Source organism: Martinezella lusitana, from assembly GCF_010668395.1.
Taxonomy (GTDB): Bacteria; Pseudomonadota; Alphaproteobacteria; order Rhizobiales; family Rhizobiaceae; genus Rhizobium; species Rhizobium lusitanum_A.
On record NZ_WUEY01000012.1, the window covers coordinates 114,574 to 218,308 of the forward strand.

Annotated in this window: 96 protein-coding genes and 12 pseudogenes (1 of these 108 cut by a window edge); 52 read left to right on the top strand and 56 right to left on the bottom strand. The window is 59.7% G+C overall.

What is annotated here, in order from left to right:
- Positions 1-574 carry the final stretch of a membrane-bound PQQ-dependent dehydrogenase, glucose/quinate/shikimate family gene (locus GR212_RS23240; protein ID WP_163989961.1) on the top strand. Its footprint begins 1,832 nt before the window's first position, so 574 of the gene's 2,406 nt are visible here — the last part of the coding sequence; its start codon lies off the left edge, out of view; it ends in the stop codon at positions 572-574.
- Between the two features lie 166 nt (positions 575-740).
- Positions 741-1,451, top strand: coding sequence for an MgtC/SapB family protein (locus tag GR212_RS23245; RefSeq protein WP_204326718.1), 711 nt, complete (start codon positions 741-743; stop codon positions 1,449-1,451).
- 254 nt (positions 1,452-1,705) lie between these two features.
- Here GR212_RS23245 and GR212_RS23250 read toward each other — a convergent pair whose 3' ends face one another.
- Entirely contained in the window at positions 1,706-1,978 is a 273-nt protein-coding gene (locus GR212_RS23250) for an usg protein (protein WP_163989963.1), read from the bottom strand.
- A 276-nt stretch (positions 1,979-2,254) separates the two neighbouring features.
- Here GR212_RS23250 and groES point away from each other — a divergent pair, with 276 nt between their 5' ends.
- The 6 genes from groES (at position 2,255) to GR212_RS23280 (ending at position 8,418) form a co-directional block, all read left to right on the top strand.
- Positions 2,255-2,569 (top strand): co-chaperone GroES, encoded by a 315-nt coding sequence (gene groES, locus GR212_RS23255; protein WP_097595821.1) that lies wholly within the window; start codon positions 2,255-2,257, stop codon positions 2,567-2,569.
- Positions 2,570-2,631: 62 nt separating this feature from the next.
- Entirely contained in the window at positions 2,632-4,260 is a 1,629-nt protein-coding gene (gene groL, locus GR212_RS23260; protein WP_163989966.1) for a chaperonin GroEL, read from the top strand.
- A gap of 54 nt (positions 4,261-4,314) precedes the next feature.
- The gene (locus GR212_RS23265; RefSeq protein WP_163989969.1) at positions 4,315-4,617 is read left to right on the top strand and encodes a hypothetical protein; all 303 of its coding nucleotides are present in this window, start codon (positions 4,315-4,317) and stop codon (positions 4,615-4,617) included.
- Complete coding sequence (locus tag GR212_RS23270) at positions 4,592-5,014, top strand: hypothetical protein (protein ID WP_163989970.1); 423 nt, start codon at positions 4,592-4,594, stop codon at positions 5,012-5,014. Before GR212_RS23265 ends, GR212_RS23270 begins: the two co-directional genes overlap by 26 nt.
- Before the next feature lie 88 nt (positions 5,015-5,102).
- A complete protein-coding gene (locus GR212_RS23275; protein ID WP_163989973.1) occupies positions 5,103-6,197 on the top strand; it encodes a glycosyltransferase family 4 protein in 1,095 nt (364 codons plus the stop codon).
- A gap of 16 nt (positions 6,198-6,213) precedes the next feature.
- Complete coding sequence (locus GR212_RS23280) at positions 6,214-8,418, top strand: amylo-alpha-1,6-glucosidase (RefSeq protein WP_163989976.1); 2,205 nt, start codon at positions 6,214-6,216, stop codon at positions 8,416-8,418.
- A gap of 338 nt (positions 8,419-8,756) precedes the next feature.
- Here the strand turns inward: GR212_RS23280 and GR212_RS23285 are convergent, their stop codons facing one another.
- The gene (locus GR212_RS23285) at positions 8,757-9,620 is read right to left on the bottom strand and encodes an NmrA family NAD(P)-binding protein (RefSeq protein WP_246725888.1); all 864 of its coding nucleotides are present in this window, start codon (positions 9,618-9,620) and stop codon (positions 8,757-8,759) included.
- Positions 9,621-9,684: 64 nt separating this feature from the next.
- A complete protein-coding gene (locus tag GR212_RS23290; protein WP_163989979.1) occupies positions 9,685-10,371 on the bottom strand; it encodes a helix-turn-helix transcriptional regulator in 687 nt (228 codons plus the stop codon).
- Between the two features lie 317 nt (positions 10,372-10,688).
- On the opposite strand from GR212_RS23290, the gene GR212_RS23295 reads away from it, so the two are divergent.
- Both GR212_RS23295 and GR212_RS37615 read left to right on the top strand, forming a co-directional pair.
- Positions 10,689-11,132, top strand: a complete 444-nt coding sequence (locus GR212_RS23295; RefSeq protein ID WP_204326719.1) for a GNAT family N-acetyltransferase — start codon at positions 10,689-10,691, stop codon at positions 11,130-11,132.
- On the top strand, positions 11,114-11,545 hold the full coding sequence (locus GR212_RS37615) for a GNAT family N-acetyltransferase (protein ID WP_348643510.1): 432 nt from the start codon (positions 11,114-11,116) through the stop codon (positions 11,543-11,545). The genes GR212_RS23295 and GR212_RS37615 overlap by 19 nt, the downstream gene beginning before the upstream one ends.
- A 1,135-nt stretch (positions 11,546-12,680) precedes the next feature.
- Here the strand turns inward: GR212_RS37615 and GR212_RS23310 are convergent.
- Positions 12,681-12,886: pseudogene (locus GR212_RS23310) on the bottom strand (hypothetical protein).
- A 9-nt stretch (positions 12,887-12,895) separates the two neighbouring features.
- Positions 12,896-13,087: pseudogene (locus tag GR212_RS23315) on the bottom strand (hypothetical protein); the annotation flags it as partial.
- Positions 13,088-13,474: 387 nt separating this feature from the next.
- Between GR212_RS23315 and GR212_RS23320 the strand changes: the two are divergent.
- The 4 genes and pseudogenes from GR212_RS23320 to GR212_RS23335 form a co-directional block, all read left to right on the top strand.
- Positions 13,475-13,646: pseudogene (locus GR212_RS23320) on the top strand (exodeoxyribonuclease III); the annotation flags it as partial.
- Positions 13,647-13,691: 45 nt separating this feature from the next.
- On the top strand, positions 13,692-13,937 hold the full coding sequence (locus GR212_RS23325; RefSeq protein ID WP_163989981.1) for a hypothetical protein: 246 nt from the start codon (positions 13,692-13,694) through the stop codon (positions 13,935-13,937).
- A gap of 12 nt (positions 13,938-13,949) precedes the next feature.
- On the top strand, positions 13,950-14,195 hold the full coding sequence (locus tag GR212_RS23330) for a hypothetical protein (protein WP_204326720.1): 246 nt from the start codon (positions 13,950-13,952) through the stop codon (positions 14,193-14,195).
- 4 nt (positions 14,196-14,199) lie between these two features.
- Complete coding sequence (locus GR212_RS23335) at positions 14,200-14,445, top strand: hypothetical protein (protein ID WP_204326721.1); 246 nt, start codon at positions 14,200-14,202, stop codon at positions 14,443-14,445.
- Positions 14,446-14,482: 37 nt separating this feature from the next.
- On the opposite strand, the gene GR212_RS23340 is transcribed toward GR212_RS23335, so the two are convergent.
- Together GR212_RS23340 and GR212_RS23345 are read right to left on the bottom strand one after the other, a co-directional pair.
- Positions 14,483-15,391 (bottom strand): alpha/beta fold hydrolase, encoded by a 909-nt coding sequence (locus GR212_RS23340; RefSeq protein WP_246725889.1) that lies wholly within the window; start codon positions 15,389-15,391, stop codon positions 14,483-14,485.
- A gap of 24 nt (positions 15,392-15,415) precedes the next feature.
- Positions 15,416-16,309: an SDR family oxidoreductase gene (locus GR212_RS23345; RefSeq protein ID WP_163989984.1), complete on the bottom strand. Its 894-nt coding sequence runs from the start codon at positions 16,307-16,309 to the stop codon at positions 15,416-15,418.
- A gap of 569 nt (positions 16,310-16,878) precedes the next feature.
- Here GR212_RS23345 and GR212_RS23350 point away from each other — a divergent pair.
- The gene (locus tag GR212_RS23350) at positions 16,879-17,385 is read left to right on the top strand and encodes a ferritin-like domain-containing protein (protein WP_163989987.1); all 507 of its coding nucleotides are present in this window, start codon (positions 16,879-16,881) and stop codon (positions 17,383-17,385) included.
- A 90-nt stretch (positions 17,386-17,475) separates the two neighbouring features.
- Positions 17,476-19,623: a catalase C gene (gene catE / locus GR212_RS23355; RefSeq protein ID WP_163989990.1), complete on the top strand. Its 2,148-nt coding sequence runs from the start codon at positions 17,476-17,478 to the stop codon at positions 19,621-19,623.
- Between the two features lie 112 nt (positions 19,624-19,735).
- On the opposite strand, the pseudogene GR212_RS23360 reads toward catE, so the two are convergent.
- From GR212_RS23360 to GR212_RS23385, 8 genes and pseudogenes are all read right to left on the bottom strand, one after another.
- Positions 19,736-20,756 (bottom strand): annotated as a pseudogene (locus tag GR212_RS23360) (PAS domain-containing protein).
- 124 nt (positions 20,757-20,880) lie between these two features.
- Positions 20,881-21,465 (bottom strand): alpha-ketoglutarate-dependent dioxygenase AlkB, encoded by a 585-nt coding sequence (locus tag GR212_RS23365; RefSeq protein ID WP_163989993.1) that lies wholly within the window; start codon positions 21,463-21,465, stop codon positions 20,881-20,883.
- A 26-nt stretch (positions 21,466-21,491) separates the two neighbouring features.
- The gene (locus GR212_RS23370) at positions 21,492-21,686 is read right to left on the bottom strand and encodes a hypothetical protein (RefSeq protein WP_163990143.1); all 195 of its coding nucleotides are present in this window, start codon (positions 21,684-21,686) and stop codon (positions 21,492-21,494) included.
- Between the two features lie 55 nt (positions 21,687-21,741).
- Positions 21,742-21,966 carry a 30S ribosomal protein S21 gene (gene rpsU, locus GR212_RS23375; RefSeq protein ID WP_163990145.1) on the bottom strand — a complete coding sequence of 75 codons (225 nt, stop codon included), beginning with the start codon at positions 21,964-21,966 and terminating at the stop codon, positions 21,742-21,744.
- Between the two features lie 38 nt (positions 21,967-22,004).
- Positions 22,005-22,157 (bottom strand): hypothetical protein, encoded by a 153-nt coding sequence (locus tag GR212_RS36900; RefSeq protein WP_204326722.1) that lies wholly within the window; start codon positions 22,155-22,157, stop codon positions 22,005-22,007.
- 281 nt (positions 22,158-22,438) lie between these two features.
- Positions 22,439-22,953 (bottom strand): annotated as a pseudogene (locus tag GR212_RS36905) (SDR family NAD(P)-dependent oxidoreductase); the annotation flags it as partial.
- A gap of 12 nt (positions 22,954-22,965) precedes the next feature.
- Positions 22,966-23,625 (bottom strand): annotated as a pseudogene (locus GR212_RS36910) (UdgX family uracil-DNA binding protein); the annotation flags it as partial.
- Positions 23,604-24,221 carry a flavodoxin family protein gene (locus tag GR212_RS23385; protein ID WP_163989996.1) on the bottom strand — a complete coding sequence of 206 codons (618 nt, stop codon included), beginning with the start codon at positions 24,219-24,221 and terminating at the stop codon, positions 23,604-23,606. The gene GR212_RS23385 and the pseudogene GR212_RS36910, both read right to left, overlap by 22 nt.
- A gap of 192 nt (positions 24,222-24,413) precedes the next feature.
- On the opposite strand from GR212_RS23385, the gene GR212_RS23390 reads away from it, so the two are divergent.
- The 11 genes from GR212_RS23390 (at position 24,414) to GR212_RS23440 (ending at position 35,151) form a co-directional block, all read left to right on the top strand.
- Positions 24,414-25,343: an NADP-dependent oxidoreductase gene (locus tag GR212_RS23390; protein WP_163989999.1), complete on the top strand. Its 930-nt coding sequence runs from the start codon at positions 24,414-24,416 to the stop codon at positions 25,341-25,343.
- A 157-nt stretch (positions 25,344-25,500) separates the two neighbouring features.
- Positions 25,501-26,028: a DUF4142 domain-containing protein gene (locus GR212_RS23395; RefSeq protein WP_163990001.1), complete on the top strand. Its 528-nt coding sequence runs from the start codon at positions 25,501-25,503 to the stop codon at positions 26,026-26,028.
- A 27-nt stretch (positions 26,029-26,055) separates the two neighbouring features.
- Positions 26,056-26,634, top strand: coding sequence for a DUF2934 domain-containing protein (locus GR212_RS23400; protein WP_163990004.1), 579 nt, complete (start codon positions 26,056-26,058; stop codon positions 26,632-26,634).
- Complete coding sequence (locus tag GR212_RS23405; protein ID WP_246725921.1) at positions 26,621-26,857, top strand: hypothetical protein; 237 nt, start codon at positions 26,621-26,623, stop codon at positions 26,855-26,857. The genes GR212_RS23400 and GR212_RS23405 overlap by 14 nt, the downstream gene beginning before the upstream one ends.
- A gap of 202 nt (positions 26,858-27,059) precedes the next feature.
- Positions 27,060-29,456 carry an FdhF/YdeP family oxidoreductase gene (locus GR212_RS23410; protein ID WP_163990009.1) on the top strand — a complete coding sequence of 799 codons (2,397 nt, stop codon included), beginning with the start codon at positions 27,060-27,062 and terminating at the stop codon, positions 29,454-29,456.
- Between the two features lie 107 nt (positions 29,457-29,563).
- Complete coding sequence (locus GR212_RS23415; RefSeq protein WP_246725911.1) at positions 29,564-30,076, top strand: c-type cytochrome; 513 nt, start codon at positions 29,564-29,566, stop codon at positions 30,074-30,076.
- 17 nt (positions 30,077-30,093) lie between these two features.
- Complete coding sequence (gene coxB, locus GR212_RS23420) at positions 30,094-31,062, top strand: cytochrome c oxidase subunit II (protein ID WP_163990149.1); 969 nt, start codon at positions 30,094-30,096, stop codon at positions 31,060-31,062.
- Positions 31,059-32,972 (top strand): cytochrome c oxidase subunit I, encoded by a 1,914-nt coding sequence (gene ctaD, locus GR212_RS23425; RefSeq protein ID WP_163990012.1) that lies wholly within the window; start codon positions 31,059-31,061, stop codon positions 32,970-32,972. The genes coxB and ctaD overlap by 4 nt, the downstream gene beginning before the upstream one ends.
- Positions 32,969-33,571, top strand: coding sequence for a cytochrome c oxidase subunit 3 (locus GR212_RS23430; RefSeq protein WP_163990015.1), 603 nt, complete (start codon positions 32,969-32,971; stop codon positions 33,569-33,571). Before ctaD ends, GR212_RS23430 begins: the two co-directional genes overlap by 4 nt.
- 292 nt (positions 33,572-33,863) lie before the next feature.
- Entirely contained in the window at positions 33,864-34,742 is an 879-nt protein-coding gene (locus GR212_RS23435; RefSeq protein WP_163990018.1) for a cytochrome c oxidase assembly protein, read from the top strand.
- Positions 34,735-35,151, top strand: coding sequence for a c-type cytochrome (locus GR212_RS23440; protein ID WP_163990020.1), 417 nt, complete (start codon positions 34,735-34,737; stop codon positions 35,149-35,151). The genes GR212_RS23435 and GR212_RS23440 overlap by 8 nt, the downstream gene beginning before the upstream one ends.
- 2 nt (positions 35,152-35,153) lie before the next feature.
- Here the strand turns inward: GR212_RS23440 and GR212_RS23445 are convergent, their stop codons facing one another.
- Positions 35,154-36,065 (bottom strand): c-type cytochrome, encoded by a 912-nt coding sequence (locus GR212_RS23445; protein WP_163990022.1) that lies wholly within the window; start codon positions 36,063-36,065, stop codon positions 35,154-35,156.
- Between the two features lie 53 nt (positions 36,066-36,118).
- Positions 36,119-36,319 carry a hypothetical protein gene (locus GR212_RS23450; protein ID WP_163990153.1) on the bottom strand — a complete coding sequence of 67 codons (201 nt, stop codon included), beginning with the start codon at positions 36,317-36,319 and terminating at the stop codon, positions 36,119-36,121.
- 423 nt (positions 36,320-36,742) lie between these two features.
- Between GR212_RS23450 and GR212_RS23455 the strand changes: the two genes are divergently transcribed.
- From GR212_RS23455 to GR212_RS23475, 5 genes are all read left to right on the top strand, one after another.
- The gene (locus tag GR212_RS23455) at positions 36,743-36,982 is read left to right on the top strand and encodes a hypothetical protein (protein WP_163990024.1); all 240 of its coding nucleotides are present in this window, start codon (positions 36,743-36,745) and stop codon (positions 36,980-36,982) included.
- Between the two features lie 20 nt (positions 36,983-37,002).
- Positions 37,003-37,485, top strand: a complete 483-nt coding sequence (locus GR212_RS23460; protein ID WP_163990026.1) for a cupin domain-containing protein — start codon at positions 37,003-37,005, stop codon at positions 37,483-37,485.
- Between the two features lie 262 nt (positions 37,486-37,747).
- Entirely contained in the window at positions 37,748-38,635 is an 888-nt protein-coding gene (locus tag GR212_RS23465; RefSeq protein ID WP_163990028.1) for a Ku protein, read from the top strand.
- A 3-nt stretch (positions 38,636-38,638) separates the two neighbouring features.
- Positions 38,639-39,457: a Ku protein gene (locus GR212_RS23470; RefSeq protein WP_163990030.1), complete on the top strand. Its 819-nt coding sequence runs from the start codon at positions 38,639-38,641 to the stop codon at positions 39,455-39,457.
- A gap of 252 nt (positions 39,458-39,709) precedes the next feature.
- The gene (locus GR212_RS23475; RefSeq protein WP_246725913.1) at positions 39,710-40,453 is read left to right on the top strand and encodes a DUF6088 family protein; all 744 of its coding nucleotides are present in this window, start codon (positions 39,710-39,712) and stop codon (positions 40,451-40,453) included.
- Between the two features lie 45 nt (positions 40,454-40,498).
- Here GR212_RS23475 and GR212_RS23480 read toward each other — a convergent pair whose 3' ends face one another.
- The 8 genes from GR212_RS23480 to GR212_RS23515 form a co-directional block, all read right to left on the bottom strand.
- Entirely contained in the window at positions 40,499-41,500 is a 1,002-nt protein-coding gene (locus GR212_RS23480) for an ABC transporter ATP-binding protein (protein WP_163990032.1), read from the bottom strand.
- A gap of 18 nt (positions 41,501-41,518) precedes the next feature.
- Positions 41,519-42,583: a Gfo/Idh/MocA family protein gene (locus GR212_RS23485; protein WP_163990034.1), complete on the bottom strand. Its 1,065-nt coding sequence runs from the start codon at positions 42,581-42,583 to the stop codon at positions 41,519-41,521.
- Complete coding sequence (locus GR212_RS23490) at positions 42,580-43,419, bottom strand: carbohydrate ABC transporter permease (protein WP_163990036.1); 840 nt, start codon at positions 43,417-43,419, stop codon at positions 42,580-42,582. The genes GR212_RS23485 and GR212_RS23490 overlap by 4 nt, the downstream gene beginning before the upstream one ends.
- 10 nt (positions 43,420-43,429) lie before the next feature.
- Positions 43,430-44,374 (bottom strand): carbohydrate ABC transporter permease, encoded by a 945-nt coding sequence (locus tag GR212_RS23495; RefSeq protein ID WP_163990038.1) that lies wholly within the window; start codon positions 44,372-44,374, stop codon positions 43,430-43,432.
- Between the two features lie 214 nt (positions 44,375-44,588).
- A complete protein-coding gene (locus GR212_RS23500) occupies positions 44,589-45,848 on the bottom strand; it encodes an ABC transporter substrate-binding protein (protein WP_163990040.1) in 1,260 nt (419 codons plus the stop codon).
- A 197-nt stretch (positions 45,849-46,045) separates the two neighbouring features.
- Positions 46,046-46,744, bottom strand: coding sequence for a hypothetical protein (locus tag GR212_RS23505; protein ID WP_163990042.1), 699 nt, complete (start codon positions 46,742-46,744; stop codon positions 46,046-46,048).
- Positions 46,741-47,568, bottom strand: a complete 828-nt coding sequence (locus GR212_RS23510) for a PIG-L family deacetylase (RefSeq protein WP_163990044.1) — start codon at positions 47,566-47,568, stop codon at positions 46,741-46,743. Before GR212_RS23510 ends, GR212_RS23505 begins: the two co-directional genes overlap by 4 nt.
- A gap of 74 nt (positions 47,569-47,642) precedes the next feature.
- Positions 47,643-49,004 (bottom strand): aspartate aminotransferase family protein, encoded by a 1,362-nt coding sequence (locus GR212_RS23515; RefSeq protein ID WP_163990046.1) that lies wholly within the window; start codon positions 49,002-49,004, stop codon positions 47,643-47,645.
- Between the two features lie 355 nt (positions 49,005-49,359).
- On the opposite strand from GR212_RS23515, the gene GR212_RS23520 reads away from it, so the two are divergent.
- Positions 49,360-50,577 carry an ROK family transcriptional regulator gene (locus tag GR212_RS23520; protein WP_163990048.1) on the top strand — a complete coding sequence of 406 codons (1,218 nt, stop codon included), beginning with the start codon at positions 49,360-49,362 and terminating at the stop codon, positions 50,575-50,577.
- Here GR212_RS23520 and GR212_RS23525 read toward each other — a convergent pair.
- The gene (locus GR212_RS23525; protein ID WP_163990049.1) at positions 50,567-51,478 is read right to left on the bottom strand and encodes a LysR family transcriptional regulator; all 912 of its coding nucleotides are present in this window, start codon (positions 51,476-51,478) and stop codon (positions 50,567-50,569) included. The genes GR212_RS23520 and GR212_RS23525 overlap by 11 nt on opposite strands.
- A gap of 92 nt (positions 51,479-51,570) precedes the next feature.
- Here GR212_RS23525 and GR212_RS23530 point away from each other — a divergent pair, with 92 nt between their 5' ends.
- The 3 genes from GR212_RS23530 (at position 51,571) to GR212_RS23540 (ending at position 56,465) form a co-directional block, all read left to right on the top strand.
- Positions 51,571-53,187, top strand: a complete 1,617-nt coding sequence (locus GR212_RS23530; RefSeq protein ID WP_163990051.1) for a GMC family oxidoreductase — start codon at positions 51,571-51,573, stop codon at positions 53,185-53,187.
- A gap of 59 nt (positions 53,188-53,246) precedes the next feature.
- On the top strand, positions 53,247-54,554 hold the full coding sequence (hisD, locus tag GR212_RS23535; RefSeq protein WP_163990054.1) for a histidinol dehydrogenase: 1,308 nt from the start codon (positions 53,247-53,249) through the stop codon (positions 54,552-54,554).
- 105 nt (positions 54,555-54,659) lie between these two features.
- Positions 54,660-56,465 (top strand): thiamine pyrophosphate-binding protein, encoded by a 1,806-nt coding sequence (locus GR212_RS23540; RefSeq protein ID WP_163990056.1) that lies wholly within the window; start codon positions 54,660-54,662, stop codon positions 56,463-56,465.
- Between the two features lie 219 nt (positions 56,466-56,684).
- On the opposite strand, the pseudogene GR212_RS23545 reads toward GR212_RS23540, so the two are convergent.
- The 3 genes and pseudogenes from GR212_RS23545 to GR212_RS37235 form a co-directional block, all read right to left on the bottom strand.
- Positions 56,685-57,244 (bottom strand): annotated as a pseudogene (locus GR212_RS23545) (PHP domain-containing protein); the annotation flags it as partial.
- A complete protein-coding gene (locus GR212_RS23550; protein WP_204326724.1) occupies positions 57,241-58,755 on the bottom strand; it encodes a DNA polymerase Y family protein in 1,515 nt (504 codons plus the stop codon). The gene GR212_RS23550 and the pseudogene GR212_RS23545, both read right to left, overlap by 4 nt.
- Positions 58,673-58,900 (bottom strand): annotated as a pseudogene (locus GR212_RS37235) (damage-inducible mutagenesis protein); the annotation flags it as partial. The pseudogene GR212_RS37235 and the gene GR212_RS23550, both read right to left, overlap by 83 nt.
- A gap of 185 nt (positions 58,901-59,085) precedes the next feature.
- Here GR212_RS37235 and GR212_RS23560 point away from each other — a divergent pair.
- The 3 pseudogenes from GR212_RS23560 to GR212_RS37785 form a co-directional block, all read left to right on the top strand.
- Positions 59,086-60,138, top strand: a pseudogene (locus GR212_RS23560) (IS3 family transposase); the annotation flags it as partial.
- A 5-nt stretch (positions 60,139-60,143) separates the two neighbouring features.
- A pseudogene (locus GR212_RS23565) lies at positions 60,144-60,341 on the top strand (IS110 family transposase); the annotation flags it as partial.
- A 276-nt stretch (positions 60,342-60,617) separates the two neighbouring features.
- Positions 60,618-60,891, top strand: a pseudogene (locus GR212_RS37785) (DUF421 domain-containing protein); the annotation flags it as partial.
- 90 nt (positions 60,892-60,981) lie between these two features.
- Here the strand turns inward: GR212_RS37785 and GR212_RS23570 are convergent.
- From GR212_RS23570 to GR212_RS23620, 11 genes are all read right to left on the bottom strand, one after another.
- Positions 60,982-61,806 (bottom strand): HpcH/HpaI aldolase/citrate lyase family protein, encoded by an 825-nt coding sequence (locus tag GR212_RS23570; protein WP_163990060.1) that lies wholly within the window; start codon positions 61,804-61,806, stop codon positions 60,982-60,984.
- Entirely contained in the window at positions 61,800-62,639 is an 840-nt protein-coding gene (locus GR212_RS23575; protein ID WP_163990062.1) for an FAS1-like dehydratase domain-containing protein, read from the bottom strand. The genes GR212_RS23570 and GR212_RS23575 overlap by 7 nt, the downstream gene beginning before the upstream one ends.
- Positions 62,640-62,647: 8 nt before the next feature.
- The gene (locus GR212_RS23580) at positions 62,648-63,808 is read right to left on the bottom strand and encodes an acyl-CoA dehydrogenase family protein (RefSeq protein ID WP_163990065.1); all 1,161 of its coding nucleotides are present in this window, start codon (positions 63,806-63,808) and stop codon (positions 62,648-62,650) included.
- Positions 63,809-63,896: 88 nt separating this feature from the next.
- Positions 63,897-64,889, bottom strand: a complete 993-nt coding sequence (locus GR212_RS23585) for an MBL fold metallo-hydrolase (RefSeq protein ID WP_163990066.1) — start codon at positions 64,887-64,889, stop codon at positions 63,897-63,899.
- Positions 64,886-65,284 carry a Zn-ribbon domain-containing OB-fold protein gene (locus tag GR212_RS23590; protein WP_163990068.1) on the bottom strand — a complete coding sequence of 133 codons (399 nt, stop codon included), beginning with the start codon at positions 65,282-65,284 and terminating at the stop codon, positions 64,886-64,888. Before GR212_RS23590 ends, GR212_RS23585 begins: the two co-directional genes overlap by 4 nt.
- Positions 65,285-65,286: 2 nt before the next feature.
- Positions 65,287-66,441 (bottom strand): thiolase family protein, encoded by a 1,155-nt coding sequence (locus tag GR212_RS23595; protein ID WP_163990070.1) that lies wholly within the window; start codon positions 66,439-66,441, stop codon positions 65,287-65,289.
- A 250-nt stretch (positions 66,442-66,691) separates the two neighbouring features.
- Positions 66,692-67,924: an ABC transporter substrate-binding protein gene (locus GR212_RS23600; RefSeq protein WP_163990072.1), complete on the bottom strand. Its 1,233-nt coding sequence runs from the start codon at positions 67,922-67,924 to the stop codon at positions 66,692-66,694.
- Between the two features lie 466 nt (positions 67,925-68,390).
- On the bottom strand, positions 68,391-69,098 hold the full coding sequence (locus GR212_RS23605) for an ATP-binding cassette domain-containing protein (RefSeq protein WP_163990074.1): 708 nt from the start codon (positions 69,096-69,098) through the stop codon (positions 68,391-68,393).
- A complete protein-coding gene (locus GR212_RS23610; protein ID WP_163990076.1) occupies positions 69,091-70,869 on the bottom strand; it encodes a branched-chain amino acid ABC transporter ATP-binding protein/permease in 1,779 nt (592 codons plus the stop codon). Before GR212_RS23610 ends, GR212_RS23605 begins: the two co-directional genes overlap by 8 nt.
- Complete coding sequence (locus tag GR212_RS23615) at positions 70,869-71,831, bottom strand: branched-chain amino acid ABC transporter permease (protein ID WP_163990078.1); 963 nt, start codon at positions 71,829-71,831, stop codon at positions 70,869-70,871. The genes GR212_RS23610 and GR212_RS23615 overlap by 1 nt, the downstream gene beginning before the upstream one ends.
- Positions 71,832-72,066: 235 nt before the next feature.
- On the bottom strand, positions 72,067-73,110 hold the full coding sequence (locus GR212_RS23620) for an alcohol dehydrogenase catalytic domain-containing protein (protein ID WP_163990080.1): 1,044 nt from the start codon (positions 73,108-73,110) through the stop codon (positions 72,067-72,069).
- A gap of 375 nt (positions 73,111-73,485) precedes the next feature.
- Between GR212_RS23620 and GR212_RS23625 the strand changes: the two genes are divergently transcribed.
- A complete protein-coding gene (locus tag GR212_RS23625) occupies positions 73,486-74,475 on the top strand; it encodes a LysR substrate-binding domain-containing protein (RefSeq protein WP_163990082.1) in 990 nt (329 codons plus the stop codon).
- An 80-nt stretch (positions 74,476-74,555) separates the two neighbouring features.
- Here the strand turns inward: GR212_RS23625 and GR212_RS23630 are convergent, their stop codons facing one another.
- Together GR212_RS23630 and GR212_RS23635 are read right to left on the bottom strand one after the other, a co-directional pair.
- Positions 74,556-75,425: an SMP-30/gluconolactonase/LRE family protein gene (locus tag GR212_RS23630; protein WP_163990084.1), complete on the bottom strand. Its 870-nt coding sequence runs from the start codon at positions 75,423-75,425 to the stop codon at positions 74,556-74,558.
- Positions 75,426-75,530: 105 nt separating this feature from the next.
- A complete protein-coding gene (locus tag GR212_RS23635) occupies positions 75,531-77,165 on the bottom strand; it encodes a class I adenylate-forming enzyme family protein (RefSeq protein ID WP_163990086.1) in 1,635 nt (544 codons plus the stop codon).
- A gap of 837 nt (positions 77,166-78,002) precedes the next feature.
- Between GR212_RS23635 and GR212_RS23640 the strand changes: the two genes are divergently transcribed.
- The 9 genes and pseudogenes from GR212_RS23640 to GR212_RS23680 all read left to right on the top strand — a co-directional run.
- On the top strand, positions 78,003-79,601 hold the full coding sequence (locus GR212_RS23640; protein ID WP_163990088.1) for a class I adenylate-forming enzyme family protein: 1,599 nt from the start codon (positions 78,003-78,005) through the stop codon (positions 79,599-79,601).
- Between the two features lie 32 nt (positions 79,602-79,633).
- Positions 79,634-80,014, top strand: a complete 381-nt coding sequence (locus GR212_RS23645) for a carboxymuconolactone decarboxylase family protein (RefSeq protein ID WP_163990090.1) — start codon at positions 79,634-79,636, stop codon at positions 80,012-80,014.
- Positions 80,004-80,939, top strand: a complete 936-nt coding sequence (locus GR212_RS23650) for an NAD(P)-dependent oxidoreductase (RefSeq protein ID WP_163990092.1) — start codon at positions 80,004-80,006, stop codon at positions 80,937-80,939. Before GR212_RS23645 ends, GR212_RS23650 begins: the two co-directional genes overlap by 11 nt.
- Positions 80,940-81,010: 71 nt before the next feature.
- Positions 81,011-81,820 (top strand): N-acyl homoserine lactonase family protein, encoded by an 810-nt coding sequence (locus tag GR212_RS23655; RefSeq protein ID WP_163990093.1) that lies wholly within the window; start codon positions 81,011-81,013, stop codon positions 81,818-81,820.
- A 58-nt stretch (positions 81,821-81,878) separates the two neighbouring features.
- The gene (locus tag GR212_RS23660) at positions 81,879-82,298 is read left to right on the top strand and encodes a PaaI family thioesterase (RefSeq protein WP_163990094.1); all 420 of its coding nucleotides are present in this window, start codon (positions 81,879-81,881) and stop codon (positions 82,296-82,298) included.
- Positions 82,299-82,358: 60 nt separating this feature from the next.
- The gene (locus tag GR212_RS23665; protein WP_246725891.1) at positions 82,359-83,339 is read left to right on the top strand and encodes a dihydroxyacetone kinase subunit DhaK; all 981 of its coding nucleotides are present in this window, start codon (positions 82,359-82,361) and stop codon (positions 83,337-83,339) included.
- Positions 83,340-83,350: 11 nt separating this feature from the next.
- Positions 83,351-84,034: a dihydroxyacetone kinase subunit L gene (locus GR212_RS23670; protein WP_163990096.1), complete on the top strand. Its 684-nt coding sequence runs from the start codon at positions 83,351-83,353 to the stop codon at positions 84,032-84,034.
- Positions 84,031-85,182: an iron-containing alcohol dehydrogenase gene (locus GR212_RS23675; protein ID WP_163990097.1), complete on the top strand. Its 1,152-nt coding sequence runs from the start codon at positions 84,031-84,033 to the stop codon at positions 85,180-85,182. Before GR212_RS23670 ends, GR212_RS23675 begins: the two co-directional genes overlap by 4 nt.
- A gap of 9 nt (positions 85,183-85,191) precedes the next feature.
- Positions 85,192-85,378 (top strand): annotated as a pseudogene (locus tag GR212_RS23680) (IS21 family transposase); the annotation flags it as partial.
- Here the strand turns inward: GR212_RS23680 and GR212_RS37790 are convergent.
- The 5 genes from GR212_RS37790 to GR212_RS23705 are packed head-to-tail and all read right to left on the bottom strand — an operon-like array spanning position 85,340 to position 91,251.
- Positions 85,340-86,032 carry a 2-dehydropantoate 2-reductase N-terminal domain-containing protein gene (locus tag GR212_RS37790; RefSeq protein WP_432444399.1) on the bottom strand — a complete coding sequence of 231 codons (693 nt, stop codon included), beginning with the start codon at positions 86,030-86,032 and terminating at the stop codon, positions 85,340-85,342. The pseudogene GR212_RS23680 and the gene GR212_RS37790 overlap by 39 nt on opposite strands.
- Before the next feature lie 27 nt (positions 86,033-86,059).
- The gene (locus tag GR212_RS23690; protein WP_163990099.1) at positions 86,060-87,148 is read right to left on the bottom strand and encodes an ABC transporter ATP-binding protein; all 1,089 of its coding nucleotides are present in this window, start codon (positions 87,146-87,148) and stop codon (positions 86,060-86,062) included.
- Positions 87,149-87,175: 27 nt separating this feature from the next.
- Positions 87,176-88,540 (bottom strand): Xaa-Pro aminopeptidase, encoded by a 1,365-nt coding sequence (locus GR212_RS23695; RefSeq protein ID WP_163990101.1) that lies wholly within the window; start codon positions 88,538-88,540, stop codon positions 87,176-87,178.
- A gap of 24 nt (positions 88,541-88,564) precedes the next feature.
- Positions 88,565-90,052 carry a M81 family metallopeptidase gene (locus tag GR212_RS23700; protein WP_163990103.1) on the bottom strand — a complete coding sequence of 496 codons (1,488 nt, stop codon included), beginning with the start codon at positions 90,050-90,052 and terminating at the stop codon, positions 88,565-88,567.
- A 26-nt stretch (positions 90,053-90,078) separates the two neighbouring features.
- The gene (locus tag GR212_RS23705; protein WP_163990105.1) at positions 90,079-91,251 is read right to left on the bottom strand and encodes an ROK family transcriptional regulator; all 1,173 of its coding nucleotides are present in this window, start codon (positions 91,249-91,251) and stop codon (positions 90,079-90,081) included.
- A gap of 281 nt (positions 91,252-91,532) precedes the next feature.
- Between GR212_RS23705 and GR212_RS23710 the strand changes: the two genes are divergently transcribed.
- From GR212_RS23710 to GR212_RS23720, 3 genes are all read left to right on the top strand, one after another.
- Complete coding sequence (locus GR212_RS23710) at positions 91,533-92,807, top strand: ABC transporter substrate-binding protein (protein ID WP_163990107.1); 1,275 nt, start codon at positions 91,533-91,535, stop codon at positions 92,805-92,807.
- A gap of 74 nt (positions 92,808-92,881) precedes the next feature.
- On the top strand, positions 92,882-93,796 hold the full coding sequence (locus tag GR212_RS23715; RefSeq protein WP_163990109.1) for a carbohydrate ABC transporter permease: 915 nt from the start codon (positions 92,882-92,884) through the stop codon (positions 93,794-93,796).
- Positions 93,796-94,614, top strand: coding sequence for a carbohydrate ABC transporter permease (locus GR212_RS23720; protein WP_163990111.1), 819 nt, complete (start codon positions 93,796-93,798; stop codon positions 94,612-94,614). Before GR212_RS23715 ends, GR212_RS23720 begins: the two co-directional genes overlap by 1 nt.
- A 223-nt stretch (positions 94,615-94,837) precedes the next feature.
- On the opposite strand, the gene GR212_RS23725 is transcribed toward GR212_RS23720, so the two are convergent.
- The 9 genes from GR212_RS23725 to GR212_RS36915 form a co-directional block, all read right to left on the bottom strand.
- Positions 94,838-95,953 carry a lactonase family protein gene (locus GR212_RS23725; protein WP_163990113.1) on the bottom strand — a complete coding sequence of 372 codons (1,116 nt, stop codon included), beginning with the start codon at positions 95,951-95,953 and terminating at the stop codon, positions 94,838-94,840.
- A 10-nt stretch (positions 95,954-95,963) separates the two neighbouring features.
- Positions 95,964-97,154 carry a sugar ABC transporter permease gene (locus tag GR212_RS23730; RefSeq protein WP_163990115.1) on the bottom strand — a complete coding sequence of 397 codons (1,191 nt, stop codon included), beginning with the start codon at positions 97,152-97,154 and terminating at the stop codon, positions 95,964-95,966.
- Positions 97,151-98,683, bottom strand: coding sequence for a sugar ABC transporter ATP-binding protein (locus tag GR212_RS23735; RefSeq protein ID WP_163990117.1), 1,533 nt, complete (start codon positions 98,681-98,683; stop codon positions 97,151-97,153). The genes GR212_RS23730 and GR212_RS23735 overlap by 4 nt, the downstream gene beginning before the upstream one ends.
- Positions 98,684-98,702: 19 nt before the next feature.
- Positions 98,703-99,731: a sugar ABC transporter substrate-binding protein gene (locus GR212_RS23740; RefSeq protein WP_163990119.1), complete on the bottom strand. Its 1,029-nt coding sequence runs from the start codon at positions 99,729-99,731 to the stop codon at positions 98,703-98,705.
- A 49-nt stretch (positions 99,732-99,780) separates the two neighbouring features.
- Positions 99,781-100,701 (bottom strand): NAD(P)-dependent oxidoreductase, encoded by a 921-nt coding sequence (locus GR212_RS23745; protein WP_432444400.1) that lies wholly within the window; start codon positions 100,699-100,701, stop codon positions 99,781-99,783.
- 28 nt (positions 100,702-100,729) lie between these two features.
- Positions 100,730-101,698 (bottom strand): ribokinase, encoded by a 969-nt coding sequence (locus tag GR212_RS23750; protein ID WP_163990121.1) that lies wholly within the window; start codon positions 101,696-101,698, stop codon positions 100,730-100,732.
- A 3-nt stretch (positions 101,699-101,701) separates the two neighbouring features.
- Positions 101,702-102,148 (bottom strand): ribose 5-phosphate isomerase B, encoded by a 447-nt coding sequence (gene rpiB / locus GR212_RS23755; protein WP_163990123.1) that lies wholly within the window; start codon positions 102,146-102,148, stop codon positions 101,702-101,704.
- 61 nt (positions 102,149-102,209) lie between these two features.
- A complete protein-coding gene (locus tag GR212_RS23760) occupies positions 102,210-102,947 on the bottom strand; it encodes a FadR/GntR family transcriptional regulator (protein ID WP_163990125.1) in 738 nt (245 codons plus the stop codon).
- 501 nt (positions 102,948-103,448) lie between these two features.
- Positions 103,449-103,735 (bottom strand): hypothetical protein (locus GR212_RS36915; RefSeq protein WP_204326727.1); only part of this gene is annotated, 287 nt, incomplete at its 5' end.

The window sequence follows — 103,735 nt, forward strand, 5'->3', positions numbered from 1 at the left end:
GCCCTTCAGGCTCCAGATGATCCCTTACGACAAGGGCTTGCAGCAGGGCCTGTACAAACCCTGGGGCGGCTGGGGGCAGCCGTATCCGCAATCGGACTTCAGCAACAACCCTGAACACGGCACTCCGTTTGCTATCACCGTCGATGCCTGGCTGAATTTCCTGAATATCCCTTGTAGCCGTCCCCCATGGGGCCAGATGCAGGCGATCGACCTCCTCACCCACAAGGTCGTGTGGCAGCGCCCGATCGGGACAACAAAGAACATGGGACCGTTGGGCATTCGTATGCCCGTAGGCTTGCCGACGGGTGTCTTCAGCATGGGCGGCAGCGTTGCGACCCGCAGTGGTATTGTGTTTATCGGCGGCACGACAGACCAGAGCATCAGGGCCTTAGATGGGCGCACCGGTCAAACACTGTGGGAGGGAGATCTTCCTGCCGGTGGCAACGCCACCCCCCTCACCTATCTTGGAAAGGACGGCCGGCAATACGTGGTCATTGCGGCTGGCGGCCACGGTGGCCTGCAATCTCGCAACGGCGACGAGATCGTCGCGTTCGCGGTACCGAAAGGATCTTAGACGGAGCAGGTTGGCAGCATCCAACTTGGTTGCTGCCCCTAGATGGCATTGCCGCGCGTTTTCTTGCAGCTCTCTGCTTTGCGGGCAATGGTCGCTAACGGTCGCCGAGGAAAAGTTGAGACCACACCGACTAACTGGCTCAAATCATAGTGGTTGAACATCGCCAATGGATCTGGATATCATGCCTGTCGTTCCGACCTGGACCGAAATTGCCTGGCGGCTGGCGCTGACGGTCGCCGCGGGGTGCCTGATTGGCCTCAACCGAGAAGCCGGCGGGCACCCAGCAGGTTTTCGAACGACGCTGCTGGTCGGCCTTGCTGCTTGCCTCGCAATGATCCAGGCCAATTTGCTTCTCGGCGCCAGCGGCAAAACCGATCAGTCCTTCGCGGTTATGGATACGCTTCGGTTTCCACTTGGCATACTCACCGGCGTAGGTTTCATCGGCGGTGGAGTAATCCTTAAGCGGGGCGATATGGTCACCGGCGTCACGACGGCGGCGACACTTTGGATCATGACAGCGATCGGTCTATGCATTGGCGGCGGCCAGTGGATTGTTGGCAGCACGGGCGCCATCATCGCTTTCGTCGTTCTTTCGCCGTTCAAACTGTTTGACCAAGCCATCCCTCGCATGCAGAAGGCACGCGTTGTCATTGAGCCTCTTGATTCGAGCGATATTGTCGATCTGTCGCAGTTTCTTCCACAATGCAGTTCTTGTCGATTGATTAGCAGAAAGCTGACGGAGTCAAAACATATCGCCCTGACTTTTGAAATTGGCTGGCGGAAAGTCGAGCTCATAGCGCTTTCTCGCCACCTGGAAGAACTGGGAAGCAAGCGGTTCAGAATACTGGAACTCGAGTTTCTCAACGCAACCACCTAACGATGTCGCCTCAAGGGGATTCGCCATCGACCAGTGAGATCGCCGAATTACATGTCCTTTGGTCTTGCAGTCCCCTCCAGCACACGTGCAATGTCGGCAAAGACCTCTTCGCGCTCCTCGATGCTGAGGTCTTTGATAATCTTGATCTTTTCTTCCATATCAATCTCACTCTGAACAAGACGTGCGATGCGACCGAGCTCATCAAGCATCGATCGAAAAAAGGGCTAGGAAGAGAAAAATCCAGATTCAAGACCTCAGTGCAGCTTGAACTCGCCTGCGACACGCCGCCATTCATTGGGTCCGATCAGACGCTGATGGGTATAGCGGACGGAATGCAGCGGCCCGTCGAGGCTTGTTTGCCAGAAGTCGAGGAACTTATGCATCTCGGGAAAGTCAGGCGCCAGATCGTAGTCCTGCCAGACGTAGGTCTGCAGGACACTCTCGAAATCGGGAATGCGGTAGAGGATATGTGCGGTCGTCAGCCCATAGCCATTGAGCTGACGCTCCAGATCCGATGAAAATTGCATGCTTCATCTCCGTTTCGTAACACTGCAAAGGTGACGCATAATTTTGCGGCCATCAACAGATTTTTGAACGTGGCATCAAGCTTTGTTGTTCCTTTCCAGTATGTTAGCAGCCATGTAACACGAGTGCTAATTTTTTCGTTTTGACCTCTTGAAATCGAAAAATCCCGAAAATAAATTTTTCCCGCGAAAGCTCATTCGAGGTTCGCACCCGCCCGAACCGGTCATCCGGTCCGGCCAGGGGATCAACGTCATCTTTTTTGCTCAACGGAGGAAAACATGTCGTTCCGACCGCTTCATGATCGTATTCTCGTCCGCCGGGTCGAGTCCGAAGAAAAGACCAAGGGCGGGATCATCATTCCCGATACCGCCAAGGAAAAGCCGCAGGAAGGCGAAGTCATCGCCGTCGGTCCCGGCGCGCGCAACGAGGCCGGCCAGATCCAGGCGCTCGACGTCAAGGCCGGTGATCGCATCCTGTTCGGCAAATGGTCCGGCACCGAGATCAAGATCAACGGCGAAGATCTGCTGATCATGAAGGAAAGCGATGTCATGGGCATCATCGAAGCCCAGGCCGAGCAGAGACAAGCCGCCTGAGGCGATAACCGCCAAATCCACCCCATCAGTCAAACTAAGCTGCCTAATAAAGGAGTGAAAAAATGGCTGCGAAAGACGTCAAATTCAACACCGATGCCCGTGAACGCATGCTGCGTGGGGTCGATGTGCTTGCCAATGCCGTGAAGGTCACCCTCGGTCCCAAGGGCCGCAATGTTGTGATCGAGAAGTCCTTCGGCGCGCCGCGCATCACCAAGGACGGCGTTTCAGTCGCTAAGGAAATCGAACTGGAAGATAAGTTCGAGAACATGGGCGCACAAATGCTGCGTGAAGTGGCATCGAAGACCAACGACCTCGCCGGTGATGGCACGACGACCGCGACCGTTCTCGCCCAAGCGATCGTCAAGGAAGGCGCCAAGGCGGTGGCCTCGGGCATGAACCCGATGGACCTGAAGCGCGGTATCGACCTTGCCGTCGACGCCGTCGTCAAGGAACTGAAGACCAACGCCCGCAAGATCACCAGCAATTCCGAGATCGCACAAGTCGGCACCATCTCGGCCAATGGCGACGAGGAGATCGGCCGCTATCTCGCCGAAGCAATGGAGAAGGTCGGCAACGAAGGCGTCATCACCGTCGAAGAAGCCAAGACCGCTGAAACCGAACTCGAAGTCGTCGAAGGTATGCAGTTCGACCGCGGTTATCTCAGCCCCTACTTCGTCACCAACGCCGACAAGATGCGGGTCGAGTTCGAGGATCCCTATATCCTGATCCACGAGAAGAAGCTCTCCAACCTGCAGTCGATGCTGCCGGTCCTCGAAGCCGTCGTGCAATCGGGCAAGCCGCTGCTGATCATCGCCGAAGACGTCGAAGGAGAGGCGCTTGCAACGCTCGTCGTCAACAAGCTGCGCGGCGGCCTGAAGATCGCGGCCGTCAAGGCTCCTGGCTTCGGCGATCGCCGCAAGGCCATGCTGGAAGACATCGCCATCTTGACGGGCGGCACTGTCATCTCCGAAGACCTCGGCATCAAGCTGGAGAACGTCACGCTAAACATGCTTGGCCGCGCCAAGAAGGTGGCGATCGAGAAGGAGAACACGACCATCATCGACGGCGTTGGCTCCAAAACGGAGATCGACGGTCGCGTTGCGCAGATTCGCGCCCAGATCGAGGAAACCACCTCGGATTACGATCGCGAGAAGCTGCAGGAACGCCTTGCCAAGCTTGCCGGCGGCGTTGCAGTCATTCGCGTTGGCGGCTCGACGGAAGTCGAGGTCAAGGAAAAGAAGGACCGCGTCGACGATGCGCTTCATGCGACCCGCGCAGCGGTCGAGGAAGGCATCCTGCCGGGCGGTGGCGTTGCGCTGCTGCGTGCCGTCAAAGCGCTCGACAATCTCAATACGGCCAATCAGGACCAGAAGGTCGGGATCGAGATCGTGCGCCGTGCGATCGAAGCCCCCGTGCGCCAGATCGCCGAGAATGCCGGCGCCGAAGGCTCGGTGATCGTCGGCAAGCTGCGTGAGAAGACCGAGTTCTCCTACGGCTGGAACGCCCAGACCGGCGAATATGGCGACCTTTATGCCCAAGGCGTCATTGATCCGGCCAAGGTCGTGCGCACAGCGCTCCAGGATGCCGCCTCGGTTGCCGGTCTGCTGGTCACGACGGAAGCGATGATCGCCGAGAAGCCCAAGAAAGACGCCACGCCGGCGATCCCGGCTGGTGCCGGCATGGACTTCTAAGCTATCAAGCCAGGCTCGCCCCAGCCCATGGGGCGAGCCGATTGTGGAGTGTGTATGAGCTTGCCATCGAAAGAAGACGCACGTCTTTGCGCCAGCGTCGTCAAAGAGATTGCCCGAGCCAAAGGGATAACGGGTGACCCGGCCTCCATCGGAGCGCTGACGACAACAGTCGCCAGATTGTTCAACAGGGGACTGCGAAACCGCGACGTCCTTCTGTCAGAGGCAATGACGATCGCGGACATAACGGCGTCTCGTGGAGAGCGTGACGTGCTTTCCGGTGAGCTGCGGAACATGAACCCAGGTGCCATCGATTTATCCATGGAGCCAGAAGATGAGAGAGGACATCAACAGCAGTAACAGCCAGGCCGGCGCCGTAGCACCACTGAGTGCCGGACATCTGCTTCATCCAGCCAAGCATTTTGGTCATCCCCGTGACGTTCTTGCAGCCGACGATATCAGCGATGACGAGAAACGCGCCATTCTCGCGTCATGGGCATCCGACATTTTTGCCATCGAGTCCATTCCGGCCCTTCGTCTTTATCCCGGCACGGATAAGGCCGTCTCCTATGACGAGATCATCGAAGCGCTAAAGACGTTGGACGTGTCTGATCGGCAACCCGGAGATCAGGGCGCACCCAATTCCTTCGACATCCACAGGACGCGCCGCCGCAGACCGCAATCACGCCGGTTTGGCAACCTTGGCCTGTGCAGCTACCGGAAAGGAGACCACCGCCGACAGCCATTCCAAATCTAGACACTACCACGAACTGCCGCGTGCCTCTTCGAGGATGCGGGCGTGATTTTTACCGACGACTCTTTGCTCAATTGAGGAGGTTTTGCCGATGAAGATCGCTCAGATCGCACCGCTCGCCGAAAGTGTTCCGCCGAAGCTTTATGGAGGAACCGAGCGCATTGTTTCCTATCTCACCGAAGAACTTGTCGCCCAGGGCCATGACGTCACGCTTTTTGCCAGCGGCGATTCCGTCACCGACGCCAGGCTGGTGGCGTGCTCGGACGTCGCGTTGCGGCTCAATCCGGCCATCCAGGATCATCTGCCACATCAGGTCGTGATGCTGGAGGAAATCCGCCGGCGGGCACACGAATTCGATGTCCTGCACTTCCATATCGATCTCCTGCATTTTCCGCTGATCCGGGACTTTGCCGACCGCACCGTCACGACGCTGCATGGCCGGCTCGACCTGCCGGACCTCAAGCCCTTCTACAAGGCATTTCCGGACGTTCCGCTGGTTTCGATCTCCAATGATCAGCGCAGCCCAATGCCGCCAGTCAACTGGGCCGGGACTGTCTATCATGGGCTTCCGGTCGACATGCTGCCCTTCACGGAAAAACCGAAGGGCAACTATCTTGCCTTCCTTGGACGGATATCGCCGGAGAAACGGCCTGATCGCGCCATTGAAATTGCCGCCAGGGTAGGCATGCCGCTGAAGATTGCCGCCAAGATCGACAATGCCGACAAAGCCTATTGGGAAACGTTGATCGAACCAATGGTCAAGAGCCATCCGAATGTCGAATTCATCGGCGAGATCAACGAACACCAGAAGGCCACCTTCCTCGGCAACGCCGGCACAGTGCTCTTCCCAGTCGACTGGCCCGAGCCCTTCGGACTGGTCATGATCGAAGCCATGGCCTGTGGCACGCCGGTGATTGCATTCGGATGCGGCTCGGTTCCCGAGGTGATCGACAATGGGATCTCGGGCATCCTTGTCGATAGCGTGACGGAAGCAGTGGAGAACGTCAAATGGGCTCTGCGGATGGATCGAAAGACAGTTCGTGCGACCTTCGAGAAGCGCTTCAGCGCAGAACGGATGGCGCGGGACTATCTCGACATCTATCGCAACCTGCCGGGCGTTCGCACAAAGGCAGCGCCGCTGCGCCGCGCCAATGGCCAGGACCTGGATCTACAGGTCGTGGCATAGATCGGAGGCCATCAGCATGTCGATCGCTTCTGCAGACGTCGGTTCGGCGGGGGCAGCCAGCCAGGCGCCGGTGGCGCAGTTCTTCATCCCGGCGACCGCCTCGCTGCAGGAGCGACGGCCGCGCACCCTGAAGCACGGCGATACCTTCGCCGTCTTCGACCACAATGGCGATGCGCTTTCCGGGCCAGGCAGCCCGGAAGGCCTGTTTCACCGGGATACGCGTTATCTCTCGCATCTCTACCTGACCATCAACGGCAAGCGACCGATGCTCTTGTCGTCGACGCTGCGAGACGACAACGCGACGCTCACCTGCGATCTCACCAATCCCGATCTTCTCGACGACAAAGGCAAGCTCATCCTCGCGCATGACCTTGTCCACCTGCGTAGGACCCGCTTCCTATGGAATGCCCGTTGCTATGAACGGCTGGCCATCCGGAACTACGACGATCGGCGCCAACACGTCCGCGTCGAAATCGCGTTTGGCACAGATTTCGCCGATCTGTTCGAAGTGCGGGGAACCTTGAGAGCGAAGAAGGGCCGGCATCTTCCTGCTGTCATGGATCAGGAGAGTGTCCTTCTCTCCTATGTCGGCCTGGACGACCGCAGGCGATCGACGCGTCTTTTGTTTGCTCCCGAGCCCGACGAAATTCGCAGCGATCTCGTCACCTTTGATCTCCATCTCGGACCCCACGAGACGCGGTCGCTGTTCATCGAGATCGCTTGCGACCAAACCGCAGCTGATCAACCGAGCCACCGCTCCTTCTTCCTGGCCCTGCGGGATGCCCGCCGGGCGTTGCGCTCCTCGTCCTCGCGCGCGGCCTCGATCGTCACCTCCAACGAGATCTTCAACGAGGTCGCACGCCGCAGCATCTCCGATCTCTACATGCTGATGACCGACAAACCGGAGGGGCCATATCCCTATGCCGGCATTCCCTGGTTCAGCACCGTCTTCGGCCGCGACGCGCTGATCACTGCGCTGGAGACCCTCTGGCTCGACCCGCAGATCGCCCGTGGCGTGCTCGGGCATCTGGCGGCCAACCAGGCCACAGCGATTGATCCTGCTTCCGACGCCGAGCCCGGCAAGATCCTGCATGAGGTGCGCTATGGCGAGATGGCCGAACTCGGCGAAGTTCCTTTCCGCCGCTATTACGGCAGTATCGATTCGACGCCGCTCTTCGTGATGCTAGCTGGCGAATACGTCAAGCGGACCGGCGACCTCGCCACCATCGATCGTCTTCTGCCGCATATCGAGGCGGCGCTGACATGGATCGACGAGCACGGCGACCGCGACGGCGACGGCTTCGTCGAATACGGGCGGCTGACCGAAGAAGGGCTGATCAACCAGGCGTGGAAGGATAGCCACGACTCAGTCTTCCATGCGGACGGGACGCTGGCCAGGGGCCCGATCGCGATCGCCGAGGTGCAGGCTTACGTCTATGGCGCCTGGCAGGCGGCGGCCGAGATTTTCCGCGTGCTCGGCCGGCCGGAACCGGCGGCCAAGTTCCTTGCCCGAGCCGAAGGTTTGCGTCGCGCCTTCGACGCTGCCTTTTTCGATGAGGAACTGGGCACTTATGTGCTTGCCCTCGACGGAGAAAAGCGCCCTTGCAGAGTGCGCTCTTCGAATGCCGGCCACGCGCTGTTTACCGGCATCGCCTATCCCGAAAGGGCCGCGCAGGTCGCCCGCACTTTGATGAGCGCTTCGTCCTTCTGCGGATGGGGCATTCGCACTATCCCCTCGACCGAGGCGCGCTATAATCCCATGAGCTATCATAACGGCTCGATCTGGCCGCATGACAATGCCTTGATCGCCAGCGGACTTGCCCGTTACGGCTATCGCTCTGACGCGGCGCGGATATTCGAGGGCCTGTTCGCGGCCTCGACCTATATCGACCTGCGCCGCCTTCCGGAACTCCTCTGCGGATTGCCGCGCCAGCGCGCCCAGGGCCCGACCTTCTATCCGGTCGCTTGCTCTCCACAGGCGTGGGCAGCCGCAGCGCCACTCTTCCTGCTGCAATCCTGCCTCGGCATCGATTTCGATCCCAATGCGCGCGCGATCAACTTTTACGAACCGCGCCTGCCGTCCTTCGTTGATGAGATTGCGGTCCGAAACCTGCGGATGTCGGGCAGCTCGTGCGACGTCGCGCTACGTTGTTCGGGGCGGCAAGTCGTTGTCGAAGTCGTCGATCGCCGTGGTGATATCAAAGTGGTGTCGACCTCATAATCGGACCCTTCAGCAAGACAATCGTTCCGAAAACCAGCTATTTGTATGTCGCAGTCAGGTCTGGCCAGCAGAAACGCATAGGTGCCGACCCCCAACAGACCGCTGAAGGCACTGCCCACCAGCGCCATGTATGCCGTTAGAAGGGAAATAACGAGCATGGTCACAGCTCAGGTGGTGCCGCCATAACAGCCGAGGCGCTCTGGCTTACATAGGTCCCGAGGGCGATGACGCTCACCCTAAGCATCAAGGTTCACGGATGAAGATGAAAATACTGAGGTTGGCGCAGTTCGCCAGCGCCGACTTGAAAAGGGTGCACTCAGCCCGCCAAATCCTTGCGTTCAACTCGGCTCCGCTTGTGAGTTGACGAACCTCTGTAGATCCATCATCCCCCGTTTGGGATTCCTTGGCTTGAAGAACCCATTGTCCAAACTTTCTTCGGTCATCCGCGTATAGGCGTGCGCTGCCGCATCGGAGAAACCGAGCTTTCTATAAGCCGTTTTCCACTGACCACGCTTAATAACGTTTACTGCCACGTCCCTCTCGAAAACAGCGGCGAACGCGTTGGCCACATCGGTTGGGGTATACCGCTGCGGACCTTCTACATATTGGAGCTCCGTTTCGGTAATCGAGGATAGCAACCGCGCGGCGGCCGCCTGTCCTAAATCCTCGGGCGCAACCATAGGCATCACAGTGTCCGCCGGAAACATTGTCGACAGTTCACCTGTCGTTCGGACTGTATCGGCTAGCGATGTCCAGTTCGACATATAGTAGGCGCCGCGATTGATGGCGGCGGGGATAGCCTGCCGGCGCAAACCCTCTTCAAGTTCCCAAAGCGTCGTCAGGTCGCCTATTCCGTTTCCAGGTCTGGCGCCGTATGTGGATGCGGCGACGACCTTTTCTAAGCCGGAGCCATCAAGGGCGGCCAGGATGTTACGTGCCGTGCGCAGTTCGGTCGCATTGGTGTCGGTATCTGGGCGAGCAGGCGGGTTAAGCAGGAATGCACGTCGACCGCTGCGAAACGCGGTTTGCATCGATGCGACGTCTTCCGCGTCCGCGCGAAGCACCAGAGCTCCTTTTTCACGCCATTCATTCGCTTGGTCAGGCTGACGCGTAAGCACGGTTACATCTTTCCGGTCAGCTAGAAGAGCATTGGCGACCGCCCGGCCGACATGACCTGTCGCACCCATAACAATAAACATCATGCAACTCCGTTTCGTGTTTGCACGATCATAACAGGGTGCTTTGACAATTTTCGTCAGGGGCGTACTATAGGGCGATGCCTTGTTCGACTTCCTTATAGCGCGCTATGAGTCTGGACCGGGAAATGGGCGGACGTTCGTCGATCTTTTGTACCGCGATAAGTCGATCGACACGAAAGTGGCGAAACGCGCTACGGCTTTCGCACCAAGCCGCTAGCATCTCGCAATGGTCGAACCAGCCAATCGCAACGGGCCAGGTCGTTCTGCGGCTGCGCGACCCATCGGCATCGATATATTCGATCGCGAGCTTACACTCCGTCTTAAGGCAATCCCGAACCGCTGTCAGGGCCTGAATGCGCACGGAGTTTAGTGGCCCGACGAGAAGTGGTGACGAAATCTCATCGGTTGCCGTAAAGCGCTCTGGTGCCGCGGCTGTCAGCTTGCCACGTGCCGACTCCGCGGCAGCAATTTGCAAAGGATCGCCTCGGCAGAGCACGAAACGGAGACCAAGCATAATGGCTGAAGCCTCTTCCCTATCGAACGCGAGGGGCGGCAGGAAGAAGTCATCACGCAGAATGTATCCCACCCCGCCTTCGCCGGAGATCATGGCACCCTGTGCGATAAGGGTCTGAATGTCGCGATAAATCGTTCGCTCACTGACCTCAAACTCATTTGCAAGAGTCAACGCCGTAACCGGTGTTCGTTTCTTGCGAAGGGCCTGAAGCAAAGTCAAAAGACGCTCGGTTCTTGTCATTTGCGATCACTCCGACAGCTTGAGTGCCAGTATAGACCTGAGCACTTAGCCGACTCTGACTCAAGTGCTCGATTACGCTGAGACCTCATTAGCGCCGCAGGTGGTAATCTGACCGTCCGCGATGCCAGAATTTTATCTTTACACCAATCGCTTCTTCAGCGAAAAATACGAAAAACAGGAGAATGCCTTTGCTCACGGATCCCACCTTCCACCGCGTCGCGGCCGGTCTGTAGCTTACGCGTCAGCGTCATTAATTGATCGGTCGAGGCAGAACCGCGCCGTTTGTGCGCTATATCGCTTTAATCGAAAGAAATCAGATGATCGTCGAAACGACAAGCGAGGATTACACCTCGCTTATCTGCGGCTGTGCGCCTCGAACATTTACCCTTGCAGACACGCCCATCGCGCCCGCGCCTGTTCTGGAGATGCTTGCAGAGGTAGCGGCCAAGATCCGACAGACCTTCACGCCAGCTTCGTGGCTCATTGTTCATGACAACGAGGTCGTCGGAATGTGTTCCGTGACGCGTTCACCCGAGAACGGTGTCATCGATATCGGATACGGTATCGCTGCGAGCCAGGCAATCGCAGATATTGTTGAGTGGGCTAGCAATACGCCGGGCATTAATACCGTCACGGCGGAAACTAGTCTGGACAACCGTGCGTCCCAACGCGTCCTTCAGCGCAACGGCTTCGCCATGATTGGCGAACGATACGATGAGGAAGACGGCCAGTTGATACGCTGGTGCCGATTCACAAAATAGTAAATGCCCGCCGCAAGTTTCTGCTTGCGGCGGTTTTCTTAGTTACTGGCAAGGTCGAATTGGAACAATGCATGATAATCAGAAGCGAAACCTCTTCCGACATTGCGGCAATTGATGATCTGACCAGACGAGCCTTCCTACCAATGGCGTTCAGCGATGGCAGTGAAGCATCGATCATTACGGCGTTGCGTGGTGCAGGACATCTCACGTTGTCGTTAGTGGCCGAAGAAGGCGGCGTGATCATCGGCCATATCGCGTTCTCACCCCTGACAATTGGCGACGCCATTGAAGGTTGGTTCAGTCTAGGTCCAGTTTCTGTCGAGCCCGAGCGACAGCGTTCAGGCATAGGAAGACGTCTGTGGCAAGCGGCGTTGCTCATTTTCGCGAACACGCGGCGCTCGGTATTGCCCTGATAGGCGATCCCCATTTATAGCCGGTTCGGTTTCGAAAGCGATGGCCAACTTACTTACAAAGATGTTCCGAGAAACCTAGTGCAAAGGATCACCCTCTCGGGCCCGCATTCGATCGGAGAAATGCGGTTTGTAGATGCTTTTGAGATGCAGGGATAGCGAATATTATGGTGATATGCCTTGAACGTTCATGATATTGGGCGCTGAACTCTGTGTTTTATGAGGGCGGCGTTGACCCAGGAGTTCACGATAAAGACCAGGGCGCCGCGACTGTTCGATCAAGCCGCTTCAGACAGGTGAATGGGCGATGCGCTCGTCGAAGCGCGTCAAAGCGATACCGGTGTGGATTTTAGTTGGCACTTCAATCTTGAAATTTACATACTCCGGACGGGTTTTACCAGCCAGGATAAGCCGGATTTTACGCTAAGAATTTCAATAGACCTATTTTTGCTGAAGGTGTTGCAGCCCCGAACATCACGTGTGATCTGCCAAATTCCATGGTACAGCACAGTCGACCATGGACGATTTGCCAGCCTAACCCCTTGATGGGAGACGAACCCGCTACCTGCTCATCGGACCATCTAAGTACCTAAACTTCGATTGCTTAGCGTGCGGATCGATGAGGGCAGGTTGAAGGATGCCTCCCAACCCTCCGAGCGCTTTTTGTAGGGCCAAAAGGAGCTGAAGAGCCGCAGTGGGATTTCGACGGACGGTAGCCTCGAAATGCCCCAGGTCGTTTCGGAGCGAGTGCGTCGCCCTTTCGAAAACCACGGCTGGTGCTGTCGTGTTTCCAGAAGCGTCACCGCCCGGATGCATACTTTACGGGACGCTGAGCGCGACCAGGAAATAAAAAGTTTAGTGTATCAAGGTCTCCAGTTTCGGCGCAGAGCGCCGACATCCGGACGACGGTTGTATGGTCGTGGCCTGCGCAATCCTGTTCGCAAATCGAAAAGTTTCAGCCTGGCCGTCTGAAAGCTGTTCTCGGGAAAGGGCCGGATGGTGAGCTTGTGAGGAAGACCAGCGTCATGACCACCGCCGTCAAGGGTGGGTTCGTTTCGCCAGGAGATCCCATTGTGGTCGAACTTCCCGCTCCGACATTGCTCCCGCTGGAAGTCGTCTAAGCCCCAAGAGATCCCGACTAGCTCCTCTCGCCTTCGTTCATGTGGGCTGGATCGTAGTTGATGTCCCAGCCTTGACCGGCTTCTTGCAAGTGGGCGCCTTATGCTCCGTCGCATCTTCCGATCTGTTGACGACGGTCGGCTTGGCGCTGGCCACACCGGTTGCCTTTCGATCACCGACCGACTTGGCGTATTGGCCCTTCGCATCCTTTTCGACATCCGTCATCTCAATCACCTTCTGCTTGAGACCGTTGGAAATTTTCTTGACCTCAGGGTCGGCGTTAGTCTCGCCGTTCGCATCTTCAGCCCGGTCTGGATCGTCCTTTGCGGGCATGCATCCCGGTGGCGTGTTTTCTTGAGGGCCCTCCCAACGGGGAGACTGGTCGGTGGTGCCCGGCGCACCGTCTTTCGGCTTATTCATTCCCATGATGCTTTCTCCTTCCGCCAGCTTCTGCCAAGCTAACCTTTCTCGCGAATGGGTGTTCCGTTCCGGCAGTCTTACCGGACCTTTGACAACGACCGACGCACAACGATTTCCTTCCGATGCGACGGCAAAAGATGGAACTTCGGCGCTTCGACGGACTTCCTGAGCACACAGGAGAACGACGATGCCCGACCCGAGGAATTCTCCAGCAGTGCAGTCCATGGAAATCGAACAAGCAGAGCAGCGCGAGGGCGCTGCGAAGGACGGTCTCGATACCGGACTTGAAGACAGCTTTCCGGCATTGGATCCGATATCCGCCACGCATTCGGCAGTTCCTCCCGGCAGAGCCGACGCCGACGAAGCCGATCGGGTCCGACAGCAGCGGGCGGAGACCGACGAAGAGTTGCCTTCGCGCGCGACGCCGGCCTGCGCATCGATCATCTCCTGCTCAGCCCCTTCCCTGCGTGATCGGCTCCAGATCTGCGGCATCGACAAGTTCGCCCGCAGCTGGGAGCACACCAGCGATCATGCGCCAGTCTGGATTGAACTCGATGATGACTAAGTCGTTATCGCCGAGAGCATGTTTGCACGTGAGGAACCAAACGCCATGGCCGAGCGACAGGATTTCGATGCAGCGTACTTCGTGGACGACCTTTCAATGATGCCGGATGATGAGCTGTTTGCTCTCATGCAAACGCTCGAAGGGGAGAGCGAGGACGTCGCGGTCGAGGCCCGCGAGACAAGCGACATATTCGCTAGGATCGCACTCGTCGAAACCGCGATCGAGGATCGCTTTCCCGGTCAGTTGCTGGCACCTTACAAGGAATGGCACCAACGGCGAACCACGGTTTGAAAGGGGCGGTCCATGACCAACGATCCTGACATCTCCGGACGACTGTTCAAACAACTCGACGATCTCGTGGCCGATGTCATCGATCGGTTTGCCAGCGAGGGACATGGGACGGCCGTGGTGATCGAGACGCTGCAGGACGTGCTGGCAAAGCGCCAGCTTGCTTATGATCGGGACCCCGACCCAGCGGAAGACTCAATTGATGAGCCCTCTAATGCCTGGCCGGCCGCCGATCGACCGCGTCCCGACCAGAAGGGATGACCGCGTGCTCGACACCGAACACCTCAACGCAAGCGAAACAGTCAAAGCCCTCACCCGGGCGCAGCGCGAAGCGCTTGCGGCCATCGCCTTTTTCCGCCGGCAGCGCAAAGCCGGCAGGGGCTGGCTGGTCGGCGACAAGCGGCTGTCCGAAAGGGTTGTCGAGCGCCTGGAGCAGATGCAGCTTGTCGAAGAGAAGCTTCCTCGGTGGCGAACCGAGGTTGCAGCTTACGATCGTCGGTCAGGCGATTGAGGCGAAGATGCAGTGAATTAACGCACCACTCCTGTCCTTAGCCCATCTCGCGCAGTTCGCGCATTGCACCCGCGAACACGGTCGGGACTTCCTGCGGCACGTTGTGACCGACACGCGGCAGCACACGACGAATGTATGGCCCCGTGAAATGCTTGGCCTCCTCGTCCTGTGACGGGGGAGGATCGACGCCGTCGTCTGCACCGAGCAGCACGATGGTCGGAACCGAGATCGGCGGCTGCTTCGCCAATAGCGCTTCGAGGGGCGCGTAAGCGGGATCACCCGGCACCACGCCGTAACGGTGCCGGTACGAATGAATTACCACGTCAACAAAGTCAGGGTTATCGAAGGAAGCCGCGCTTTGCTCGAATGCGTCCGCATCGAAATGCCAAGATGGCGACCATGTCTGCCAGAGAAGCCGGGCTATCTCGCTTCGCTTTTGCTCGAGGCCCTTTCGCCCTCGATCGGTATGGAAATAGTACTGGTACCAGTCCCGCGCCTCCTGATCCGGCGAACCCGGATTCGCGGCGCCGGCGATATCCTGGATGTTATAGGTCGCCCCGGCGCTGACCAGCCCCAACACCCTTTCCGGCCGTAAGGCGGCAACGATGCAGGCAGCACGTCCGCCCCAGTCGTATCCTCCGAGGATCGCTTTTTCGATCGACAGACTGTCCATCAATGCCAACAGATCCGCCCCAAGCGCCGCCTGCTCCCCGGAGCGCATCGTGTTTGAAGACAGAAACCGGGTTTGACCATAGCCGCGCAGGAACGGCACGATGCAGCGATGGCCAGAGCCGGCTAGCCGAGCAGCGACCTCGTCATAGGCGTGAGCATCATAGGGAAAGCCATGAAGCAGGATCGTTGCAACGCCATCCGCGGAACCTGAATCGTAATACGCAATATTCAGGACCCCCGCGGAGACATGTTTCAAAGTCGGTGCTTGCGCCATGGACAACCTCCGAAGTTGGTTCGATCAAGTGACGCCCTTACCGCCGGTGACACCGTAGACCTCGCCGTTGATGAAGCTCGCTTCCTGCGAGGCGAGGAGGACGAAGACCGGAGCGAGCTCGACCGGCTGGCCGGGGCGACCGAAATCACTGTCCTTGCCGAAGTTCTTGACCTTCTCGTCCGGCTGGCCACCGCTTGGCTGCAGAACCGTCCAAACCGGACCGGGCGCGACGACATTGGCGCGAATGCCGCGCTCGATCAGTTGCTTGGCGAGCGCCTTGGTGTAGGCGACGATACCAGCCTTGGTCGTGGCATAGTCGAGCAGGATCGGCGACGGCTGATAGGCCTGGATGGAGGCGGTCGTTACCACGGCGGATCCCGCCGGCATATGGGGCACAGCGGCTTGAGCGATCCAGTGTAGCGCATAGAGATTGGTCTTCATCGTCTTATCGAAATCTTCGGTCGACAACTCTTCGATCGTCTCGCGATATTGCTGCCGGCCGGCATTGACAACGAGGATGTCAATACCGCCAAGGCCGGACACAGTTTTCTCGATCAGTTCGCGGCACCAAGTTTCGTCTTTGATGTCGCCCGGGAGCGCAACGGCCTTGCGCCGCTCGGCTTCGATACGACCGATCACCTCTTTGGCGTCGGCTTCTTCGTCAGGGAGGTAGGTGATGGCGACATCGGCGCCCTCGCGAGCAAAAGCGATGGCGGCGGCGCGGCCGATACCGGAATCTCCTCCGGTGATGAGCGCCTTGCGGCCAGTGAGCCTTCCCGATCCGCGATAGCTTTGCTCACCGTGATCCGGGACAGGATCCATCTTGTGGGCAAGGCCGGGCGCCGGCTGTGGTTGGTCGGGAAAAGGCGGCGCGGGATAGAGCTTGCGAGGATCGTTCAAGGACGTTTTGTCGTGCATGGTGACACCCAATGGTTTCGCGGTTGCATGGAAATGCATGTCTGCGAACCCCCGCTTCCTCCCATTGTTCCTGGAAGCCTGCTGCCCCCGGACAAATTTTCTGAGCCGTTACGCTCATCCTGACTTCGACAAAGGCGCAATGTCATGTCCGCCTAGACAAGCAGGAACCCATAGGCGGCCATATTGCCGAAAGCTGTGCCGACCGGGGCGTATAAGCAAGGAGGCCGAAGACCGAGCATGCCTGCTAGGCGGCTAGCAAATGCAGTAAATCCGGAGCAGCGGAAGTCGGCACGTACCCAGCCCATCATCAACGGACACTGGATTTCGGCGCGGGGTCACAAGGCGCCAAAGTGCGGTCGGCCCGGTACAAGCGGCGACAGTATCAGGAGTAACCACGAAGCGAAAACACTGGATGGAAAGTGGAGTGGCGCGCCTGCATGCAACCCGGAGCACCTCCTCAAGCCAATCCTTCTACGATTTTATACGTTCGAAGGATCCAAAGGGGAACTTCGACGCGCCATGGGTGTTATTCGGGTCCCCACTCTCGAAATTGTGATCGGAGCCCAACCATGGCCACTGAAAAGACCCTGAATGACCTCTTCCTCGACACTCTGAAAGACATCTACTTCGCTGAAAAGCAGATCCTGAAGGCTCTGCCGAAAATGGCGCGTGCGGCACAGTCGGACGAAGGCAAGGCCGGCTTCCTGCAGCATCGCGACGAGACCCAGGTCCAGATCGAACGCCTCGAACAGATCTTCGAGCTCATCGGCAAGCCGGCGCGCGGCAAGACCTGCGAAGCGATCCAGGGCATTCTCGCTGAGGGCGAGGAAATCATGGAGGAGTACAAGGGCACTGCGGCGCTCGACGCGGGCCTTATCTCCTCTGCGCAGGCGGTCGAACATTATGAGATCGCTCGCTACGGTACGCTGAAGTCCTGGGCCAAGCAGCTCGGCCTCAAGGATGCCATTCCGCTCCTGGATGCTACGCTCCAGGAAGAGATTGCCACCGACCAGAAGCTGACCGCCCTTGGTGAAGCCTCCGCAAACCCGAAGGGTTCGCAGAGGAAAGCCAGCTAAAATATCCGTTGTCACTAATCAGGCCGCCCTTCGAGGCGGCCTTTTTGCTTTTCGGTCTGCTGACCCTTCTCCATTCACCAGGAGCCACACATGGCCAAGAAAATCACTCCGGCGTCACCCGCCCCGAAACTTGAAACTGCGACCATCCACGACCAGAAGCTCCAGCGTGGCGCCGGCGGCGAGCTGCACCAGTTCGCCGAGGGCGATACACCTGTCCTAACCACCGCCCAGGGCGGGCCGGTGGCCGATGACCAGAATTCGTTGCGCGTCGGCGCGCGTGGTCCGCTTGTCGTCGACGATTTTCATTTCCGCGAGAAGATCTTTCACTTCGACCACGAGCGCATTCCAGAACGCGTCGTGCATGCGCGCGGCTACGGCGCCCATGGGTATTTCGAGACCTATGAATCGCTGGCGAAATACACCAGGGCCGACCTTTTCCAGCGTCCGGGCGAGAAGACGCCCGCCTTCGTGCGCTTTTCCACGGTCGCCGGCAACAAGGGCTCGGCCGATCTCGCCCGCGACGTCCGAGGCTTCGCCGTCAAGATCTATACGCAGGAGGGCAACTGGGATCTCGTCGGTAACAACATCCCGGTCTTCTTCATTCAGGACGCCATCAAGTTCCCCGACCTGATCCATGCCGCCAAGCAGGAACCGGATCGGGCTTTCCCGCAGGCGCAGACAGCGCACGACAGTTTCTGGGATTTCATCAGCCTGACGCCGGAAAGCATGAACATGGTCATGTGGATCATGTCGGACCGCACCATCCCGCGCTCGCTTCGCTTCATGGAAGGTTTCGGTGTCCACACTTTCCGCTTCGTCAACGCCAGAGACGAATCCACCTTCGTCAAGTTCCATTGGAAACCAAAGCTCGGTCTTCAGTCGGTTGCCTGGAACGAGGCGGTCAAGATCAACGGCGCCGATCCGGATTTCCATCGCCGTGACCTGTGGAACGCAATCCAGTCCGGCAATTTCCCTGAATGGGAGCTGCAGGTCCAGCTCTTCGACCAGGCTTTCGCCGACAGTTTCGATTTCGACGTGCTCGATCCGACCAAGATCATTCCAGAAGAGCTCCTCAAGCCCCAGCCGATCGGCCGGCTCGTTCTCGATCGCATGCCCGACAACTTCTTTGCCGAGACCGAGCAGGTCGCGTTCATGACTCAGAACGTCCCGCCGGGCATCGACTTTTCGAACGATCCGCTGCTGCAGGGCCGCAACTTCTCCTATCTCGATACGCAGCTGAAGCGACTTGGCGGCCCGAACTTCACGCATCTGCCGATCAACGCGCCGAAGTGTCCCATGCACAACTTCCAGCAGGATGGGCACATGGCGATGCGCAATCCCATCGGGCGGACCAATTATCAACCGAATTCGCGCAATGAGGGGCCGCGCGAGTCGCCGATGCAGGGCTATCGCCACTTTGCGTCTGAGGAGCAGGGCACCAAGGCGCGGCTGCGTCCGCAGAGCTTTGCCGACCATTACAGCCAGGCCCGGCAATTCTACATCAGCCAGACCGGCGCCGAGCAGCGCCACATCGCATCTGCGCTGACGTTCGAACTGAGCAAGGTCGAGACGCTGGTCATTCGCGAGCGGATGGTCTCACATCTGATGAACATCGATGAGACGCTGGCAACCACGGTTGCGCAGAAGCTCGGCTTCAAGTCCATGCCCAAGGCGGCCGATGCGGCGATGCCGACCCGCCAGGACCTGGAACCGTCGCCGGCGCTCAGCATCGTCGAACGCGGTCCCAAACGCTTCGAAGGGCGCAAGCTCGGCATTCTGATCACCGATGGTGTGGATGCCAAGCTGTTGAAGGGGTTGACCGACGCCATCACCAAGGAGAAAGCAGTCTTCGAACTGATCGCGCCGAAGGTCGGCGGCGTGACGGCGTCTGACGGTACATTGATCGCGGCACATCATATGATCGATGGCGGTCCCTCGGTTTTGTTCGATGCTGTTGCCATTCTGACTTCGGCCTCTGCCACAGAGGATCTCGTCAACGAGGCGGCGGCGCGCGACTTCGTGGCGGACGCCTTCCAGCACTGCAAGTTCATCGGCTACGATCACTCAGCAGTCCCGCTGTTGGAGAAGGCCGGGATTGCCGATTCACTCGACGAAGGCGTTCTTTCCCTGCCGGGGGAAGAAGGACTTTCCGCCTTCGTTGCCGAACTTGGCAAATTGCGTGTCTGGGGCAGGGAGCCGTCCGTGAAACTAGGCAAGGCGTCGCCCCCGATCAAATAACATTGAAACTGCGCGTGGGAGCAATTCCACGCGCTTTCACCTCTCCGATCACCGTTTCAATGCTGAAAAACGCCTCGGCAGCACGCTTGGAGCCGGCACCCATGGTTGACACCTAGCCGGGCCATATTTCGAGTGTCACCGCCAGGCTGTCGTCTCGCCAATCGCGGATAATGGAGCCTCGGAGTTGTTTTTCGATGAGCGCTCCAACGATAATGGTTCCGAAGCCTTTGATTAGCTCCTGCGGCTTGGGAGCACCCCCACTTTCGGTCCAGGTCATGATGAGGCGGCCGTCCTCCAGGCTTGGCTCCCACGCTATCGCGAGACGTCCGTGACCGTGCCGTGACAGAGCTCCATGTGTACGGCGTTGACCGCGAGCTCGTGGATGACCAGCGACAGCGACTGGACGGCTTCGGGAACAACGAGATACCCTGGTCCACTCATGGTGATGTGGCTGTCTGGATAGCGTGAGATCTGCGCCTCGATGACATTTCGTATGTCGATCGCCTTCCAGGAGTTCTCGGACAGCAGCGCGTGCGCCCGCGCCAGCGATTGAACACGCTCCTGTACGGCGGAGGCGTATGCCGCAGGATTATCAGCGTTGCTGAGCCGCACGATACTGTCGACGATCGCGAGAACATTTTTGGCTCGATGGTCGACTTCCATTAGCAGCCGATGTTCAGAGGCTTCCAGCGCTTGGACTTTTCGGTACTCCGTCACGTCGATCTGAGACGCGAAGAAATAAGCGACTTCTCCGTCGTCGTCGAGGATAGGGCTGACGTGGAGCTGGTTCCAAAACGGAGACCCGTCCTTCTTGTAATTCAGAAGCTCTACATCCACGCCCTTGCCGGCCGTCAACGCGTAACGGACTTCGGCCACTGCAGCGGGCGAGGTCCCCGGCCCTTGCAGGAACCTGCAGTTTCGACCGACGATCTCGTCCGCTGCATAACCTGTGAGATCGAGGAATGCCTGGTTGGCGAGAACGATCGGATATTCGGGTTGTCTTGCGTCGGCAACGACCATCGGCATCCTGGTGCGCTCGAACGCTGCCGCGCTAAGCTCCTTGTGATCCCGCTGGCCCGTAGGGATGCGACGGTCGGCTGATCACCGTGGACCGGGGTCTCTGATACTGCCAACTGCTTACTTCATTGTCTCAGTGAGCAGGTAACATCTTTGTCGGGTAAAGGTTTCACTGTGCAGATGAATGGCGATCCGGCTTGGGAATAGCTGACGCCGTAATATGCCGCCTGTAAGCCGACCTCATGCCGCGCTGTTTAGTTCGCGGAAGGTGATCGAATAACGAAGCTGGTCGACCGGCGGGATGGAATGCTCCCAAAGGGTTCTTGCGTCGCCAGCCATCACGTAGGCCGATCCTGGTTCAGCAATGATCGAGCTACGCTGCCACCTGTCGCCGTGGCGTCGCCTCAGCCTGAAGATGCAGGGAGAGAGAAGCGAGATACCGACCACGCGACCGAAGACGAATTTGTCTTTGTGCCAACCGATCGGAGCGCCGGGACCATATTCGGTCACCAAGGCCTGTTCCAACCGGTCGGGGTCGATGCCAGCGAAACTGCCTGCCATCTCGCGCAGGGGCAAAAGAAACGGCGGAATATCGTCGCCTTTTCGGACGCGCTCCGTATCGAAGTCGTATTTCCAGCCATACGAAACTGTCCTGCGTTTGCCCTCGAAACCGTGGAAATCGAAAGCTTTAAACGGCAGCCCGGGCATCTTTTCGAGAAGCGCCTGCTGCAGATTGTGGGGGACGACATCGGGTGCATAGCGAAAACCCTCCGGAAGTGCCGGCTCGATCGCGCCGAAGAGGTCATGCTGTTTCATCTCGCTCATATCCGGTTCTCAAGCTACCTGTCGTCTCAATGCACGCGCGGCGTTTTCATCACGGTCGCAAAGTCCTCGGCGACCAGTTCGCTGACGGCAATCAGGATTTCTTCGCGCGAGAAACCCGCCCGCAGCGCATCCCGGATCAGATCCTGGAGTTCCGGTTCTATAACGTCGCGGCAATCCTCCAGCCGCTCTTCGGAGATCATTATGCTGGTGAGCTCTTCCATCTTCAATTCTTTCAAACAATGCCACTCCGCACACGGCGGAGCGATTGGATTAATACTAGCGAATGGAGGCCTTCCGTCGCGGGGCGGCGATCAATCCTTCGCGTTGCAGCTTCTTGCGATGGCGGCTGATGGCCTGCGCCTTTTCCCGTACGCGCCGTTCAGACGGCTTTTCGTAAGCGCGCCGTTCCTTCATTTCGCGAAAAAGTCCTTCGCGTTGCATCTTTTTCTTCAGGACCCTGAGGGCCTGGTCGACATTGTTGTCTCTGACGAGCACTTGCATTTTCTCCTTATTTTTTGTGTTGCGCGCGAGCGTCACGATCAGCCGAGCTGTTTGGCGACCACGTCCTGCAGTTCACGGCTTGTGAGGAGGCATGGATATGGTTTCCAGCTCTCGGTCGGCCCAACGACGGCCTCGCCGCGCTCACGCGGCTTCGCGGCCGCAGGCGCGGCAGCGATGTTTATCTGGTTCAACGAGTTTCCTTTTGCCTGCCAATCGGCAGGCGTCATCAATTGTTGTTGGATTTGCCCGTCACGAAACAGTCGGAGGGCGGGAGCTTGCCGTCGGCTAAAAAGACGACGGACGAATCCCAAGAGTTGGCTGGCAAGTCCAACATATGGGTACTCGCAGAGAATATTACAATTCCCCGGAATGGCCGCCATGCGAAAGGGCAAAGGGCCTCAGCGCTCGGACGAGGCCCTTTGCCTTGGAAGAGAAAAAACTGCGAACACGATATCCGGTTGGTGCTTTGGGCTCAGTTCTTTGCCGTTCCCGGTGCCGCCATCTTGGCATGCTGCGAGGCGAGCACCGACGCCGGCGTGACATTGGCCATCGCAGCCTGGAACTTATTCTTCCAGCCCGCGACCACATCACCCTCGCCATCCATCATGGCATCGAAGCCGACCTTGGCGACGTCGGCCGGATCGTCCTTCTCGGCGTGTCCGTCGGGCCCGGCATCAGGCAGGTGACGGTCACGCCGGTATCCTGGAGTTCGTTGCGAAGGGCAAACGAGAAGCTGTTCAGGAAAGCCTTGCTGCCGTTATAGACGGCTTGATAACTACCCGGAATGAACCCGGCGATCGATCCGGTGATGAGGATCTTGCCGGCGCCCCTCGCCCGCATCTGGTTTCCGATCTGCTGGATCAGATACACCGTGCCGACAACGTTCGTATCGATGACCCTGCGAGCCTCGGCGAAGTCCTGCTCAAGGAAGCCCTTGCCCAGACCACGCCCGGCATTCGCCAGCAGCAGATCGACGGAACGGCCGGCATCCAGGTGGTCGCGAATGCTCTTGAGGTCGCCGACAAAGCGTCGCCGCTCGCTCTCGCGATCATCGTGGTCGCGGATCCGGAGCAGGTAGGAGGGATGGATCGTGACGAGAACAGGTGTGCCGCTTGCTGCTGGCAGAACGTGGCCCCGTTCCTTCGTCAGTCCGACCGACCGGCCCATCAGGACGTAGAGGGCTGTCGCCCCGAGCGCCACGATGAGGTCAGGCCGAAGGAGCTCAAGTTCGCCGCCCAGCCACCAGGCGCAACGTTGTATCTCACCGGCGTTCGGCCTGGCATGAAGGCGCCGTTTGCCGCGTCTTTCGAACTTGAAGTGCTTGACCGCATTGGTCACGTAGCAGAGCGATCGACCAACGCCGGCTTCCTCCAGACATTCGTGGAGCAGCCTGCCCGTAGGCCCGACGAAAGGCTTGCCGGCGATGTCCTCCTGATCTCCCGGTTGCTCGCCAATCAGCACAACCCTTGCCTCGGATGGGCCTTCGTCGAACACGGTTTGGGTGGCATCCCGGTAGAGATCACACCGTTCACGGGCTTCAGCTTGGTGCCGCAACGCGCTCAAACTTGTTGTTCGTGGATGGGTTCTGCAAAAGCAGGCGGGACCTGTGCCTTGCGGGTGGTCGTCGGCATTGCCTGCTACCCCTCCTCGCCCGGATATTGGGATTTCTTCAGAAGCTTGGCGAGATGAACCGTATTGCGCGCCAGCATCGATATCATCGTCTGAACCGCCTCCGGGGTCTTTTTGAGATCGACAAAGTTCGTCGATCCCATGGCCTCGCCGACCCAGTAGGCAACCGCATTGGCCGGAATCGTGAAGCCGACATCGTTGAGGGCCTGAAACACTTCCGCGGAAACGTGGTGAGCGCCATCCTCGTTACCGACCACCGCAACCGCGGCGACCTTGCCGTAGGACACCATACGACCCTGATCGTCGGTCTCTTCGAGAAATGCGTCCATGCGCTCCAGCGCCCGCTTACAGACGCTTCCCGGCTGCCCGAGCCAGATCGGCGTGCCGACCAGCAGAATGTCGGCTTCCAGAACCTTTTTGCGGATGTCGGGCCAAGCGTCGCCTTCGCCTTCGTCCGACGTCACGCCCGGCTTTATGTTATGATCGGCAAGTCGAATGCTCTCGGTTTCGACGCCGTGCGTCTTGAACTCTTCAGCAATGAGTTCGAGCAATTTGCCGGTGGAGGATGGCTCGGAAGAGTCCGAGGACTTCAGGGTGCCGTTCAAGGCGAGCGCTTTCAAAGACATGGTTGCTCCTGCTGTGAAAAAGGGCCGGCCATTCCAACGACCTAGTTGGGCGGGGTTGGTGCCTCCGGTTTGCAAGGCGAAACCGATCATCAGCCGAGTTGTTCCCTGCGCGCCGACTGCCAGGGAACAATCGCTTTGCAGTGCGGTTTCCGTTGAAGAACGAACAATCCCGACCATCAAAGGAGTTTCATCATGCAGGCTGTGCGCATTCATCGATTCGGCGGTCCGGAAGTCATGGCAATCGAGGAGATCGATCGGCCGACCCCGTCTGCCAACGAAGTCCTCATCAAAGTCTTTGCCGCAAGCGTCAATCCGGTCGATGCGAAGATGCGCGAGGGCAAGTATCCTGTGGTCACCGAGAAGGACCTGCCCTATGTGCTCGGGCGCGATGTCAGCGGACAAATCGCCGCCGCCGGCGACGACGTCTCAAGCTTCCTCATCGGCGACGAGGTCTTTGCGTTTCTCTCGCCAGAACATGGAGGTTACGAGGAATTCGTGCTGGCACGGGCTGACGAGGTGGCTGCGAAACCAAAATCACTGGACCAGGTCGGCGCAGCCGCCGTGCCGCTCGCCGGCATCACCGCCTGGCAGGGTCTCTTCGACCATGGCGGTCTTCGGCAGGGCCAGCATGTTTTGATCCACGGTGGCGCTGGCGGTGTTGGCCATTTCGCCATTCAGTTCGCCAAGGCAAAGGGCGCCTGGGTCGCAACAACCGTATCGGCGTCCGAAAAGGAGTTCGTAAGCGATCTCGGGGCCGATCAGGTGATCGATTACAAGTCCGAAAAGTTCGAGGACGTGATCGAGCCGGTGGACCTGGTGTTCGACTTGATCGCTGGTGAAACGCAGGAGCGTGGCTTCAATGTCGTCAAGCCGGGAGGTGCGTTGATTTCCACGCTGCAGGAGCCGGACAAGGCGCGCGCTGCGGAATTAAGCATTCGCGTCGGCCGCTACACCGCGCAGCCAAACGGCGCTCAGTTGCGAGAGATCGCGGAATTGATCGATCAAGGCAAGGTCAAGGTCGTGATCGCCAGCACCTTTGAGCTTAATGAGGCCGCAGAAGCGCAGGCGGCCCTCAATGAGAGACACATCCGCGGCAAGGTCGTCCTGAAAGTTGTCAACTGAAACCGTTTCAGACGCGCCGGACGGAATTTCGGACGGTGCGTCTCATCGTGGTTGCCGCGGGCGTCCTCGGCGATGTGTTTATATATCCAATCCCGGATATTTGACGGAACACTCGGGTCGACGGACCGTTTACGGGGTAGAAATCTAGGAGATCCCCATGAAACATCTTGCTATCGCTACGCTCGCCCTCGTTCTTGCAGGCCCGGCCTTCGCCCAGTCCGCCGCCGAGAAGACCGGCGTCAATTCCCTGATCGGCGTTGCCCCAAAGACGGAAGACTTCGTCAAGGAAGCCGCTACCAGCGATATGTTCGAGATCGCCTCGAGCAAACTTGCCATCGAACGCGGTGACGATGCGACGAAAGCCTTCGCACAGCAGATGGTCACAGATCATCAAAAGACCACCGACGAACTCAAAGGGCTGGTGACAAGCGGAAAGGTCACGGCTCCCCTTCCCACCGCCATGACGTCCAGCCAGCAGAGCATGCTCGACACGCTGAACGGTCTCCAGGGGGCGGACTTCAACAAGCAATATCACTCTGATCAGGAATCGGTTCACGAAGACGCCGTCGACCTGTTCAAACGCTACGGCGATGAAGGCGACAATGCCGACCTGAAGGCGTGGGCCGTGAGTACCCGACCCGCTCTGGAACATCATCTGATGATGGCGAAGGACCTGAACAAGTAGCGCTGCGGAAATTCCGGGAGACAAGCCATGATCGACGAAGAGACAAGAAGGTTGCGGGCCTATCAGATCTGGGAAAGCGAGGGACGCCCCGAAGGCCGGGATCTCGCGCATTGGTACAAGGCCGGGGAGGCTGACTTCGATGCCTCGCATGACCGACCGCCTTTCCTCCGATATTCGCCCGGCGCCGCGCCAGCCAGATCGCTCGTGATCAAATTCTATCACTCGGGCGACCAGATCCGCGGCTACGTGCGCAAGATTGCTGAGCCAGGTGCAGATGACACGATATTCCCGGGTGAGGAAATGGAGCCTGACGCGGCTTTCAAACTGGCCAACTCGCACAATGGAGACAGCGGCAGGCCGATCTTTATCGAACTCGTGGAAGGTGTCCCATGGGATGCGTCATGGGGCGAGCTCGGAAGTGACGGCCCCGAACCTATTCCGCCGGAAACGGATGATGCGCGCGCTGCCGATGACCTCGTCGCCAACCGGCGCCGCAAGAAGCTGGTGAAGGAGGCAGACAAGGGATTTCGCCAGGCAATCGCGGAGAGCGATGAAACAATTGAAACCACATTACCAGCTCGGGAGGCCAGACGTGGCAAAAAATGAAAAACCGTCCAAAACGCAGATCGAGCAGGACGCCAGAGGACAGTCCGAAAGCAGCCATGCTGGCGGGTCCAACAACGGTGTCAGCAGCGCTAAACCGCGCGTCATCACCCACTCCGATGACGCAACAGTCAACAAGAAAACGCCTGGCAAGGACAAAGACACCAGGGACTGGGACATCAATTATGACGAGCGCGACATGAACGAGGGCGAATTCCGAGGATAGAGGTGCGCGATGGCGACGGAAATGATCGCCAGGAGCGCGGCGAGACTGGAGAAAATGCCGTATCAGAGCAACGATCCGGGCCGGCACCATTATAGCGGCGTTTCGAAGCACGCCGGAACTTGATGGAGCACCAGAGGTTCCTGGTTTCCGAGGAGTTCACGCAATCAAGCCGGTTCGCCTCTTCTTCCCGTGTGAGGCCGATATGACATCAAAAACCCGCCTTCCGAAAACCAAAGCTTATTCCGGGCCTGCCGGCGGATGGGGCTCAGCGAAATCCGTCGCCGAAATCGTCCTGAAAGAGCATATCGCGCTGCGTGGACCCAAGCTGCTGTCGACGCAGAACAAGCCGGAAGGCTACATGTGCGTGAGTTGCGCCTGGGCAAAACCGGCGAAAACCCATCCACTCGAATTCTGCGAAAACGGCGCCAAGGCCACGGCCTGGGAGGTGACGTCGCGACGTGCCGACCGGGCATTCTTCGATAAACATCCTCTTCGCGAACTGGAACTTTGGGACGATCACGACCTTGAGGAGCAGGGTCGGTTGACGCATCCGATGCGCTGGGACTCAGCTACCGATCGATATGTTTCGGTGGCCTGGGCCGAGGCGTTCGAAGAGATCGGTCGGGAGCTGCGCGCCCTCGACCCCCATCAGGTCGATTTCTACACGTCGGGTCGGGCATCGCTCGAAACGAGTTACATGTATCAGCTGTTCGCCCGCATCTACGGCAGCAACAACATGCCCGACAGCTCGAACATGTGCCACGAGAGCTCTTCGGTCGCCCTTCCCGAAAGTATTGGCGCGTCGGTCGGAACAGCCGTCCTATCGGACTTCCAGAATACCGATTGCATCTTCTACATCGCACAGAATGTCGGCACATCGTCGCCGCGCCTGCTTCACGATCTCCAGGATGCCGTCGATCGTGGCGTCAAGATCGTCACCTTCAATCTGTTGCGCGAACGCGGCCTCGAACGCTTCGTCAACCCGCAATCGACGACGCAAATGCTTATCGGCAAGGAAACGATAATTTCCTCCCAATATTACCAGGTCAACAACGGCGGCGATATCGCAGCACTATTTGGCGTCTGCAAGGCGCTTATCGAAGCCGACGATGCCTTGAAAGCCTCCCATCAAAGCCGTGTCGCTGGTGACGACGGCAAACCGAAGGATCCGGACAATGCCGCAATGATTGCCTTTGCTGCATCGATTGCGGCTGCAGACAAGAAGCACGTGCTCGATCACGATTTTATCAAGGAGCACACCACCGGCTTCGAGGAGTTTGCTGATGCCGCACGCGGCCACCAATGGGAAGAACTGGAGCGGGTTTCAGGCCTCACCAGGGATCAGATGACACAGGCCGCGGCCACCTACGCCAAATCCGATGCGGTGATGATGGTCTACGGTATGGGCCTGACGCAACAGCTCATGGGCGTGCAGAACGTCCATATGGTTTGCAATCTGGCACTGTTGCGCGGCAATATCGGCAAACCGGGTGCCAGTATCTGTGCCGTCCGCGGTCACTCGAACGTCCAGGGACAGCGGACCGTCGGCATTACCGAGAAACCGGGACTGGCGCCGCTCGACAAGCTTTCCGAGCTCTACGGCTTCGAACCGCCGCGGTGGACAGGCCGCTCGACGGTCGAGACCTGTGAGGCGATCATGAGCGGACAATCCCGGGCCTTCATCAGCCTCGGCGGCAACTTCCTGCGAGCGGTGCCCGATACGACTGCGATGGAAGACGGATGGCGCAAGCTGCGTCTGAGCGTGCAGATTGCCACCAAGCTCAATCGCAGCCACGTGGTTCACGGTGAGATTGCTTATCTGCTGCCCTGCCTCGGTCGCATCGAACTGGACGAGCAGGCGAGTGGTCCGCAGGCCGTTTCGATGGAGAGCTCCATCGCCCATTTCCACGGGTCGCGCGGCAAGACGAAACCGGCAAGCCCGGAGCTCCTTTCGGAGCCGGCAATCGTCGCCGGCATCGCCAAGGCGACACTCGGCAAGACCAAGGTTCCCTGGGACAGCTGGGTCGGGAATTACGCGGAGATCCGCGATGCGATCGAGCAAACCTACCCGGAGACGTTCAAGGATTTCAACAAACGTCTGTTTACGCCGGGTGGATTCGTGAGACCGCTGCCGGCGCGCGAACGCAAATGGGTGACGAAGAGCGGCAAGGCGAACTTTCTGACGCCGGAGAAACTGTTTCCGGACTTTTCGACGGCGCAGAGCACCGACGTCCTCCACCTTGCGACCCTGCGGTCGAACGACCAGTTCAATACCACGATCTATGGGTACAGCGATCGCTTTCGCGGCGTGGAAGGTACTCGAAAAATCGTCTTCATGAACCCGGAGGATATCGTTCGGTTGGGTTTCACGGACGGCGAGAGCGTGGATGTGACCACCGCGATCGAGGCCAACAACGTCCGCAGAGTGACGGGGTTGCGGATCGTCCCCTACGATATTACCAGGGGCTGTTGCGGGGCGTATTATCCTGAGACGAACCCGCTCTTTCCGCTGGCTCACCATGATCCAAAATCAAAGACGCCATCTTACAAGCTCCTTCCGGTGCGTCTCAGCCGATCGGCGGAAATCCCACATGATTGAGGGGGCCGCTAGGTGAGCACATGATGTTCGGGGGGATCAGGGACGCAAAGTGGCCGTATCTGGCAGCCCTTCTTCTACTGGCCGCCGGGGGGGCCTTGCTCGGTTGGATGCGACAGCCACGGGAACTACGTACCGATCCACCTGTCACCGCCGATCTTGACCGGATCCGGCTGATGTCCAATGGCATCAGTGGCGCGCCGCCCGAGAGTTATTTTGCTGAGGGGAAACCTTACGAAAGCGACGCTTATAATCTCAGCCAGGGTCAGCGCCTCTATGCCTGGTTCGGATGTTCAGCCTGTCACGGCGACGGGCGCGGAAACACAGGTCCTTCCTTCCTAGATGGCTGGTGGTTGTACGGCCCCGAGATGGTGTCCATTGTCGCTTCGATCCGCGACGGTCGCCCGCACGGCATGCTGGCCTTTCGCGACCGGATGACGATCGAACAGATCTGGCAACTGGCCGGCTATGTCCAGACCATCGGCGCCTATTCGGCCAAAGTGGCCGCGACGGGTCGCAGGGACGACCGACAGATGCGGCCGGCCGAGAACCGGGCGCCCGCGAAAATCCTGTTCAACGAAGGACCGGTCGGCGCCCATCCCGATCAGGGGCCCTCCCCTTGAGAGCGGCCCGCATCCTTATGCTGTCGATCATCGCCGCTGTCGCTGGCGGCAGCGGCAACCAGTCGGCATTGCATCCCCAAGGCGCTCCCGCGATCCATATCGAGCATCTCATCATCGGCATAACCCTGATCTGCGCAGTCGTCTGGCTCCTGGTCATGATCGTGCTCGGCTGGGCACTGCTGCGGAAACGGTCCGGCGACAGCGGCGAGCCCCGTGAACGGCCCGTGACGATGATCGTTGGCAGTGCCGTTGCCGCGACGGTTATCATTATCGCAGGTCTGACGATCGCAAGCTTTTACACCACGCGCGGTATCGGCTTGCCGGAAAACGCAGCACTGACGATCACCGTCAGGGGGCAGCAGTGGTGGTGGCAGGTCATCTACGCCGACGCCAATCCGGCGCTCAGCTTCCAGACGGCGAACGAGATCCATATCCCGGTCGGACAGGATGTTCGGATCCAGCTCGAAAGTGCCGATGTCGTGCATTCGTTTTGGGTGCCGAGCCTTGTTGGCAAACAGGATCTCGTGCCGGGACGCAGCAACAGTCTTCTCCTGCGGGCGGAACGGCCCGGCATCTATCGCGGTCAGTGCGCCGAATTTTGCGGGCTCCAGCACACTCACATGGCGATGATGGTCATTGCCGATGAGCCTGCGGATTATCAGCGCTGGATTGCGGTCCAACGTGAGAACGGCGTGATGCCGACCGACCCCGACGCTGCCGCCGGAAAGCTCGCTTTTCTGTCAAAACCTTGTGCTGCATGCCACACGGTTCGCGGTACTCGGGCCATCGGCACCACCGGCCCCGACCTGACCCATGTCGGCAGCCGTCAGACGATTGCGGCCGGGCTTCTCGAAACCACACGCGGGTCGCTTGCGGCTTGGATTGCCGATCCGCAGACCCTCAAGCCCGGCAACAACATGCCGATGGTTCCCCTTACCAGCGTCGAGCTGCGGGATATCTCCGCCTATATGGAGAGCCTTAAATGACCATCAGGGAGGACGGCCAGGATCTGCGCGATACCGGATTGGGCGAGATCGAGCTCGACCACCGTCTTTCAGCGACCTGGTCGACACCCAGGGGATTGTGGGGCGCCCTTTCGACCGTCGACCATAAAATCATCGGCCGCCGCTACATCGTGACGGCCTTCGTGTTCCTGGCGCTCGGTGGGCTCCTGGCGATGGCGATGCGGCTGCAACTATCCGAGCCCGAAGCGCGGTTCATCGGTCCGGATCGCTACAATCAGATATTCACCATGCACGGCACCAACATGATGTTTTTGTTTGCCGTGCCCGTGATGGAGGCGACGGCCGTCTATCTGGTGCCGCTGATGGTCGGCACCCGCAACATCGCCTTCCCGCGCCTCAACGCGTTCTCTTACTGGATGTATCTGGCCGGCGGGCTGCTGCTGTGGATCGCCTTTGCGGTCGATACCGGCCCTGACGTCGGCTGGTTTGCCTATGTGCCGCTATCTGGACCGCAATATGCTGCTGGAAAACGCGCCGACATCTGGGCGCAGATGATCACGTTTACCGAAGTCTCGGCGCTGGCGGTCGCGGTCGAAATCGTCGTCACCGTGTTCAAGCAACGCGCACCCGGCATGTCGCTCGACCGGATCCCGTTGTTCGTCTGGTCGATGCTGGTCACATCGTTTCTGATCATCATGGCGATGCCAGCGATCATGATCGCCAGCTCGGCGCTGATCCTCGACCGACTGGTCGGCACCCACTTCTTCAATCCGGCGGAAGGCGGCGACGTATTACTGTGGCAGCACCTGTTCTGGTTCTTCGGCCACCCGGAGGTCTACATCATCTTCCTGCCAGCGGTCGGTATGGTCTCGACGATCGTTGCGACCTTCACGCGACGCCCCGTCTTCGGCTACCTCGCCATGGTGATGGCTTTGATCGCGACAGGGGTTTTGGCTTTTGGGCTGTGGGTGCATCACATGTTCGTCGCCGGGCTGCCGCGTCTGGGCGAAAGCTTCTTTACGGCGTCGAGCATGGCGATCGCCATTCCTGCTGGTCTGCAGATATTCTGCTGGCTGGCGACAGTGTGGGCCGGCAGACCAGTGTTCAAGACACCGTTCCTGTTCGTCATTGGCTTCATGGTCATTTTCGTCATCGGCGGGATGACCGGGGTCATGGTGGCCTCCGTGCCGTTCGACACGCAGGTTCACGACACTTATTTCGTGGTTGCTCACTTCCATTACGTCCTGGTTGGCGGCGCGGTGTTTCCGCTGCTCGGGGCGATCTATTACTGGTTCCCGAAGATCACCGGACGCATGATGAGCGAGACGGTCGGCCGCTGGGTGTTCGGCCTGATCTTTGCCGGCTTCAACCTCACCTTCTTTCCCATGCATATCCTCGGGCTGCAGGGAATGCCCCGCCGTATCTATACCTACCAGCCGGAAATGCCATGGTCCGGCTTGAACATGTTCGTCAGCCTGAGTGCCGTCATCCTCGCGGCCGGTTTCCTGCTGTTTTTTATCGACGCTATTCGCAGTGCCGCATCCGGTCCGGCGGCGCCGGACAATCCCTGGGGTGCGTCGACGCTCGAATGGGCGACATCGTCACCGCCGCCATCCTATAATTTCGCGCGCTTGCCGGTGGTCGGTAGTCTCGAACCGCTGTCTGATAATGCCGAAACGCTTCCCGTTGCCTCCGGCCTGTCGGTCGACCGCCGCGAACTGATCGTTACCAGCGTCGTCGAAGCGCTTCCGGAGGCGCGCGAGTCAACACCGGGACATTCGATCTGGCCGCTCTGGTCGGCGCTCGCAACCACGGTGCTGCTGATCTGGTCGATCTTCACGCCCTGGGCGGTGGTTTGGGGATCGATCCCTGTGTCGGTTGCGCTGATCGGCTGGTTCTGGCCGAAAGGCGCTCCGGAGGATGACGCATGAAACAGTCCGTGGTGCTCGACCTGTCGAAACTTCCGCCCCACGGTCTTGGCACCGCAAGCCTGACTTGGTGGGGAACGCTCGCCTTCATGCTGATCGAGGGCACCGGCTTTGCGCTGTCGATCGTCGTTTACCTCTACCTCATGAGCCTCGCACCGCACTGGCCGTTGAATGCACCGCTTCCAGATCTGCTGCCCGGAACGGCTCTGACGGCATTATTGATTGCCAGCTTGCTTCCCAACATTCTGATTGCCCGCTGGGCGCGTCAGCAGAATTTGGCGAAGGTGCGCATCGGCCTGATCATCATGTCGCTGCTCGGGGTTGCGCCTCTCATCGTTCGTATCTTCGAATTTCCGGCGATGCACATCTCGTGGGATCAGAATGCCTACGGTTCCATCGTCTGGGTGATGCTGGGGCTGCACACGACCCATATACTGACCGACCTGATCGATACGCTGGTGCTGACCTGCCTGATGTTTTCCAGGCATGCCGACAACCCTCGGCGCTACGGCGACGTCAGCGACAACGCCATGTACTGGAACTTCGTGGTCGCGACATGGTTGCCGATGTATGTCTGTCTTTATTGGGTACCGCGCCTATGACCAGAACCTGGATGCGATATTGCGGACTTGTCATCCCACCGCTGGCCGAGGCGGTCACAACGCAGCTTGGACAAATCACCCCCTATATCGACTGCCGCCAGCATGCGCCCTGGACGCCCGCGCTTTGTTCGACTCTCGTGTTGGTTTCGGCTGCGGGAGCGACTGCCTCTTGCCTATCGCCAAGACCTGCCGGCCGGACGGAGCGATTTGTTGTCGATGCCGGATTTCTAATCGCATGCGCCTTTGTCTTCGCGCTGATACTGCAGGGGGCGGCGTCGATGCTGCTGGATCCATGTCAACGCTGATCTGCACCCTGATCTTTCTGACGACGGCTGTGTCGGCAATGGCGCATGGTGACGATGCTCACGCGACAACCATGAGCTGGGCGTTCGATCCGTGGATCGTGTTGCCGATTGTCGTGATGAGCATTCTCTATGTCTCAGGACGCATCAAGCTTTCGCGCCGGTCACGCCGCTTTGGTCCGATGCATTGGCCAGACCTGTTCTTCTGCGGCGGGATGCTGACTTTGGCGGGTGCTCTCATCTCGCCGCTCCACTGGCTCGGAGAGCACCTTTTTACCTTTCATATGATCGAGCACGAGATCGTCATGGCCGTCTCGGCGCCGTTGATCGTGCTTGCACGCCCGATCGGTCTCATTCTGTGGGGTATGCCAAAACGGGCGCGTCATGGCTTGGGCGCTGCCATGCGGGCTCCTCTCATTCGGCAGGCATGGGATTGGTGCACGGGATCGGCCAGCGCCACCGTCATTCATGGCGTCGCCATCTGGGGCTGGCACCTGCCGTTCCTGTTCGATGCAGCCGTGACCAATACCGCTATGCATCGCCTCCAGCACCTCAGCTTTTTCGCGACGGCGGTTCTGTTCTGGTGGGCGGTCGTCTGGAAAAGCGACTACGGCGCCGCCGCCTGGCACCTGTTTGTAACGATGGTGCACACCAGCATCCTCGGGGCTTTGATGGCGCTCGCGCCGCGGGTCCTCTATATCGCTCAGACGCAAACTGCGTCTGCTTGGGGGCTGACTCCTCTGGAGGATCAGCAATTGGCCGGCATGATCATGTGGGTGCCAGCCGGCACTATTTACGCAGCCGCGGCAATGACGATGTTGGCGCTCTGGATTCGCCGCTCCAGCGTGAGAGGAGCACAAAATGCCTGATGTCGCTGGCTTGGCCCCTCGCCTCATAGTCTGGGCTGGCGCCGCTATTGCTGCGGGGCTGAGCGCCTTTGTCGTTACCAATACAATACGCGACAATCAGACAAGGACGGCCGCAGCTGTGGCGCTGACCGGTGGCGATCCCGCGCGCGCTCCCGCCCTCTTTCGTCGCTATGGCTGTTCGGGTTGCCATACCATTCCGGGCATACCGGGGGCGGACGGCCAAACCGGCGCGCCACTCATCGGGTTATCCAAACACGTTTATATCGCCGGCGTGCTGGAAAACCGCTCCGACAACCTTGTTGCATGGATCGTTTCGCCGCAGAGCTTTTCGCCACAGACCGCGATGCCGAACACCGGCATCTCAGAGCAGGAAGCCAAGGACCTTGCCGCCTACCTCTACGCACATTGAGGTTAGGGATGGGGCGTCGGCACGGCCGGGAGGGCCTTGATGTACCGCGCAATCGCATCGCGATCGCTGTCGGGCAGCATGGCCGTGTTGGTCACGACGTCGGCCATCGACGATCCGACACGGCCATGGTCAGGCGTATCGCCTGTTTTTAGCATCGTTGCAATGTCTCGCTCGCTCCACTTGCCCAGGTTCTGCTGCGTGGTGTTGGGCACGAACCCTGTCCCTTGCGGATCGACTCCTCCGGCAAACCGGGTGTCGGGTTTGATGGCACCGAAGACGTTCCGGCTGGAGTGGCATTCGGCGCAGTGGGAGACGCTCTCGACAAGATAAGCGCCGCGATCATGGACCGGCTCGCCACTCAGCCGGCCCCCCGATTGACCCTCTCGAAAAAACAGCAGCTTCCAGAATCCGACGAACCGGCGAATGCGAAACAGGATCGAAGGGTGATGCGGCGGTGCCCGGCCCGAGACTTTGGGAAGTGTCATGAGATACGCGTAGAGATCCCGGATGTCGGTGGCAGTCATGCCCGTAAAGCTTGTATAGGGAAAAGCGGGATAATAGTGCTCATGTTGCGGCGACACACCGCCGACAAGCGCGTTCGTCAGATCGACGGCCGTCCACTTGCCGATGCCGTCCACCGGATCTGGGGAAATATTGGGCGGGCGAAAGGTTCCGTATGGTGAGGCAAGCGCCATGCCGCCGCCGAGCCTCAGGCGATCGGACTGGCCCGGTGTCGCATGGCAGGACGCGCAGTCGCCGGCCGCGAACATCAGTTGACCATGCACGACGTCACCGGCACCGTCGAACTGCCGATCGCCTTCCGAAAACGGCGGGCGGGCTGCAGTTAAATACCAACCGGCCGCTGCCGCGGCAGCTGCGCAGAGAATGGCCGCGAGAGCAATTTTCCATGGCATACGCTGTATGCCATGGGCAGCCAAGGGTTGCGCAGCTCCCGACTGTGACAAGATCAGTCGTCTTTCGTCTTGAAAGCGTCGGAAACCTTCTTGACCTCCGGATCGCCATTGCTTTCGCCATTGGCGTCCCGATCCTTGTCGGGATTGTCCTTCGCCGGAAGGTAACCTTTAGGCGTGTTTTCCTGGGGGCCTTCCCAACGCGGTGATTGATCCGTCGTGCCCGGGGCTCCGTCCTTTGGTGAATTCATACCCATCTTTTCGTCCTCTTCGATCGAAACTAACTGAGGGGACAGGTGAAAGTTCCGGACGGCGCCGCAATCGACACGATGTTCCGTTTGATCACTCTCCAGCGCCAGTAAAGCCGCTACCTTTGAGATTTCAGTTGAAGGTGGGCTTTGCCCATCGACCAATCCATACGAACGCTTCTGGATCGTATCCCGAGGTGCGGTCTCCAAATGGTGCCCGCAGGCTTTCCAGATCGCGCCCATGCCAGCGCGCCGCTGTTAGGGTGGACCGCGCGACAGGATGGCCGCATCTGCCTTCGCGAGCTGGGCTGCCTCATGAAGATTACTGGTAAGACAGGGACCCAGATACTTCGCCGTTTAGGCTTTGCGGAAGATGGAACCAGTGGCGCTTCTCAAGGGTTAATCGCTGGCAACAACCGGTGGAGGCAGATCATGGAAAACGCGTCAAAAGCTCTGGCCGATCAATATCTGGCCTTGGGCGGACGCCGGGTGGCAGTGATCGACGACAACCTCGGATCCTCGCGCGACTGGGACGGCGATCCGCCAGCAGCAGCTGCGTTCTGGAATGAGCGTATTGCGGTGTTGTCTGATCGCGGGAGACGTGACGTCCAAACATTCCTGCCGTCCCTTACCGACGAGAGCGACGAGCCAGGCTCGGGGAAGCAGGAATAATCCTGACAGGAAAACGTGGTATGAACGCCGAGAGAGTAGTTTTCCAACCGAGTGACTGGGTTCCGAACAACCAAAAGCTGCCCGTTCTGATCTACCGGGCCGCTTTGGGAGCGTCACCGGATTTCGAGAGCGCTTTTGCTGGAAATGATTGGGCAGATATTTGGCGAGACGGCGTCTTCGATTACCAGCATTACCATTCCGGCGCCCATGAGGTGCTCGGTGTAGGCCGAGGCAGGGCTACGCTGTTGATCGGCGGTCCGGCCGGACGGTCCCTCGAAGTCTCGAAGGGTGATTGTCTCATACTGCCTGCGGGGACAGGGCATCGGAACTTAGGGTCGTCACCAGACTTTCAGGTGTTTGGCGCTTATCCGAAAGGTCAGCACGCTGACATTCAGACAGCCGCCGCTACGACCGAGATGCTCGAGAGGATTTCATCTCTGCCGGTTCCTGACACCGACCCGCTGTTCGGGTCCATGGGTGACCTGCTGAGGGCCTGGCGATGAAAACAACGTTTTTTAAGGAGCCAGACCCCGAGGGGCGCCGAGATCTTGTACAAAGACTTCGACAGATGGAGATGATTGAAGGGCTTTGGGAATTCGATCTCGCCAGCCTGCAGCTTTACGCCGACTCCGTCGCTGAAGACCGACAACGCATGACACAACAGCTTAACGGACTGCCCAGCGCCTAGGCCGTCGAGGGAGAAGCCGCTCGGGAACCAAGTCGGCGCCGTTCGAGTTTATCCTCCAACGAGTTGGAGGGACGAAGATGGCCGCACATCACGCTCAGTGGAAAGGCCACCTGAAAATTGGTGAGCTGAGTTGCGCTGTTGGACTCTACACCGCTGCGTCTACGTCCGAGCGGATCAGCTTTCATATGATCAACGGGACGACGGGAAACCGGCTGAAGCGCGAATTCGTAGATAGCGAGACCGAGGAGCCGGTGGAACGGGAGCAACAGGTAAAGGGCTTCGAGACCGGGAACGGGGATTACATCATGATCGATCCCGAGGAGGTGGCAGGGGTCATTCCGGATTCTGACAAGATGCTCGAGGCCGAAGCTTTCATCCCGTGCGGAAAGATCGATGACGTCTATTTCGACAAGCCGTACTACCTCGTTCCGGTGGATGATGCCGATCACGACGCCTTCACCAGCATTCGGGATGCCTTGAGCAGAACTAGTGCGACTGCGATCGCCCGAACCGTCCTGTTCAGGCGGATGCGGGCCGTCGTCATCCGGGCTCACGGCAAGGGCATCATCGCCACTACTCTGAACTTCGACTACGAAGTCCGGTCTTCCAAGGAAGCTTTCGAAGATGTGGCAAAGATCAAGGTCGAGGCTGAGATGCTGGATCTTGCCAAGCACATCATCAATACGAAAAAGGGCGAGTTCGATCCGGCGAAGTTCGATGATCGGTACGAGGATGCACTCGCGGCGCTGGTGAAGGCAAAAGCGGAAGGCAAGACCCTTCCGAAGCCAAAGCCCATCAAGGTTTCCAAACCCAACGACCTCCTCAAGGCACTGCGAGAAAGCGCCGGCCTTGATAAGGCTTCGGCGGAGAAGCCGAAGGCAGCCAATGCCAACCCGGGGAAAAAGGCTACGGCTGCCAAGGCATCCAGGACGCGTGCGAAACCCGCAGTTAGGAAAGCGAGCTGATCAATGGCACCACGTCCCTACTGGAGAGGCTATCTCAAGCTTTCGCTCGTCACCTGCCCCGTCGCGATGACCCCGGCCACGTCTGAATCCGAAAAGGTGCGCTTTCATACGCTCAACAAGGATACGGGTAACCGGGTCGTCTCCCAGTATGTGGACAGTGTCACAGGTAAGTCCGTAAAGGACGAGCAAGAGGCCAAGGGCTACGAGCGCGGCGAGAACAATTATGTGATTTTGACTGACGAGGACCTCGAGTCCGTCGAGCTTGAGACGGTCCGGACCATCGACATCGAGAAGTTCGTGCCGCGCGGAAGCATCGAATGGGTCTATCTGGAGACGCCTTTTTACCTCACGGCGAACGACAAGATCGGTGACGAGGCCTTCGCGGTGATCCGCCAAGCCATGGAAGCTGAGGATGTTGTCGGGATTTCCCGTGTCGTCCTGGGCCGGCGCGAGCGGGCGGTCCTCCTTGAACCACGGGGCGAAGGCATCGTCGTCTGGACACTTCGTTTTGGCGATGAAGTCCGCCCTGAAAGCGAGTATTTCACGGTTATTGACAAAAAGTCGGATCCCAAGGGCGTGTCGGCTATCGAAACGGTCATCAAGAAGCGCCTGAAGGACTGGTCACCTGACATGGCGTCGGATCCGATCCAGGAAAGCTTGCTGAAGCTGATCGCCGACAAAAAGAAGGCTAAGAAGCCGACCAAAGCCAGTGCCTCTAAGTCAACGAAGAATAATGACGAGGAAAAAAGTAACGTCGTCAACATCATGGATGCATTGAAAAAGTCGGTCGCTAAGGAACTGAAATCGCGTAAGGCAGGATGAGTCCGGTTTGAGCCCTTAGGCTCTCCTGCCTTGGTCGATTTCAGCAAGACGGCCGAGGCGGCGAAGCTGTCATATGACGTTTCCGTCTCCGCATCCGCGAGGTGGCTGCCAAGTCTGGAGTTCATCTCGTTTTCCGGGGCTTAATGCCACTACGAGGGGCGCTTTGTGACCAATTTTTATGTAGAATTTTTGGTCAGCTTGCTACTGACCAATTTTTGTATATATTCTTCGGTCAGAAAGGTCATTGAGGAAATGCCAGACCCTACATCGGACACCCAGGACCGCATTCTTGACCGGATTGCGCGGGCTGCGCCATCGGGCGTGTGGTCGCGCGCGGATTTCCTGGATATCGCGACCCCGAACGCTGTCGAAAAGGCACTGCAGCGTTTGTCGAACAGAGGCGAGATCCGCCGCCCATATCGCGGACTCTATGACAAACCCGGAACCAGCAAGTTGACCGGCAAACTGGTGTTTCCACCACGGTCCTCTTTCATCGATGCCATAGCAAGGCGGGACAAGCTGCGCGTGTTGGTCGACGGGATGACGGCTGCCAATGATCTGTGTCTGACAACGGCTGTGCCGGCACGGTCAACGATCTACGCCGATACGTATCCTCGAACCTTAGAAATCGAGGCGAACGCCGGCGATCTCCAAGCTTCCCGGCCGGTCTTCTATACGTTGGACTTCAAGCGTATCTCGGCAAAGACGGCATTTTGGGCCGGACGGCCCGCCATGCGCGTGATCCAAGCCTTGGCCTGGTTTCGCGATGATCCATCCGCTCTTGATGCTGCCGTGAATGGCACCGCGAGGTCCTTAGAGGGAAATCCCAATCGGGACGAAATCGAACGAGACCTGCGCGAGAACATCAATGCCGTTCCGGCCTGGATGTACCCATATGTGGACGCGATAACCCGGCGACTTGCCCCCGGCGACGATACCGCCCGCGAGCACCCTGGTTCGCGAGGGAAAGGGCATAATGCTGCAGGGGTTCATTGAGCCCTGATCCCGATTGCGTCTCACCCGGCATGTCTTCGCGCGTCATCACAGGATCGCATTTCCGTTGCTGTCAAACCGATGCGAATGGCTATCCGGGAAGCTTACAAACACGCGTTCGTCGGGCGCATAGGCATGCTCGCCGAACAATCTAGCTGTCACGTGTCCCAGCGTCTCGGATTCGAGATAGACGATCGTATCGGCCCCCAGATGCTCGACATAGACAATCGTCGCGGGCCAGGCGCCGTCGTTACGTGACAGCGTCACATGCTCCGGCCGGATTCCCAGCGTTTTCAAGCCGTGCATGCCAATGCGGCCAGCTTCGATGAAGTTCATCTGCGGCGAGCCGATGAATCCCGCAACGAACAGGTTGGCGGGCCTGTTATAGAGCTCCATGGGAGAGCCCACCTGCTCGATCTTGCCCGCGCTCAGGACAACGATCCTGTCGGCAAGCGTCATGGCCTCGACCTGATCGTGGGTGACATAGATCATCGTCGCCTTGAGGCGGCGGTGCAACTTGGCGATCTCAAGCCTGGTCTGCACGCGCAGCGCGGCATCGAGATTGGAGAGCGGTTCATCGAACAGGAAGAGCTTGGGCTCGCGAACCACCGCCCGCCCAATGGCGACACGCTGGCGCTGACCGCCCGAGAGCTCAGCGGGGCGGCGGGCAAGATACGGCTCGAGCGAGAGCATCGACGAGGCGTGCGAAACGCGCTGGTCGATCTCGGCCTTCGGCGTACCCGCCTGCTTCAGGCCCAACCCCATATTGTCCCGCACGCTGAGATGCGGATAGAGGGCATAGGACTGGAAGACCATGGCAATCCCGCGCTTGGCAGGCGGCGCATGGGAGACATCGGCATTGTCGATCAGGATCGAGCCTTGCGAGATGTCCTCCAGACCGGCAATCGCCCGCAGGAGGGTAGACTTGCCACATCCCGATGGACCAACGAAAACAACGAACTCTCCATCGTCGACCTTCAGGTCGATACCCTTGAGGACCTCGTGTGTTCCATAGAACTTGCGCACGGATGCGAGGTGAAGATTTCCCAACTTTATTCCCCTGACAATTCAGAAATTGATGACGGCACCCGTGCGAACGCTTTCGTCCGCCGCAAGACATATTCGCAGCGACTGGTAGGCATCCTGCATGTGGCGCGTAAGATCGATATCGTCGCGGATTGCCCTTCGGACGAACTCCGCTTGGCGATTGCACAGTTCCTGAGGGTCCGAAACGTTCCGCATCTCGATCAGTTCGTCCGGCTCCGCGAATGTTCCTCCGGAGGCCAGCGACGCCCGATGCAGCCGGATGGACGCGGCGCGCATCGCTGTCTCCACATCGCCCGTCTTGCCATCCGCATTGGCAACGATCGAGACGCTGCCCTTCGGCGACATCACATCCTTCACGAAGAACGCCATCTCCGAGATCATCGGCCCCCATCCAGACTCGTACCAGCCGAGCGAGCCGTCGGCGAAGCCAACCTGGAAATGGCCGTAGTTGTACATGCCGGGTGCGATATCATCAGACATCCGCAGTCCCATTCCGCGGACCCAGCATGGAGCGGCATCGGTGATCTGACACATGACATCGACATAGTGGACACCGCAATCGACGATCGGAGAGGTGGACTTGAGCAGCGCCTTGTGCTCGTCCCATCCCCTGCCGGAGGACTGCTGGTTGAGGTTCATGCGGAAGACAAACGGCCCGCCGAGCGTCCTCGCCTCGACGACGAGGCGCTGCCAGGACGGATGGTGCCTGAGAATGTAGCCGACGATCAGCTTCCGGCCGTTGGCCCGGGCACAGGAAATCACTCTTTCGGCGTCTTCGGCGGTGGTCGCCAATGGCTTCTCGACGAAGACATGACAGCCTGCTTCCATGGCCATGACCGCAAACTCGGCGTGGCTGTCGGCGTAGGTGTTGATCGAGCAGAGTTCCGGTCTCAGTTCCCCTAAGGCATCCTTGAAGGAAGGAATGAGCCGATGGCCGCTAAGCGCCTCGGGAAGCTCGACATTCGAACGGTTCACGAGTCCTGCCACGTCGAATCCGGAGTTCGCAGCGTAGGCCAGAGCGTGGCTGCGCCCCATCTTGCCAAGTCCGGCAACGAGAACACGGATGGGTTCGCCGGGCGAGCTCATTTGACCGCTCCCGCTGTGATGCCGCGGATCAACTGACGCGAGAAGATGACGTAGAGGGTGACAATCGGCAGGATCGCCAGCGACAGTGCCGCGAGCACCGCATTCCAGTTGGTGACGAACTGACCGATGAAGATCTGCGAACCGAGCGTCACGGTCTTCGTGGCTTCCGAAGGCGCCAGGATCAGTGGGAACCACAGGTCGTTCCAGATCGGGATCATCGTGAAGACGGCGACCGTTGCCATCGCAGGCCGCACCAGCGGCAGCACCAGGCGGAAGAAGATCGCATATTCCGAGAGACCATCGATGCGCCCGGCATTCTTCAGGTCGTCGGAGACCGTCCGCATGAATTCCGACAGAATGAAGATGGCGAGCGGGATGCCCTGCGCCGTGTAGACCAGGATCAGTGCCGTCTTGGTGTTGACGAGGCCGGTGGCGACCATGCCCTGCAGGATCGCAACAGTGCCGAGGCGGATCGGGATCATGATGCCGATCGCCATGTAGAGGCCGATAAGCCAGTTTCCGCGGAAGCGGTATTCTGACAGCGCAAAGGCCGCCATGGCACCGAACAGCAGGACGAAGAAGATCGATGCGACCGTCACCACGCCACTATTGTAGAAATACAGGCCAAAATTGCCCTGAGCCAAAACGGTGTCATATCCGATGAGGCTGAAACTGCTTGGGTTCGGCGGGGCCATCGGCGACTGGAAGATCGACGCTCGGTCCTTGAAGGAGTTGATGACGGTGAGGAACACCGGAAAAAGCGCGATGATCGTATAGGAGATCAAGGCAAGGTGGACGAAGCCGGTGCGGAAATGTGACGTTCGAGCTTTCGACATGCGCCGCCCCTCAGAACTGGTAGCGGCGAAGACGCCGTTGGATGGTGAACAGATAGAGGGAAACCCCGGCGAGAATGATCAAGAACATCACCGTCGCCACTGTCGCGCCCATGGACCGGTCGCCGAGCTGCAGCTGATATCCAAAGAACGTCCGGTAAAGGAATGTCCCCAGGATGTCCGTCGATCTGTCAGGGCCTGCAAGAGCACCTTGCGCCGTGTAGATCAGGTCGAAGGCGTTGAAGTTTCCGACGAAGGTCAGGACCGAGATGATGCCGATCGCCGGCAGCACCAATGGAAGCTTGATCTTCCAGAACTGGCTCCATCCGGTGATGCCGTCGCACTCGGCCGCCTCAATCACCTCGTCCGGGATGCTTAGGAGTGCCGCGTAGATCAGCATCATCGGCACGCCGATCCATTGCCAAACCGAGATCAGGGAGAGTGCCACCAACGCGGAATCCGTGCGGCCGAGCCAGGGAGCGAAGATCCACTTCAGCTCGACGAGGTCCAGCAGGTATGGCGCAACACCCCACATCGGCGACAGGATCAGCTTCCAGATGAAGCCGACAATGACGAAAGAAAGGAGAGCCGGAAGGAAGATCGCCGTCCGGTAGAGGGCTGCGAAGCGCAGCCTTCTTGTCGAAAGAAGTGCAGCAAGCGCGATTCCGATCGGGTTCTGAACGCACATATGTATGGCGAAGAAGACGAGGTTGTTGCGGAAGGCGTTCCACAGATCGTGCGACCAGCGGGCGTCACCGAAGAGAACCCTGTAATTCGCCAGGCCGACAAAGGTGAGCGCGCCGTCGACATCGTTATAGAAGGACTGCCGCAGCGTCTCGGCGAGCGGAAGGATCATAACGGCCGAGTAGACGAGAAACGCCGGAAGCAGAAAGACACCGATATGCCATCGGGTTGCCTTCCTCACGTCGATGACTGTGCCATCGATTTTTTCATTCATCGCAGTTTCCCTCTGGATTTCATGCACGTCGCCGGAACCTGGAGATGCCGCAAGTCCGGGCGCATTCCTTGGAGTAAGAAACCGTCCTCTTCCCTGACCAGGCCGAGCATACATCGCTGAATCCTTCGCACAGGACATCGGCGGCGCCCTGTCGCTAACGACATTCACGTTAGTCGGAAGAGGCCGCCGGCGGGTCCGCGACCTCCCGTTCGGCTTACTTGGCAGCGCCGGGCTTGTACCAGCTGTCGAGGCCCTTCTGGAGCTTCTCGCCGGCGACGGCAGGCGTATCGGTGCCGTTGATGACGTTGGCCGATTCAACCCAGGTCTCGTTTTCGAGGTTCGGGGTGCCGCGCGACAGAATCTGATAGGTCGAGCGGACGGTCGACTTGTACGGGCCGCGCCAGGAAACGAATTCCTGAGCCAGCGGATCGCTCATCTTCACCGGGTTGGAGTTCAGGCTGAAGAAGCCCGGCAGCGCGTTCGCGTAGATCTCGGCGAATTCAGGCGACGCAACCCATTCAAGGAACGTCTTCGCCTCTGCCGCATGGGCCGACTTGATGTTGAGGCCAACGCCGATATCTGGATGATCCGAGATGTAGCCCTGGTCGCCCGCCTTCGGAACCGGTGGCGGGAAGGCGCCCATCTTGAACTGTGCCTGGCTGTTGAACAGCGCGATTTCCCACGAACCGGCAGGATAGATCGCTGCACGGCCGAGCGTGAAGAGATTCTGGCTGTCCGAGTAGGTCTGGGCTTCGAAACCGTCGCCGAGGTAAGGCTTCCACTTGGCAAGCTCTTCGTAAGGCTTGACCCAGTCGGCATCCGTCAGCTTCTGCTTGCCGGAGATCAGAGCGGCGCGGCCGTCTTCACCCTTCCAGTAATTCGGGCCGATGTTCTGGTAGCCCATGGTTGCGGCTTCCCACATTTCCTTCGTGCCCATTGCCATCGGCATGTAGGTGCCGTCAGCTTTGATCTTGTCCAGGGCGGCAAAGAACTCGTCTTCCGTTTTCGGGATAGAGATGCCGAGCTTGTCGAAGGCATCTTTGTTGTAGATGAAGCCGTGGATAACGGAGGCCATCGGCACACAGAAAGTCTGCTTGCCGTCGTCGGTCGACCAGGCAGCCTTGGCAACCGGCGTGAAGTTTTCCATGCCCTTGAGTTCGGTGAGATCGGCAAGCTGCTTCTTCTTGAAGAGCTCGAGCGACGCGTCGAACGGACGGCAAGTGATGATGTCGCCTGCGGAACCGGCATCGAGCTTGGCGTTCAGCGAAGCGTTGTATTCCGTCTGGGCGGTCGGTGCGAACACCACCTTGATGCCCGGATGCTTGGCTTCGAAAGCCGGGATGATCTTCTGCTGCCAAACCTGGATGTCATCCTGGCGCCAGCTTTCGATCGTCACCGTTGCGTCTGCCGCCTGCACATTCGCAGCGAAGCCTCCAAGTGCCGTCGCAGCCAGCAAAATAGCCGTGTATTTCATATGCCTTGCTCCCTCTGTTCTAGCGTCATCCTGACGCCGCGTTGATTCCTGCACGCTCTTCCCTGACGACCCGCTAGGGCGCAAAAGTTCCCCTACCCGGACAGGCAGCCTGTCCGGATTTGCTTCACGTCAGAGATGTCACTCTTCATTTCGCCGGAACACGTCTCCGGCGAACCTTGGCAGGACGACTGTCCTGCTTACCTTTTTGGATGCAGCTCGATGGCCATCCAAATACAGCCTTCATCCGTCCAACCGCGGTGCCAGGGGTAGCGGAACGCATGTACGCCCTCGACCTGAAGGATCGGGTCGTGCGTATCGCCGGGCGCCGTGGACAATTCGCGGTAGAGATCGGCGCCAGCCTGATCGCGAAAGATCTGGATCCGGCCGTTGCCGGAGATTTGCGTGTGGATTTCAAGGAAATCGTGGGTGTTATGAATGCCGGCATCCGTCTTCGGTGGCGCCCACCAAAGATTGAGCCGGATCTCGAAATCGGAACTCTCCTCTCGCGGTTGGGGAGCATTCGCGAAATGCCAGGGATTGACCCGAACCGAACCCGCGACATCCTTCGGAGAGATGTAAAGCGGCGTATGGCGCGGAAATTCCGCCATCCGATCGCCGAACCAGTCCCAACCGTCGAAGACCACGCCGCCGAGATTGGTGGCCGTGGGAACATCGACAACGGAAACCCGCTCGGCGCTGGCGATCAGGCCGCCCCGAAGGATCGTCGACTTCCAGGGCGGGATGATGCCCGGAACGTCACCGCCGACAACCATCTTTACGTTGGACAGGTTGGTGACAACGCCGTGCACCGCCACATCGCGGGCATTTTCAATCAGCTCCGCACGGACGAATTTGCCGTCGAACGCGAGCGCACGGCGCTTGTTGAAATCGCTCATCGCTTCTCCTCCTCATTCCTTCGAACCTTCCAGAAACGCTCCCGGTAGGCTCCGTCCTCGCTGGAACTCATGTAGCGGCGCAGCTCCGCTTCGGGATCACGTCCAGGAAAGATCTCCGCAATCTGTGACGCGTATTTTAGGATGGCCGTAAACTTGGCCGCAAAGTCGACCGCGACATCGACGTGATCGCCGATCTCCCATCCGCTCCGCTCGCGTGCAGCAGGCACGTTGTCCGGGAATTTCGGAGGAAAGAACCCCGCGGAATATGGAATATCCTCATAGAGATACACATCCGCGGCCCATTGGCCGGCGTCCTGCCTGAACGCCTCGGTCGTGACGACATGGTCGACGTGCCGCCCAACCGCCATCGGGCACAAGACGATGCTCGGGGGGATCGCCTCCAGCCATGACGCGAGAAGAAACTTTAACTCCTTCCATGCCGGATCATCTGCGACTGGCGGAGAGAAGACGGCCTCGCGGGTCGGATACAGAAACTCTCCGTCCGGGCCTGTGCGGTAGATGGAGTCCAGCAATCTGCCCTGGACAATTTCCGCGCCCAGTAGCGCAAGCGATGCGGCGTCCTCGTCGCGGCGAACCTGATAAGGATTCGCTCCCAGACCCCACCATTCGTGCAATTCCTTCACCAGCGGTGACGGTTCGCCTTCGACATGCGTGTCCGCAGTGAAAATGTTACCGACCACGACCGGGCACTGCTGCCTCACCGCGCGCTCGATCAAACCTCCCGCGCTTAGCACTGCATCATCAAGATGAGGTGACAGGATCAGGATCCGGTCGTCTTTCGTGAGATTGCCCAGCGTTGTCACTTCGATTCCTTACCCTTCCATACCCGCAGTCCGGCCAGTCGCAGGTCCTGCCTGCGACCGGAACTCATCTGCACTCAGCCGAAGCCGCGTGCCTTGGAAACCTCATCGATCGCCGCAGCCGCGACCTCCACAGCCTTGTCGAGCTCTTCCCGGCTGGCGATTAGCGGAGGAGACATCTCGATGGAGTGTCCGATTGCCGTTACCAATACGCCCTTTTCATGCATCGAGTTCATCACAGCCTTGACGGTCTCGTCCTCGAAGGGGGCCTTCGTCGCCTTGTCGCTTGTGAAGTCGATGGCGTGCCAGTGGCCGATGCCCCGGACTTCGCCGACGATCGGAGAGCTGCCGAGCGCGGAGCGCAGTGCTTCCTGCAGATAGACACCGTTGTTCCGTGCCTTCGAAAGAAGCCCTTCCCGCTCCTTGATCTCGATCACCTTGAGTGACGCGGCCATGGCGCCGGCGTGTCCGCTATAGGTGTGGACGTTGCGATACATCGGAATGGCGTCGGCAATCTCGGGGCGCGTTGCGACGGCGCCGGCCGGGACGTAGCCAGCGCTCATGGCCTTCGCCATCGTGATAATGTCAGGCACGATCCCGAACTGTTCGGACGCGAACCATGTGCCCGTACGGCCGAAGCCGGTGATGACTTCGTCGCAGATGAGGAGGATGTCGTGCTTCGTGCAGATCTCGCGGACACGTCTCCAGTAGTTCTGCGTCGGGATCTGAACGCCATGAGCCTGCATGATCGGCTCGCCGATGAAGGCTGCGATATTTTCCGGTCCCTCAAGCTCGATCTGCTTCTCGAGATAGGTGGCGCACATCTCCGCCCAAACTTCATCCGTGACGCCAAACGGGTTTCTGTAGCGCGTCGGGCTCGGGATGAAGCTGTTGCCGGGGACACGCGGATCCGGGATGTTACGCACCGGAAGCCAGTCGGTCACCGAAAGGCAGCCCATCGTGGCGCCATGATAGGCATTCCAACGCGAGATGACCTTGTAGGCCCGCGGCTTCTTGCCCTTGGCCTGGTGGTATTGCTTCGCAAGCTTCAGGGCGCCTTCGACTGCTTCCGATCCGGTGCTGACGAAGAAGATCCGCGAGAGGTCCCCGGGTAGAATTTCGGACAGCTTCTCGGCAAGCCTGATGGCAGGCTCTGTCGTATTGGCCGCGGTACCGACGAAATGGACGTTGACCAGCTGGTCGTAGACAGCCTTGGCAATCTCCTGATTGCCGTATCCGAGCGTGTTTGCCCGGGTCGGCGAGCCGAGCATGTCCAGGTATTCGCGATTATCCTCGGTCCAGAGACGGCAACCCTCGCCCCGGGCGTAGATGGAAAGGCCATTCGTTGCAATTTCCGACTGGCTCACGATCGGAATGATCATGTGATCGAGTGCCGATTTCAGCAATGCCGGGAGATTGCTGTCTGATTGCGTCGTCATGGTCCTTCATCCCTCATAAATGGTGTTCTTGCAGGCTTGGATCACAGGGCGGATGCACCGTCTGCCTAAAGCCGAAATCACATTGGACGTTCGAAAGCTCTCCGCAGCCACCGCTACGGGGTCGCGAAGTCCAGGCCGCACGCCCGGAACTTGATTGTGTGACGGTCTCCCGCTTTGTTCCCATTGTAAGCGCCAGCCACAAGCAGATCCGCTGCGTCTGACGATCCGATAACTGACAAACCGCTTGCCAGTATCTCAAGGGATCAGCTCTTTCGCCCTATTTGTCCACTTGATGGACTAATACTTGCAAAAAGTTTCATTGCATGTCAATCCTTTTTTTATGAGTGAATTTTCAATGCTTGCAGACGGACCCGAAAACACCGGTGGACGGGCTCCGAGGGCCATACTCGGCGCGAATGTCGAAGGTGCCAATGCGCACAACCGTCGCGTTATTCTCGACGCGATCCGCGTCAATCGGGCGATGTCCCGGGCAGATCTTGCCCGGGCGACCAAGCTGTCGAAGCAGGCCGTCTCCAACATCGTCGACGAGTTGGAACGCGAAGGCATGATCATGGCGCAGGATACTGTCGCCCGCGAAGTGCCCGGACGCCCGGCGGTTCCCTATGTGCTGGCTCCCAACGGGGCGTATGCCATCGGTCTTCACATCGACAGACACGAAGCCCGAGCGGTCATTGTCGATCTGTGTGGCGATGTTGTGGTGCGCCAGCGCGCGCGCCTGAATGCCGAGGACCCCGACCGAGGCTTCAAGGATCTGCTCGATCTCCTGTCCAGCACCCGCAAGGATGCCGCAGTCCTTCGCCCCGAGCTCGAAGCCCGCCTGGTCGGGCTCGGCGTGGCAATGCCCGGCCCATTCGGGATCGACGAGGCGCGCAGCGTCACGGCGGACGTCTACAGCATGGCGCGCTGGCAGAGCTTCCCCCTCGTTTCCCGCCTGGAATCGGAAACAGGATTGGTCGTCAGCCTGCGAAACGACGCGGCTGCAGCGACGATGGCAGAGATGATCGCGGGGCGATTGCATGGCGTCAAGGATGCCGTCTGCCTCTATCTCGGATACGGGCTGGGGGCCGGTATCGTTATCAACGGCGAACTCTACAATGGCCGCAACGGCAACGCCGGCGACGTCGGCCTGATCCCGGCCCAGCCCGGATGCGAGTCGAGACCGCTTTTAGAACGGCTTGCCACGCTTGCGGCGCTGAGCGAGTCTCTGGAACTCGACCCCGCCGACCCCGAGTTCTTCACGGTGATCACCCAGATCGCCGAAAAATCCGGCCCCGAGTATCAGGCCTGGCTATCCCAAGCCTCCAGGGAAATCGGATGGCTCCTTGCGATGACGGAGCTGGTCTTCGCGCCGGAGGCGATCGTGCTTTGTGGCAGCGCGCCGCAGGCTCTCCTCGATGACCTGCTTGAACGCCTCAAGGCGCCCGGGCTGGCCGAAGACCGTCCGCGAATGATGCGCGGCCTCGCCGATATCTGGGCACCTGCCCGAGGCGCTGCATCGGAGCCGATCGGCCGGAGCTTCTCGCCTCGCTATTCGGCCCTGTTCAAGAAGTGACCGCAGCCTGAGCCGGCAAGCGGCGGAAGAGCGACTGGTGCCGCTGGAACAGCGCGCCAAGTGCATCGACGGTCACCCGGACGCGTCTGATATGCCTGAGATCCTCATGAACGGAGAGCCAGTAGCTGCGCGTCAGGCGGAAGTCTTCCAGCAGTGGCTTGAGCCCCGCACCTTCGGACACCATGAAGAACGGCAGGATACCGATGGCCTGCCCGGTCTCCACGATATGGCGCTGCGCGATAATGCTGGTGCTTCGAAGCGCGGGCCTCTGTTTGAAACCGAGTGCGTCGAGGTAGTCGAGTTCCCGTGTATGCAGCAGGCTGGGTATGTAGCCGCACAGTATGTGAGCATCGATATCCTGGAGCGCAGATGGCTCTCCATGGATGCGAATGTAGCTGTCTGACGCAAAAAATCCGAGCTCGTAGTCTGTCAATCGCCGGGTCGCGATGCTTCCGGTACCCGGGCGATCGAGGGTGATGGCGATATCCACTTCACGCGAGGCCAGCGAGTAATTCTGCGGGAGAGCGACAAGCTCGATATCCAGCGACGGGTACTCGGCGCGTAGCTCGTTGAGATGTGCGCTGAGATATGCCGCGCCGAGCCCTTCGGGAGCGCCGATACGAATAGTTCCGGAAATCTCCTCCAGGTCGCCAGCAACCGAGCCGATCTCGCTGAGCAGGGTCGATTCCATATGCGTGACCACCGCCACGAGGTTCTCCCCCGCGGGAGTGATCTTCAGCCTCCTCCCCGCCCGATTGAAAAGCTTCACCGCGAGGCCGCTTTCGAGCCGCACCAGCCGCCGGCTGATCGTCGAATGGTCGAGGCCGAGCAGCTTTGAGGCTTCGGTTATTTGCCCCGTCCGGGCGATGCAGAGAAATACGCGCAGGTCGTCCCAGTCCATTCAGCACCCGTTTTTTCACATTGTATGTGTAATATTGGTGGTTGTCATCTCGGCCATATCGAAGCATTCCTTTCACAAGAGGAATAATCAATATGATGGACAAATTTGATTATATTGTCGTGGGAGCTGGTACCGCCGGCTGCATCCTCGCCAATCGGCTTTCGGAAGACCCCGCCAACCGCGTGCTGCTGCTGGAGGCTGGCGGCAATGACAACTGGATCTGGTTTCACATCCCGGTCGGATATCTTTTTGTGATTGGCAACCCGCGCGCCGACTGGATGTTCCGCACTGAAGCCGAACCCGGACTGAATGGCCGTTCACTTGCCTACCCGCGCGGCAAGGTCATCGGCGGGTGCTCATCGATCAATGCCATGATCGCCATGCGCGGTCAGGCGGCCGACTATAACAGCTGGAAAGGCCTGGGCCTGACAGGCTGGGGATGGGACGATGTCCTGCCCACCTTCAAGAAGATGGAAGACCACTTTCTCGGCGAAGGCCCTTTTCACGGTGCTGGCGGCGGGTGGCGGGTCGAAGCTCCCCGCATATCGTGGCCCGTGCTCGATGCCGTGCGCAAGGCCGCCGGAGAAATCGGCGTGCCGCCGACAGACGATTTCAATCTCGGCCGGAATGACGGCACCGGATATTTCCATGTGAACCAGAAGCGCGGACGCCGGTGGTCATCGGCTCGCGGCTTTCTGAAGCCGGTCCTGCACCGGAAGAGCCTCACCCTCGAAACGGGCGTCCTGGTCGATAAGCTGATTATCAAAGATGGACGCGCGATCGGCGTTTCCTACCGGCGTGCCGACGGTTCCGTCCAGGCTGCATATGCCAAGGCCGAAGTCATCCTGAGCGCTGGCGCCATCGGCTCCGTGCAGATCCTCCACCGGTCTGGGATCGGGCCGGGCGAATGGCTCTTGCAGATGGGCGTCCAGCCGATCCTTGAGCGGCGCGGTGTCGGCCGCAACCTTCAGGACCATTTGCAGCAGCGCGCGATCTACCGTGTCAAAGGCGCCAAGACCCTGAACGACAGCTATCACAATCCCATTTCGAAGGGACTGATGGGGCTGGACTACCTGATCCGCCGCCGGGGGCCGCTCACCATGGCGCCATCTCAGCTCGGCATCTTCACCAAATCCGATCCCGATCAGCAGCGCGCCAACATCGAATTCCATGTCCAGCCGCTGTCGCTCGACAAGTTCGGTGACCCACTGCACCGGTTTTCCGCGATCACGGTTGCGGCATGCAACCTCAGGCCCACATCGCGTGGCATCGTTCAGACAGTCACGACCGACCTGACGAAACCGCCGCTCATCAAACCGAACTATCTGTCGACCGACGAGGACCGGAAAGTGGCGGCCGATGCAATACGCGTGACCCGGCGACTTATGCGCCAGCCTGCCCTCGCCTCGCTTCACCCGGAAGAATATCTCCCCGGCCCCTCTGTCGGTGACGATGACCAGTCCTTGGCGAAGGCAGCCGGCGATATCGGCACGACAATCTTCCACCCGACCAGCACGGCCAGGATGGGACTGAGGTCGGATCCGGATGCGGTGGTGGACGATCGTCTGCGGTTCATCGGGCTCGACGGCCTGCGGGTTGTCGATGCGTCGGTGATGCCGCTGATCGTCTCAGGCAACACCAACACCCCGACTGCGATGATCGCCATGAAGGGTGCCGACATGATCCTGGCGGACAGGAAAACTGCCTAGAATTTCAAATGCGTGAAAAGTGATGGCGCTTCCGGGCGCCGCTTGAGGAGAACAAGACGATGGCAAATTGGTTGAAACGCGGCGCAACTGCCGAGGCTGTTCGTGCCGCCGACAACAGTGTGCGCGAAACTGTGGAGCGGACGCTCGCGGACATCGAAGCGCGCGGTGACGCCGCTATCCGCGACCTCTCGATCAAATTCGACGGCCTGCAGCGCGATGACTATCGCCTGAGCGATGCCGAGATCCAGGCGTGCATGAGCCAGCTTTCGGATCGCGACCTGAAGGACATCGAGTTTGCCCAGACGCAGGTCCGCAACTTCGCGCAGCACCAGCGCGCCGCCCTGATGGACATTGAGGTCGAAACGCTTCCGGGCGTCGTCCTAGGACACAAGAACATTCCGGTTAACGCCGCGGGCTGCTACGTGCCGGGCGGGAAATATCCGCTTCTCGCCTCCGCCCATATGTCGGTGATCACCGCGAAGGTCGCAGGGGTGAAGCGCATCATCACCTGCGCACCACCGTACAAGGGCAAGCCCGCTCCGGCGATCGTCGCGGCCCAGCATATGGCAGGTGCCGATGAGATCTACTGCCTCGGCGGCATCCAGGCTGTCGGCGCTATGGCGCTTGGTACGGCTTCGATCACCCCCGTCGATATGCTGGTCGGACCCGGCAATGCCTTTGTCGCCGAAGCAAAGCGTCAGCTTTTCGGCCGCGTCGGCATCGATCTCTTCGCGGGCCCGACGGAAACCCTGGTCATTGCCGACGATACCGTCGATGGCGAGATTTGCGCGACCGACCTTCTCGGCCAGGCAGAGCATGGACCGGATTCGCCGGCAATTCTTCTGACGACCTCCGAGAAACTCGCGCGTGACACCATCGCTGAAATCGGGCGTATCCTGACGATCCTGCCGACTGCCGAAATCTCCGCAAAGTCCTGGGCTGCCTACGGACAGGTGATCGTGGCCGAGAACGACAAGGAGATGGTGCGGATCGCTGATCAGCTGGCGTTCGAACACGTGCAGGTCATGACGAAGGATCCTGATTACTTCCTGAAGAACATGACCAATTTCGGAGCCCTGTTCCTCGGACCGCGGACCAACGTCGCATATGGCGACAAGGCGATCGGCACCAATCATACGCTGCCCACCAAGCAGGCGGCTCGCTACACCGGCGGCCTCTGGGTCGGGAAATTCCTGAAAACCTGCACCTACCAGCGCGTGCTCACCAACGAGGCCTCGACGCTCATCGGCGAATATTGCTCGCGCCTGTGCGCGCTGGAAGGTTTCACCGGGCATGGCGAACAGGCGAACATCCGGGTTCGCCGATACGGAGGCAAGAACGTGCCTTACGGCGGCAAGGCGGAATAGCTCACCTTCATTATCTAGCGGGCCGGACAGGTTCCGGCCCATGCCTATTATCACTGGATCGAGGTGGCGCGAGACCGACCGTCACCGAAGACTAAGGAGGAACACATGGACCAGCCCACCCAACGCCTGACAGGCGGCCAGATCGTCACCGAATACCTCGTCCGGGAAGGCGTGAAATATGTCTTCGCGATCCCCGGCCATGGCAACACCGCGCTAATGGATGCGTTTGTCGACCGGCAGGACGAACTGACCGTCATTCCGGCGATGCACGAACAGGGCGCATCGCATATGGCCGACGGCTATTATCGCGCCAGCGGCCAAGTCGCGGCCGTCTGCGTTACAATCGGACCGGGCGCCACCAACACGCTGACAGGTATCGCCACGGCATTCATGGATTCCATGCCGCAACTGGTCATCACCGGCGCGGTGCATACCTATTTCACCGGGAAAGGTGTCCTTCAGGAAATCGACCGTCCGCATGCGGACAATTTCCCGAGAATGGCCGAACCCGTCGTCAAGCGCTGGTTCCAGCCGTCTCACGTCGAGCAGCTTCCGGAAGTGATGAGCCACGCATTCAACGCGATGCTTGAGGGCCGCCGCGGACCCGTTCTGATCAACTTCCCCCAGGACATCCAGGCCGAGGAAGCCGAGGTCAAGCTCGCGCCGATCGAGCAGCGTCGCCCCCGCGGCCGGCTGCATGGGGACCCGGGAGAGATTGCCCGCGCCGCCCAGCTGCTTTTGTCTGCAGTGCGGCCGGTCATTCTTGCAGGTGGCGGCGTCATCGCGGCCGAAGCGACCGACCTGCTGGTAAAGGTGGCAGAACGTCTCGGCGCTCCCGTGACGACATCCTTCAACGGCAAGGGCGCGATTGCCGAGGATCACGAGCTCTATGCCTGGCCCTGCGGCGACATGGGTTCCTTCTCGGGCAACGCCATGACCCGCGAAGCCGACGTGATCCTCTCGCTCGGCTGCCGCTTCAGCGACCGTGTCACGTCTTCCTATACCCAGGGCGTCACGTTCGACATCCCGAAGACCAAGCTGATCCATGTCGATATCGACGGTTTCGAGATCGGCAAGAATTATCCGGCAGAAGTTGGCATCCTCGGCGACGCCCATGCGGTCCTGTCGGCGTTGCTGACCGAGCTCGAAAAAGCCCCGGCGAGAGAATATCGGGGGACGGAGTACTTCCAGCGCTTCCAGGACCTGAAGGCTCAGTGGGTTGAGCATCTGCGCCCGCAGCAGGAGGCAAACCACTCACCGATCACGATCTCGCAGGCGCTCGCGGAGGCCCGCAAAGTGCTGCCACGTGACACTATCATCGTCACCGATTCAAGTTGCCCTCAGAACCAGGTTTACAACGAGTTCCCGGTGTACGGTCCGAAGCAACACCTTACGGCTGGCGGCTTCTCCGGCATTGGATTCGCGCTGCCGGCGGCAATCGGTGCCAAGCTAGGCGCACCCGATAAGCCAGTCGTTTGCATCTGCGGCGATGGTGCATTCCTTCAGACCGGACAGGAGCTCGCTACCGCGGTCATGATGGGCATTCCTGCCGTCTTCCTGATCCTGAACAACGGCGGCTGGTGTGGAATTCGTAATTTGCAGCTAAATCTATTCGGTGAGGATCGTGAACTGATCACCAACTTCAAGACACCGGACGGCAATTCGTGGATGGCCAACTGCACCGACTTCGCGAAGTCGTTGGGTGCAGCAGGCGAGCGTGTCGAAAATCCGGCAGAAATCGGCAACGCGCTCAATCGGGCACTCGCATCTCGCCAGCCCTACATGGTCGAGGTGATCTGCTCGCTTGATCGTCCTTGGAGCAACATGCACATGACCGGGTGGTGGGATATCACGGTTCCCGCGAACCGCGGCGAATACCGCGAGCGATATGAGAAGAAGCGCGGATTTTGATCTAGTTGTGGCACGACATTGGGAAGGCCAGACAGCCTGGCCTTTCCGCGGGGTACCATGGAAACATTCACGGTGAAGCCCTGACAATCTCCGTCTTTTGAATTCGACGCGGCCAAGAAAACCCCCAAAAGCAAGCTCGGGACGAGGCAGTCGTAAAGGGTATCGTTTGGAAGAGAGCAAAGGGCTACCGCGGATAGCATGAATCTCTCGGCCAACGGTGCAGGTGACGATGTCCTGCAACTGCCGGCGGCTTGGATCATGAAACAAGACATCGTTGCTGATGACCGTCTTTACCTTATGGCGAGCGGCCATGTTCGAGAGATTGTGAAGCCGCAAGCGATCATTCGGGCGACGGCGCAAGCACAGAGAAACGTAAGCCCTGTCCCGGAAGATTGCGGCGATCTTCCTGAGTTGGCCTGCATAAGTCTCGTCGGCCTCATCCGGGATCATGATGGCAATCAGGCCAGCGGCATACCCTTGCCTCCCCGGCTCTTGCCGAGTGAAAGCAGGCGGGTCAGTCTCGAATAGGCTGGCGGATCGGTGGGGTAGACCAGGATAGACATGCCGTCGGAAAGATCGAGCCGACACCCGACGATCAGTCTCACGCTCGTGATCTTTGCCGCCTCCCGTGCCCGCACGATCCCGGCAAGCGAGTTGCGATCGACCACGCCAAGGGCGTCGATACCAAGCGCTGCCGCTGTGGCAAACAGTTCCTCGGCCGAACTGGCTCCCCGCAAGAACGAGAAATGCGTGGTGACCTGAAGTTCGGCATATCTCATCCGAACACCCCATGCAGAAACCAGAGGTGCGAGCCCGTCTCGGCATCCACCCCGTCACCGGCGCGATAGACCCAGTAGCGTTCGCCCGCCTCGTCCTCGACAACGAAATAATCGCGAACGGCGGCATGTTCTCTCGGCCGAAGCCACCACTCGCCGAATATCCGCTCAGGGCCGTCTGCCCGCTTTACGCGCCTGCGCTTGCCGCGCCAGGTGAAGACGGCCGGCGGCTGGTCAGGGAGCAGAGCGGCGACGTCGATGCGCTCCGGGTTCGCCAGCAGCCGCGACGGCCTCGGCCATTTTGCCGCCCATGTCGCCCCGGTTTCGTCGGCCGTCGGGCCGATGCGCATCACCGATCGCTCGGGAACGTCGGAAGCAACAGGCGTGACCTTGTAAAGCCGCTGGCCGCGATTGCCGAGAATGTCGACAAGCGGTGTCACGTCGAACACGGGTTCTTCGATCAGAGAGGACGCTGCCTGCCGCTTCTCGAGTGGCTCTGCCATGATGGCGACAAGCACCAGGCGTTCGATGCCAAAGCCGGGGTCGATTTTCTCGATGCGGTCGCAGAGAAGTTTTGACAGTCGGGTGGGGTCACGCACCGGTTTTGCCAATCCGGCTCGAATGCACTGGCGGGTGATGTCGACGCGGTGGATGACGAGATCGGAACGCCTGACGCCGAGACCATGTGTCTCCAGCTTGGCGGTCAATTCGCCGACTAGTCGACGCACATATTTGGCGATCGTCTCCGCCGCGCCGATCGGCTCCTGAAAGTTCTTCGCTGCCTCGACAAGCTCAGGAGTGCGCAATGGTTCGATGGGTTCTGCCATTCGCCCAAAGAGCTGATCCAGCCGCCGGCCGACTTCGGGACCGTATCGCAGCGTCACGGGCGCGCGTGGCATTGCGGAGAGTTCACCGACCGTCTCGACGCCCATCACCCGCAGTCCATGGATTGTGTCTGGTGGAAGACGCAGACAGTGGATCGGCAGGCCAGTCACCGCTTTCGCAACACCGCCGATCGGGACAACCGTCGTTTCAGCCGACGTCACGCGGGTGATCGCATGCGCTGCTCCCCAGGTGTCAGTGACGGCAGCACGTGCGGTCAGGCCTCGTCCCCTCAACCCATTGACAAGCCCGGAGATCAGCAGATCTTCGCCACCCTGCAGGTGATTAGCGCCTTCGGTGTCCATGACGATCCCATCTACACCATCGACGGCGACGACCGGGCTGTATTGCCGGAGCGCCCACAGCGCCAGCCGTTCTAGGGCAGCGGCGTCGGCGCTAGGATCAGCATCGACCATCGTGAGGTTGGCGACGACGGCCTGGGCTTTGCTCGCCGGCATGCCAACCTTGAGACAGAGTTTGCGCGCGGCGGTGTCGGCAGCCGAGATCCAGCGTTTCGACCCCGATTTGGAAATGACGACGAGGGGCTGATCAGCTGGCACGGCTCCCTCTCCATGTCGCCGTATCCGGTCTGTTGGCAGAGTGGGGAAGTAGACACACACGACCCTTGGCATCACAGGCTCCTATTTCAAACTCAGCACATTATCCTGCTTTCACGCGCATCAACTCGGCCAGCCATCGTGGGCGGCCAACGCCTGCGACTGGCAACTCCTCCGACGGCAGCACGCTCACCCTCCATCGTGTCGTCGAGGCCGTCGGATTACAACCGCAACCGACCCCACTCGGCCCTCGGCAGCATCACGCCCGCCGAGTTCGCCCTAAAATCCTCGCTGGAAAAACAGGCCGCCTGAGGCCAGAAATGATGATCTGAACCCTTCAAACTGGACCAATTTTGGTTAGAGTTTTCCGGTGCATTTTCCAAGCTGGGAAAGGAACGGAAGACGATGAAGGCATCGCAGTTTTCGGACGCACAGAAGCGTTCATTCTGAAGCAGGGTGATGAAGGCGTGTCGGTTGCTGAGATCTGCCGGAAGGCAGGGATCAGCCAGGCGACCTATTTCAACTGGAAGAAAAAATACGCGGGCATGCTGCCGCCGGAGATGAAGAAGTTGAAGCAGCTCGAGGACGAGAATGCGGGGCTGAAGAAGATCGTCGCGGATCTGACGCTGGACCGCGAGATGCTGCAGGACGTCATTCGGCGAAAGCTCTAAGGCCTGGTCGCAAGCGGGAGATGGTGAAGGTCATGTGCCAGGATTGGGCGATCTCGATCCGGCGTGCGTGTGGAGCGTTGAAGTTCGACCGGTCGACCTACCACTACACCTCTCGCCGCGCCGACCAGGCCGGTCTGGAACGTCGCATTCGTGAGATTTGCGAGACCCGCGTCCGGTACGGCTATCGTCGCGTGCACGTGCTATTGGAGCGTGAGGGTTGGGGTGCCAATATCAAGCGGACCTATCGCATTTATAGGGACTTGGGCCTTCAACTCAGGAACAAGACACCGAAGCGCAGAGTGAAAGCCAAGCTGCGGGAAGATCGACAGATGGCTATCGGACCAAACGATGTCTGGGCGATGGACTTTGTGCACGACCAGCTCGCCACTGGGAAGAAACTGCGTGTCCTGACGGTGGTTGATACCTTCTCGCGATATGTGCCGGTGCTTGATCCGCGGCACAGCTATCGCGGCGAAGACGTTGTGCAAACGCTTGAACGAGCATGTCGCCAGGTACCATCCGTGTCGATCAAGGGACGGAGTTCGTGTCGCGCGATCTCGACCTCTGGGCCTATGCGAAGGGCGTTACGCTGGACTTCTCACGCCCTGGAAAACCGACCGATAACGCCTTCATCTTGCGTCGGGGCAATCGATTCGCTGGATCGATTGCTTTTTCCCTCCTCACGTTCAACGGCCGCTTCCGAGCGGAATGCCTGAACCAACACTGGTTCCTGACCCTTGCGGATGCCCGCGAAAAGATGGAGGATTGGCGTAGAGACTTTTATGAAGCGCTGACAGCATGGTGCTAAAGCTCCTCTACGCAGCGGCCGACTCGATCCTCACCCGCAGTCGTGGCAGCTTCGCTCTCAAGGGATGGGCCATGAAGATCGCCAAGCGGCGCGGACTGCGAAAGGCGCGTGTAGCGCTGGCGCGTCATCTGGCCGTCATCGTGCACGCCATGCTGCGCGATGGCACTTTGTTCGAAGCATAAGATGAAGTAGAATCTGCTTGCCAGTGGTGAAGCCGGATAGCTGATCCGAGGGCGGTGTCCCGAGAGGGAACGCAGGGACGAATGATCTGCGAAGGTTACCGGATGGGCCAGAAAGCCCGCTTCGAGTCAATGCAACATTCGGCCTTGTGAAACCCGATACAGCACGATCGCTGCTCGCAGCCATCAGTGCGGACAGATCCTTGAAACTCTCAAGGGAAACACCGCCAAGCTCTGCAAATTACAGATCCTGAACCTAGTCATCAGCCGTCTATTGGGACGGTTGCGCCGATGAAACCGTTCGATCTTGTCATCATGCCCGTCATATCCCAACCATCCAGCAGGCGATGCTCGGCGACGATTTTTCGATCACTTATTCCATCCTTCTGATCCTGACGCTATTCATGACCGATATCGCACTCCTACGTTAAGCGCCGGTCACCTAAGGCCGCACATATGATCGACTGCATGCCGGCGGTGCTGTGGTCAGCGGCCGCTGCGGCGAGCGGAATGGCGGCTCGACAAGGAGGAGGTGATGGAAGCGGCCCGCTCCGATCTCAAACTCGACGTCTCGTTTAAATTTCCACGCCCCAAGACGCTTTCCAGCGTCGCCTCTCAGCGACATTGACGCGGCGACAACCTTCTAGCCGTCCCTCCTGCCGGCTTCGCTATAGGAAAGGATCTTTCGTGCTCGTTCGATAACGGGGCGGTCAACCATCTCGCCGTCGATTCGTAAGGCCTCGCCGGATGACGCGGCGCCCAGGGTATTGCGCGCCCAGACAATTGCCTTCTCGCTGGGCCTGAACGCCTTGACGATCGTCTCGATCTGCTTTGGGTGGATCGCGAGCTTGCCGCCGAAGCCTAGCTCAGCGGCATGACTAGCATCATCTTCCATCACAGTCGGGTTTTCGAGATTGGTCGTTACCCCGTCGAGCGGCGGAAGACGTCTAGCCGCCCTAGAACGCCACACAAGTTCGCTACGCGCCGCGAGCAATGGCAAACGTTCGTGAGCACAACCGAGATCGAGAGAGAAATCGAGGGAACCGAAAGCGACCATCACCAGATTCTCAGCGCACAGAATTTCCGGCAAGTGAGCGAGCCCGATGGCGCTTTCCACCTGCGCTATGACCGGGAAGTGGCGCCTTGTACGCTTTGCGATGTTTGCGATGTCTTCCGATCGCTCAGCCTTCGGCAGCATGATGGACACCTTTTCCAGGCGATTGACAGCATCAAGATCCGCTTCATTCCAATTCGTTCCCGGGGCATTTATCCTGACAATGACTAGGGATTTTAAACCACTGGCATGGGCCAGAATGGCATCGCGTGCTCTATCCTTGTCCGCCGGCGCGACCGCATCTTCAAGATCGAGAATGACGGCATCAGCAGTGCTGGCATCCGCCTTGTGAAAACGCTCCGGCCGCGAACCCGGAACGAAGAGAGGTGCAACGGGCGAAATGAAGTTTACCATTGTGCCTTAGCCTTCATCGATAAATGGCCGTCTGCCGTTTTCACCTCCATGATCAAGCCGTTTTGGCAGGGCGTTGCGCCCAGCAGCAGTCTCTGCCTACCAACCGCAGCACGCAGGCCACGGAAAGAGAAATGGTTGGGAGGTTTTTCAGCTATAAGCGCTGCGAAATTCAATAAGAGCGTGGCCTGCAACGGACCGTGGATGACGAGGCCTGAATAATCCTCCACCTCGGCGGCATAGGGTAGATCGTAGTGAATGCGATGGCCATTGAAGGTAAGGGCCGAATACAGAAACAGGAGGAGAGAATCAACATCCGCCGCCCGTTCGTACGGCGCAGGAGAAATATCCGACGCGGCCTGTATCGCCAGGCTCGAACTGGCGGCTTCCCGGTACACGATCGTCTGGTCCTCATCGAGGATGCATCCTCGTTCATTGCTTATTTCATGGTGGACTGTCACGAAAATCAGCAATCCCGACCGCCCATGCTTTTCCTCGATCTTGGTGATGGTCGAACGGCGGCGTACTAGATCTCCGGCTGCGAGCGTTCCTCTGAAGACGAGATCGCTTGCCGCCCACATCCGGCGCGGAAGAGGAGCCGGCGGAAGGAAGCCTCCTTTGACCGGGTGGCCATCAGGCCCCCGGTGCCGCACATCGGCGATATCGGGTGCAAGGCACCAATGAAGTCCAAGCGGGGCCATCGCGTCGCCGACAGCAGCCAGATGCGGTGCAAGCGTCGCACTGAAGCTGGATATCAGGCGCGGCGTCACCACGTCCTCGACTTCGATCGCTTGGCCGATCCAATCCTGCAGTGAAACGATAGCTTTGGGGTCCATGGAACCTCTCAGTGGGATCGGGGCAAGCCCAGCACATGCTCGGCCAGGTAGGACAGAATGAGGTTGGTCGAAATCGGCGCGACCTGATAAAGCCGTGTCTCGCGGAATTTGCGCTCCACGTCATATTCCTCGGCAAAACCAAAACCGCCATGCGTCTGGATACAGGCATTGGCTGCCTCAAAGGAGGCGTCGGCGGCCAGCATCTTGGCCATGTTCGCTTCCGCTCCGGGATTCTTGCCCGCCTCGTAGAGGCCGAGCGCCTCACGCACCATCAGCTCGGCAGCGCACATATTCGCATAGGCCTTGGCGATCGGAAACTGGATGCCCTGGTTTTGACCGATCGGCCGGCCGAAGACATGCCGGTCCCTGGCATAGGCGCTTGCCTTGTCGATGAACCACTTGGCATCGCCGATACATTCGGCGGCGATCAGGATGCGCTCGGCATTCATGCCGGACAGGATATATCGGAAACCCCTGCCCTCCTCGCCGATCAAGTTTTCCGCCGGCACGCGCAGGCCATCGAAGAATACCTCGGTGGTCGCATGGTTCATCATGGTGCGGATCGGACGGATGGTGAGACCGTTTCCGAGGGCTTCCCGCATATCCACCAGCAGGACCGAAAGGCCATCGGTCTTCTTCATGCTTGCATCGAGCGGCGTGGTCCTCGCCAGAAGCAGCATCAGGTCGGAATGCTCTGCGCGGCTCGTCCAGATCTTCTGGCCGTTGATCACATAGCAGTCGCCATCAAGCCGCGCCGTGGTCCTCAGGGCGCCGGTGTCGGTGCCGCTTGTCGGTTCGGTGACGCCGAAGGCCTGAAGGCGCAATTCCCCGCTCGCAAGGGCGGGCAGATATTTCTGTTTCTGCTCCTCGGAGCCGTGGCGCAGAACGGTGCCCATCGTGTACATCTGCGCGTGGCAGGCACCGCCGTTGCAGCCGGCATGCTGTATCTCTTCCAGCACGGCGGCGGCGGCCGAAAGAGGGAGTCCGGCGCCGCCATATTCCTCCGGGATCAAGATCGAGAGCCACCCGGCTTGCGTCAGCGCTTCGATAAACGCCTTTGGATAGGCCATCTCCCTGTCGAGGGCACGCCAGTATTCTCCGGGAAACCGGCTGCATAGCTTTGCAACCGCATCATGAATATCCGCATAGGCATCGACTGCTTGGCTCATCCTTCAACTTGCTCCACGCATATCCCTCTCTGTCGCTGAATTCGCCCGCGCTCGCCGGCAGCGGCGCAGAAGAGCGGTCCCGTGCGGCCTATACGACGTAAGCCCGCGGTTCGATCAGCAGCCTGTAACGGCCGTCCTCGTTTACGAGCCGGGAGAACCCCGGATAGTGAAGATGCGCGCCGCTGATCGTCAGATTGTCGCGTGCCGCCCATTCGAACAGAGCCCGGCGGGAATCGACCGCCATGGCCTGGTCGTAATCCCAGATGGTGGCGATCCCCGGCCTCTCTATCTGAAACTCCTCAGCATGCACGAGGTCGCCCCACAGCAGCAGGCGTTCGCCGCGGGACGACACCAGATAAGCCGCATGGCCCCTGGTATGCCCCGGACAGGGTATTCCCTCGATGCCGGGGAATATCCTGCCCTCTCTGAAGGTGCGAACGCGGCCTCCATATGGAGCCAGCTGAAACCTTACCGCTTCGAAAAATCTGGTTTCGCTCCGTGGAGCCGCAGCCATCATGGCGTCGTCATTCCAATAGGAAAGCTCGTCTTCATGCAGGACAATCTCGGCATTCGGAAAGAGCGGCCGGCCATCCCGGCCGGTCAGGCCGTTCAGGTGGTCGGCATGGGCATGGGTGATCAGGATGGCGTCGATGTCGCCGGCTGCTATTCCAGCTGCGGCCATGCATGCCGGTAGGCTGCCCGCCGTCGGGTCCATGGTCCCGCCCGTACCCGCGTCGACAAGTATCAGCCTGTCCGGCGAGCGGATAAGAAAGACATTGACATCGGTGCGCAATATCTGATGCCCGAGCCTTTCCTGGACGCTCTGCCTGATCCACTCCGCCGGCGCGCCAACGAATGAATCGATCACATTGTCGAGATAGCCGTCGCTCAGCGTCGTGACGATAAAATCGCCGAGCCGTCTGTGACAGACCGCCGGCGTCTGCGCGACAGGAAACGCCCCCGGTTTTTTTTCCCATTGCCCTTCGCCCCCAGAAAGAACCTGTCCAGCAGCGGCGCGAACACGTCTTCCGCCGCCGAACACGAATCCGAATTCCGATCGTCCTCCGGAGTTGGCTATCACCGCTGGAACTTCACCAGGGTGACGTCTTCCGTAACGGCGTCGAAATACGCTATTACCGGCATATCCATTTTGATTTCTTCTTGGGGAACGCCGACGATGTTCGAATAGACCCTCGGGCCTTCCTCAAGTTCGACCACGACGACATTGTAGGGGATTTCTTCAGCGAAACTCGGGAAGTACGATTTATGAAATATGCCGAAGGACCATATTTTTCCTCGCCCCGAGGCCTTCACCCATTCCATGGCGTCCTGTCCGCAGGACATGCACAGCCTGACGGGCTCCGCGCTGAACCTGCCGCAGTTCCGGCATTTCTGAAGGCGCAGCTCCTTCAACTTTGCGCCCTCCCAATAGGGGGCGTTGAGGTCGTTTATTTGCGGCAGCGGCTTCTTGTACATGTTCATTGGCGTTCGGCTCCGTAGATGATTGATGTCGTTACCGGGGCGGCCGAAAGGAAATGAACCAGCTTGGTATCGCTCACCTGACGTGCATCGCATTCGCCGCGGATCTGCCTGACCGCCTCGACGTTGAGCGCCCAGCCCTGCATATAACTTTCGGAAAGATGCCCGCCGCAGGTATTCGTGGGATAGCGCCCGTCGAGCGCCAGGTTGCCTTCCTTGACCCAGGGACCGCTCTCTCCCCTCGGGCAATAGCCGAAGCCTTCGAGGCTGAAGAGGACGGTCGGGGTGAAATTGTCATATATCATCAGCGCATTCATGTCGGCGTGGCTCGTGCCGGCCATCGCATGAGCCTCCCGTCCTGCGAGATCGCATTGCTCGTACCAGAAATCGGCGGGCGGCATGGTCGAATCGGCAAAGGCGGTTGCCTGGGAATACCCGCGAATATAGACCGGCGGCTTGGCGAGATCCTTTGCCCGCTCCACCGAGGTGATGATCATGGCGATGGCGCCGTCGTTGATCAGGCAATAGTCGAGCAGATGGAGCGGATCGCAGATGTAGCGGGAGGCCAGATATTCATCGAGGGTGAACGGCGTGCGCATCACCGCGTTTGGATTGAGGGAGGCGTGTTTCCTGAAGGTCACCGCGACTTCCCCCAACTGCTCTGGGGTGGTTCCGTATTCGTGCATGTGGCGGCGAAACATGATGGCGTGAGCGGCGCCCGGAGACGTCATCCCGTAGGGGAAGAGCTGGGCTCCGCCGCCGCTGCCGTAGCTATCGCCTTCGCCCCCATACATCTGGCCGGCGGTCCTGCCGACGTTTCCGTAGACAAGAGCGACGGTCTTGGCGACCCCCGCCGCGATCGCGGCGACGGCCAGGCCGATGCAGACGCCGGACATCCGGCCTTGCGCGGGAAACGTTCCGAGGAGCTTGGGATTGATGTCGGCGAGTTCGCAAAAACGCTGATAATCCGGGGAGCGATGGATGACGATGCCGTCGATCTCGGACTTGTCCAGACCGCTGTCGGCAAGAGCATTGTAAAAAGCCGTCAGCGTCAGATCGTAGGCATCGTTACCGGGCGCCTTGCCGAAAACGGTATTTCCAACTCCGACAACCGCGGCAACGCTGGGTGTCTTCTTTGTATCTATGCGGACCATCGTTTCTTCCTTGCATTTCTCTCGCGCGTCCGGCGGGCAATGATTTCAGTGTCCAAGCGAATTATGGAATCGACGTTTCGAATGCATTTCGTTCGGGTTCGTCACGCCGAGCACTTGCCTGAGGCAACCTTTGAGCTGCCGTGCATCGGAGTTCCGATGCACGGCTTGCTCTGGACTGGGCCTTATGGACCCAGCACACGCCTGCCGCATGTGGAGGCCGGTGGGCAAGCGCGGAGCTTGAGAAGCTGCCTCAAGCTTGCGGCCAGATGGCCTTGGCCGAAGCATTTTCGGGCGGATGGACGGGAACCGGCACCCCGTTTTGCCACTGAACGATAACAAGCTTCGCCTTCACGTTCCGGCCGGCTTCATCGAACTTGATGCCGCCCGGATAGAAGCGGCCGGGACCGTCGGTCGTGTCGGTTGCCCGGATGGCCTGGGCCACGGCTTCCTTGTCCAGCTTGCCGGCCTGCTCGAGGGCGTACTTGAAGAACTGCATGTCGCCATAGGTGCTGACGGGATCCTGGGCCATCCAGGCTTCGCCGGTCTGCTTCCGGAACCGCGCAGAGATATCTTCCTGTCCCTTCGCTTCCCAGTTGGCGATCGTCACCATCACGCCCTCCAGAAGGTCCGCGCCGACATTCTCGAGGAGCTCGGTGGTGGTCATGGCGGCGCCATTGGAGATGATCGGGATCCGGCCACCGCCCAGGTTGAACTCGCTGATCTTCTCCAGAAGCAGCTTGTTGTCGGGCAGGTTCGAACCGATCATCACCATGAATTCGGGACGCGCCGATCGAACCTGCTGGATCAACGGCGTAGCGTCGGAGAGCGGCGGAGTGAAGATCAGGTCGAACTTGAGCTGAATCCCGAGCTTCGGGAACGAAATATCGCGGATCGCCTTTACCAGCGTCTGCGGCGACGAGGTGTTGTCGGCAAGAAGCCCCGCCGTTTTTGGGGTGCTGCCAACCGCCGCTTTGGCGACATCCATCAAAGCCGGGATAGCCTCCACGGCCTGCCCTTCTCCCGTCAGCGGCATCTGGAAAATATACTTGAAACCGCGCGAGGTGATCTGGTCGGAGTAGGACGTCGTCAGCATCGGCAGCTGCGCGCGTTCCGTAACTTCCGACACGGCAAGCGTGAAGGACGATAGCCAAGAGCCGGTGCAGCCTACGAGGTCCGGATAATTGGCGATCATGCGCAGCGCTGCGTTCTTCGCCCTTTCCGTCGTATCACCGGCATCAACGACGACGAGTTCGAGAGGCATGCCGCCCAGGCTCTTGATGCCGCCCGCGTCGTTGATGTCCTTGATCGCGAGCTCAGCGCCGGCCTGCTGCAACTGCCCCTGGCGCGCCCATGGACCCGATACCGGTGAAATCAGCGCGACCTTGGCGGTTTTGCTCTGCGCCCTCGCTACAAACGGAGCACCGACCACGGCCACCGCCGTCGCTGCGGCGCCCGCCTTGAGAACTTTCCTTCGCGTAAACACTGTATTCCCTCCCTTTTCGTATGACTGCCGCGGCGGACGCTATTCCAGGTCAGAGGGAGACCGTCTCCCAGAGGCAATGCGCCTATCCGCCATGATTTGAAGTTGTGGACTCCCAGTGCTCCCACCTTGACGTCCCATCCTCCCGGGAGCAGTCAAAGTCATCTGTTTCATCGGTCGCTATCACGTCGCAACCCCATTCGATGGGCTGCGCATTGATGCTCGCTACCGGCTTTCTTCTACTACGTTCCAGGCGATTTGGTCCCTCACTAAGTGCACTTGTATAGCTGCTATGTCATGACCATTACCCACTCTATGGCCGATTCGCACCGGCAAGGATATGCAGGTTACGGTCCGTTTCGTGACGTTGATTCCCTGGATTGGCAGGGGCCTCCCAACAACGCACGAAGCCCTCGGCATCCGCTTCTTTGAGCTGGATGCCGAGGGCAAGTTCTCCGAATAGCTTCGCCTACATCCCGAGGTAAGCCTGCCGGACGCGATCATCGGACAGGAGTTCGGCCTGCGGACCCTCCAGCATGACGTTGCCGGTCTCGATGACATAGCCCCGATCGCAGGATTCCAGGGCTTCGACGGCACGCTGTTCAACGAGCAGTACCGTCAGATTGCGTTGCCGCCTTATGTCAACGACCGCCTCGAAGATCGAGTCCGCCACCGCTGGCGCCAGCCCCATCGAAGGCTCGTCGAGCATGAGAAGCTTCGGAGAAGAAGCCAGACCTCGACCGATCGCCACCATCTGCTGCTGCCCTCCAGAAAGCGTTCCCGCCTGCTGAAGACGCCGCTCCCGCAGAATGGGGAAAAGCTGGAAGATATAGTCGATATTGCTGTCCCAATCCTTTCGTCCAGCCTCGGTATAAGCGCCCATCTCGAGGTTTTCCTCGACCGTCAGCTGGGGAAACACCTGCCGGCCCTCCGGAACATGAGCGATGCCGAGATGCGCCCGCCTGTGCGCGGGAACGGCGAGTAGATCCTCGCCGTTGAAGGTGATCGCGCCTGACCTCGGGACCACGGATCCCGAGATGACCTTGAACATGGTGGTCTTTCCGGCACCGTTCGGCCCGACGATCGAGACGAATTCCCCGGCGTCGACCTTGAGTGAAATCCCGTTGAGAGCCGCGATGCCGCCATAGCCGGCATGAAGTTGTTTGATCTCAAGCACGCTCGCGCCACCTTTTTCCCAGATACGCCTCAATGACGGACGATTGGCGCATGACGTCCTTGGGTCGCCCCTGCGTGAGCAGCGCGCCGTGGTCGAGAACGATGAAATGATCCGCGAGCCGGAGCATCGCCTGCATCGTGTGCTCGATGATGACGATGGTTAATCCCGCCTCGGACAGCTTGCGAACGACGCGAATGACCTCATTGACTTCCGTCGAGCCAAGCCCGGCCAGGATTTCGTCGAGCAACAGCAACTTCGGCTTGCCGGCGAGCGCTCTGGCTAGTTCCATGAGACGCTGATCCTTGCTCGGCAATCCGCCTGCGATGCGTTCGGAATCGGCGTCGAGACCGACCATCGCCAGCGCCTCATGAGCGTGTCTCAGCGCGATCTCGTCATTCTCCGCTCCAACATAGGCGCCGACCAGGACGTTCTGCAGGATCGAAAGCCTGGCGAAGGGACGGACGACCTGGAAGGTCCGGCCGATACCGCGTTTGCAGATCGCGCTCGGTTGCAGGCCGACGATGTTTTCCCCATCGAAAATGACCTCGCCGCCGGTCGGACTGTTGAAGCCGTTGAGAAGGTTGAACAGCGTCGTCTTGCCGGCACCGTTCGGTCCGATGATGCCGATGACGCTGCCTTGCGGCACGGTGAAGGAGACGTCCTGGACCGCCTTGAGACCGCCGAAGGATTTCGAGATGTTCCGCACCTCCAGCATGACAGGCCCGGCAACCGTATCCGGCCGTTCGGGAAACCGTCCGGCATCCGCCGTCATCGCGACGACGGCGGATGCCGATGTATCCGTATCCGGCGAGAAGCGGCGCGGCTGCAGCAGATCGCGGATCTTCCAGAAGATTCCCTCGGGCGCCAGGAGAATGATCAGGACGATGGCGACACCGAATACGACACCCTGAATGCCGGGGATGATATGCCCGAGCTGCGCATCGAGGGTATTGGAAAGCGGAATGAGAATGGCTGCCCCGATCACCGGCCCCCAAAAGGTGCCGACACCGCCGAACAGGGTGACGATAAGCGCCTGGGCCGATGTCGTCATGCCGAAGACGCTCAAGGGCGTGACGACGAGCAGGATGACGGCGTAGAAGCCGCCGATCGCACCTGCGATGGCGCCCGAAATGGCGATGGCGCGCAGCTTCCATTTCCGGGTCTCGATGCCGGCGGCCTCCGCGGCAAGCTCGTTCTGCTTGATGGCGAGCAGGGACATGCCGAAACGCGACGCTTCGATCATCCGGGAGATGACGATGGTGACAACCAGAAACGCCAGACCGATGAAGGCGTAAACGCGATAATCGTCAAATTGCATAAAGGCAATCGGCGATTCGCGCTGCATCGGCATCGCGACTTCCTGATATCCCAGCCATTCGAAGATGTAGAGGAGCGCCAGCGGATAGGCGAGCGTGGACAGACCGAAATAATGGCCCCGCAGCTTGAAGGTCGGTATGCCGATCAACAGGCCGGCGGCGGCGCCGACAACACCCGCGATCGGGATGCCGATCCAGGGCGTGATGCCGAAATTCACGACCCCCAGGACCACGGTATAGGCTCCTAGCCCGAAATAAGCCGCGTGCCCGAAGGAAACCAGGCCGGAATAGCCGGACAGGATGTTCCACGAAAGCCCCAATACCCCCCACACGCAGACCAGCGTGAGGATCGTCTGATAGTATTGATTGGGAGCGGCGAAGACAAGAATCGCATAGACTACGCAAATAATTGCGAGAATAGTCGACCATCTTCCAAAAAATCTGACCTTTTTCATTACACGCGCTCCACGTTTCTTCCAAACAATCCCTGAGGAAGAAGGAATATAACCAGAAGAAATACTGCAAATATCGCAGTGTTCTGCAGCTGGTTCGGCAGGATGAGCGTAGACATCTGCTGGACGAGGCCGATGGTCATTCCGCCCCAGAAAGCCCCGGTAATGGAACCGAGCCCGCCGAGGACCACGCCCGCATACATGATGATCACGAAGTCGAGACCGACATAGGGCTGGAACGGATAGTAGGAGGCGATAAGCCCGCCGGCGATCGCCGTGACGCCGGTACCGATGCCGAAGGCGATGCGATGCGCCTTGTTTACATCGATACCCATGTAGATGGCGGCCAGGGGATTGTCCGCCGACGCGCGCAGCGCCTTGCCGAGACGTGTCCTCATCACGAAAAGAAAGAGAGAGGTGGCGACAGCAATGGAGACTATCGCTCCCACGCCACGAGCCTTGTTGAGGAAGATGGTGACGGAGTCGCCGATCAGCGGCCCGAGTTCCCAGGCACTCGACGAGAGCGGCGTTCTCATGGAAATCGGTTCGGAGCCGAATACGATCAGGCCGCCGTTCTGCAGGACAAGTCCGATGCCGAGCGTGAGGACGAGCTGCGCATAATGGCCGTCACCCGCATAATCCAACGCCCGCATCCCGGTAACCCGCGACACGAGGAACTGGTGCATGAAATAACCGACAAAGAACAGGAGCGGGCCTGCCAGAATGGCCGCAGCTACCGGACCGGCATAGGGACCCATGAATGCCAGTACCCCGAAACCGGTAAAAAGATACCAGGCAGCATACATGCCGAGCATCATCAAATCGCCCTGGGCGAAGTTGATCACCCGCATGATGCCGAAGATCATTCCCAGCCCGACCGACATCAGTCCATACAGGCAGCCCACCATCAATCCAGTCGCGAGAGACTGGAGGATATTCTCGAGCAATGATGTCCAGTCGATCATCGTTCACCTCGCTCAGATGGCGAACGAGCATTCGATGCAGCCGGCCTTGGCCGCTGCGGCGCGGAATCGAAGTTTCGGCAGTAGTCGCGATATTGCGTCATTGTTCCTCCCAGTCCAAATGTCTTCACCGTCTCGCAGATGGCTCCTTCCCTCTGCGAGACCAGTCGTTGCGAGCTCCCTTGCATTAGCTGCGGCAAGCCAAGCGGCTAAAGCATATCCATTATGCTATATCCCCTCACGCGGCCGGGTGGAGCACAATGCGACCGCTGACCGCACCGGCTTCCACAAGTTCATGTGCACGACGCACCTCGGACAGGGACATATGCTCCGTGACAATCGGCTCGATCGCTCCGGAGGACACCAATTCGAGGCATTGTCTAAGCTGGTTGCGGGTTGTCGAGGTGACCGAAAGCATCGAGATATTCTTCAGAAAGAGCTGCGCGGGATTGAATGGTACGAAATCGCCATTGAGCTGGCCGATGAGAATCCAGCGACCGCTGATCCCGATGGAGCGACGGATCGGCTGGAAAAGGAGATTGCCGACATTGTCGATCGCGACGTCCACACCGCGCCCATTGGTCAGCGCCCGCACCTGCTTTGAGAAATCTTCGCTGCGCTCGTGCACCACGACCTCGTGAGCCCCCAATTCGCGCAGCCTGTCGGCCTTGCCCGGCGATGTCGTTTGGGCGATCACTCGTGCACCTTGGTGGCGCGCAAGCTGGACGGCATGCATGCCGAGCCCGCCGCCGGCCCCCGTGATCAGCACGGTCTCGCCGACCCTTATATTTCCCACGTCCCGCATCGCGTTGAAGATCGTGCCCACCGTGCAGGCGACGATGGACGCTTTGTCAAGCGGGACGTTGTCAGGCACGATGGCGACATTGTCGTCTTCCACCGCCACATATTCCGCATAACCGCCAACCATGCCGTAGTCGCCGAGGAACTTGAGATCGGAGCACACGGTTTCGCGGCCGGTTCGGCAGTAGGAGCAGGAGCCGCAGATATGGTATCGTTGCACGGTCGTCACGCGATCGCCGACTTTGAAATCGTGCACATCCCGACCCACATCGGCGACCGTTCCGGATATTTCGTGGCCGAGGATCAAAGGCATCTTCACACCCGCCTTCAAGGTGCCGTTGCGGGTCACTATGTCGTGATAGCAAACGCCACAGCTATCCACCTTGATGATGACATCCTTGGCGGCGGCGACCGGATCGGCAACCGTCTGCATCTTCAAAACCTCAACGCCGCCAGTCTCCGCGACGACCACTGCCTTCATGATCAATCTCCCTGCGGCACACGTATCCGACGAAAGTCATCGCGCGAGAATATCGCGTGTTCCCCTCCCGTGTCCGATCGTTACCTGCCCACCTTAGTACCGCATCTTTGGCTTTCGGAGGCTCTCCAAGCTGCACATAGCAGTTATTCACCCGACACAGCTCGCCGAAGGTCAGCCGCGCCCGACCTCCGCTTCCGCATCGCGATGGAGCACTTTCGGAGTAGCCGTCCGGCAAAAGCCGATCTATTTATAAAGCCGGGTCAGCAGATACGGCGATAAACGAACAAGATTGCCGCGACCCTCTGCCATGACTATGGTCACTGTCGGCACAGTATGCGTGAACTTTCGTACTCTTCGTACCCGTGGATGCATTCGATGGATCTCAAACAGCTGAAATACTTCATGACGGTATCGGAACTCGGCAGCTTTTCGAAGGCTGCGGTCGCCCTTTCCATCGCGCAACCTGTTCTGTCTCGCCACATCAAGAGCCTGGAACAAGAATACGGCATGGAATTTCTGTACCGGAACGGTCGCGGCGTAATCCTCAGCGAGGCTGGCCAGGTTTTCTTTCAACATGCTCGTTCCGTCGTAGAAGCCGTGCGCGCGATGTCCTCCGCGATCGAAACCATTCGCTCGGATCCAAGAGGCCAGCTCACAATCGGCATACCGCCGACCGCCAGCTCCGTCCTGACCGTTCCTCTGATACAGAGGTTTCGCAAGGAATATCCCAAAGTCAAACTGAAGGTTCAGATCGGCTATAGCGGCTACGTCCTGGAATGGCTTTCCGCAGGCCGGATCGACGTGGCGGTCCTTTACGACGCGCCCCGCACCTCGACGCTCATGACGCAGCCGCTGATCGAGGAAGAACTGCTGCTCGTCGGGCCGAAAGACATGGCCAAGAAACTGCGATGCACTTCGATTTCGGCCAAGATGCTTGGCATCCTGCCCATGATCCTGCCGGCTCACCCGCATGGCATGCGCATTCTCGTGGAATCGCATCTGAGCTCGATCAAAGTCGTTCCGAACGTCGTGCTTGAAATCGACAATCTGGTGGCGTGCCTGGAGCTGGTCGAACAGGGGGTCGGTTACACGATTCTTCCTTACGCCGCCGTGTCCGGAAAGGTGATGGCCGGAGAGGTGATGGCGATGCCGATCGTCGACCCGCGGATGACCCGCCAGCTTGTCCTGGCGACCTCCACCCAGCGGCCCACGACGCAGGTAACCCGGGCCCTGGCCCGAACCGTCGCCGAACTCGTTCGCGATCTCGTTCACGATGGTATCTGGATGCCCAAGATCGATCCCGCCAAGAGCGTCGACGGTACCCCGCCCGCGGCGGTGGACAACCTGAAACGGAATATCCACTGAGCCCGGCTTTCTCAAAATGAAAACCGGGCTCGGGCAGTTCTGCGTCGCGCTCGATTTCGCGACCGGAATGAGCGGAAACGCTACCCCTGGAATGCGGTTTCCGGCAGACCCCGTACTCCGGGCCGGGCCGCCAGGACGCATCCGGCGAGCGGCTGCGCTGCGATCTCTTCGGGCGACAGGTCATAGCGCATTGACGTGATATAGAGCGTGGCGAGATCGTCTCCGCCGAACATCACGCTGGTCGGGCGGCCGACGGGAACGTCGATGCCGCCGATACGCTTGCCTTTGGGATCATAGCGGCCGATCGCTCCCGCCCCGCATTCGGCGATCCAGAGGCACCCCTCCGCATCCACCGTGCAACCGTCCGGACTGGCCTTGCCGGATGTCAGGTCGATATGGATACGCCTGTTGGAAACCGTTCCCTCGTCGATGTCGTAATCATAAGCATAGACATATCCCGGCCGGGATTCACAATGATAGAGCGTGCGGTCGTCGGGGCTCCAGGCTATGCCGTTGGATAGGCAGATGTCACCGGCAACGCGCGTCATGGTGAGATCAGCATCGAGCCGATAGAGCCCGCCGACGGGAGCCGTCGTCGCCCTGTCGATCGTGCCCACGAAAAACCGTCCACGCCGATCGCATTTTCCGTCATTGAACCGCTCTTTGCCAAAATCCACGGGCACCGGCAACTTCGTTTCGGTCTCCAGGTCGAAGTCCAGCAGCGCCAAGCTGTTGCGTAAGGCGGCCAACAATCCACCTTGGCTGCGATGCGCGATTGAGCCTGGCATGCCGGCAAGCCGAAAACTCGTCGTCTGCCGCGCATCGATATCGCGCCTCCAGATAGTTCGGCCGGTAACATCGATGCAATAGAACATACGCTGGTCCGCCACCCATAGCGGACCCTCTCCAAGCTCGGTGGCGATTTCGAATAACGGCTCGGCATCAATCACGATGGCATCCTTTTGGTCTGTTGCGGAACGATCATGCGACCGGGCGCAATCACCCGCCGCCAGACGACGGAAGCAACCTCCGTCGTCATGCTTCATGGCCTCGCATTAATGCGCCAGTTGCCTGGGATTTTCCGAAGTGAAGAAATACACGAGGCGATTCTTCTGGATTTTCCCCGTCGTTGTCAGGGGCAGATCATGTTCGTCCACGAAGCAATAGAGTCTCGGAACCTTGTATGCGGCCAGTGATTTCCTGAGTTCGGTTCTCAGAGACTGTTCAAGCATCGCTTCTTCCCTCGTACCGTCGAGAACGATGACCGCCGCGACGACCTCGTCGCGGGTGGCATCCGGCACCCCGATAACATAGGCGAGCTTGACCCCCTCTTGCTGCACGATGATGTCCTCGACCTCCGCTGGCGCGACGTTGATGCCGCCCGTCTTCAGCATCTCCTTGAGACGCCCGCGGAAATAGAGATAACCGTCCTCATCGAAGGTCCCGAGATCACCGGTGCGGAAATAGCCGTCGGGTGTGAACGCCTGAAGGTTCTTGCTCTCATCCTTGTAGTAGCCGATGGTCACAGGGCATTTCATCTGAATCTCGCCGACCTCGCCGACCTTGCAGGGTGCGAGAGTTTCCGGATTGACGACGCGATCGATCACCCCGGGAAGCGGCGTGCCGACCGAAGTGTATACCTTGTCGCGCGGATCGAGGCGCCCGTCACTGACATGGGAATTGCCGTAAGTCTCGGTAAGTCCGTACATATGGCAGATCTCTTTCGCGCCCAGTTCGACAGGGCGCTGCATCTGTTCCACCGATCCGGACGAGCCGCCGCCACGCAGAGAGGAAAGATCGCGCTTTAGACGATCTGGATGCTCGAGCATTGCCTGGGCCATGTTGGGCATTCCGTAGAAGAGCGTGCAGCGTTCCTCCTCGATCAACCGGAGCGCCTCACCCGCTTCGAAAAATTCCTGCAGCACGATGCAGCCGCCATGCGTCAAGAGATTGAAAAGAGCGTTCTCGGAGCCCAAGCCCCAGAACAGCGAAACCGCCAGCCATAGCCTGTCGCCGGGTACCACATGCATCCGGTTGCCGATATGCCACATGTTTTCGATCAGCAAATAGTGCTGAAGCTGGACACCTTTCGGCGTCGACGTCGATCCCGACGTGTAGAGCTGATATGTCACGTCCTCGGGCTGGACCGCAGCCGATGCCGCGTCCAGCCTCGAATCGGGGATATCCCTGCCCCTCTCGAAGACCTCAGCAAACGGAATGCTGCCTGCGTATCCCGTTCCTCCTACGTGGATGAAGCTTTTCAGCATCGGTACCGTTTCGCCATGCGGCTCGATCTCCTTGAGCAGGTCGGCGTAGTTGTATTTGAGAAACCTCTCGGCGAAGATCAGCGTATCCGCATCAGAGTGCTTCAGGATATAGTTGAGTTCGCGGGCCGTCACCCAGGTGTTCACAGAGACCATCACCGCGCCGATGCTGCAGATGGCGAGATCGGCGACGACCCATTCCGGCTTGTTGCCCATCAGGATGGCGACGCGGCTGCCTTTGGAAACACCGAGCGCCAGCAGTCCCTTCGCAAAGGATCGGACCTCGTTGTAAAGCGATCTGTAGCTGTAGCGGCTTTCGCCGCCGACGAGCGCCTCGGCGTCCTCGAAACGAGCCGCCTGTTCGCGAAGAAGCGCCGGGATGGTTCGACTGAGCGGTTGCGGACCTGAATCCGGGTATATCGGCATCGCACTGTTCTCCTCACTTTTCTAGTTGGTTTTTACTGCGGTAAAAATTCACCACCCTGCCCCGCCATTGGCATCGCAGGCTAGGCGTCGAACAATTCGCGGTGATGGGCCAAAGCCAGTCAGCCGCCGCTCCCCAAGGAGGCTCGAGAAATGTCGATGGAAATTTTCATCCTTGGTGGCGACGCAAAGGCCGCAAGGCCAACCACGATACTGTTCCTTCAGGAAAATTATGGCACAGGCTCGCACATGCCTCTTGGCGCCAATTCCGAGCATTCCTCCCAACGCTGCAACGGATGATCCCGTGACCTGTCCTCCCGACAGCACTTCAGTTCGACAGGCCCCTTGTACGGAAGCCTTGTTCGCACTGTTTGCGCTTGAGCCGCATTTTTACTGTCTGCATACGCCATCTGGAAGTTCAGGCTTCGTATAGCAGGTATAGAGGCATGATAGGGTTTGTCAGACCCACCTGACGATCGAGCTGCGGGTTACGACTTTTGCGCGTTCGTCACGCCCTCGATCGCCGCCAGCGCGACGACGCGCCTCATATACCTGCTATATCAAAGCGACACCGTAATATCGGTTGTTCCTCTGCGTCAGTTGTTGGAAGGTGCAGCACAGGACGCGGCAACGGTATGCTGTGCAAGCAGCCGCACCGTGCGGTCGTCGGCTGACGCGCAGAGACTACCGAGCTGCATCTGGAAACATCATCGGTCGCCCGCGGCGGCCGATTCACGGTCGCTGACGGTTCGGGAAGTGGCAGTCAGCGTAAGCGATGACATTCATGAAAAATTGGGGCCCGATGGAAAACATTCCCGGGCTTGGAGGATGGTGAATTTTATGCCCTTGCCTGAGAGTCGCACGATCCCGGACCTGCTGAAGGAGCAGGCCGCCCGATACCGAGATGTGGAGGCGCTGGTCGGAGGCCAACAGCGCTTCACCTATACGTCCCTGCATGAACGAGTGAAAGCATTTGCCAGAGGCCTGATGGCACTCGGCCTTGGCAAAGGCAGCCGCATCGCCATCCTGATGGGCAACACGCCCGAATGGGTGATCGCAGACCTCGCCATCTGCAGCATCGGCGGCGTCATGATCTCCGTGAATACCTGGATCCGGTCGCGTGAGCTTGTCTACATTCTGGATCACTCCGATGCGGACGCCCTGATCTTCGTCGATCGGTTCCTGAAATACGACTATGCAGCCATGCTTGGCGAGCTTGAGCCGCATCAACAGACCCTGCCCCGCCTGCAGCGTCTTATCCATGTCGGCGAGAGCGGCTATCCGGGAAGCACCCGCTTCGAGGATGTCTTTTTGCTGGGGACGAATGTACCGCCCGAGGAACTGGACAGATTGTCCGCTTCCATCGATCCGGAGGATTTTGCCTACGTCCTCTATACGTCCGGCTCGACATCCACCCCGAAAGGCGTCCAGCTCAGGCATTATCCGCTGATCGAGAATATGTGGCATCTCGGGAATCGAATGCATGTCGTGCCGGGCGACCGGCTCTGGCTCGCGGTTTCCCTCTATTGGGCCACAGGTTGCGAGAATGCATTGTTCAATGCCCTGACGCATGGCGCCTGCATGGTGCTGCAGGAGCATTTCGAACCGGCGGAGGCGCTGAGACTGATCGAGGCGGAGCGCTGCACGCTGTTTTACGGCATGGCCAATATGGCCCAGCAGCTCTACGAGCATCCCGATCGCGCCAAGCGCGACCTGTCTTCCCTGCGATCGGGGGGGACGTCGGGGTCACCCGAGCAAATCCAGCGTGTCGTCGAGCTCGGCGCCAAGGAAATATGCCATATCTACGGTCTCACCGAGACATACGGCAATTGCAACGTGAGCGACGGCCGCCTCGATCCGCGCGACAAGGTCTTCGCTTCCGTCGGAAAGCCGCTTCCGTGCGTGATACAGCGCATCGCTCGCCCGGATACGCTCGAGCCCTGCGCGGTGGGCGAGGTCGGCGAGATTCAGGTCAAGCGTTTTGCGAGCATCGGCTACTACAAGGACGATGAACACAATCGTCACGCCTATACGCAGGACGGTTATCTCAAGACCGGAGATCTCGGCCATTACGACGATGAAGGGTACCTCTATTTCCGCGGTCGCATCAAGGAAATGATCAAGACGGGCGGCATCAACGTCGCTCCCGCAGAGGTCGAGGACATTCTTAGGCAACAGCGTGGAGTGGCCCTCGCTTATGTCGTGGGCGTGCCCGATCCGGTCCGCGACCAGATCGTCGGGGCAGTCATTGTTCCCGACGGCAGCGTAGGCGAGGCCGAACTGGAACAGTCGCTGCGGACGGAACTCAGAAAGCTGCTCGCGGCCTACAAGCTTCCGAAGCTCTACCGCTTCGTCGAGGAATCGAAGCTGACCCTGACATCGACGGGAAAGCTGCAAAAGAACCGACTGTTCGAATTCTTCCAGGACGCACACGCGTAGTGCCGAACAATCCAGACGGAGAAGAAACCGATATGAATAGAGAGATGTACGAGAAGGGCCTCGGGATTCGCCGGGCGACGCTTGGCGATGCCTACGTGGACAAGGCTCTTTCACAGGTGGACGATTTCACCAGGGACCTGCAGGAACTGGTGACGACCTATTGCTGGGGAGAGGTATGGGGACGCGAGGGGCTCGACAGGAAAACCCGCTCGACGATCAATCTCGCCATGATCAGCGCACTCAATCGCCCGCATGAACTGGCTGCGCATGTCCGCGGCGCGATCAACAACGGATTGAGCCTGGACGAGATCAAGGAAATCCTGCTTCAAGTCGGCATTTATTGCGGCGTACCCGCAATGGTCGACAGTTTCCGCATCGCAAAAGAAGTGTTGAGAGAGATCAATGCCAAATAGCGAGCATCCCGCGAGCGTCGTCGCATTTGTCGGTCTCGGCACGATGGGTGCCCCGATGGTCCGCTGTTTGGCCAAGGGCGGTATTTCGCTTCAGCTATACGATATCGATCCAGATATCCGTTCGCGTTTGGCGGCCGAGGTCCGTGGCGTGAACGCGGGCAGCCTATCCGAATTCGCCGGCGCCTCGGTCGTGATCCTGATGCTGCCCAACTCGCAAATCGTCCGGCAGGTTTGCCTGGGAGGCGATTCCGAGACAGGCGGCCTCGCTCAAAGTCTTTCGCCGGGCTCCCTGATCATCGACATGAGCTCATCGGATCCATCCGCCACGCGGGAACTGGGCCATCTCCTCAAGGCCAGGGGCATTGCAATGGCGGATGCCCCGGTTTCGGGGGGCGTCCGTAAAGCGATCAACGGCACGCTTGCGGTCATGCTCGGCAGCGACGATGAATCCGCGCTGAAGACCGCCGCCCCGATCCTCGAACATATGGGCAAGGTCTTCCATACCGGCGGGCTCGGCTCCGGCCATGCGATCAAGGCTCTGAACAACTATGTTTCGGCAGCCGGGCTGCGAGCCGCTTGCGAAGCCGTTATAGTGGCGGAACGTTTCGGCCTCGATCCGGTGACGATGATCGATGTGATCAACGCCTCGACCGGACGCAACAACTCGACCGAAAACAAGATAAAGCCTTTCGTGCTGACGGGAGACTTCCGCAAGGCGGGCTTCGCGCTCGAGCTTTTGGCAAAGGACGTGGGGATTGCAGCCAACCTTACCAGGCAGCTCGGATTGTCCTTGTCCGGCTTCAGCGATGCCAGGGATTTTTGGAAGGCGGCGATGGTGAAGCTGGGGGCCGGCGCCGACCACACCGAGATATTCCGTTATCTCCGGGATGAGAGCGGAGCGGAGAAAAACGCAGTGCGGCCGTAGATCCTTCCTCCCGCGTCTCCGCCTGATACGATGGATGCTACATTCCTTGCGTCCTTTAATGCGAGTACATCATGCCTACGGAACAATACGAGGTTTTCGCGATCCTCTATGCGAAATCGATCCGCCATTCGAAGGGTTTCTTCCTCGACGAGGATCCCCATAACGGCCCGGCACAAATCAACTATTACATATGGGTCATCCGAAACGATTCTCGGATCATCGTCGTCGATACAGGCTTCGATGCCGCAAGGGCCGTCACCCGCAGCCGCGATTTCATCCGCAGCCCGATGGAAGGATTGGCCTCGCTGGGGATAGATGCGGCCGACGTCGGTACGGTGATACTGACCCATCTGCACTATGACCATGCGGGAAACATCGATGAATTCCCGCGGGCCGAGTTCGTGCTTCAGGACGAGGAGATGCGGTTTGCGACCGGCCGCTCGATGCGCTTCAAGCCGTTGCGTGCCCCCTTTGAGCTCACCGATATCCTAAGCATGGTCACGCGCAGCCATGAAGGCCGGATTCGCTTCGTCACCGGCACGGAGGAAATCGCTCCGGGGGTTACCGTCCACCATGTGCCCGGTCATACGAAAGGACTCCAGGCGGTCACGGTCGAGACAAGCCGGGGCAGGCTTTGCCTTGCTTCGGACGCTGCGCATTTCTATGCCAACATAGCCTTGCAGAGCCCCTTTCCGATCGTCGCCGATGTCTCGGCCGTATTGGAAGGACACGAGCGGATATCGAGGCTGGCCGGAAGCTTGGACAGGCTGATACCCGGCCATGACCCCCTTGTCATGGAACACTTCCCGCAATGGGCGAACGATCCGCTGATCCGCGAATTGTCAGGCGCGCCACTTCGCTTGGACGGCACGGACACCTGAGCGGCGGCATTCCGTCATGCGGGCTTATGCAAAAAACTGATTGGAGGAACATGCGCCTATGTTGACCGACCTTCCGTGGATCCCGATCGAGGATGATGGTTTCATCGGACTGATAGGGCCGGTGCTGTACAAGCCGTTCGTTGACGGCGTCGGACGGTTTCGCTTCACTGCCGAAGAAAAGCATCGGAACCGGGCGGGTTTCGTGCAGGGCGGCATGCTGATGAGCTTCGCTGACCGGGCGCTTGGAAATACTGCCCGCGAACGCCATCCTGAAAGGGCCCAGACCACAGTTCAGTTCGACATCCATTTTATCCGCGCCGCCCGTCTCGGCGAAGTCGTCGAGATGGAATGCCATATTCTCAAGGAGACACGGAGCCTGGTTTTCATGGAAGGCAGGATTACGACCGAAGATGAACTCGTCGCTACAGTCAAAGGCATCTGGAAAATCATAGAACGTCGTGATCCTCCCGGTAACTGAATCTTTGGGGGGGAAAAGAACGGGCGGAACTCTCCGGGGAGGAATTGAATGAAGAGGTTCATGAACAGCGCGGACGATTTTGTCGACGAGATGCTGGAGGGTCTTTGCGCGGCCTATCCGGGTTTTGCTCTCGATCCGCAAGATCGGCGGGTGGTGCGGCGGGCATCGCCGGCGGGCCATGGCAAGGTCGGGATAGCGTCGGGCGGCGAATCGGGACATTTGCCTCTATTTACCGGCTATGTCGGTCCCGGCCTTCTCGATTCCTGCGCCATCGGCAATGTCTTTGCCGGTCCGACGGTCGGCTCCTGCATCGCCGCCATCAAGGCTGCCGATGCCGGGCGCGGCGTGCTGCGCCTCTACGGCAATTACGGCGGCGACCGCATGAACTTCGACCTTGCCGGCGAGATGCTGGAAGGCGATATCCGCACCACGACCGTGCTCGGCACCGACGACATTGCCAGCGCAGCACCGGAGGAGGCCCGCAAGCGCCGCGGCGTTGCCGGTATCCTCTATGCCTACAAGACCGCCGGTGCGCTTGCCGAGGAGGGCGCCGATCTCGACTCTATCGCGGAGATCGCCGCCCGCACGGTCGCTCGCTCGCGGACGATCGGCTGCGCGCTCACTCCCTGCATCCTGCCCGGCGCCTCCGCCCCGACATTCGCCATCGGCGAAGACGAGATGGAGATGGGCATGGGCATTCATGGCGAGCCGGGCATCTGGCGCGCCGGGCTGAAGCCTGCCGACGAGGTTGCCGAGGAGATGGTCACCCGGCTGCTTGCCGAGATTCCCGACGGATCCGACGGACGGGTGTCGATGCTCGTCAATAGCCTCGGCTCGACGCCGCTGGAGGAACTTCTCATCCTGTTCCGCAAGGCAAGGGCGGTGCTGGACGAAAAGGGCTTGCGTCTCGTGCAGCCGTTGGTCGGTCCCTATGTCACCTCCCTAGAAATGGGTGGCGCGTCGATCAGCCTGCTGCATCTCGACGACGAGCTCGAACGCCTCCTGGCAGCCCCGTGCGACTGCCCGTTCTGGAAGGTCTGAAGGAGAGCCCGATGCGGCAATGGACGATCGAAGACATCAGGGCCGCCAGCCGGCGCTGCTCCGAGGCGATGCGGATCGCGGAGCCCGCGCTCAACGCCGCCGACGGGCGGCTTGGCGACGGCGATACCGGCCAGACAATGCGCCGGCTCGCAGAAACCGTCGCCGGCGCGGCGGACAAGATTGCTGGATCCGAAACCGATGCCGGCGCCTTCCTGCGCAAGCTCGGCATGGCCGGCATGACCGCGACGGGCTCCAGCCTCGGCACGTTGGTGTCGGTTGGCCTCATGGAGATGGGCAAATATCTTTCCGGAAAGCAGGCGATTGCCTTCGACGACCTGATGCTGGCGTTGGAAGTGGCCGAAGCAGCGATGCTCGCCCGCGGCAGCGCCTCCCTCGGCGACAAGACCGCACTCGACCTGCTGCACGCCGTGCGCACCCGCTTGGCCGACCAAACGCAGCGGATCACGATGGAAGACGTCGCCGCGCGGGCAGCCGTCAATGCCTCACATGCGGCGCTCGAAGCCTTCCGCGGCCAGCCATGCCGCATGGGGCGAGCCCGCATGTTTGCAGAACGCAGTATCGGAGCGGACGATCCCGGCATGCTCGCCTTCGCGAACCTCACGATCGCCCTGACCGGGATCGGGCAGCCGTCAGCGCCGATGACCGCATTCCAGGTAGGAGGAACCCCGCGATGATGACGTTTCAACTGTGCAACCCGACGGAAATCCGCTTCGGCAAGGGCCAGATCGCCACGGTCGGCGACCTCGTCCCGACCGATGCCCGCATCCTGCTGCTTTATGGTGGCGGCAGCATCAAGACGAACGGCGTCTACGACCAGGTCATGACGGCGCTGGCCGACCGGCCTGTCGAGGAGTTCGGCGGCGTCGAAGTCAACCCGTACTACGAGACGCTGCAGCAGGCCGCCCGTATCGGGCGCGAGAAGGGCGTAAGCTTCGTTCTCGGCGTCGGGGGTGGATCGGTCATCGATGCGGCGAAGTTCCTGGCGGCGATGATCGCCACCGGCCTCGACGATCCCTGGGATCGTCTCGCCGCCGATCCGGGCAGCGTCGTACCCCTGCCGAACGGCGCTATCCTGACGCTGCCGGCGACCGGTTCGGAAAGCAACCCCGTCTCGGTGATCTCCAGCACGGTGCGCAGTCTGAAGATCCCCTTTGCCAGCCAGGCGGCACGGCCGCGCTTTGCGATCATGGATCCGACCACCATGCTGAGCCTCGGCCGACGGCAACTGGAAAACGGTGCGGTCGACGCCTTCACCCACGTGCTCGAGCAATACCTGACGCTGCCGGTCAACGCGCCGGTTCAGTACGGCTTCAGCGAGACATTGCTGAAGGTGTTGATCGAATGGGGTCCGAAGCTTATCGAGACGCGCAGCGAGGAAGCCTGCGAGAACGTCATGTGGGCGGCGAACCAGGCTCTGAACGGCCTGATCGGTGCCGGCGTGCCGCAGGACTGGTCGACGCACATGATCGGCCACGCCATCACCGCGCTGCACGGCATCGATCACGCCCGCACGCTGACGATGATCATGCCCTCGCTGCTGCGCTACAAACTGAAAGACAAGAGCGCCATGCTCGCCCGCTATGCCCGTAACGTCTGGGAGATCGACGAGCGCGACGATGGCCGCGCCGCCGAACTTGCGATCGAACGCACCGAGGACTTCATGGCAAGGATGTCCTGCCCGGTCCGCATCAGCCAGGCCGGCATCGAACTCGACCCGCAGGCGGTTCTCGACCATCTGCAGCATGCCAACCAGACGAGCCTCGGCGAGCGGGCCGATATCAAGGGAGACGATGTCCGCAGGATCATCGCAATGGCAGCATGATTCCCATGCATCAGCCTCGGCTACGACGGTTCTTATTGCCGCGTGGCAGCCTTTGCGCGCGTGGAAGGCGGACAGCCAGAGGGAATTGCAGACGACTGGTCACGGCACATTTGTCCCGTTGGCGTTCGAACCCGGCGAAGCCTTCCAGTTCGACTGGTCAGAGGATTGGGCGATCATCGGCAATAAGCGCACTAAGCGTGGCCGGGGGGTGCCGCGGCGACACCGACGAGGTGCAGTTCCGGCGCATAATCTCTTGCCATGAGGCCGGTGAAGAGCGCGAGATGTTTGATACGTCCGATGTCGTCCAGCACCGTTGCGATCTTGCAGACGCATCCCGCGACACGCTCCGACCCAAATTGAGCGGAGAGCGCACACCCACATGCCCCATGCCGTTCAGGACAGGGAGGATGATCGTGCCCGGACCCACTGCGGGTGCGAAGTCCTTGATGGCACGCTCAAGCGCGAAGCCTTTGACCGTCAGCAGAACGACGTCAAAAAGTGAGGATATCTGGTCTTGATGGGATTCGAACCGTCGCCCCATTCTTTGCATTAAATGCGAAGAAAATTGTCCAGTCTGTCCTAGCTGCACTCGACCAACTTCTTTCAGCGATTCGCTAGGCAGGATAGCCCCGCGAAGCAAAGTCAGGAAAGATGCTTTGCTCAAACGGCTGATCCGTGGCTGGCTGCGCATCCGGTTCACGTGATGTAAACAGCTCATCCCACAAATGACAACCCTGCCTTCCTTCCGGAGTCGTGTCGCGTTCCGCTCGGCGACGAGCCTGCAGTTCATGGCCTGGAATGCGTGGGCGCATTGCCGCACCATCTCCCGCTTCAGGGCGCAGGCCTTCATCCTGATGCAGCTATGGCTACTCCATGCTCATCCAATATACGTCGCTCGCCCGTCCTGATCGAAAACATAGACATTGGCGGGATCGACGAAGAGGCCGAGCTTGTCGCCGCGGCGAAGTGCCAGGTTCGGCGGCGCGCGCACGACGATCTTGCTTCCGGCAAGGGTGAGATGAACCAGCATGTCCATGCCGAGGGGTTCTATCAGCCCGGCTTCCGCCTCCATTGCAACGGCGTCCGGCGCCATCGATGCGCCGATCGAGAAATGCTCCGGGCGGATGCCGATCTCGATGTCGCGGCCCGTGAGATCGGCGATGCCGCGGTTGATCGGTATTCGGGCGTCGTTGTCTAGCACGGCGAACGTCCCGCCATCCTCTTCCAACATGCGAGCCTTGAAGAAGTTCATGCCCGGCGACCCGATAAACCCGGCGACGAATTTCGAGGCCGGCTTGAGGTAAAGCTCCTGGGGCGCGGCAACCTGTTCGATATGCCCACCGTTCATGACCACAACGCGGTCCGCAAGCGTCATCGCCTCCACCTGGTCGTGGGTCACGTAAACCGTCGTCGTCGGCATGATCTCGTGCAGCTGCTTGATCTCGGCACGCATCTGCACGCGCAGCTTGGCGTCGAGATTCGACAGCGGCTCGTCGAACAGGAACACCGAAGGATTGCGAATCATCGCCCGGCCCATGGCCACGCGCTGGCGCTGTCCGCCGGAAAGCTGCCGCGGCTTGCGCTTCAGCAGCGCCTCGATGTCGAGGATGCGCGCCGTCTCGGCAAGCCGCTTCTCGATCTCGGCCTTGCCTGCCTTGCGCAGGCGCAGGCCGAAGGTGATGTTGTCCTCGACGGACAGATGCGGATACAGCGCATAGTTCTGGAACACCATGGCTATGTCGCGCTCTCCCGGCAGGAGCTCATTGACGCGCCGGCCGTCGATGCGGATTTCGCCGCCGGAAATGGATTCCAGCCCGGCAATCATGCGCAGCGTCGTGGACTTGCCGCAACCGGAAGGGCCGACGAGCACCATGAACTCATGGTCGCGGATTTCCAAGTCGATGCTGTGCACCACCTGGAATGTATTATAGGCCTTCACGACCTTCTCTAGAGCGATGGCAGCCATCGGTTCCCCTTTTCAAGTCGCGTGAGATTAGTCGCGCACGAGCACGGTATCGCTCCGGAGCCAGAATGGCGGCAGGTAGAGCGGCGTCGATGACAGCGGCAGGATTTCGGGCTTGATATCGACGCCCAGGCTGTTCTTCACGAAGGCGCGGCGGCCTTCGATCCTGGCCGCGGCTTCCGGATATTTGGCGGCGAGTTCGGCGCGCAGGGCCTCGTCGGCAAAGACGACGACATCCTCACAATTGAGCGCCCATCCCGTCGGCACCGGAGTCGGGATGACGTCCACCTGGAAGACCATTCCCGAGCGGATCTTTTCCGTCGATCCCGGCCGGACCGGTGTGTTGGTCCATTCCTCGAAGCCCCCGAGATGGCCGGGGTTCAGCGCCGACTGCAGGCCGGCTTCGCCCAGCTTGGCGACAACGGCGTCATGGAGAACGCCACCGGCAACACCGATCGCTGCCGTCTCGTACCAGGAGATCAGGCCCCGGAAATAGCCCTTGGCGATTTCCAGGAATTCGTCGTTGCCATCATCGAGCAGGCCGGCGCGCGATGACAAGGCGCCCCAGAGGCCGACCGCGGTTGTCACGCCGTCGCCCTTGCTGAGCTTGCGGCTCGTGGCGCTGCGCAGACCGATGACAGGCTCGCCGACACTTGCCGAAGCGAACATGGTATGGACGTTGAGCGCATCGCCGGCGTAGCCCATGCGCGAAACCGCATCGAACTCCGTTTCCCCGGCCGTCACGCCGGAAACGATGCGCCATGTGGCGAGCGAGCAGCGCGTGGCGGCCCATTCGAACTGGGCGATCTGGTCGACATCAAGCGAGGAGGCAAGGCCGGTTTCGGCATGCATCAGTACCCGTGTCCGGTCGCAGACTTCACCGGCATTTCCGACCACGCGGAGGAATGCCTGGGTATAGGCAGCAGGCACGAAGAAGCCGGTCTCCGCCGCGTCATCCTCGAATGCTTCCAGATATTTCCAGCCGATAAGGCCGACGCGGTCGCCTGCCTTGATGCCGGCATCCTGGAGCCTCTGGGCAAAGCGTGGATGGCGGCTGCGATCCTGTCCCATGAGACTGAGGGACTGGCTGACCATGACTTCGAGGCCGGGCAGCCGGGCAAGCGGCGCGTAGCTTTCGGATTCGTTTCCGGTCAGGAGCACACGCCGGTCGCCCGGTCCGAGCAGCATGAATGCCTCCTCGAAACGCGGTTCGAAGCCGGTGAGGAAGGCGATATTGCCGAAATGCTCGCGGTCGGAATAGACGGCCAGCCAGTCGCAGCCGGCAGCGGCATAGGCAGCCTTTGCGCGCGCCTCATAGGTTGCCTGCGGGACGAGTGGCTTTTCGCCGGGCATGCCGAAATCGGGAAGCGCTACGGTCTTGAGGGAAATGGACATGTCGTTCTCCTTTATCTTTTTTGCTCAGTCGCCATAGATGTTCGAAGCGGCATCCCACTCGAACTCCCTGTCGAGCGGATATGTCGGGCGGGGCAGTATCCTCCAGTAGAGACGCGACATGTCGAGCTGCGAGGTTCCGTCGCTCAGCAGCAGGATATGGCGGGCCGAAACATCTTCTAATTGCGGATGCAGGTAGCCGAGCTTGACGACATAGGCCTTGTGCCCGAGCGGATCGATCTCCATTGCTGCAAAATGGTGTGGCGTGGTGATGCCGATGGAACCATCGTGGAATGTCGCGATCACCGTGCCGATGCGAGCCTTGGCCCAGGCCCCCTCCTTCGAACGGTAGGGCTGGAAGCCGGGCAGCACCAGCTCCTCGCCGCAGGCCTCGACAACCGCCCGGACCTTGACCGACGTCTTCGGACGCGAGCGGTGCTCCGCGCCGAGCTCGATCTCGACAGTCGCACCGACGCCGGCGGCCAGCAGCTTCGCTACCGTCGCAGGTGCGGTGATACCGGCAATGATGATCTCTTCCTCGCCCCGGTTCTCGATGGCAGCCTGCAGCACGGAGGTCAGGTCGCCGGCAGCGCCGGCTGTCGTGTTGTCGCCTGAATCGGAGACGAATACCGGGCGCTCCGGGCATGCGAGCGCCAGCGCAAGGCCTGGGACGACTTCCGCCGTCTCCATCTTCAGGTTGAACTCGGCGCGCCGCTTCCAGATCTCGCCTGCGAGCCGCGTCGCTTGGGCGCGGGCCAGATCGGCATCACCCTCGCTGACTGATATGGCCGACACCGAAGTCCACTTGCGGTCGTTCCAGGCAAAGCCGACAAGGATATTCGCTTCGAGCATTCCGGGGATTGCGTCGTACTCGGGCAGCCCGCCATAAAGACTGGAGGCCGGCTCCATTGAAGTAACGGCGGTTTCGCCGGGCACCAGGATCGGAATGCTCACCACCGCTTTCTTCGGCTTGATCCCCGTCTTCAGGACCTTGAGAAGCTGGTCGGCGGCACGGTAGCCGGTCTGCCTGTCGTCCCGGTGCGGCGCGGTCCTGAGCACGCTTATGACGGTCACGGCGTCGAGAAGCTCCGGCGTCATGTCGCCGTGCAGGTCAAGGGAAATGCCGATCGGCATGTCGGGGCCGACGCAGGCGCGGATGGCGGCGACGAAATCCGTATCGGCGTCCCGCTCCAGCCCCGAAACCTCAAGTGCGCCATGGTTTGCGATGAGGATGCCGTCGAAGGGGCCGTTCTCTTTGATCAGGGCAAGCGTCCTGTCCTTGATGGCATCATAGGCATCCCGCTCGACCGGGCCGCCCGGCAGCGCCGTCGCCCAGAGAAGCGGAACGGCCTCGACATTCCGATCCTCCGCGATGCGACCAAGCATGCCGCGGATCATCCAGAGATCGCCATCGCGCATCGCGTCGCTGTCGTAGGTCTGGATATCCGACGCTGCCGTGACAACCGGTGAAGCAAGCATGATCTCGATGGAGAGACCGACTATTCCAATACGCATTTCGAGACTTTCAACAGTTGGAAATTTCACGCGCGGCTCTTGGGAAGCACGTGGGGTGAATCGAGGCCGGTGACGCCGTCGAGCGCCAGCGCCACGCCGCCGAGATAGGGGTTCAGCGTCGATAGGCGGGAAAAGATGATCCTGGTCTGGGCCGACATTGAGGGATGGGCAAGCCGCTGCAACTCGCGCTCCATCGCCGGGCGCATGAATTCCTCGGCATTCGCCATGTCGCCACCAAGACACACCATCGGCGGATTGAACGTGTTGATGACGCTGGATACGGCGATGCCGAGCATGCCGCCGGCATTGTCGAGCACGCTGCGCACCACGTAGTCTCCCGCCCGGGCCCGCTGCAATATCTGTTCGAAGGAGACCGGGTGGTCGCCGCTCAACCGGCCGATTTCTTCGGCAAGACCCGATTCCGCCAGATAGGGAGACAGACAGCCGGAGCTGCCGCATGTGCAGAACCGCCCCTGCGGCACGACCTTGATGTGGCCGAGCTCCCCTGCCAGGCCGCTGGCGCCCTGATAGATTTCCCCCTTCAGGAAAAGTGCGCCGCCGACACCCGAGCCCGAGAAGAGATAGATAAAGTCGTCCACGTCGACGCATTCGCCGAACATGTGCTCGGCCATGGCAGCGCCCGTGCCGTCATTGCCGACGAAGACGGGCACCTCGAAGACATCGGAAAAGGCATCGCGCGCGGGCACGTCCCGCCATCCGAGCACGGGAGCGTGCAGCAGCACGCCGGCATCCGTCACCAGGCCGGGCAGCGACACCCCGATCCCGAGGATGCGCCCCTTCCGGCTGCATTCCTCCATCACCTCGGCGACGCCCTTCCTCACCAAATCGGCGACGGAGAAGAACTGGCCGTCGAATGGCTGCACCTTCGATAGCAGCGGAATGCCGTCAAGCGCTGCGACGACATAGCCGATCCGCTTCGCTTCGATCTGCACGCCGACCGTCAGGCCGCTGTCGGGCGAGATGGTCAGCCCCTCGACCGGGCGCCCGGGCCGGTTCGGCCCGGATACGGGCGCGCGGATGACAAGGCCGAGTTCGTCAAAACTGTTGATGATCGAGGAGACCACCGACTTGTCGATCCCCGTCCGGGCGACGATATCGCGCTGGGAAATGTTCGGCTCCAGGCGGATCCGATGGAAGATCGCGTTGGCATTCAGATGCCTTGCATATGACTTGCTCAACCGACGGCCCCATTTTTCTTTGCTGTAGATTAATTATTAGATTTCTTGCTCCGGCATTGTCAATCCGATCGGCTGGCATTGGAAGCAATAAAAAATTTTATCTCCATATATCACTGTTTTAAATAGTTATTTTGATATTCCCAGTAAGCTACCGCTTATGCGATGAGGATTTTCCGATCAATGTTGCGTTGACGCCCGCTCAAATTTGCGCTTATTTTTTCTTGTTTAAAGAAAATCGTCCGAGGGACGGTGGGAACAGCAATCGGCTAAAGGAAACAAACATGATCAAGTCGAAGTGGATCGGCGCAGCCCTGATGGTGCTGGCCGGCGCCGGCATCGCTCACGCGGACGGACCGAAGGAACTCTGGCATTATTACGCGGCAGGCTCCGAAAAGGCCGGTATCGACGCTCTTATCGCCCTTTCGAACAAGAAGAATCCGGATAACCAGATCTCCGGACGCATCATTCCGGGCAATGCCGTCGAAATGCGCCGGCAGCTGCAGACGGCCTTCCTCGCGAACACGCCGCCTGCGGCCTATCAGAGCTCCATGGCTTCGGAACTCAAGACCTTCGTGGATAGTGGCAAGCTGCACGACCTTTCCGATATCTGGGCCAAGATCGACGGCGACCACATCTTTCCGGAAGGCGTCCAGCGCGTCGTGAAGGTCAACGGCAAGCCCTACGGCGTTCCCTACGACCTCTCGCTCATCAGCAACATCTATTACAACAAGGCCGCCTTCGAAAAGGCCGGCGTCCAGCCGCCCAAGGATTTCAAGGAGCTGACGGCAGCCTGCGACAAGCTGCGCTCGGCGGGCTACGAACCGCTGGCCAACGCAGGCGGCGTCTTCTGGAGCCTCTACAATTTCTACGCCCCGCTGGTCGAATCCGTCGGCGTCGACGGCTATTACAAGATCGCCAGCGGCGAGGCAGGCTTCGACACGCCGGAATTTCGCAAGGCGCTCGAACTCTACCGCGACACGATGGTCAAGTGCTACGCCAAGAACTGGAGCGGCAAGACGTGGACGCAGGCCGCCGACGACGTGGTCAACGGCAATTCCGCCATGTTCATGATGGGCTCCTGGGCGGCTGCCTATATGAAACAGGCAGGTTTTGCCCCTGGCGAGAAGTTCGACGTGTTCCCGGCTCCCGGCACCAGCGGCAAGGCGATCTTCCAGATGGACGTGCTCGCCGTTCCGGAAGGCCCGGCAGATTCGATCGCGACGGCGAACAAGTTCATCGAGGTTGCCGCAAGTGCAGATGGCCAGGCCGCCTTTGCCGTGCCGAAGGGATCGATTGCGCCCAACATCAAGGTAAATCCGTCGATCTATGATGCGGTCGGCGCGAAGTTCGCAGCCGAGATCGCCGAAGCGACGAAGGCCAACGCAGTCCTGCCAAACCTCTACTTCCTGCTCCCCACCAAGGTCGGCAGCGAACTGGGCGTGCAGCTGGAGAAATTCGCCATCGATCCTTCCAAGGCGAACGAGGACGACATGATTTCCACGCTTGAAAACCTGCGCCGGGAAGCACAGGCGGACGGCTCCTATCTGAAGTGGTAAGCTCTCCAGCGGCGGCCGGACGTTCTCCGGCCGCCAATGAACAAGCATGCCGCACATTAGCAAGCGAGTGGAAAATGGTCGCCCTTTCGAACGTCCGCCGGAAACTGCAGTCCCAGGGCGTGACCCATGCCCTTTTTCTGGTCCTGCCGGTGGCATTGTTTCTGGTGTTCTACCTTTACCCGATCATCTCCACCTTCAATCTGTCGCTGCGCAGCTGGGACGGCTTCGCGCCGACGCAGAAGTTCGTCGGGTTTCGCAATTACGTGACGCTTGCCCACCAGCCGCGCTTCTACCATGCAGTGCTGAACAACATTCAATGGCTGCTATTCCTACTGCTGGGGCCCACAAGCCTCGGCCTGCTACTGGCGGCGCTGCTCGATCGCGGCATCAGGGGCGAGGCCGTCTTCAGGGTTCTCTTTTTCCAGCCCTTTACCATCCCCGCGGTCGCCGTGGCCGCGATCTGGCGGTGGATGTACGAGCCGACGAGCGGCCTGCTGACCACCGTTCTTGAGGGAATCGGGCTGAGCGGCTTGGCGCAGAACTGGCTCGGGGACCCCTCCGTCGTCAATTTTTCCCTGATGGGCGCGATGCTCTGGTGGACGACGGGATTCGCATTCCTCGTCTTCTTCGCCGGCCTCCGCAACGTGCCGGTCGAGCTGATCGAGGCGGCCCGCATCGAAGGCGCCACACCCTGGCAATGCTTCTGGAAGGTCAGCTTCCCGCTTCTCTGGCCGAGCACGATCGTCGTCCTCGGCATGGCGGCGGTCGATGCGATGCGCCTCTTCGACATCATTTGGGCGATGACCAACGGCGGCCCCGCCTATGCATCCGAAGTTCTGGCAACGCAGATGTACGACACGGCGTTCGGCCGCTTCGACATGGGTCAGGCCAGCGCGATTTCCGTCTACCTGCTGCTGATCGCTGCGGTGATCATTCTTCCCTACATCTATTACCTGGCCAGGAAGGTCAGCGATAACGAGGCCGAATAATGAACGCGATCGCACGCTCCCGGCCCGTCGTGCCGACGGTCATTCTTGTTCTAGCCGCGATCGTTTTCGTTGCGCCACTGGTCATCGCATTCCTGACGTCCCTGAAGTCGCCGGCAGAGATCACCCGCGTCATGTCCGTGCCGTCGGGCCTCTATGTCCAGAACTACGCGATTGCCTTCGAGCGCATGGGACGCAGCTTCTTCAACTCCATCGCCATCACCGCGCCGGCCGTCGTCTTTTCGCTTCTCGTCGGGTCGATAGCCGGTTACCCGCTTGCCTACATGAATGGATCAGGCGGACGCGCCGTGTATCTCTTTCTGCTGACGGGGATGCTCGTGCCGTTCCAGATCGTCCAGATCCCGCTGTTCTTTCTGGTGCGCGCGCTTGGTCTTTACGACACGATCCCCGGCATGTGGCTCGTCCACACCGCCTACAGCGTGCCCTTCTGCACCTTCTTCATGCGGAATTTCTTCGCCTCGGTCCCGCGCTCAATGTACGAGGCGGCGCTGATCGACGGATGCACCCCTGCCGGTTATTTCTGGCGCCTGCTGCTGCCGGCATCGACATCAGGCCTGGCGGCGCTGGCGATCATCCAGAGCAGGTCGATCTGGAACGACCTGCTGTTTGCCATAACGCTGACATCGAGCGACACCGCAAGGCCAGTGACCGTTTCGATTTCGGGCCTGGCATCCAGCCTCCAGGTCGAATACGGGCCGCTGATGGCAGCAACCTTCATCTCGCTGCTGCCGGTGATGATCGCCTACCTGTTCTTCCAGAAGGCCTTTGTGCACGGACTGCTGGGTGGCGCCGGAAAATAATGCTCACCTTGGGAATCAATCGCGTGACATATTGGCGTGGTGCAAAAATGGTATTGAAGATCTTGGAGAGATTTGAACCGTCGACCCGCGATCATGCATGAACCAGAATAACGCTTTAATATGCTTTGTATTTACGACCGCCTTGGCTACTCACAATTTGCGTATCTGCCACAGCGGCGCGTGATTGGATCCGGTTGCCGGCTCTGGTGCGCAGAAGACGACGTCAAATATTGGTCACACACATTGGCGTGCCGATCGCCAGCTTTGCGTCAGTACCCTCAAGCGACCCGGTCCTCGGGTCTCTCGCGAAAGCCACGATTTCGTTTTCATTCTGATTGGCGACTATCACATAATATCCGTCCGCACTTATCAGAAACGATCTGGGAGTGCGGCCGCCTGTGCTCGTCCATCCCATTGGCGTCAGTTCACCGCCGGCAGCGTCGATGGCAAAGCCTGCAATACTGTCGTGCCCCCGGTTCGAGCCATAGAGGTGACGTCCGTCAGGGCTTAGATGGATAGCTGCGCAAAGGCTCGCGCCCTCGAAGCCGTGCGGCAGGGTAGATGCGATCTGGATCAGGCTCCATTCGATCTCGTCCGGAGAACGGCGCATTACCGCAATCGTCGAGGCTAGCTCGTTGATGACGTAAATGGTACTTCCATCCTGCGCCTCGACAAAATGGCGGGGACCCGACGCGGGCGGCAAACGACTGGCGCCAAGCGGTGAAGGCTTCACGCGACCCGTCATATCATCGAACGCATAATGCAGGATTCGATCGAGTCCCAGGTCAGCGACGGAAACAACCACGCCGTCGTGACTGATCATCGCGCAGTGCGGATGCGGGACGCGCTGGCGAACTTCCGATGGGCCACGGCCTTCATGGAGCACGCTTCCCGATGCGGGATCCAGACCTCCGTCAGGTCGGACCGGAAACACAGCCATCGCCTTGCGAGGTGTCTCGTGCACGTCGTCATGACTGTAGTTTGTAACGAACAGATGCCGACCACTTGAGCTCAAGCTGTTGTGTGCCGCGATGCTGCCCAGCGTCGCCTGCTTGTTAAGGTAGATCAGAGCACCGGTTGCTTCATCAAGCCTGAAGGCTGAAACCGTCCCTTCGTTCCAACCTTCGACCTCGCTATTAGCATACAGCGCTTTTCTCGTGTGATCGAAACAAAGATGGGTCGGATTGTCGATACCAGCGGTCGTTGAAATCACGCTGAACTGACCGTCTGCTCCATTGAACTCCACGATCGAGATTCCATCGCCCTCCGCCCGCTCGAAATATGAGGTTGAACGGGTTAGAGTGCCCACGGCAAAACGAAAAACGGACGCTTCCTGCATGCTGCGCGTCCTATTCGCCGAGAAGCTTCACGCCGCGACCGCGAATATCGGCGTACACAGCAACAAGAAGAACCAGACCGACCGCGATCGACTGGTAGGCAGAAGACAGGTTCATCAAGCTCATGCCATTATTCAGGCTTTCCATCAGCACTGCACCGATCACAGCTCCGGACACGGTCCCACGGCCGCCAAGCAAGCTGGTCCCACCGATAACTGCAGCCGCGATTACGTTGAGCTCCATTCCGTTACCCGCATTTGGGGGCGCACTTGCCAATCGGGATACTAGGACCAGTCCAGCCAACCCATAAAGCAGACCCATGCCGATGAAGACGACCAGCGTGTTTCGCATGATATTGATACCTGCGAGTGCGGCCGCCTGGCGATTGCCGCCGATTGCATAAAGCCTGCGGCCGAATGCGGATAGCCGCAGTAGGCCACCGACAACGATCATAACGCAGAGGAGTAGGACGACGGGAAGCGGCATGCCCCGATAGCTTCCGGCAATTGCGATGGTCGCTACCACCAGAACACCCGTGAAGATTGCTGGAAGCCCAACGACAGAAAGCGCGGAGGCTTGCACGCCAGCGCCCGTCTGCGCCCTGTATTCGCGCAGTTGGACGTAAACCAGCCCGATCCACAGCACAAAGAGCAGGATGGCTGTCGGAATTGCCGGGATCGTCGTATCGGAAATGACGAGGAGATCGGCTTGGGGTGACATCGTCTCGCTCGAGGTCACGACGAGGGCAAGACCGCGTACGGCGAGAAGGCTTGCGAGCGTGACGATAAAGGCCGGAACGCGCAGTATAGCAACCCACACGCCATGCCAAAGCCCCATCACCAGCCCGGCCAGCATCGTGATCGCAATCACGCTCGGTACGGAGAAACCGAACTTCGAGGACGACATCGCGGCAATCACGGCACAGAACGATACCGTCGCGCCGATCGACAGGTCGATGTAAGCCGGGACCATGACCATGACGATGCCGGCCGCCAAGATCGCGGTGATTGCGACTTGCCCGCTCAGATTGGTCAGGTTACGTGGCGACAGGAACAGTCCCGACGTCAGGAATTGGAATACGATCCAAACCAGCAGAAGGATTCCGATCATCGTGAATGAACGGACCTGGGCGCCGCTCAGGAGGGCCGCCTTGCCGCTCGCGCGCTGCTCGCTGTTATTGCCGACACGCTGTACTACGTTCATTGGCTAAATTCCTTGTTCGAGCCGGCAGCCTTGATCATCACGTCTTTTTCGCTTGCCTGGCCGCGTGACCATTCGCCGACGATCTGACCGTCATGAAATGCCAACACACGATCAGACATGCCGAGAATCTCCGCCAGGTCGGTGGAGACGATGAGAACCGCTTTCCCCTGCTCGGCCATGCTGTTGATGAGTTTGTAGATTTCCAGCCGAGCTCCGACGTCGACGCCGCGCGTCGGCTCCTCGACCACGATCAGATCGGGTTCCGCCAGCATCCATTTCGCGACCGCAATCTTCTGTTGGTTGCCGCCGCTCAAGTCACCGATGGGCTGCTCGATCGATCGGCATTTTACCTTCAGGGAACGCACGCGTTCCTGCGTCAGCGACAATTCGTGGCGACGGTCCAGGATACCTCTGGGAGAAACCTGTCTCAGCGATGCCAAGGTCAAGTTGCTGGCGATCGACATGTCGAGGAAAAGGCCATCCCGCTTTCGGTCGCTCGGCAAATAAGCCATGCCCGACGCCATCGCCTGACGCGGATTGGCCAATCGGATTTGGTTGCCACGGATTTTCGCATGCCCCGTTACACGTCCCATCGACGCGCCGAAAAGAGACTGCGCGAAGTCGGATGCGCCGGAACCAATCAGTCCGAAGATGCCGACAACTTCGCCACTGCGAATGGAGAGCGTGACGTCCTCCACGAGCGGCCTCTTGTTCGCCACCAGGTTGGCAACCGACCAATTCGAGACCTCGAACAGGGGTTCACCGATGTTTCGCCCGCTTTTGGGATAGAGCTCATCGAGGTCGCGACCAACCATCGTCCGCACGACACGCTGCGGCACGTCGTCTTCTTCATCGATCCGGAAATCGTCGACCACCTGGCCGTCGCGCATAACGGTTACAGCGTCGGCGATGCGCTTGAATTCGGCGAGCCTGTGAGAAATATAGAGGGTCGTGACGCCCAGCTCGCGAAACGCACGCATGCGCTCAAAGAGAATTTCGGTCTCCCTTTCGGTCAGGCTGGCTGTCGGCTCATCGAGGATCAGAATCTTCACCCCCTGGGTCATCGCACGGGCGATGCTGACCAGTTGCTGCTCATGCGACCGGAGATCACCCATCTTCGCGAGCGGTGAAATATCGAGCTGGAAGGTGGCCAGCCAGCGCGCGGTCTCCGAAAGCACGCGGCTACGGTCGACAAGTCCGAAGCGCCGCGGCTCCCTGTTCAGGAACAGGTAATCCGCGACGGCCATTTCCGGAACGACGTTCAGTTCCTGGGGAACCAGGAAAACACCCGCGCTTTCAGCGTCCCGAACACTGGAGAATCGGGCCGGCTGGCCGTCCAGCACGAAGGTGCCTTCGTACTCTCCGAACGGAATGACGCCGGAGATGATCTTGACAAGGGTAGATTTGCCCGCCCCGTTCTCTCCGGCGATCGCCTGAACATCGCCTGCCCTGCAGGACGTACTGACAGCCCGCAATGCATGCGTCGCGCCATATCGCTTGTCGATGGCTTCGATGGTAATCGCGTTCATGTCCGTCCTGCCCGCCTACTTAGGCTTTTCCAAACCACCAGCCGTGCTCGGCTGCGGTCTTGCCGATATTCTCTTTCGTCACGTTGAAATTGGGTGCCGTGATCCAGGGAACATCCTTGCTGCCGTTGTTGATGGTCTGTGCCGTCAGGGGTGCTTTGCGGTTGGCAAGATCCAGCGATGCCTGGGCTGCGGCACTTCCCATCAGGTCGAAGGCGCTGAAATTCGAAACCGACATGATGCCCTGACGGATCAGGTCCTGAGCGCGTGGCTCGCAATCCACACCGGAGACGAAAACCTTGCCGGCGAGACCCTGGGCCTGAAGGGCCTGGATAGCGCCGTAGGCCATTCCGTCATTGCTGCAGATGACTGCGGCGACCTCGTTGTTGACCTGAGTCAGTGCGTTCTCGACCTGGGCACGTGCCGCGTCGGTCGACCATGCCTTGTTGTATTGCTGGGAAACGATCTTGATCGCGCCGGAATCGACCAGCGGCTTCAGGACCTCCATGTTCCCCTTAGCAGTGTCATGAGCGACGCTCATGCTTTCGTCACCGAAGACGAGGATGTAATTTCCCTTCGGCTGGGCGGCGACCGCAGCCTTCGCGATGCTGCTGCCGATCTCCACCGCGTCACGCCCGATAAAAAGCGCGACGTCCGCTTTCGGGATCAGGAAATTATAGTTGATGACCTCCACATCCGCCGCCCGCGCCCGGTGGACAAGGATCGAGGCCGCATCGGCGTTGACGGGCGTCAGGACGAGGACGGCGACGTCGAGCGTCAACATGTTCTCGATCTGGCTCGCCTGCTGGGCTTCCGAATTGTTCGAGGACTGCACGTATGCCTGGATGTTGAGCTTTTTGGCTTCCTCTTCGAAGAAGCGCTGGTCTGCGGTCTTCCAGCGCATTTCTTCATAGTCGGGTACGATAAACCCGACCTTTACGGGGGTGTCCGCCGCCTGAACCTTTGCCGACGTCGCCGCAACAGCAAGCATCGCCAACATAGTCCCCTTGAAGAATTCCTTGCGGGTCAGCCCGGCTTTGTAATCTGTCATGATGTTTCCTCCTGGGTAGGTACTGGGCGGACGATCCTCCGTCGCCCTTTCATCGTTCCGCCTGGTTGGCCAGACGGTCGAATGTTCTGAACAAAGCCTGATTGCCGTTGCTGCCTTCACCGTGCGCCCGGGCTTCGAGATAAAGCGAGGTCGCAACAGCAAGCCCCGGAAGCGGCACGCCCTTTTCGAAGGCGGCGTCGTTTGCGAGCTTCAAATCCTTAAGCTGAAGATCGATGCGGAACCCCGCGCTGCCGTCCTTGGCAATGACCTTCGGCCCGAGGTTGTCGAGCATCCACGAGCCTGCCGCGCCGCCTCGAAGGGCGTTGCTCATCAAGGTGAGATCCACCTCGTGGGCTCGTGCCAAGGCGAAGGCCTCGCACATTGCCTGGATATGGGAGGCAACCATCAACTGGTTGCACATCTTGAAGACCTGACCACTGCCAATGCCGCCGGCATGAAGAATGGTCGTGCCCATATGGGCAAGGATCGGCCGTGCCGCGGCAAATGCGGTGTCCGTTCCGCCGACCATGATCGATAGCGTTCCGTTCACGGCACCGATGACGCCACCGCTTACCGGAGCGTCGACCATTGCGATGTTTCTGGCCTCAAGACGTTCGCTCATGTCCCGCTCGGCGGCGGGCGCGATCGTGCTCATGTCAACGAACAGCGACCCCTCCGGCAGGGTCTCAACAAGACCGTTCGGGCCAAGCACGACCGAACGCACGTCAGGCGTATCGGGAAGCATCGCGATCACTGTGCCACGAGCCGCGCCCGCCTCGGCCAGCGTTGCGACAACGGCGATGCCCTCGGCCTCCAGCGCGTTGCGGACATCCTCGCGCACGTCGAACACCCGAACCGTTACGCCACCCTTTTTCAGGTTGCGAACCATTGGGAGGCCCATCACGCCAGCCCCGATAAACGTAACCAGGCCGACATCTTCGAGTTGTGTGGAAGCTTGCGTCATGTTCATTCTACCTTGTCTCCAAAAAAATCTTCGATTAGGCGGCCGCGGTCGCCATCAACGATGCATCGAGTGCTGCGGCCGAGGGCATGCCGTCCCGCGCTCCCATTGCCATGCAGGACAACGTCTCCGCCCGATTTGCACGCGTCAGCGCGTCTTCGAGAGGCAAACCATCGAGCAGACTTGCTGCCAAAACCCCCGTCAAAGTGTCACCAGCGCCGGTCGTATCGACCGGCGCCACCGCCAATGCAGGTTTGTGAACCACCGGTCCGGAGCTGGGTCCGAGAAGAGTCCCGGAGGCCCCCATCGTCACGACGACGTCAGCGCCGATATCTTTCGAAAGGGCTGCGACTCTGGCCTTAGGGCCGTCGCAGTCGGGAATGCAGAGGACCTGGCAGACGACTGCGAACTCGTGTTCGTTCACCACGAGAATATCGATCGAACCCAGAAGGTCTCGAATCGCTGCAGCCGCTTCCCCTTCCGGAGCGGGTGCCAGATTCAGGATCGTCATCGCACCCGCTTCGCGGGCCTGCCTGGCTGCCTTGATCGCCTCGCTCATCGGGATTTCGTTCTGCATCAGCAGGATCGTCCCCGATGTCACCAGTTCCATCGTCAACTGCGTGGCCTGCGCATCGAGGTTGGCGCCCAACGCCACAGTGATCATGTTCTCACCGGAGGGATCGACTGCGATGAAGGCACATCCTGTCGGCGAGGCTGTCCGTGCGACATACCTTACATCGACGCCATTCGACTGCAGATCGCCCACCGCCTGATCCGCAAACGCATCCCGCCCCACGGCGCCGACCATCAGCACCGGATTTGATACCGAGATGCGAGACCGTGCCGCCGCGACAGCCTGGTTCGCCCCCTTCCCTCCATTCACCATCTGATACGATGGCGAGAGAACCGTCTCCCCTGGGCTCGGTAGCCGATCAGGCGACGTGACCAGGTCGGCGTTGATGGAGCCGAACACCAGAAGCCGCCGATGTGGGATCGAAGCGCGCATCGCCTATGCCTCGTTTTCCATGGCGTTCAGCTTGCCGACGCGGCGGCGGAAATCCTCGTCGGTCGAGAAGGTGGCAGACATGTATGCCGTCACCAGATCGCAGGCGAGCCATGCGCCGACGATCTGTGCGCCGATACACATCACATTGACATCGTCATGCTCCACACTCTGATGGGCCGAATGGACGTCGTGGCAGACGGCGGCTCGGATACCCTTGACCTTGTTGGCCGCGATCGCCGCGCCGACGCCCGTGCCGCAGACCATCAATCCACGATCAACTTCTCCGGAGACGATTTTTGCCGCGACCTTGCGCCCGATATCCGGGAAATCGACCGGCTTTTCGTCGTAGGAGCCAACGTCCACGACTTCATGACCGAGCTTGGTCACATGGTCGATGATCGTCTGCTTGAGCGGAAAGCCCGCGTGATCTGAGCCAATTACGATGCGCAATCGCGTCACTCCAGGTTGCCTGGCTCTGCCTGCCAACAGATCAAAGCCATTGATAAGCTTGTTAAATTGATTTGAGGAACCGGCTCCGCCTGAGGCGGGCGCTGATTTCGAAGTGTTCCCGGATTCGCCTGTCCGCTTCCTCGGGATCGCCGTTCACCAAAGCGACGAAGACGTCCTTATGGGCCTGAACCAGGTACGAGGTTACGTCGGGATCGGGAGCTGCGAGACGGCGGCGTTCGACATGCGATCGCAAAAGCAACGGTTCGATCGCACGGTACATCGTGATCAAGGTCGAACTCTGACTTGCCTCGACCAGGGCCAGATGGAAAGCGTGGTCGGCCGCGCCTCCACGCTCGGGATCGTTCAGAGAGTCGACGAAATGCTCGAGCTTTTCGTTGATCGCCGCCAGATGCTGATCGGTCGCCACCCGACATGCGATGCGGATGGCCTGAGCCTCGATCGCGATGCGAGCCTGCAGAACATCCTCGACCGCGTTGGATTCCTGGGCCAGCGTAAAAACGAGGGCATCCCCAATTACGGAAATATCGGCGCGCCCGATAAAGGCACCCCTACCCTGCTGTACGTCCAGCAGGCCGAGCACGGAAAGCGCGCGCAGGCCCTCGCGCAGGCTGGGGCGACTGATGCCGAGCAGTCCGCAGAGCTCACGCTCGGCCGGGAGTTTGTCGCCGAGCTTGAGTTCGCCAGCCAGCAATCGCCTGCGGACATAGGCGATGACTTTTGCGGCACCATCGGGTGGGGTTTCAGCATTATCTTCGGATGGGGATGCTTCGTTGACCATGGTCAGACCACTACGCTTCAGGAGTGCCAAAAGTCAACAACTATTTTTACCAGCGGTCTGACCAGTTGCAGGCTAGCCGCGAAACCCACGGGTGGCCGCATCACGAGACGCTGATGATGTGTTCAAGATAGGCGCAATAGGCTTTTGTGTGTCAGCTAAGCTCGCCAACTCTGCGTTGCTCCGCCTGGCCGACGGAACGGGCGAAGAAATGGGCGGTGTCCGTGTCTCTGCGCTGCGCCACCGTAGTACGCAGCGGCCACCATGATGGGATACGAACCGGCGGCGAGAATATCCAAACGAGTAGCAAATCCCAATTTAAAGGGGATTGAAATGGTTCGAGAAATTGCCACTTCCCAGATCAACAGCTTCCTCCTAAATTGCGAGGAAGGGTAATTGGCGCTGGATTGTCTGCAATAACGAATTTCTCACGGAGCATTCCTCATGAGCAGGGATGTAGGCGGCGGTACTGTCGCAGCGATCGGCGTCTATGACGCGACCCAGCTATCGTCCATGGTGTCGATGCCTCTTCGCTTCGTGAGCCGCCATCAGTTTGGCGCGCTGGCTGGCCGTCATGTCATGGCTGAAATCGGTCATTGCCCACAACACGGCGACGGTCTCAAGCTGGCATGGATTGACGATGCCGGATCGAACGAGATTAGTCAGCCGCACAGCAAAACCATCCAGACAATATTCGTTTTTGTCGAACCACGGCTGGCCCGTCACAAGACGAAAGACCCTATCCACGATCTCCAATTCTTTCGGACGCAGTGACCTACCCGATAGTCGCC

Excerpts from the sequence above, each read along its gene's own strand:
- GR212_RS23245 (WP_204326718.1), top strand. The coding sequence starts at position 741 with ATGGATCTGGATATCATGCCTGTCGTTCCGACCTGGACCGAAATTGCC.
- GR212_RS23250 (WP_163989963.1), bottom strand. The coding sequence starts at position 1,978 with ATGCAATTTTCATCGGATCTGGAGCGTCAGCTCAATGGCTATGGGCTG.
- groES (WP_097595821.1), top strand. The coding sequence starts at position 2,255 with ATGTCGTTCCGACCGCTTCATGATCGTATTCTCGTCCGCCGGGTCGAG.
- groL (WP_163989966.1), top strand. The coding sequence starts at position 2,632 with ATGGCTGCGAAAGACGTCAAATTCAACACCGATGCCCGTGAACGCATG.
- GR212_RS23265 (WP_163989969.1), top strand. The coding sequence starts at position 4,315 with ATGAGCTTGCCATCGAAAGAAGACGCACGTCTTTGCGCCAGCGTCGTC.
- GR212_RS23270 (WP_163989970.1), top strand. The coding sequence starts at position 4,592 with ATGAGAGAGGACATCAACAGCAGTAACAGCCAGGCCGGCGCCGTAGCA.
- GR212_RS23275 (WP_163989973.1), top strand. The coding sequence starts at position 5,103 with ATGAAGATCGCTCAGATCGCACCGCTCGCCGAAAGTGTTCCGCCGAAG.
- GR212_RS23280 (WP_163989976.1), top strand. The coding sequence starts at position 6,214 with ATGTCGATCGCTTCTGCAGACGTCGGTTCGGCGGGGGCAGCCAGCCAG.
- GR212_RS23285 (WP_246725888.1), bottom strand. The coding sequence starts at position 9,620 with ATGATGTTTATTGTTATGGGTGCGACAGGTCATGTCGGCCGGGCGGTC.
- GR212_RS23290 (WP_163989979.1), bottom strand. The coding sequence starts at position 10,371 with ATGACAAGAACCGAGCGTCTTTTGACTTTGCTTCAGGCCCTTCGCAAG.
- GR212_RS23295 (WP_204326719.1), top strand. The coding sequence starts at position 10,689 with ATGATCGTCGAAACGACAAGCGAGGATTACACCTCGCTTATCTGCGGC.
- GR212_RS23325 (WP_163989981.1), top strand. The coding sequence starts at position 13,692 with ATGGCCGAGCGACAGGATTTCGATGCAGCGTACTTCGTGGACGACCTT.
- GR212_RS23330 (WP_204326720.1), top strand. The coding sequence starts at position 13,950 with ATGACCAACGATCCTGACATCTCCGGACGACTGTTCAAACAACTCGAC.
- GR212_RS23340 (WP_246725889.1), bottom strand. The coding sequence starts at position 15,391 with ATGGCGCAAGCACCGACTTTGAAACATGTCTCCGCGGGGGTCCTGAAT.
- GR212_RS23345 (WP_163989984.1), bottom strand. The coding sequence starts at position 16,309 with ATGCACGACAAAACGTCCTTGAACGATCCTCGCAAGCTCTATCCCGCG.
- GR212_RS23350 (WP_163989987.1), top strand. The coding sequence starts at position 16,879 with ATGGCCACTGAAAAGACCCTGAATGACCTCTTCCTCGACACTCTGAAA.
- catE (WP_163989990.1), top strand. The coding sequence starts at position 17,476 with ATGGCCAAGAAAATCACTCCGGCGTCACCCGCCCCGAAACTTGAAACT.
- GR212_RS23365 (WP_163989993.1), bottom strand. The coding sequence starts at position 21,465 with ATGAGCGAGATGAAACAGCATGACCTCTTCGGCGCGATCGAGCCGGCA.
- GR212_RS23370 (WP_163990143.1), bottom strand. The coding sequence starts at position 21,686 with ATGGAAGAGCTCACCAGCATAATGATCTCCGAAGAGCGGCTGGAGGAT.
- rpsU (WP_163990145.1), bottom strand. The coding sequence starts at position 21,966 with ATGCAAGTGCTCGTCAGAGACAACAATGTCGACCAGGCCCTCAGGGTC.
- GR212_RS23385 (WP_163989996.1), bottom strand. The coding sequence starts at position 24,221 with ATGTCTTTGAAAGCGCTCGCCTTGAACGGCACCCTGAAGTCCTCGGAC.
- GR212_RS23390 (WP_163989999.1), top strand. The coding sequence starts at position 24,414 with ATGCAGGCTGTGCGCATTCATCGATTCGGCGGTCCGGAAGTCATGGCA.
- GR212_RS23395 (WP_163990001.1), top strand. The coding sequence starts at position 25,501 with ATGAAACATCTTGCTATCGCTACGCTCGCCCTCGTTCTTGCAGGCCCG.
- GR212_RS23400 (WP_163990004.1), top strand. The coding sequence starts at position 26,056 with ATGATCGACGAAGAGACAAGAAGGTTGCGGGCCTATCAGATCTGGGAA.
- GR212_RS23410 (WP_163990009.1), top strand. The coding sequence starts at position 27,060 with ATGACATCAAAAACCCGCCTTCCGAAAACCAAAGCTTATTCCGGGCCT.
- GR212_RS23415 (WP_246725911.1), top strand. The coding sequence starts at position 29,564 with ATGCGACAGCCACGGGAACTACGTACCGATCCACCTGTCACCGCCGAT.
- coxB (WP_163990149.1), top strand. The coding sequence starts at position 30,094 with ATGCTGTCGATCATCGCCGCTGTCGCTGGCGGCAGCGGCAACCAGTCG.
- ctaD (WP_163990012.1), top strand. The coding sequence starts at position 31,059 with ATGACCATCAGGGAGGACGGCCAGGATCTGCGCGATACCGGATTGGGC.
- GR212_RS23430 (WP_163990015.1), top strand. The coding sequence starts at position 32,969 with ATGAAACAGTCCGTGGTGCTCGACCTGTCGAAACTTCCGCCCCACGGT.
- GR212_RS23435 (WP_163990018.1), top strand. The coding sequence starts at position 33,864 with ATGTCAACGCTGATCTGCACCCTGATCTTTCTGACGACGGCTGTGTCG.
- GR212_RS23440 (WP_163990020.1), top strand. The coding sequence starts at position 34,735 with ATGCCTGATGTCGCTGGCTTGGCCCCTCGCCTCATAGTCTGGGCTGGC.
- GR212_RS23445 (WP_163990022.1), bottom strand. The coding sequence starts at position 36,065 with ATGCCATGGAAAATTGCTCTCGCGGCCATTCTCTGCGCAGCTGCCGCG.
- GR212_RS23450 (WP_163990153.1), bottom strand. The coding sequence starts at position 36,319 with ATGGGTATGAATTCACCAAAGGACGGAGCCCCGGGCACGACGGATCAA.
- GR212_RS23455 (WP_163990024.1), top strand. The coding sequence starts at position 36,743 with ATGGAAAACGCGTCAAAAGCTCTGGCCGATCAATATCTGGCCTTGGGC.
- GR212_RS23460 (WP_163990026.1), top strand. The coding sequence starts at position 37,003 with ATGAACGCCGAGAGAGTAGTTTTCCAACCGAGTGACTGGGTTCCGAAC.
- GR212_RS23465 (WP_163990028.1), top strand. The coding sequence starts at position 37,748 with ATGGCCGCACATCACGCTCAGTGGAAAGGCCACCTGAAAATTGGTGAG.
- GR212_RS23470 (WP_163990030.1), top strand. The coding sequence starts at position 38,639 with ATGGCACCACGTCCCTACTGGAGAGGCTATCTCAAGCTTTCGCTCGTC.
- GR212_RS23475 (WP_246725913.1), top strand. The coding sequence starts at position 39,710 with ATGCCAGACCCTACATCGGACACCCAGGACCGCATTCTTGACCGGATT.
- GR212_RS23485 (WP_163990034.1), bottom strand. The coding sequence starts at position 42,583 with ATGAGCTCGCCCGGCGAACCCATCCGTGTTCTCGTTGCCGGACTTGGC.
- GR212_RS23490 (WP_163990036.1), bottom strand. The coding sequence starts at position 43,419 with ATGTCGAAAGCTCGAACGTCACATTTCCGCACCGGCTTCGTCCACCTT.
- GR212_RS23495 (WP_163990038.1), bottom strand. The coding sequence starts at position 44,374 with ATGAATGAAAAAATCGATGGCACAGTCATCGACGTGAGGAAGGCAACC.
- GR212_RS23500 (WP_163990040.1), bottom strand. The coding sequence starts at position 45,848 with ATGAAATACACGGCTATTTTGCTGGCTGCGACGGCACTTGGAGGCTTC.
- GR212_RS23505 (WP_163990042.1), bottom strand. The coding sequence starts at position 46,744 with ATGAGCGATTTCAACAAGCGCCGTGCGCTCGCGTTCGACGGCAAATTC.
- GR212_RS23515 (WP_163990046.1), bottom strand. The coding sequence starts at position 49,004 with ATGACGACGCAATCAGACAGCAATCTCCCGGCATTGCTGAAATCGGCA.
- GR212_RS23520 (WP_163990048.1), top strand. The coding sequence starts at position 49,360 with ATGCTTGCAGACGGACCCGAAAACACCGGTGGACGGGCTCCGAGGGCC.
- GR212_RS23525 (WP_163990049.1), bottom strand. The coding sequence starts at position 51,478 with ATGGACTGGGACGACCTGCGCGTATTTCTCTGCATCGCCCGGACGGGG.
- GR212_RS23530 (WP_163990051.1), top strand. The coding sequence starts at position 51,571 with ATGATGGACAAATTTGATTATATTGTCGTGGGAGCTGGTACCGCCGGC.
- hisD (WP_163990054.1), top strand. The coding sequence starts at position 53,247 with ATGGCAAATTGGTTGAAACGCGGCGCAACTGCCGAGGCTGTTCGTGCC.
- GR212_RS23540 (WP_163990056.1), top strand. The coding sequence starts at position 54,660 with ATGGACCAGCCCACCCAACGCCTGACAGGCGGCCAGATCGTCACCGAA.
- GR212_RS23550 (WP_204326724.1), bottom strand. The coding sequence starts at position 58,755 with ATGCCAAGGGTCGTGTGTGTCTACTTCCCCACTCTGCCAACAGACCGG.
- GR212_RS23570 (WP_163990060.1), bottom strand. The coding sequence starts at position 61,806 with ATGGTAAACTTCATTTCGCCCGTTGCACCTCTCTTCGTTCCGGGTTCG.
- GR212_RS23575 (WP_163990062.1), bottom strand. The coding sequence starts at position 62,639 with ATGGACCCCAAAGCTATCGTTTCACTGCAGGATTGGATCGGCCAAGCG.
- GR212_RS23580 (WP_163990065.1), bottom strand. The coding sequence starts at position 63,808 with ATGAGCCAAGCAGTCGATGCCTATGCGGATATTCATGATGCGGTTGCA.
- GR212_RS23590 (WP_163990068.1), bottom strand. The coding sequence starts at position 65,284 with ATGTACAAGAAGCCGCTGCCGCAAATAAACGACCTCAACGCCCCCTAT.
- GR212_RS23595 (WP_163990070.1), bottom strand. The coding sequence starts at position 66,441 with ATGGTCCGCATAGATACAAAGAAGACACCCAGCGTTGCCGCGGTTGTC.
- GR212_RS23610 (WP_163990076.1), bottom strand. The coding sequence starts at position 70,869 with ATGAAAAAGGTCAGATTTTTTGGAAGATGGTCGACTATTCTCGCAATT.
- GR212_RS23615 (WP_163990078.1), bottom strand. The coding sequence starts at position 71,831 with ATGATCGACTGGACATCATTGCTCGAGAATATCCTCCAGTCTCTCGCG.
- GR212_RS23620 (WP_163990080.1), bottom strand. The coding sequence starts at position 73,110 with ATGAAGGCAGTGGTCGTCGCGGAGACTGGCGGCGTTGAGGTTTTGAAG.
- GR212_RS23625 (WP_163990082.1), top strand. The coding sequence starts at position 73,486 with ATGGATCTCAAACAGCTGAAATACTTCATGACGGTATCGGAACTCGGC.
- GR212_RS23635 (WP_163990086.1), bottom strand. The coding sequence starts at position 77,165 with ATGCCGATATACCCGGATTCAGGTCCGCAACCGCTCAGTCGAACCATC.
- GR212_RS23640 (WP_163990088.1), top strand. The coding sequence starts at position 78,003 with ATGCCCTTGCCTGAGAGTCGCACGATCCCGGACCTGCTGAAGGAGCAG.
- GR212_RS23645 (WP_163990090.1), top strand. The coding sequence starts at position 79,634 with ATGAATAGAGAGATGTACGAGAAGGGCCTCGGGATTCGCCGGGCGACG.
- GR212_RS23650 (WP_163990092.1), top strand. The coding sequence starts at position 80,004 with ATGCCAAATAGCGAGCATCCCGCGAGCGTCGTCGCATTTGTCGGTCTC.
- GR212_RS23655 (WP_163990093.1), top strand. The coding sequence starts at position 81,011 with ATGCCTACGGAACAATACGAGGTTTTCGCGATCCTCTATGCGAAATCG.
- GR212_RS23660 (WP_163990094.1), top strand. The coding sequence starts at position 81,879 with ATGTTGACCGACCTTCCGTGGATCCCGATCGAGGATGATGGTTTCATC.
- GR212_RS23665 (WP_246725891.1), top strand. The coding sequence starts at position 82,359 with ATGAACAGCGCGGACGATTTTGTCGACGAGATGCTGGAGGGTCTTTGC.
- GR212_RS23670 (WP_163990096.1), top strand. The coding sequence starts at position 83,351 with ATGCGGCAATGGACGATCGAAGACATCAGGGCCGCCAGCCGGCGCTGC.
- GR212_RS23675 (WP_163990097.1), top strand. The coding sequence starts at position 84,031 with ATGATGACGTTTCAACTGTGCAACCCGACGGAAATCCGCTTCGGCAAG.
- GR212_RS37790 (WP_432444399.1), bottom strand. The coding sequence starts at position 86,032 with ATGAAGGCCTGCGCCCTGAAGCGGGAGATGGTGCGGCAATGCGCCCAC.
- GR212_RS23690 (WP_163990099.1), bottom strand. The coding sequence starts at position 87,148 with ATGGCTGCCATCGCTCTAGAGAAGGTCGTGAAGGCCTATAATACATTC.
- GR212_RS23695 (WP_163990101.1), bottom strand. The coding sequence starts at position 88,540 with ATGTCCATTTCCCTCAAGACCGTAGCGCTTCCCGATTTCGGCATGCCC.
- GR212_RS23700 (WP_163990103.1), bottom strand. The coding sequence starts at position 90,052 with ATGCGTATTGGAATAGTCGGTCTCTCCATCGAGATCATGCTTGCTTCA.
- GR212_RS23710 (WP_163990107.1), top strand. The coding sequence starts at position 91,533 with ATGATCAAGTCGAAGTGGATCGGCGCAGCCCTGATGGTGCTGGCCGGC.
- GR212_RS23715 (WP_163990109.1), top strand. The coding sequence starts at position 92,882 with ATGGTCGCCCTTTCGAACGTCCGCCGGAAACTGCAGTCCCAGGGCGTG.
- GR212_RS23720 (WP_163990111.1), top strand. The coding sequence starts at position 93,796 with ATGAACGCGATCGCACGCTCCCGGCCCGTCGTGCCGACGGTCATTCTT.
- GR212_RS23725 (WP_163990113.1), bottom strand. The coding sequence starts at position 95,953 with ATGCAGGAAGCGTCCGTTTTTCGTTTTGCCGTGGGCACTCTAACCCGT.
- GR212_RS23730 (WP_163990115.1), bottom strand. The coding sequence starts at position 97,154 with ATGAACGTAGTACAGCGTGTCGGCAATAACAGCGAGCAGCGCGCGAGC.
- GR212_RS23735 (WP_163990117.1), bottom strand. The coding sequence starts at position 98,683 with ATGAACGCGATTACCATCGAAGCCATCGACAAGCGATATGGCGCGACG.
- GR212_RS23740 (WP_163990119.1), bottom strand. The coding sequence starts at position 99,731 with ATGACAGATTACAAAGCCGGGCTGACCCGCAAGGAATTCTTCAAGGGG.
- GR212_RS23745 (WP_432444400.1), bottom strand. The coding sequence starts at position 100,701 with ATGAACATGACGCAAGCTTCCACACAACTCGAAGATGTCGGCCTGGTT.
- GR212_RS23750 (WP_163990121.1), bottom strand. The coding sequence starts at position 101,698 with ATGCGCGCTTCGATCCCACATCGGCGGCTTCTGGTGTTCGGCTCCATC.
- GR212_RS23760 (WP_163990125.1), bottom strand. The coding sequence starts at position 102,947 with ATGGTCAACGAAGCATCCCCATCCGAAGATAATGCTGAAACCCCACCC.